Origin of the sequence: Streptomyces sp. AM 4-1-1 (assembly GCF_029167625.1) — a bacterium.
In the GTDB taxonomy this organism is placed as follows: Bacteria; Actinomycetota; Actinomycetes; order Streptomycetales; family Streptomycetaceae; genus Streptomyces.
Genome location: NZ_CP119145.1, coordinates 1,491,640 through 1,606,982, shown reverse-complemented (window position 1 = coordinate 1,606,982; position 115,343 = coordinate 1,491,640). Strand labels below are relative to the sequence as shown.

Annotated in this window: 94 protein-coding genes and 8 pseudogenes (2 of these 102 only partly in view); 48 read left to right on the top strand and 54 right to left on the bottom strand. The window is 71.8% G+C overall.

What is annotated here, in order from left to right; all coding sequences use genetic code 11:
* The 3 genes from PZB75_RS06705 to PZB75_RS06695 all read left to right on the top strand — a co-directional run.
* On the top strand, positions 1-101 hold the 3' portion of the coding sequence (locus PZB75_RS06705) for an HtaA domain-containing protein (protein WP_275534366.1). The gene continues 1,327 nt to the left of window position 1, outside the view; the window shows 101 of its 1,428 coding nt (coding positions 1,328-1,428); its start codon lies beyond the left edge, outside the window; it ends in the stop codon at positions 99-101.
* Positions 102-188: 87 nt separating this feature from the next.
* Positions 189-1,805, top strand: coding sequence for an HtaA domain-containing protein (locus PZB75_RS06700; protein ID WP_275534365.1), 1,617 nt, complete (start codon positions 189-191; stop codon positions 1,803-1,805).
* Positions 1,806-1,898: 93 nt separating this feature from the next.
* Complete coding sequence (locus PZB75_RS06695; RefSeq protein ID WP_275534364.1) at positions 1,899-2,621, top strand: PhzF family phenazine biosynthesis protein; 723 nt, start codon at positions 1,899-1,901, stop codon at positions 2,619-2,621.
* A gap of 137 nt (positions 2,622-2,758) precedes the next feature.
* On the opposite strand, the gene PZB75_RS06690 is transcribed toward PZB75_RS06695, so the two are convergent.
* Together PZB75_RS06690 and map are read right to left on the bottom strand one after the other, a co-directional pair.
* Positions 2,759-3,424: a biliverdin-producing heme oxygenase gene (locus PZB75_RS06690; RefSeq protein ID WP_275534363.1), complete on the bottom strand. Its 666-nt coding sequence runs from the start codon at positions 3,422-3,424 to the stop codon at positions 2,759-2,761.
* A gap of 195 nt (positions 3,425-3,619) precedes the next feature.
* A complete protein-coding gene (gene map / locus PZB75_RS06685; protein ID WP_275534362.1) occupies positions 3,620-4,477 on the bottom strand; it encodes a type I methionyl aminopeptidase in 858 nt (285 codons plus the stop codon).
* Between the two features lie 291 nt (positions 4,478-4,768).
* On the opposite strand from map, the gene PZB75_RS06680 reads away from it, so the two are divergent.
* On the top strand, positions 4,769-5,500 hold the full coding sequence (locus PZB75_RS06680) for a haloacid dehalogenase-like hydrolase (RefSeq protein WP_275534361.1): 732 nt from the start codon (positions 4,769-4,771) through the stop codon (positions 5,498-5,500).
* On the opposite strand, the gene PZB75_RS06675 is transcribed toward PZB75_RS06680, so the two are convergent.
* Complete coding sequence (locus PZB75_RS06675; RefSeq protein ID WP_275534360.1) at positions 5,501-6,922, bottom strand: helix-turn-helix domain-containing protein; 1,422 nt, start codon at positions 6,920-6,922, stop codon at positions 5,501-5,503.
* Between the two features lie 204 nt (positions 6,923-7,126).
* Between PZB75_RS06675 and PZB75_RS06670 the strand changes: the two genes are divergently transcribed.
* From PZB75_RS06670 to PZB75_RS06660, 3 genes are all read left to right on the top strand, one after another.
* The gene (locus PZB75_RS06670; protein ID WP_275534359.1) at positions 7,127-7,468 is read left to right on the top strand and encodes a hypothetical protein; all 342 of its coding nucleotides are present in this window, start codon (positions 7,127-7,129) and stop codon (positions 7,466-7,468) included.
* Positions 7,468-7,887: an ATP-binding protein gene (locus PZB75_RS06665; protein WP_275534358.1), complete on the top strand. Its 420-nt coding sequence runs from the start codon at positions 7,468-7,470 to the stop codon at positions 7,885-7,887. Before PZB75_RS06670 ends, PZB75_RS06665 begins: the two co-directional genes overlap by 1 nt.
* Positions 7,888-8,083: 196 nt before the next feature.
* Positions 8,084-8,344, top strand: a complete 261-nt coding sequence (locus tag PZB75_RS06660; protein ID WP_275534357.1) for a hypothetical protein — start codon at positions 8,084-8,086, stop codon at positions 8,342-8,344.
* A gap of 69 nt (positions 8,345-8,413) precedes the next feature.
* Here PZB75_RS06660 and PZB75_RS06655 read toward each other — a convergent pair whose 3' ends face one another.
* The gene (locus tag PZB75_RS06655; protein ID WP_275538616.1) at positions 8,414-9,727 is read right to left on the bottom strand and encodes an MFS transporter; all 1,314 of its coding nucleotides are present in this window, start codon (positions 9,725-9,727) and stop codon (positions 8,414-8,416) included.
* Positions 9,728-9,887: 160 nt separating this feature from the next.
* A pseudogene (locus PZB75_RS06650) lies at positions 9,888-10,455 on the bottom strand (hypothetical protein).
* 230 nt (positions 10,456-10,685) lie between these two features.
* Between PZB75_RS06650 and npdG the strand changes: the two are divergent.
* Both npdG and PZB75_RS06640 read left to right on the top strand, forming a co-directional pair.
* A complete protein-coding gene (gene npdG / locus PZB75_RS06645) occupies positions 10,686-11,396 on the top strand; it encodes an NADPH-dependent F420 reductase (RefSeq protein WP_275534356.1) in 711 nt (236 codons plus the stop codon).
* A gap of 145 nt (positions 11,397-11,541) precedes the next feature.
* On the top strand, positions 11,542-11,742 hold the full coding sequence (locus PZB75_RS06640; RefSeq protein WP_275534355.1) for a hypothetical protein: 201 nt from the start codon (positions 11,542-11,544) through the stop codon (positions 11,740-11,742).
* A gap of 41 nt (positions 11,743-11,783) precedes the next feature.
* Here PZB75_RS06640 and PZB75_RS06635 read toward each other — a convergent pair whose 3' ends face one another.
* Positions 11,784-12,581, bottom strand: coding sequence for a site-2 protease family protein (locus PZB75_RS06635; protein ID WP_275534354.1), 798 nt, complete (start codon positions 12,579-12,581; stop codon positions 11,784-11,786).
* A 451-nt stretch (positions 12,582-13,032) separates the two neighbouring features.
* Here PZB75_RS06635 and PZB75_RS06630 point away from each other — a divergent pair, with 451 nt between their 5' ends.
* Positions 13,033-16,908 carry a BTAD domain-containing putative transcriptional regulator gene (locus PZB75_RS06630; RefSeq protein ID WP_275534353.1) on the top strand — a complete coding sequence of 1,292 codons (3,876 nt, stop codon included), beginning with the start codon at positions 13,033-13,035 and terminating at the stop codon, positions 16,906-16,908.
* A gap of 6 nt (positions 16,909-16,914) precedes the next feature.
* Here PZB75_RS06630 and PZB75_RS06625 read toward each other — a convergent pair whose 3' ends face one another.
* The 3 genes from PZB75_RS06625 to panB all read right to left on the bottom strand — a co-directional run bounded on the left by PZB75_RS06625 (position 16,915) and on the right by panB (position 19,916).
* Positions 16,915-17,763 carry an ABC transporter permease gene (locus PZB75_RS06625; RefSeq protein WP_275534352.1) on the bottom strand — a complete coding sequence of 283 codons (849 nt, stop codon included), beginning with the start codon at positions 17,761-17,763 and terminating at the stop codon, positions 16,915-16,917.
* Entirely contained in the window at positions 17,760-18,782 is a 1,023-nt protein-coding gene (locus tag PZB75_RS06620; protein WP_275534351.1) for an ATP-binding cassette domain-containing protein, read from the bottom strand. Before PZB75_RS06620 ends, PZB75_RS06625 begins: the two co-directional genes overlap by 4 nt.
* Positions 18,783-18,983: 201 nt before the next feature.
* The gene (gene panB, locus PZB75_RS06615) at positions 18,984-19,916 is read right to left on the bottom strand and encodes a 3-methyl-2-oxobutanoate hydroxymethyltransferase (protein WP_275534350.1); all 933 of its coding nucleotides are present in this window, start codon (positions 19,914-19,916) and stop codon (positions 18,984-18,986) included.
* Between the two features lie 158 nt (positions 19,917-20,074).
* Between panB and PZB75_RS06610 the strand changes: the two genes are divergently transcribed.
* From PZB75_RS06610 to PZB75_RS06600, 3 genes are all read left to right on the top strand, one after another.
* Positions 20,075-21,718: an MFS transporter gene (locus tag PZB75_RS06610; RefSeq protein WP_275534349.1), complete on the top strand. Its 1,644-nt coding sequence runs from the start codon at positions 20,075-20,077 to the stop codon at positions 21,716-21,718.
* Between the two features lie 252 nt (positions 21,719-21,970).
* Positions 21,971-22,660: a TetR/AcrR family transcriptional regulator gene (locus tag PZB75_RS06605; protein ID WP_275534348.1), complete on the top strand. Its 690-nt coding sequence runs from the start codon at positions 21,971-21,973 to the stop codon at positions 22,658-22,660.
* A 191-nt stretch (positions 22,661-22,851) separates the two neighbouring features.
* Positions 22,852-23,871 (top strand): endonuclease/exonuclease/phosphatase family protein, encoded by a 1,020-nt coding sequence (locus tag PZB75_RS06600; RefSeq protein WP_275534347.1) that lies wholly within the window; start codon positions 22,852-22,854, stop codon positions 23,869-23,871.
* 219 nt (positions 23,872-24,090) lie between these two features.
* Here the strand turns inward: PZB75_RS06600 and PZB75_RS06595 are convergent, their stop codons facing one another.
* The 6 genes from PZB75_RS06595 to PZB75_RS06570 form a co-directional block, all read right to left on the bottom strand.
* Complete coding sequence (locus tag PZB75_RS06595) at positions 24,091-25,851, bottom strand: NAD+ synthase (protein ID WP_275534346.1); 1,761 nt, start codon at positions 25,849-25,851, stop codon at positions 24,091-24,093.
* Positions 25,852-25,929: 78 nt separating this feature from the next.
* A complete protein-coding gene (locus tag PZB75_RS06590; protein WP_275534345.1) occupies positions 25,930-27,684 on the bottom strand; it encodes a multicopper oxidase family protein in 1,755 nt (584 codons plus the stop codon).
* 67 nt (positions 27,685-27,751) lie between these two features.
* On the bottom strand, positions 27,752-28,300 hold the full coding sequence (locus PZB75_RS06585; RefSeq protein WP_275534344.1) for a hypothetical protein: 549 nt from the start codon (positions 28,298-28,300) through the stop codon (positions 27,752-27,754).
* A gap of 251 nt (positions 28,301-28,551) precedes the next feature.
* A complete protein-coding gene (locus tag PZB75_RS06580; RefSeq protein WP_275534343.1) occupies positions 28,552-28,977 on the bottom strand; it encodes a CBS domain-containing protein in 426 nt (141 codons plus the stop codon).
* A 127-nt stretch (positions 28,978-29,104) separates the two neighbouring features.
* Positions 29,105-29,854 (bottom strand): DUF305 domain-containing protein, encoded by a 750-nt coding sequence (locus PZB75_RS06575; protein ID WP_275534342.1) that lies wholly within the window; start codon positions 29,852-29,854, stop codon positions 29,105-29,107.
* Entirely contained in the window at positions 29,851-30,537 is a 687-nt protein-coding gene (locus PZB75_RS06570) for a DUF3105 domain-containing protein (RefSeq protein ID WP_275534341.1), read from the bottom strand. Before PZB75_RS06570 ends, PZB75_RS06575 begins: the two co-directional genes overlap by 4 nt.
* Positions 30,538-30,780: 243 nt before the next feature.
* Between PZB75_RS06570 and glnA (PZB75_RS06565) the strand changes: the two genes are divergently transcribed.
* Positions 30,781-32,142, top strand: a complete 1,362-nt coding sequence (gene glnA, locus PZB75_RS06565; RefSeq protein ID WP_275534340.1) for a type I glutamate--ammonia ligase — start codon at positions 30,781-30,783, stop codon at positions 32,140-32,142.
* A gap of 219 nt (positions 32,143-32,361) precedes the next feature.
* The gene (locus PZB75_RS06560) at positions 32,362-33,120 is read left to right on the top strand and encodes a GntR family transcriptional regulator (RefSeq protein WP_275534339.1); all 759 of its coding nucleotides are present in this window, start codon (positions 32,362-32,364) and stop codon (positions 33,118-33,120) included.
* Between the two features lie 171 nt (positions 33,121-33,291).
* Here PZB75_RS06560 and PZB75_RS06555 read toward each other — a convergent pair whose 3' ends face one another.
* Complete coding sequence (locus PZB75_RS06555) at positions 33,292-33,840, bottom strand: hypothetical protein (RefSeq protein ID WP_275534338.1); 549 nt, start codon at positions 33,838-33,840, stop codon at positions 33,292-33,294.
* Between the two features lie 67 nt (positions 33,841-33,907).
* On the opposite strand from PZB75_RS06555, the pseudogene PZB75_RS06550 reads away from it, so the two are divergent.
* Positions 33,908-34,363, top strand: a pseudogene (locus PZB75_RS06550) (IS5 family transposase); the annotation flags it as partial.
* A gap of 8 nt (positions 34,364-34,371) precedes the next feature.
* On the opposite strand, the gene PZB75_RS06545 reads toward PZB75_RS06550, so the two are convergent.
* Together PZB75_RS06545 and PZB75_RS06540 are read right to left on the bottom strand one after the other, a co-directional pair.
* Entirely contained in the window at positions 34,372-35,196 is an 825-nt protein-coding gene (locus PZB75_RS06545) for an alpha/beta hydrolase (protein WP_275534337.1), read from the bottom strand.
* A gap of 120 nt (positions 35,197-35,316) precedes the next feature.
* The gene (locus PZB75_RS06540) at positions 35,317-35,991 is read right to left on the bottom strand and encodes an NAD(P)-binding domain-containing protein (RefSeq protein ID WP_275534336.1); all 675 of its coding nucleotides are present in this window, start codon (positions 35,989-35,991) and stop codon (positions 35,317-35,319) included.
* Between the two features lie 98 nt (positions 35,992-36,089).
* Between PZB75_RS06540 and PZB75_RS06535 the strand changes: the two genes are divergently transcribed.
* Complete coding sequence (locus tag PZB75_RS06535; protein WP_275534335.1) at positions 36,090-36,485, top strand: helix-turn-helix domain-containing protein; 396 nt, start codon at positions 36,090-36,092, stop codon at positions 36,483-36,485.
* Between the two features lie 176 nt (positions 36,486-36,661).
* Here the strand turns inward: PZB75_RS06535 and PZB75_RS06530 are convergent, their stop codons facing one another.
* Both PZB75_RS06530 and PZB75_RS06525 read right to left on the bottom strand, forming a co-directional pair.
* Positions 36,662-37,558: a hypothetical protein gene (locus PZB75_RS06530; protein WP_275534334.1), complete on the bottom strand. Its 897-nt coding sequence runs from the start codon at positions 37,556-37,558 to the stop codon at positions 36,662-36,664.
* A gap of 433 nt (positions 37,559-37,991) precedes the next feature.
* Positions 37,992-38,582, bottom strand: a complete 591-nt coding sequence (locus tag PZB75_RS06525) for a TetR family transcriptional regulator (RefSeq protein WP_275534333.1) — start codon at positions 38,580-38,582, stop codon at positions 37,992-37,994.
* Between the two features lie 159 nt (positions 38,583-38,741).
* On the opposite strand from PZB75_RS06525, the gene PZB75_RS06520 reads away from it, so the two are divergent.
* The 6 genes from PZB75_RS06520 (at position 38,742) to PZB75_RS06495 (ending at position 46,890) form a co-directional block, all read left to right on the top strand.
* A complete protein-coding gene (locus PZB75_RS06520) occupies positions 38,742-40,241 on the top strand; it encodes an MDR family MFS transporter (RefSeq protein ID WP_275538615.1) in 1,500 nt (499 codons plus the stop codon).
* 179 nt (positions 40,242-40,420) lie between these two features.
* The gene (locus PZB75_RS06515; protein ID WP_275534332.1) at positions 40,421-40,636 is read left to right on the top strand and encodes a hypothetical protein; all 216 of its coding nucleotides are present in this window, start codon (positions 40,421-40,423) and stop codon (positions 40,634-40,636) included.
* 37 nt (positions 40,637-40,673) lie between these two features.
* Positions 40,674-40,862 carry a hypothetical protein gene (locus PZB75_RS06510; protein WP_275534331.1) on the top strand — a complete coding sequence of 63 codons (189 nt, stop codon included), beginning with the start codon at positions 40,674-40,676 and terminating at the stop codon, positions 40,860-40,862.
* Between the two features lie 223 nt (positions 40,863-41,085).
* A complete protein-coding gene (locus PZB75_RS06505) occupies positions 41,086-41,880 on the top strand; it encodes a putative protein N(5)-glutamine methyltransferase (RefSeq protein ID WP_275534330.1) in 795 nt (264 codons plus the stop codon).
* Between the two features lie 271 nt (positions 41,881-42,151).
* Complete coding sequence (locus tag PZB75_RS06500) at positions 42,152-45,142, top strand: bifunctional [glutamine synthetase] adenylyltransferase/[glutamine synthetase]-adenylyl-L-tyrosine phosphorylase (RefSeq protein WP_275534329.1); 2,991 nt, start codon at positions 42,152-42,154, stop codon at positions 45,140-45,142.
* 272 nt (positions 45,143-45,414) lie between these two features.
* Complete coding sequence (locus PZB75_RS06495) at positions 45,415-46,890, top strand: N,N-dimethylformamidase beta subunit family domain-containing protein (RefSeq protein WP_275534328.1); 1,476 nt, start codon at positions 45,415-45,417, stop codon at positions 46,888-46,890.
* A gap of 25 nt (positions 46,891-46,915) precedes the next feature.
* Here PZB75_RS06495 and PZB75_RS06490 read toward each other — a convergent pair whose 3' ends face one another.
* Both PZB75_RS06490 and PZB75_RS06485 read right to left on the bottom strand, forming a co-directional pair.
* Positions 46,916-47,902, bottom strand: coding sequence for a phosphatase PAP2 family protein (locus tag PZB75_RS06490; protein WP_275534327.1), 987 nt, complete (start codon positions 47,900-47,902; stop codon positions 46,916-46,918).
* A 76-nt stretch (positions 47,903-47,978) separates the two neighbouring features.
* Positions 47,979-49,046 carry a LacI family DNA-binding transcriptional regulator gene (locus tag PZB75_RS06485; RefSeq protein ID WP_275534326.1) on the bottom strand — a complete coding sequence of 356 codons (1,068 nt, stop codon included), beginning with the start codon at positions 49,044-49,046 and terminating at the stop codon, positions 47,979-47,981.
* 588 nt (positions 49,047-49,634) lie between these two features.
* Between PZB75_RS06485 and PZB75_RS06480 the strand changes: the two are divergent.
* From PZB75_RS06480 to PZB75_RS06455, 6 genes and pseudogenes are all read left to right on the top strand, one after another.
* A pseudogene (locus PZB75_RS06480) lies at positions 49,635-49,995 on the top strand (extracellular solute-binding protein); the annotation flags it as partial.
* A 37-nt stretch (positions 49,996-50,032) separates the two neighbouring features.
* Positions 50,033-50,146, top strand: a pseudogene (locus PZB75_RS06475) (sugar ABC transporter permease); the annotation flags it as partial.
* Positions 50,143-50,376: pseudogene (locus PZB75_RS06470) on the top strand (ABC transporter permease); the annotation flags it as partial. The pseudogenes PZB75_RS06475 and PZB75_RS06470, both read left to right, overlap by 4 nt.
* Positions 50,377-50,465: 89 nt before the next feature.
* Positions 50,466-52,142 (top strand): glycoside hydrolase family 13 protein, encoded by a 1,677-nt coding sequence (locus tag PZB75_RS06465; protein WP_275534325.1) that lies wholly within the window; start codon positions 50,466-50,468, stop codon positions 52,140-52,142.
* 363 nt (positions 52,143-52,505) lie between these two features.
* Entirely contained in the window at positions 52,506-53,411 is a 906-nt protein-coding gene (locus tag PZB75_RS06460) for a glycoside hydrolase family 19 protein (protein WP_275538614.1), read from the top strand.
* Between the two features lie 352 nt (positions 53,412-53,763).
* A complete protein-coding gene (locus tag PZB75_RS06455) occupies positions 53,764-55,788 on the top strand; it encodes an NB-ARC domain-containing protein (protein ID WP_275534324.1) in 2,025 nt (674 codons plus the stop codon).
* Between the two features lie 204 nt (positions 55,789-55,992).
* Here the strand turns inward: PZB75_RS06455 and PZB75_RS06450 are convergent.
* Positions 55,993-56,700: pseudogene (locus tag PZB75_RS06450) on the bottom strand (TetR/AcrR family transcriptional regulator); the annotation flags it as partial.
* A 226-nt stretch (positions 56,701-56,926) separates the two neighbouring features.
* On the opposite strand from PZB75_RS06450, the gene PZB75_RS06445 reads away from it, so the two are divergent.
* Both PZB75_RS06445 and PZB75_RS06440 read left to right on the top strand, forming a co-directional pair.
* Positions 56,927-57,673: a class I SAM-dependent methyltransferase gene (locus PZB75_RS06445; protein ID WP_275534322.1), complete on the top strand. Its 747-nt coding sequence runs from the start codon at positions 56,927-56,929 to the stop codon at positions 57,671-57,673.
* A 254-nt stretch (positions 57,674-57,927) separates the two neighbouring features.
* Positions 57,928-58,260, top strand: a complete 333-nt coding sequence (locus PZB75_RS06440) for a cupin domain-containing protein (RefSeq protein ID WP_275534321.1) — start codon at positions 57,928-57,930, stop codon at positions 58,258-58,260.
* Positions 58,261-58,312: 52 nt separating this feature from the next.
* On the opposite strand, the gene PZB75_RS06435 is transcribed toward PZB75_RS06440, so the two are convergent.
* Together PZB75_RS06435 and PZB75_RS06430 are read right to left on the bottom strand one after the other, a co-directional pair.
* Entirely contained in the window at positions 58,313-58,975 is a 663-nt protein-coding gene (locus PZB75_RS06435; protein WP_275534320.1) for a response regulator transcription factor, read from the bottom strand.
* A complete protein-coding gene (locus PZB75_RS06430; protein ID WP_275534319.1) occupies positions 58,960-60,228 on the bottom strand; it encodes a sensor histidine kinase in 1,269 nt (422 codons plus the stop codon). The genes PZB75_RS06435 and PZB75_RS06430 overlap by 16 nt, the downstream gene beginning before the upstream one ends.
* 395 nt (positions 60,229-60,623) lie before the next feature.
* On the opposite strand from PZB75_RS06430, the gene PZB75_RS06425 reads away from it, so the two are divergent.
* Positions 60,624-62,780, top strand: a complete 2,157-nt coding sequence (locus PZB75_RS06425; protein WP_275534318.1) for an MMPL family transporter — start codon at positions 60,624-60,626, stop codon at positions 62,778-62,780.
* A gap of 187 nt (positions 62,781-62,967) precedes the next feature.
* Here PZB75_RS06425 and PZB75_RS06420 read toward each other — a convergent pair whose 3' ends face one another.
* The 3 genes from PZB75_RS06420 to glnII form a co-directional block, all read right to left on the bottom strand.
* Positions 62,968-63,687, bottom strand: a complete 720-nt coding sequence (locus PZB75_RS06420; RefSeq protein WP_275534317.1) for a winged helix-turn-helix domain-containing protein — start codon at positions 63,685-63,687, stop codon at positions 62,968-62,970.
* A gap of 440 nt (positions 63,688-64,127) precedes the next feature.
* Entirely contained in the window at positions 64,128-65,039 is a 912-nt protein-coding gene (locus PZB75_RS06415) for a hypothetical protein (RefSeq protein ID WP_275534316.1), read from the bottom strand.
* 139 nt (positions 65,040-65,178) lie between these two features.
* Positions 65,179-66,210 carry a glutamine synthetase gene (gene glnII / locus PZB75_RS06410; protein ID WP_275534315.1) on the bottom strand — a complete coding sequence of 344 codons (1,032 nt, stop codon included), beginning with the start codon at positions 66,208-66,210 and terminating at the stop codon, positions 65,179-65,181.
* Positions 66,211-66,370: 160 nt separating this feature from the next.
* On the opposite strand from glnII, the gene PZB75_RS06405 reads away from it, so the two are divergent.
* On the top strand, positions 66,371-67,306 hold the full coding sequence (locus PZB75_RS06405; protein ID WP_275534314.1) for a Gfo/Idh/MocA family oxidoreductase: 936 nt from the start codon (positions 66,371-66,373) through the stop codon (positions 67,304-67,306).
* A 113-nt stretch (positions 67,307-67,419) separates the two neighbouring features.
* Here the strand turns inward: PZB75_RS06405 and PZB75_RS06400 are convergent, their stop codons facing one another.
* Complete coding sequence (locus PZB75_RS06400; RefSeq protein ID WP_275534313.1) at positions 67,420-67,779, bottom strand: ArsC/Spx/MgsR family protein; 360 nt, start codon at positions 67,777-67,779, stop codon at positions 67,420-67,422.
* A gap of 108 nt (positions 67,780-67,887) precedes the next feature.
* Between PZB75_RS06400 and PZB75_RS06395 the strand changes: the two genes are divergently transcribed.
* Positions 67,888-68,169 carry a hypothetical protein gene (locus PZB75_RS06395; RefSeq protein WP_275534312.1) on the top strand — a complete coding sequence of 94 codons (282 nt, stop codon included), beginning with the start codon at positions 67,888-67,890 and terminating at the stop codon, positions 68,167-68,169.
* A gap of 352 nt (positions 68,170-68,521) precedes the next feature.
* The gene (locus tag PZB75_RS06390; RefSeq protein WP_275534311.1) at positions 68,522-69,106 is read left to right on the top strand and encodes a hypothetical protein; all 585 of its coding nucleotides are present in this window, start codon (positions 68,522-68,524) and stop codon (positions 69,104-69,106) included.
* 322 nt (positions 69,107-69,428) lie between these two features.
* Here PZB75_RS06390 and glnA (PZB75_RS06385) read toward each other — a convergent pair whose 3' ends face one another.
* On the bottom strand, positions 69,429-70,838 hold the full coding sequence (glnA, locus tag PZB75_RS06385) for a type I glutamate--ammonia ligase (protein ID WP_275534310.1): 1,410 nt from the start codon (positions 70,836-70,838) through the stop codon (positions 69,429-69,431).
* 236 nt (positions 70,839-71,074) lie between these two features.
* Here glnA (PZB75_RS06385) and PZB75_RS06380 point away from each other — a divergent pair, with 236 nt between their 5' ends.
* The gene (locus PZB75_RS06380) at positions 71,075-71,542 is read left to right on the top strand and encodes an RDD family protein (protein WP_275534309.1); all 468 of its coding nucleotides are present in this window, start codon (positions 71,075-71,077) and stop codon (positions 71,540-71,542) included.
* A gap of 213 nt (positions 71,543-71,755) precedes the next feature.
* On the opposite strand, the gene PZB75_RS06375 is transcribed toward PZB75_RS06380, so the two are convergent.
* From PZB75_RS06375 to lipB, 4 genes are all read right to left on the bottom strand, one after another.
* Positions 71,756-72,463, bottom strand: coding sequence for a DUF4191 domain-containing protein (locus PZB75_RS06375; protein ID WP_275534308.1), 708 nt, complete (start codon positions 72,461-72,463; stop codon positions 71,756-71,758).
* A 10-nt stretch (positions 72,464-72,473) separates the two neighbouring features.
* Positions 72,474-72,677 carry a hypothetical protein gene (locus PZB75_RS06370; RefSeq protein ID WP_275534307.1) on the bottom strand — a complete coding sequence of 68 codons (204 nt, stop codon included), beginning with the start codon at positions 72,675-72,677 and terminating at the stop codon, positions 72,474-72,476.
* A 358-nt stretch (positions 72,678-73,035) separates the two neighbouring features.
* The gene (gene lipA / locus PZB75_RS06365) at positions 73,036-74,031 is read right to left on the bottom strand and encodes a lipoyl synthase (protein ID WP_275534306.1); all 996 of its coding nucleotides are present in this window, start codon (positions 74,029-74,031) and stop codon (positions 73,036-73,038) included.
* A 237-nt stretch (positions 74,032-74,268) separates the two neighbouring features.
* A complete protein-coding gene (lipB, locus tag PZB75_RS06360; RefSeq protein ID WP_275534305.1) occupies positions 74,269-75,081 on the bottom strand; it encodes a lipoyl(octanoyl) transferase LipB in 813 nt (270 codons plus the stop codon).
* A 263-nt stretch (positions 75,082-75,344) separates the two neighbouring features.
* On the opposite strand from lipB, the gene PZB75_RS06355 reads away from it, so the two are divergent.
* The gene (locus PZB75_RS06355) at positions 75,345-76,997 is read left to right on the top strand and encodes a regulator (RefSeq protein ID WP_275534304.1); all 1,653 of its coding nucleotides are present in this window, start codon (positions 75,345-75,347) and stop codon (positions 76,995-76,997) included.
* 64 nt (positions 76,998-77,061) lie between these two features.
* Here PZB75_RS06355 and PZB75_RS06350 read toward each other — a convergent pair whose 3' ends face one another.
* A complete protein-coding gene (locus PZB75_RS06350) occupies positions 77,062-78,372 on the bottom strand; it encodes an NAD(P)/FAD-dependent oxidoreductase (protein WP_275534303.1) in 1,311 nt (436 codons plus the stop codon).
* Positions 78,373-78,685: 313 nt separating this feature from the next.
* Positions 78,686-79,585, bottom strand: a complete 900-nt coding sequence (locus tag PZB75_RS06345; protein ID WP_275534302.1) for a TIGR01777 family oxidoreductase — start codon at positions 79,583-79,585, stop codon at positions 78,686-78,688.
* Positions 79,586-79,671: 86 nt separating this feature from the next.
* On the opposite strand from PZB75_RS06345, the gene PZB75_RS06340 reads away from it, so the two are divergent.
* The gene (locus tag PZB75_RS06340; RefSeq protein WP_275534301.1) at positions 79,672-80,217 is read left to right on the top strand and encodes a GNAT family N-acetyltransferase; all 546 of its coding nucleotides are present in this window, start codon (positions 79,672-79,674) and stop codon (positions 80,215-80,217) included.
* A gap of 71 nt (positions 80,218-80,288) precedes the next feature.
* Here the strand turns inward: PZB75_RS06340 and PZB75_RS06335 are convergent, their stop codons facing one another.
* On the bottom strand, positions 80,289-80,810 hold the full coding sequence (locus PZB75_RS06335) for a DUF4240 domain-containing protein (RefSeq protein WP_275538613.1): 522 nt from the start codon (positions 80,808-80,810) through the stop codon (positions 80,289-80,291).
* A 98-nt stretch (positions 80,811-80,908) separates the two neighbouring features.
* Between PZB75_RS06335 and PZB75_RS06330 the strand changes: the two genes are divergently transcribed.
* Complete coding sequence (locus PZB75_RS06330; RefSeq protein WP_275534300.1) at positions 80,909-81,832, top strand: SDR family oxidoreductase; 924 nt, start codon at positions 80,909-80,911, stop codon at positions 81,830-81,832.
* Positions 81,833-81,938: 106 nt separating this feature from the next.
* On the opposite strand, the gene PZB75_RS06325 is transcribed toward PZB75_RS06330, so the two are convergent.
* The 7 genes from PZB75_RS06325 to PZB75_RS06295 all read right to left on the bottom strand — a co-directional run bounded on the left by PZB75_RS06325 (position 81,939) and on the right by PZB75_RS06295 (position 93,352).
* The gene (locus PZB75_RS06325; RefSeq protein WP_275534299.1) at positions 81,939-82,976 is read right to left on the bottom strand and encodes a YafY family protein; all 1,038 of its coding nucleotides are present in this window, start codon (positions 82,974-82,976) and stop codon (positions 81,939-81,941) included.
* Positions 82,977-83,061: 85 nt separating this feature from the next.
* On the bottom strand, positions 83,062-85,731 hold the full coding sequence (gene aceE, locus PZB75_RS06320; protein WP_275534298.1) for a pyruvate dehydrogenase (acetyl-transferring), homodimeric type: 2,670 nt from the start codon (positions 85,729-85,731) through the stop codon (positions 83,062-83,064).
* 371 nt (positions 85,732-86,102) lie between these two features.
* Positions 86,103-86,726 (bottom strand): GntR family transcriptional regulator, encoded by a 624-nt coding sequence (locus PZB75_RS06315; RefSeq protein WP_275534297.1) that lies wholly within the window; start codon positions 86,724-86,726, stop codon positions 86,103-86,105.
* 348 nt (positions 86,727-87,074) lie between these two features.
* The gene (gene sucB / locus PZB75_RS06310; protein WP_275534296.1) at positions 87,075-88,946 is read right to left on the bottom strand and encodes a 2-oxoglutarate dehydrogenase, E2 component, dihydrolipoamide succinyltransferase; all 1,872 of its coding nucleotides are present in this window, start codon (positions 88,944-88,946) and stop codon (positions 87,075-87,077) included.
* Between the two features lie 93 nt (positions 88,947-89,039).
* Entirely contained in the window at positions 89,040-90,428 is a 1,389-nt protein-coding gene (gene lpdA / locus PZB75_RS06305) for a dihydrolipoyl dehydrogenase (RefSeq protein WP_275534295.1), read from the bottom strand.
* A gap of 349 nt (positions 90,429-90,777) precedes the next feature.
* Entirely contained in the window at positions 90,778-92,319 is a 1,542-nt protein-coding gene (locus PZB75_RS06300; protein ID WP_275534294.1) for a leucyl aminopeptidase, read from the bottom strand.
* 247 nt (positions 92,320-92,566) lie between these two features.
* Positions 92,567-93,352, bottom strand: coding sequence for an adenosylcobinamide-GDP ribazoletransferase (locus PZB75_RS06295; protein WP_275534293.1), 786 nt, complete (start codon positions 93,350-93,352; stop codon positions 92,567-92,569).
* 88 nt (positions 93,353-93,440) lie between these two features.
* On the opposite strand from PZB75_RS06295, the pseudogene PZB75_RS06290 reads away from it, so the two are divergent.
* A pseudogene (locus PZB75_RS06290) lies at positions 93,441-93,698 on the top strand (hypothetical protein); the annotation flags it as partial.
* 257 nt (positions 93,699-93,955) lie between these two features.
* Here PZB75_RS06290 and PZB75_RS06285 read toward each other — a convergent pair.
* From PZB75_RS06285 to PZB75_RS06270, 4 genes and pseudogenes are all read right to left on the bottom strand, one after another.
* Positions 93,956-94,597, bottom strand: a pseudogene (locus tag PZB75_RS06285) (hypothetical protein); the annotation flags it as partial.
* On the bottom strand, positions 94,594-96,411 hold the full coding sequence (locus tag PZB75_RS06280; protein ID WP_275534292.1) for a phosphatidylglycerol lysyltransferase domain-containing protein: 1,818 nt from the start codon (positions 96,409-96,411) through the stop codon (positions 94,594-94,596). The pseudogene PZB75_RS06285 and the gene PZB75_RS06280, both read right to left, overlap by 4 nt.
* A gap of 105 nt (positions 96,412-96,516) precedes the next feature.
* Positions 96,517-97,662, bottom strand: coding sequence for a nicotinate-nucleotide--dimethylbenzimidazole phosphoribosyltransferase (gene cobT / locus PZB75_RS06275; RefSeq protein ID WP_275534291.1), 1,146 nt, complete (start codon positions 97,660-97,662; stop codon positions 96,517-96,519).
* 352 nt (positions 97,663-98,014) lie between these two features.
* A complete protein-coding gene (locus tag PZB75_RS06270; RefSeq protein WP_275534290.1) occupies positions 98,015-99,214 on the bottom strand; it encodes a bifunctional adenosylcobinamide kinase/adenosylcobinamide-phosphate guanylyltransferase in 1,200 nt (399 codons plus the stop codon).
* A gap of 78 nt (positions 99,215-99,292) precedes the next feature.
* Here PZB75_RS06270 and PZB75_RS06265 point away from each other — a divergent pair, with 78 nt between their 5' ends.
* Positions 99,293-99,511, top strand: coding sequence for a hypothetical protein (locus PZB75_RS06265; protein WP_275534289.1), 219 nt, complete (start codon positions 99,293-99,295; stop codon positions 99,509-99,511).
* A 237-nt stretch (positions 99,512-99,748) separates the two neighbouring features.
* Here the strand turns inward: PZB75_RS06265 and PZB75_RS06260 are convergent, their stop codons facing one another.
* From PZB75_RS06260 to PZB75_RS06250, 3 genes are all read right to left on the bottom strand, one after another.
* Positions 99,749-100,867, bottom strand: coding sequence for a trypsin-like peptidase domain-containing protein (locus tag PZB75_RS06260; protein ID WP_275534288.1), 1,119 nt, complete (start codon positions 100,865-100,867; stop codon positions 99,749-99,751).
* A 116-nt stretch (positions 100,868-100,983) separates the two neighbouring features.
* Positions 100,984-101,706: a methyltransferase domain-containing protein gene (locus PZB75_RS06255; protein WP_275538612.1), complete on the bottom strand. Its 723-nt coding sequence runs from the start codon at positions 101,704-101,706 to the stop codon at positions 100,984-100,986.
* Positions 101,707-102,062: 356 nt separating this feature from the next.
* On the bottom strand, positions 102,063-102,659 hold the full coding sequence (locus PZB75_RS06250; protein ID WP_275534287.1) for a DUF3043 domain-containing protein: 597 nt from the start codon (positions 102,657-102,659) through the stop codon (positions 102,063-102,065).
* A gap of 307 nt (positions 102,660-102,966) precedes the next feature.
* On the opposite strand from PZB75_RS06250, the gene PZB75_RS06245 reads away from it, so the two are divergent.
* From PZB75_RS06245 to PZB75_RS06225, 5 genes are all read left to right on the top strand, one after another.
* Positions 102,967-103,749 carry a PspA/IM30 family protein gene (locus tag PZB75_RS06245; protein ID WP_275534286.1) on the top strand — a complete coding sequence of 261 codons (783 nt, stop codon included), beginning with the start codon at positions 102,967-102,969 and terminating at the stop codon, positions 103,747-103,749.
* Between the two features lie 10 nt (positions 103,750-103,759).
* On the top strand, positions 103,760-104,038 hold the full coding sequence (locus PZB75_RS06240; protein WP_275534285.1) for a hypothetical protein: 279 nt from the start codon (positions 103,760-103,762) through the stop codon (positions 104,036-104,038).
* 202 nt (positions 104,039-104,240) lie between these two features.
* Positions 104,241-105,521, top strand: a complete 1,281-nt coding sequence (locus tag PZB75_RS06235) for a histidine kinase (protein WP_275534284.1) — start codon at positions 104,241-104,243, stop codon at positions 105,519-105,521.
* Positions 105,518-106,213, top strand: a complete 696-nt coding sequence (locus PZB75_RS06230; RefSeq protein ID WP_275534283.1) for a response regulator transcription factor — start codon at positions 105,518-105,520, stop codon at positions 106,211-106,213. Before PZB75_RS06235 ends, PZB75_RS06230 begins: the two co-directional genes overlap by 4 nt.
* A 166-nt stretch (positions 106,214-106,379) precedes the next feature.
* Positions 106,380-109,553, top strand: a complete 3,174-nt coding sequence (locus PZB75_RS06225) for an efflux RND transporter permease subunit (RefSeq protein WP_275534282.1) — start codon at positions 106,380-106,382, stop codon at positions 109,551-109,553.
* A 126-nt stretch (positions 109,554-109,679) separates the two neighbouring features.
* Here PZB75_RS06225 and nadA read toward each other — a convergent pair whose 3' ends face one another.
* A complete protein-coding gene (gene nadA, locus PZB75_RS06220; RefSeq protein WP_275534281.1) occupies positions 109,680-110,888 on the bottom strand; it encodes a quinolinate synthase NadA in 1,209 nt (402 codons plus the stop codon).
* Between the two features lie 296 nt (positions 110,889-111,184).
* Here nadA and PZB75_RS06215 point away from each other — a divergent pair, with 296 nt between their 5' ends.
* Complete coding sequence (locus PZB75_RS06215) at positions 111,185-111,541, top strand: iron-sulfur cluster assembly accessory protein (protein ID WP_107018256.1); 357 nt, start codon at positions 111,185-111,187, stop codon at positions 111,539-111,541.
* Between the two features lie 136 nt (positions 111,542-111,677).
* Here the strand turns inward: PZB75_RS06215 and PZB75_RS06210 are convergent, their stop codons facing one another.
* Complete coding sequence (locus PZB75_RS06210; RefSeq protein ID WP_275534280.1) at positions 111,678-113,093, bottom strand: hypothetical protein; 1,416 nt, start codon at positions 113,091-113,093, stop codon at positions 111,678-111,680.
* 321 nt (positions 113,094-113,414) lie between these two features.
* Between PZB75_RS06210 and PZB75_RS06205 the strand changes: the two genes are divergently transcribed.
* Positions 113,415-114,389, top strand: coding sequence for a carbohydrate kinase family protein (locus PZB75_RS06205; RefSeq protein WP_275534279.1), 975 nt, complete (start codon positions 113,415-113,417; stop codon positions 114,387-114,389).
* Positions 114,390-114,458: 69 nt separating this feature from the next.
* Here PZB75_RS06205 and PZB75_RS06200 read toward each other — a convergent pair whose 3' ends face one another.
* A protein-coding gene (locus PZB75_RS06200) for a cysteine desulfurase/sulfurtransferase TusA family protein (protein ID WP_275534278.1) crosses the window boundary here: on the bottom strand, positions 114,459-115,343 show its 3' portion. Its footprint extends 498 nt past the window's final position; 885 of the gene's 1,383 nt are visible here — the last part of the coding sequence; its start codon lies beyond the right edge, outside the window — the gene reads right to left on this strand; it ends in the stop codon at positions 114,459-114,461.

The window sequence follows — 115,343 nt, the reverse complement described above, 5'->3', positions numbered from 1 at the left end:
GGACCGGCACCTACGCCGCCGTCGCCGGAGGTGTCGTGCTCATCGGCGCGGCCGGCGCGGTGTTCTGGGCCCGCCGGGGCCGCACCCGCCAGTCCGGCTGACCCCACTTCCTCACCCCCCGCGCCACCACCCCATCTCGACCCCCTTCCGTTCGTTCCGCTCGTCCGTTCATGAGGAGACCATCGACCATGGCAGCCACCCGCCGCCCCATAGCTCTCGCCGCGGCCGTCGCCACGGCCGCCGCGCTCGGCGCGACCGCGTTCGCCCTTCCGGCCCTCGCCGCCGACAGCACCGGTACCACCGCCGCCGCAGCGAAGTGGGAGCTGAAGGACGGCACGCTGGACTGGGGCTTCAAGGAGTCCTTCCGCAAGTACCTCGCCTCGCCCTTCGCGGGCGGGAAGATCACCGTGAAGGACGGCGTCACCCAGGCCGCGGGCAACGGCGTCTTCACCTTCACGGGGGGCAAGGGCGCGTACGACACGACCAGCCACGCCACCGACACCGCCTTCGACGGCAGCGTCAACTTCTACGCCCACGACGGCGTCCTCGACATCACGATGACGGACGTGAAGGTCTCCACCTCGGGCGCGAACGGTGCGATCACCGCCGACGTCGCCACCCCGGAGGGCACCAAGAACGACGTCGCGGTCGCCGCACTCGACCTGTCGGCCGTGCGGCCCGGTCAGGGCGCGGACGGTGTGATGGTCTTCAAGGACATCCCGGCCACGCTGACGAAGGCGGGCTCCGACGCGTTCAACGGCCAGTACAAGGAGGGCGACGCGCTCGACCCGGCCACCCTCTCGGTGACCGCCGTGCGGCCCGCCGACCCCGACCCGACGCAGAAGCCGACCGAGAAGCCCACCGAGAAGCCGACGGACGGGCCGACCGAGAAGCCGACGGACGGGCCGACCGAGAAGCCGACGGACAAGCCGGACCCGACGCAGAAGCCCACCACGGACCCGACCCCCTCCCCGTCCGTCTCGGCCACCAAGCCGGCCGCCGAGGACGGTGCGATCGTCAACGGGACGATGGACTGGGGCGTCAGGAAGTCCTTCCGTACGTACGTCACGGGCCCGATCGCCAACGGCAAGGTCGAGCTGTCCGGCGGTGCCACCGCCTCCGGCGACGGCTACCGCTTCCCCGACGCCACCGGCAGCTTCGACGCGAAGCAGCAGGTCCTCGCCGCGAAGTTCGGCGGCAAGGTGCGCTTCCTCGGCCACCAGGAGGACGGCGTCTACACGCTCGACCTCTCCCTCACCAACGTCAGGATCGACGTCGCCGGAGGCAAGGGCAAGCTCGTCGCCGACGTCTCCACCAAGGACCGGAAGACCAAGGAGGTCTCCTCCTACACCGGTCTGGCCGTCGCCGATCTCAAGCTCCCGGCGGGCAAGCTCGCCGCCAAGGGCGGCGTGGTGACCCTGTCCGGCGTCCCCGCGACGCTCACCGCCGACGGTACGAAGGCGTTCGGCGGCATGTACCAGGCGGGCGAGCAGCTCGACGCCCTGACGGTGACCGTCGCGCTGGACAAGGACGCCCAGCTGCCCGGCGGTTCGGGCGACAACGGCTCGACGACCGGTGGCACGTCCGGCGGTTCGGCGGGCGGTTCGGCCGGCGACGGCGGCACCGTGGGCGGCGGCTCGCTGGACGGCGGCGGCACGGTGGGCGGTTCCGTCGGCGGCTCGGGCGCTCTCGCGTCGACCGGCTCTGACGTCCCGACCGGCGCGCTGCTCGCCGCCTCGGGCCTGGTCGTGGCGACCGGCGCCGGCGTGGTCGTGATGGCGCGTCGGCGCCGTACCACCGCCTGACCGACCGCCCCTGCCGCGGGCACATGTGGCACATACGAGGGCCGCACCGGCGAACCGCCGGTGCGGCCCTCGCCGCGATGCTTGAATGCGCGGGTGAGCGACTACGACGTACCCGGCGGAATCGATGTCCTGCGCGTCTTCTGCGGCCCCGACGGCCGCCACGGCAACGCCCTCGGGGTGGTGCGCGACGGGAGTGCGTATCCCGACGAGGCGTCCCGGCAGGGGCTCGCCCGCCGACTCGGCTTCAGCGAGACGGTGTTCGTCGACGACCCCGAACGCGGCCGGATCGACATCCGCACCCCCGGCCGGCGGCTGCCGTTCGCCGGGCATCCGGTCGTCGGCGTGGCCTGGCTGCTCGACCTGGAGGTCCTGGAACTGGCCGTCGGCGATGTGTTCGCCCGTCAGGACGGTGAGTTCACCTGGATCACCGCCCGCCCGGAATGGGCGCCGCCGCGCAGGCTGGAACGGTACGCGTCGGCTGCCGAGGTCGACGCGCTGACCGGCCCGCCGCCCGGGGAGGGGTGGCTGTACGTGTGGGCCTGGGAGGACGAGACGGCGGGCATGGTCAGGGCACGCGCCTTCCCGAGGCGCGACGACGGCGTCACGGAGGACGAGGCGACCGGTGCCGCGGCGATGCTGCTCACCGCCGAGCTGGGCCGCGCCCTCAACGTCCGCCAGGGGCGCGGCTCCCAGCTCATCACGGCACCCGCGCCCGACGGCACGGTCGAGACAGGGGGCCGCGTCCGACTGGCCGTCCACGGCCGCGGCACCCGCCAGGGCCTGCTCGCTGGGCCGCCGACGGGCATCGGTGTCTGAAGAACACGCGCGCCGGGACGTGCCCGTGCGCCCTCACGCGTCCCCGGGCACGCGAAAGGCCCTCCCGCCCCGGTACGGAGAACGAGAGGACCTTTCACCTGTCGGGCGCTCCGCGCCGGGCGGCCGGACCCGCGCGCTCAGGCGCTGAGCGGGAAGACCTCGCCCAGCTCGCGGAAGACGGCGGTGTTCAGCGCGAAGGCGCGCTTGCACTCGTCGACGATGCGCTGCTTCTCCAGGTCGTCGGCGTTCACCGAGTCCAGCAGCTCGCGGTAGTCCCGCTTGAACGACGCCGGGTTGGTGATCTCCTCGAAGACGTAGAACCGCACCCCGTCGCCCTTGCGCGCGAAGCCCCAGGTCTTCTCCGCCTTGTCGCGGATGATCTGACCGCCGGAGAGGTCGCCGAGGTAACGGGTGTAGTGGTGCGCGACGTAACCGGCGGGCCAGTCGCGGGCGCATTCCGCCACCCGGTCGGCGTACGCGGCGGTCGCGGCCAGCGGCTCCAGGCCCGTACGCCAGTCCGCGCCCCGCAGATGCGCCAGGTCGCGCTCCAGCTCGGGGGTGCGCAGCAGCTCGGACTGTATGAAGGGACCGGCGACCGGGTCGTTCCGCAGTGCCTCCGCGCCCTCCTCCAGCGCGCGGTACACGAACCACAGCTGCTCGGTGTAGCGCGTGTACGCGTCCACCCCGAGCCGGCCGCCGAGCAGGTCGCTCATGAAGGTCGAGGTCTCCGCCTCGGTGTGCTGCTCGTGCGACGCGGTGCGGATCAGCGTCGAGAAGGGGGTGGCGATGGCGGTTGCGTCCAAGGCGGGCCTCCGGGGACCGAGGGGGACGGGAAGTCCAGAAAGAGACGGAAATATCGGCAACCGCTCAGCGAGGTGCGCCGGCGCTTGCCGATGGCTCCGATCTTCCTACTTAGGCATACCTAAGTCAACTGGTTGCCGACGACCTGTCGGTAAGAATTCTCTCCTGACCCCGTCCGGCCCTTCCTGGAGGGGGAGTTACGGGAGAGTAAGGATCTCCGCCCCCGTCTCGGTCACCACCAGCGTGTGCTCGAACTGCGCGGTCCGCCTCCGGTCCTTCGTCACCACGGTCCAGCCGTCGTCCCACATGTCGTACTCATGCGTTCCGAGCGTCAGCATCGGCTCGATCGTGAACGTCATGCCGGGCCGCATGACGGTGGTGGCGTGCGGGCTGTCGTAGTGCGGCACGATCAGACCGGAGTGGAACGAGGTGTTGATGCCGTGGCCGGTGAAGTCCCGCACGACCCCGTATCCGAAGCGCTTGGCGTACGACTCGATGACCCGCCCGATCACATTGATCTGCCGCCCGGGGCGGACCGCCTTGATGGCCCGGTTCAGTGACTCACGGGTGCGCTCGACGAGCAGCCGGGACTCCTCGTCGACGTCTCCGCAGAGGTACGTGGCGTTGTTGTCACCGTGCACGCCGTTGAGGTACGCGGTGACGTCGAGGTTCACGATGTCGCCGTCCCGCAGCACCGTGGAGTCCGGGATGCCGTGGCAGATGACCTCGTTGACCGAGGTGCACAGCGACTTCGGGAACCCGCGGTAGCCGAGCGTCGACGGATAGGCGCCGTGATCGACCATGAAGTCGTGCGCGACCCGGTCGAGTTCGTCGGTGGTCACACCCGGGGCGATCAGCTTGGCCGCCTCCTCCATGGCCCGAGCCGCGATCCGCCCCGCGATCCGCATCCGCTCGACGGTGTCGGCGTCCTGGACCTCGGGGCCGGTGTAGGGCGTGGGGGCGGGTTTGCCCACGTACTCGGGACGCCGGATGTTTCCGGGTACGGAACGGATGGGAGAGAGCTCCCCTGGTACGAGCAGCGACTGGCCAGACATGGCAGCGAGTTTAGCCTCGCGCCTGTACGGGGCCCCCGTCAGAGGCTTGAACGCACACCCGGGAAACGCTCCTGGCCTGCGACGGCAGGGCTTGTCGAGTGTCCTGCCGACTGAGAGGGAAGACGCACTCCTCAGGTGATCAAGCGCATCGGGTCCCACCTTGTCCCACACCTGTGCGAGACACCGCGCACTTGCCGGTCGGCGCATGGGAGGGGGCGCCACGATCTGGCGAGCCGGTACGGCCCCGTACCGCTCTGGGCGCCGATGAGCCGACGCTCTACGCTGTCGCCCATGCCTACGGACAACGCCGCCCCCGGCGAGGCCGCTTCAGGCCGACACCTCATTCTCTGGGACGTGGACCACACGCTGGTGAGCATCGGTGGCGGGGTGAGTCGCGCCATCTACGCCCAAGCCTTCGAGAGCGTGACCGGCCGCCCGCTGGGTCCGCTGGCCGACATGTCCGGGCGGACCGAGCAGGCCATCATGGTGGAGACGTTGCGCCTGAACGGCGTCCATGAACCGGAAGCCCTCTTCGACGGCTTCTACGCCGCGCTGGCGAGGGCCGCCGAACAGCAGGCGGGCCGGATGCGAGAGATCGGCGTCGTCCTGCCTGGTGCGCGGGAAGCACTGCGTTCCTGCGCGACGCACAACGCTGTCCAGTCTGCGGTCACCGGCAATATCCGCCCCATCGCCCTGACCAAGCTCACCGCGCTGGCGGTGGGCGACGGCCTCGACTTCGCTGTGGGGGGTTACGGAGATGACGGCAGTGACCGGGCTGATCTGGTCCGTCGGGCACGCGAACGAGCGGCGGCGAAATACGGTCACGACTTCGTCGGCACCCGGACCGTGGTCGTCGGTGACACGCCCCACGACGTCCGCGGCGCCCGGGACGCCGGGGCGCTGGCCGTAGCGGTCGCCAGTGGCAGCAGCACCGTCGAGGAGCTGAGCCGAGCCGGAGCCCACATAGTGCTGGCCGGCCTCCGGGACTTCACCGGCCACTGCGGTGCGGCACTCGGGTGGTGATCACACTCCGGTGTGGGCGGTGACCAGCCGGAACAGCTCCTTGAACTCCTGCACGTACGGGAGCCGCCCGTAGGGGGTCAAGGCGCTGTCCAGTTCACTCAGGCGTTCCGTGATCCGTGCCGACCCGATCGTCCGGCTGAGAGCCAGGGCGTCGTGCCCTACCTGGCAGGCCCGCTCGACCTCACCACCGAGGAGGTGACACTTCGCCAGCCTCGACAGGTAGTGCACCCGGTCGCGGGCACGGTGCGGTGCCTGCGTTCCCAGTAGTGCGAGGGCTTCCGACACCGCTGTGATCGCCTCGTCGGCCATGCCCAGGTCGAGATAGCAGGCGCCCTGTTGGGCGGCGACCTCCACGGCGTCGATGTAGGAAAAGTACGACGGCTCCTCGTCGCTGCCTGCCTGGGAGAAGCCGGCCTGCAAGGCGTCGAGCACCCGCAGGCACGTGTCGTCGCCCAGCGCGGCGTGCGCCCGCGCCAGGCGCGCGCCCATGGCTGTTCTGGCCAAGGGGGTAAGGCGGTCAGTGGTTACGGCGAATGCCATCTGTGCCAGTGAAAGCGCGGGTTGCGAGCGTCCCCGGTACGTCTCCTGCAAGCTCATGTAGCCGAGCGCACTGGTGACCAGACCGGGATCGCCGACTTCGTGACCGACTTCGACGGCGGTCGCGAAGTAGCGCTTGGCGTGAGCGTGTTTGTTGGCGTCCAGGGCCAGCCAGCCGACCATCTGGTTCAGCTGCCCGTACGCGGCCAGGCCGGCACGGGGATTGGCCTTGACGCTGACGGCCATCCGGGCCACGTACCTGGTGAGCGGTACGTAGAGGCTGTCACCACCGAGTTCGTCGTCCAGATGGAGGAAGGTCCGGAGCAGGTGCTCGCCTGTCGCCCGCAACGACATGCCGTCGAAGCCGGTGACACCGTGTTGCGGCGCATCGTCCGACAGTGGCAACCAGTCGCCACCAGGAGCGATCATGTCGAGCAGGACCTTACGCGCAGGTGGATCAGGACGCTCGACGGTTCGCTGCACCGGCAGTGGTCCACGACGAAGCCTGAACCACAGGAGGCCGCCCGGAATCCGCAGGCCATGCGCCCAACTCATGAGCTTGCCAAGATCCTGTGGCGGCGTTCGAGCGTTTTCGATCCGGCTGAGTTGGGCCTGGGTGAGCCCCAGCCATCCAGCGAGCGTTTCCTGGGACAGCGGTCGGCCGTGCCACGGATGCGTGCGGTAGGCGTAGAACACCTGGCCCATGTGCCACGCTTGAAGGGCCTCGTACATACGGTCGGCCTGCCAGAACTCGGCGGGGACGTCGGGAGGGGCGGAGACCGCGCTCGCCGGGCGTTCACGAAGGCACGCCGCGCACAACTCGCCCTGGTTGTCACGGGCAAGACGTGTTCCGCACGCGCAGTGTCGGGCCTGCCAAGGGGCCATGTGCCGTTCTCCGTGCCAGTGGTGCGGTGGTGCCAAAGAGGCCCGTGCTCAGTCTCGCGGACCGTATCCGGAGGGTGCCTGACAGTCCATGCGTCCCGCGTATACCGACTCATGCGGCACGGCCATGACACTCCGCGTCACCGCTCCCGCACTCTGCCTCCGGTGTCAGTTGGCTCCGGCCGAGTTCCCAGAGGGAGAGTCCCCTTGACCATCTATGCCTTCGCCTATCTCCGCCGCCGACCCGGTATGAGTCGTAAGGAAGTCCGCCAGGCGGTGCGGGAGATCACCGCCTTCATCGAACAGCACGGTTTCGCCTTGGCCGGTGTGCACTACGAGTCGCGGGTCGGGCGCCGGGTGCGGGTCTGGCGGGACCTGGTCGGCGACTGCCGCGGCGAGGGAGTCACGCACGTGATCGTGCCAAGCCTCGACCACTTTCACGCCCGGCCGGAGCTGGCTTCGTACATGCGCGATGAACTGGCCCAGGCCGTCCGGGGACGGGTCTGGGTGGCCGACAGTGACGCCGTCCGAGTCGGCGGTGCACCCTGATGCGTGAGCTGCTCACCACCCGCATCGAGCTGGTTGCCCGCCCTGAGGCTGCTCGATCCGCCCGCCGGCACGTGCGCGATGCGCTGAACGCGTGGCAGATCACCGCGGGCCGATGCGACGACACCGAGTTGGTGGTGAGCGAACTGGTCGGCAACACCGTGCGGCACTCGGCCGGCGCACAGACGGCCACCGACTCGGTCCCGGTGGTTCTGACTCTCTCCTACGTGTCGGCCGAAGGCTGCCTGCGAGTCGAGGTCACCGACCGGAGTTCGCAGCAACCGCGGTATCGCGGTCGCCCTGGTGATGACGCCGAGAGCGGCCGGGGGTTGTTCCTGGTCGAAGCCGTCTCGAAGGAGTGGGGCTGTATCTCGATGCCCGGTGGTGGAAAAACCGTGTGGTGTCGCATCGAGGCACCGTGAAGAAGCGGACGAGGGTTGGTCGGCCCGAGGTGCGCGGCCTCTGTCACCCCAGGAGGGAAGGCCGGGGCGGCGCCTCCGGTCCGAGGCCCGTCGGGCCCGCGTGGACCGGCGGTGTGAGCCCCGAGGTCCGGGGACCGTGGCACAGCCATCAACCGGTCCGATTGGGGCACGATGACCCCGAGGAAAGGAGCCGACGATGGCCCTGTTCAAGAAGCGCACGGTCGGCAGGCCCGGCGAGTGGTTCTACTGCCTGGAGCACAAGAAGGTCGAGGAAGGGCCGGAGTGCCCGGCGAAGGACCGTTTCGGCCCGTACACCTCCCGTCAGGAGGCGCAGCACGCCATGGAGACGGCGGCCGAGCGGAACCTGGAGTGGGAGAACGACCCCAAGTGGCACGACAGGACCGCCGCCACGGACGACGGGAACGCCCCGGGCCCGGACCCGGACGGCCGGGGCTGAGCAACGGTACGGAATCCGCGGCGGGTACGGAATCCGGGTCCCGGCCGGGTGACCGCCCCGGCGGGCGCCTCACGCCGGGGCCGGGGCCGTCGGGCTCTCCTCGGCGCCCCCGCCCCCGCCCGGCCCGTCCCCGGCCTCCGGCTCCCTGGCCGCCCGGCGGCGTACCGCGTCCTCGTCCGTCTCCGAGTCGTAGCCGATCAGCTTCGGCAGGGCGGCGGCCAGCAGCCCGACCGAGGCCAGACAGGCCAGGCCGCCGCTCCAGAACGCGGGCCTGGTGCCGGTCCAGCCGGCCATCGCGCCGGCCCGGACCTGCCCCAGCTGCGGGCCGACGCTGTACGACAGCACCTCGATGCCCGCCAGCCTGCCCCGCAGCTCCTCCGGGACGGTCTGGTTCCAGATCGTGGAGCGCCCGAGGCCGCTGAGCATGTCGCCCGCGCCCGCCACCGCCAGGCACGCCAGCACCGGCCACACCTGGGTGAACCAGCCCGCCGCTGCGATGGCCAGTCCCCAGGCCGCCGCGCCGAACACCACGAAGAGGCCGTGCCGCCGCACCCGTGAGGTCCAGCCGCTGGTCAGCCCCAGGGCCAGCGAGCCCACCGAGCCCGCCGCGTACATCAGCCCGAGCGACCATTCGGCGTTCAGCTCGTCCGCGAGGAACGGGAAGATGGCGTTGGGGAAGGCGAAGAGCATCGCCGCCATGTCGATCGCGTACGTCCCCAGGAGCACCGGGCGCCCCCAGGCGTAACGGGCGCCTTCCGCGATCCCGCGCAGCGACGGCTTGCGCGCCTCGTGCGAGGGCGGTGCCGGGGAAAGCCGCAGACAGAGGATCACGGAGACGGCGAACGTGATCACGGTGACCGCGTACGCCGAGGCGTGCCCGGCGTACGCCACCACCAGGCCCGCGAGGGCGGGGCCCGCGATCGCGCCGGCCTGCCAGCGCAGTGAGTTCAGCGCGGCGGCGGCCGTCTGATGGGCGTGCGGCACGATCCGGGCCATCAGCGAGTCCAGCGCGGGCCGCTGGAGTCCGGCGAGTGCGGAGACCCCGCCCGCGACCACGTAGAGCGGCCAGAGCATCGGGTCCGGCAGGACGGCGTTCACCAGCAGGACGAGGGCCAGCAGACCCAGCCCCGCCTCCGTGCCCAGGATGACCTTGCGCCGGTCGGCGGCGTCGGCGAGCGCTCCGCCGTACAGACCGAAGACGACCAGCGGCACCAGCTCGACCGCGCCCATCGCCCCCACCGCCAGCGGGGAACCGGTGAGGTGCTTGATCTGCAACGGCAGCGCGATCAGGGCCATGGAGCTGCCGAAGTGGGTCACCAGCCCCTGGACCCACAGGCGCCGGAAATCGGCCGAGGCACGCCAGGGGGAGAGGTCGGGAAGCAGCGAGGACGACCGGGGGCGCGACGGCTTCGCCGGTTCGGGCCCGGGTTCCGGGGCTGGTCTCGGGTCCGGCCTCGGGTCCGGTGACGGCTGCGGTGGCGGTGGCGGGGGAGTGGTCACGACCGTTCATGGTGTGGCGGTGGATCGGCCGTCCGCAACCGATTTACCAGCGGGCCGGCGGCGGCGCGGTGAGCCGGTGGGCGAGCCGGGACAGCCGGTCCCGGAACCGGCGCCGCCGCGCGGTGACGGACTGCTGTTCTCGCCGGTCGCCGCGCTGACCGGGTGCCGCACGGTGTCCAGTCCGACCCCGCCCGCGCCGGTCACCGCCCGTGACTCACGGGCGAGCCCCCGCGACCTCCGGATCGCCGTCGTCCGGCGACAGCACCGTCGCCCCGGCCCCGCGCGCGTCGTGCACCCGCTCCAGCAGTCCGCTCCGGGGCCGTTCCGGCGCCACCACGAGCAGCGTCTCGCACGGGCCCGCCGCCTCGATCCGGCCCAGGCCGACCGCCAGATGCGCCGGGGCGCCCGGTGGCGTACGAGCGTGGGCCGCAGCTCGGGCAGCCCCGACCAGGTCGACTCGTCCACCAGATGGGCGGCCAGATGCCACGGTGCGTACACCGCGGTCCCGACAGCGGCAGACCGCCGCCGTGCGGGACGACGGACGACCGGAGCACCCCGGTGAACCGGCGGGCCGCGGCGGGCCATTCGGTACCGGTGAGCACTTCACGCAGCGGGGCGACACGTACGGCGTCATGACCCGGCGTCCTGCCTCCTGCCTCCGGCCTCTTGCCTCGCGCCCCGCGCCCCCGTGCGCGATCGGCGCCGCATCACCCGTACGGGAAGACCTCAGGTGCCGGAAGGGGCCGGGCAGGACCGGACCGGGTCCCCGGGTGCGCCGGGCGCATGCGGGCCCCCGAGTCTGCCGGCGCACGCTTCCGTACCTGGCAGTAATGTCGGGCGCATGACTACCCATGACAGTGGCAGCGCGCCCAAGCCCCCCGCCAAGGACCCCTGGGACCTCCCCGACGTCTCGGACCTGACCGTCGGCGTGCTCGGCGGCACGGGGCCGCAGGGCCGGGGCCTCGCCTACCGGCTCGCCCGCGCCGGACAGCGCGTGATCATCGGCTCCCGGGACGCCGGACGGGCGGGCACCGCCGCCGCCGAGCTGGGCCACGGGGTCGAGGGCGCGGACAACGCCGAGTGCGCGCGGCGCAGCGACATCGTGATCGTCGCCGTGCCGTGGGAAGGACACGCCAAGACCCTGGAGTCGCTGCGCGAGGAGCTGACCGGGAAGCTCGTCGTCGACTGCGTCAACCCGCTCGGCTTCGACAAGAAGGGCGCCTACGCGCTGACACCGGACGAGGGCAGCGCGGCCCAGCAGGCCGCCGCGCTGCTGCCGGACTCCCGGGTCACCGCGGCCTTCCACCATCTGTCGGCCGTGCTGCTCCAGGACCCGGAGATCGAGGAGATCGACACCGATGTGATGGTGCTGGGCGAGGCACGCGCCGACACGGACATCGTGCAGGCGCTCGCCGGCCGCATCCCGGGGATGCGCGGCATCTTCGCGGGCCGGCTCCGCAACGCCCACCAGGTGGAGTCGCTGGTCGCCAACCTCATCTCGGTCAACCGCCGGTACAAGGCGCACGCCGGGCTGCGTACCACCGACGTCTGATCCGGCCGGCCCGCCCGGCACCCGGCCGCGCGCGGAACCCCGCCCGCGACACGGGCCCGGCGGCCGGGGTCCCGGCCGGGCGGGAAGAGGCCATGAGGGACACTGGACGGGACCGCGCACCACCCCGGAACAGGAGCCGCCCCCCATGCCCCGCCTCGCCGTCTACGCCGTCGTCGTCTGCGCCCTCGCCGTCACGGCCGCCGTGGTCTCGTTCGTCCAGGGCAGTCTGCTCGGCATCCTGTGGGTGCTGGTGGCCGGGCTGTCGTCCAACATGGCGTGGTTCTACCTGCGCAAGCAGCGTGCGGCGGGCGCGACGGCCACGGCGGGCGCGGGCAGCGGCTCGTAGGTCCCGGCCGGCGGACACCGTCGGTCACGCGGGGACGGCCCTCAGCGGGCCATGAGGCAGAACGGGTCCCGCTCCTCCCAGAACCGGTAGGCGTCCAGACCGCAGTACCTCTCGAACTCCTGGACGCCCAGGGATCGCAGCAGCGCGTCGATCGCGTCGAAGAAGACCGCGTTGACCCCCGGAATCCACAGCACGGCGAAGACCGCGATCAGCCCGAAGGACGCGTACGGCTCGACCTGCCTGCGGATTCGGTACGAGAGCCAGGGCTCGATCACCCCGTACCCGTCCAGGCCGGGAACCGGCAGGAAGTTCAGGATCGCCGCGGTCACCTGGAGCAGCGCCAGGAACGCCAGCGCGTACCGGAACGGCCGCGGCACCCCGTCCAGCGCGTGCAGCCAGAACGGCGCGGTGCACACGACCGCGAACAGTACGTTCGTCAGGGGTCCCGCCGCCGAGACCAGGCTGTGCCTCCAGCGGCCCCTGATCCTGCCGCGCTCGATGAAGACCGCCCCACCCGGCAGACCGATGCCGCCCAGGATCACGAACAGCACCGGCAGCACGATGCTCAGCAGTGCGTGGGTGTACTTGAACGGGTCGAGGGTCAGATAGCCCTTCTCACCGATCGAGGTGTCACCGCTGTGCAGGGCGGTGCGGGCGTGCGCGTACTCGTGCAGACAGAGCGAGACGACCCACGCCGAGGTCACGAACAGGAACACCGCGAACGCCGATCCGTCGGCGAAGCCCGTCCACACAGCCCAGGCCGAGACCGCCATGACGGCGAGGAGCCCCAGGAAGACCGGACTGATCCTCCGGTCGTCGCGGGCGGCCGCACTGGTCATCGAGGTCACTCCTGGTACGTCGGTGGTGGACCCGGAGTACGGGACCGCGGCGGCGGGCGGGCGCAGAGCCCGACGGTACAGGCGACACGGCGAAAACGTCTCGCTTCGGGCCGGGGTTCCGGAAAGGGTGTCCCCATGACCGATCAGCTGGACGCACGTGAAGAGGACACCGAACCGCGCGGAGGCACAGGAGACGTCGGGGAGAGGGAGGCGGAAGGGGCGGGGAAGACGCCGAAGCCGGGAAGGACCGGTGGCGTCGGGGGTCCGGATGCCTTCGGGGGTGCGGATGCCTTCGGGGGTACGGGGCCCTCCGGGGGTACGGGGACCCGCGGGCGCGCCGCGCGGGTTCTCGGCACCGGGCGGGACGCGCGTACGGCGATCGTGGTGACGCGGACCCGGGCGGCACGGTACGCCTGTTCGGTCCTCGGCCCCGGTCACGGAGAATAGGCCCGTGCACTATCGCATCCTCGGCACCACCCAGGCACTCCGCGACGACGGTACGGCCGTCGTCCTGGGCGGGGCGCGTCTGCGCGCCCTGCTCACCGTCCTCGCGCTGCGCCCCGGCCGAACGGTCCCCTCGTCGTCGCTCGTGGAGGAGGTGTGGGACGGCGAGCCGCCCGCCGACGCGGTGGGCGCGCTCCAGGCGCTCGTCGGCCGGCTCAGACGGGCCCTGGGCCACGCCGCGGTGTCCTCGGCGCAGAACGGCTACCGGCTGGTCGCCGGGGCCGACGCGGTCGACCTGTACCGGTTCGAGCGGCTGGCGGGGGAGGGGACGCGGGCGCTGGCCGACGGCGACCCGGCGACGGCCGCGGCCCTCCTCGACGACGCCCTCGCCCTGTGGCGCGGGCCGGCCCTCGCCGACCTGCCCGACCGCACGGCCCTCGCGGCCCGCTGGGCCGTCCGCCACCTGGACGCGCGCCGCACCAGGTTCGCCGCGCTCCTCGCGCTCGGCCACGCGGAGAAGGCGCTGCCGGACCTGGTGGCGCTCTGCGACGACCACCCGATCGACGAACCGCTCCAGGCGCTACGGCTCAGAGCCCTGCGCGACGCGGGCCGCCCGGCGCAGGCACTGGCGGCCTACGACGAGGTGCGCAGGACGCTCGCCGACCGGCTCGGCACCGAACCGGGACCCGAACTCCGTTCGCTGCACGCCGAGTTGCTGCTCCCGGCAGCGGATCGGGCGGCGCCGCCGAATCCGGCACCGACGCCCGTGCCGGCATCGGCGTCCCCGCCCGTGCGCACGCCCCCGCCGGAGCCCCGACGCACACCGGTACGGGACGCGCCGACGGCCGCCCCGGACACGTACGAGCAGGGTCATACACCGCAGCCACCGCACACACCGCGGCCACCGCGTCCGGCACCCGTGAAGGACGCGGCGGACGTGCCCGTACCGGACGTGGCGGACGCGCCCGTACCGGACGCGGTGGACGCGCGGACACCCGCCCCCGGTGCGCACCCCCCGGACGACCGGCCCGGTGGTACCCGGGCCCCGCACGACGCTCCCGCGCACAGCCCGGGGCGGGCCGCCCGGCCCGGCGGCGCGCGTTCCCGGATCTCGCCGGCCGCCCCCGCCCCCGCCCCCGCCGTTCCACCCTCGCAGGCCGCCCCCGCCCCCGGCGTCCCCTCCGCACCGGCTGCCCCCGCCCTCGCGTCCGCCGGTCCCGCGTCCGCCGCCCCCGTCCCGCCCCGGGGAAACCTGCGGGCCAGGCTCACCAGCTTCGTCGGCCGGGAGGCGGACATCCGGACCCTGGGGAACGACCTCACCCGCGCCCGGCTGGTCACCCTGCTGGGGCCCGGCGGGGCCGGCAAGACCCGGCTCTCGCAGGAGGTCGCCGAAACCGTCGCCACCGACTGGCCGGACGGCGTCTGGATGGCCGAACTCGCCCCCGTCGACGACCCGAAGAACGTGCCCGAGGCCGTACTGACCGCCCTCGGCGCCCGCGAGACCGTGCTGCGCGCCGCCGGGGCCGAGGAGCTGAGAGCCGCCGAACCGCACGCGGGTGACCCGCTCCGGCGCCTCGCCGAATACTGCGCCCGGCGCCGGATGCTGCTGCTCCTGGACAACTGCGAGCACGTCATCGCCGCCGCGGCCGAGCTGGTCGACCATCTCCTCGGTCACTGCCCCGGACTCACCATCCTGGCCACCAGCCGCGAACCCCTGGGCGTACCGGGCGAGTTCGTCCGCCCGGTCAACCCGCTGCCCGACCCGGTGGCGCTGCGGCTGCTCGCCGACCGGGGAGCGGCCGCCAACCCGGGCTTCCGGATCGACGCGGACCCGGACACGGCCGCCGCGTCCGCCGAGATCTGCCACCGCCTCGACGGCCTGCCGCTCGCCATCGAACTGGCCGCGGCCCGGCTGCGGATGCTCGGCCCCCGGCAGATCGCGGAACGGCTGGACGACAGGTTCCGCCTGCTGACCAGCGGAAGCCGTACCGTACTGCCCCGCCAGCAGACCCTGCGCGCGGTCGTCGACTGGTCCTGGGACCTCCTCGACGAGGCCGAACGCACCGTGCTGCGCCGGCTGTCCGTCTTCGCGGGCGGCTGCGCGCTCGCCGCCGCCGAAGAGGTCTGCGCCGACACCCCGGCCGCCCCGCCGAACCACCCCGCGCCGCCCTCCGGCGGATCGCCCGCCGGGTACCCGGCCTCCGCGGCAGCCGCCGTGCCCCGGCCGAGTCCCACCACCGTCGGCCCACGGGACGTCGCCGCGCTGCTCGGCTCCCTCGTCGACAAGTCCCTGGTGATCGCCGCGCCCCTCACCGACGGCGAGATGCGCTACCGGCTGCTGGAGACCGTCGGCGAGTACGCCGCCGAACGCCTCGAAGAGGCCGGGGAGCGGGCCGCCGTCGAGCGGCGGCACCTGGTCCACTACCGGGAGCTGGCCCGCACCACCGACCCCGAGCTGCGGGGCGGCGGACAGCGGACCGCGCTCGACCGGTTCCAGCGGGAGTACGAGAACCTGCGCACCGCGCTGCGCCACGCCGTCGCCGCCCGTGACGAACAGGAAGCGCTCGTCCTCGTCCTCTCGCTCGCCTGGTACTGGCAGATGCGCGATCTGCGCACCGACGCCCGGCAGTGGTCGGCCGCCGTGGGGGAGCTGGGCCCCGACCCGTTCGCCCCGCCGGGCAGACGCGCGCCCTGGCTCGACGAGCGGTGCACCGCCGCGCCGCCGCCCATGGTGCCCGAACAGCTCGAAGAGGCACGGCGCGGGGTACGGCTGATCCAGGCCGTCAGCCTGGACCACGCCAACGACGACTGGACCAGGGACGAGAACCTGGCCAGGCTGCGGATCATCGCCGATACGTACGAGCCGGGGCAGCCGCAGACCTGCCGCACCCCCGGCTCCCTGTGGTTCTTCGCCGTGCTGCTCACCGGGGAGGTCGACGAACTGCGCGAACTCCTCGACGCGACCGTCCGGGCCTGCCGGGAGCTGGGCTACGCATGGGAGCTGGCCGCCGCGCTCCAGACCAGGGCCAATGTGATGGCCAACCGCCCGGAGTGGGCGGGCGAGGCGCGTGCGGACGCCGACGAGAGCCTGGAGATCTTCGTCCGGCTCGGCGACGTCTGGGGAGCCGCCGAATCGCTCTCCTCCCGCGGCGAGGCCAACGAGCGGCGCGGCGACTACGACGGCGCGGCCGCCGACTTTTTGGCCGCCATCGGCTACGCCGAGCAGCTGGGTGCCCAGTCCCAGGTCGCGTTGTTGCGCTCCCGCTACGCGGCGGTGCTCACCGAGACCGGCCGGGGCGAGGAGGGCGAGCGGATTCTGCGCGAGGTGATCGCGGCGGGCCCCGACGCCGGGCACGAGGCGATGCCGATCGCCCGGCTCTTCCTCGCCCTGTGGCTCGGCCGGGGCGGCCACGTCGAGGAGGCCCGCGAACAACTCCAACTGCTGCGCGCCGAGTTCACCACACCGACCCTGGCGATATTCGAGGGGTTCGTGGTGGGCGCCCTCGCCTGGCTGGACAACCTCGAAGGCCGCTACGCCGATGCCCTGGCCGGCTCCCGTCAGGCGCTCCGGCAGTCCCGGCAGCCGCTGTCGCGGATGGTGGCGCCCGAGATGTCGCTGGTCCACCTGGTCACGGTGGCCTGGGCCCTCGCCGGTCACAGCGGTGAACACGGCAGCACCGTCGCGGCCCGGCTGCTCGGCGCCCGCGACGGCCTCCGGCCCGACGGCTATGTGGAGGCGGCGGCGGAGCGCAAGAACCGGGTCATGGCTGAGGAGCTGATCCGCTCCCGCCTGGGCTCCGCCGCCTACGACACGGCCTACGCCGAGGGCGACGGGCTCACCCTGGACGAGGCCGCCGCCCTGGCCGACGCGTACGAGGACTGACCGGGGTCAGGCCTTCTTGCGGAACTTGCCGACGGCGAGGGGCGCGGTCACCGCCGTGATGCCGACGGCCCAGGCCAGGGTCAGCCACACCGAGTGGGCGACCGGGCCGCCGAGCATCAGCCCGCGCGCCGCGTCGGCGAGGTTGGACAGTGGGTTGTAGTCGGTGAAGGTCTTGAGCCAGCCCGGCATCGTCGTCGGGGGCGCGAAGATCGAGGAGCCGAACTGGAGCGGCATCAGCACCAGGAACCCCATTCCCTGAACCGCCTGGGCCGTCTTGAGGGACAGCCCCAGCAGGATGAAGATCCACATGATGGCGGCGCCGAACACCGCCGACAGCGCGACCGCCTCCAGCAGCCCGAACACCGAGGTCTTGAGCTCCATGCCGAGCATGAAGCCCATGCCGAGCAGGATCGCCGTGGCGACCATCATCCGGCCCAGCTCGACCACGATCTTCGCGATGAGTACCGAGGAGCGGGCGATCGGCATCGTACGGAAACGGTCCATGACTCCCTTGCGGAAGTCGTCGTTGACACCCGTGCCCACCGCCGTGGCGATGTTCATGCCCATCATGGCCATCAGCCCGGGGATCACGTAGTTGATGTACTCCTGCCGGCCGCCGCCGAGGCTCGCGCCGACGGAGCCGCCGAAGACGTACACGAACAGCAGCGTGAAGATGATCGGCATCAGCAGCGCGTCGAACATCGACTCCGGGTCCTTCTTGATCTGGAGCAGATTGCGCCGGACCAGGGCCCCGATGTGCCGTAGATTGCCGCGCAGCCCGATCCGGGCGTCGTCGGTCAGGGGCGGAGCCACCGCGGAGTCGGTGGGTGTGGGGGTGAGCGTGGCCGTGCTCATGCCGCGGCCTCCTTCAGGATCGTGTCGGTCGGGGGCGTGGCCGGTTCACCGGTCACGGCCAGGAACACCTCGTCCAGGCTGGGCAGCGCGGTGGCCACGTGGGCGAGCGAGAAGCCACGGGCGGCGAACAGTCCGATGACGGCGGTCAACTGCTCGTCGCTGAGGATCGGTACGTACAGCAGTCCCTCGTCGGGGACGGTGTGCGACCCCGCGGTCCCGTCGAGCCCGGCCTCGGCCAGCGCCCGCGCCATGGCGGGCAGCTGGGCGGGGTCCGACGGCCGGACGTGCAGGGTGCGACCGCCGACCTTCGCCTTGAGCTCGTCGACCCCGCCGCTGGCGATGATCCGGCCCTTGTCGATGACCGTCAGCTCGGTCGCGAGCTGTTCGGCCTCCTCCATGTACTGGGTGGTCAGCAGTACGGTCGCGCCCTCCGCGACCATCTTCTGCACCTCGTCCCAGACCTCGTTGCGGGTCCGGGGGTCGAGGCCGGTCGTCGGCTCGTCCAGGTAGAGGACGGCGGGCCGGCCGATCATCGAGGCGGCCAGGTCGAGCCGGCGCCGCATACCGCCCGAGTAGTCCATCGCCGGGCGCTTGGCGGCCTCGGTGAGCGAGAACCGCTCCAGCAGCTCGTCGGCCCGGGACCGGGCGGTCCTGCGGGGCAGGTCGAGCAGCCGCCCGATCATGTACAGGTTCTCCCAGCCGGACAGCTTCTCGTCGACCGAGGCGTACTGGCCGGTGAGACCGATCGTGCGGCGCAGCTGCCGGGGTTGCTTCACCACGTCGTAGCCCGCCACCGTGGCCCGTCCCGCGTCGGGAAGGATCAGGGTGGAGAGGCAGCGTACGAGGGTGGTCTTGCCGGCACCGTTGGGACCGAGCACACCGAGGACGGTGCCCTCGCGTACGTCGAGGTCCACGCCGTCCAGTGCCTTGGTGGCGCCGTAGTGCTTGACCAGCCCCCGTACCTCGACGGCGTTGGCGCCGCGTCCGGGGTTCTTGTCGATTCGCGTCATGTCCACCATGGGACCAGTCGCCACCGACAGACCACCGACATCCGGCGTCGGAGCCGACCGGCTCACCGACATATCGCCGACAGCACGCCGACAGCCCGCCGATGGGGGATGTCGACGGGCTGTCGTTCCTGCGGGCAGTGGTCCAGGACTCGATGTGCCGGAGCCGTGCCGTCGCACCGCCGTCCGCCGGACGACGGTGCGACGACACGCCTAATGGAAGGTGTGCTCCGGCTGCGGGAACGTTCCGCCGACGACCTCCTCGGCGAAGGCCTGGGCCGCGTCGCCCAGCACCCGCCGCAGGTCGGCGTACTGCTTGGTGAACCGCGGCACCTTGCCGCCGGTCAGCCCGACCATGTCGGTGTAGACGAGGACCTGCGCGTCGGTGTGGGGACCGGCGCCGATGCCGACGGTCGGGATGTGCAGAGTACGGGTGACCTCGGCGGCCAGTTCGCCCGGTACGAGCTCCAGGACGACGGCGAACGCGCCCGCGTCCTGCACCGCCTTGGCGTCCCGCAGCATCTGCTGGGCGGCCTCCTCGCCGCGGCCCTGTACCCGGTAGCCCATCGCGTTGACGGACTGCGGGGTCAGGCCGATGTGGGCCATCACCGGGATGCCCGCCTCGACCAGCAGCCGGATCTGCTCGTGCGAGCGCTCGCCGCCCTCCAGCTTGACCGCGCCGACTCCCGACTCCTTGATCAGCCGGGTGGCGTTGCGCAGTGCCTGGACGGGACTCTCCTGGTACGCCCCGAAGGGCAGGTCGGCGACGATCAGGGCGCGCGAGGTGCCCCGTACGACGGCCGCCGAGAGGATGGCGATCTCGTCCATCGTGACGGGCACGGTGGTCTCGTAACCGAGGTGACAGTTGCCCATCGAGTCGCCGACGAGCATGACCGGGATGCCCGCCTCGTCGAAGACGGACGCGGTCATCGCGTCGTACGCGGTGAGCATCGGCCACTTCTCGCCGCGCTCGGTGGCGGCGGTGATGTCGTGCACGGTGAGGCGACGGGTCGACTTGCCTCCGTACAGCGCCTTGCTGCTGTCGGTGGACGGCCGTTCGCCGTTCGGTGCGGAGGACTGCTTGGATGTGCGCGACGGAGGCCCGGATGCGGCAGCGGGCTGGTTCGGCGCAGCGTTGAGCGTCATGGTCAACGGCTCCTTCGTCATCTCGAGGCGCCCTGACGGCGTCCCCGGATCAGTCCCATCGTCGCATCCCCGCCGGGTGGTCGGGAAGTGGGCCGGCACGGGTAAAGACTTTCCTATACGAGACGGTCTCGTATCGGAAAGGGGTTAGGCTCACCTCCATGCCCATACCGTCCGGCGCTCCTGCCGCCGCGCCCCGCGTCCCGGAGGCGGTCCACCGCCGCCGCTGGGCGATACTCGTCGTTCTGATGTTCAGCCTGCTCATCGTGGTACTGGACAACTCGATCCTGAACGTGGCGGTCAAGACGATCGCCAGCCCCGCGCCCACCGGCATCGGTGCCACCCAGAGCGAGCTGGAGTGGGCGATCAACTCCTACACGCTCGTCTTCGCCGGTCTGCTCTTCACCGCGGGCCTGCTCGGCGACCGCATCGGCCGCAAGAAGGTCCTCCTCTTCGGCATCCTCGTCTTCGGCCTCGGCTCGGCGCTCGCCGCGATGTCCGACTCGCCCGTCCAGCTCATCGTCTGGCGCGCCCTGATGGGCTTCGGCGCGGCCTTCGTGATGCCCGCCACGCTCGCCGTCCTCATGAACGTCTTCGAGCGCGAGGAGCAGCCCAAGGCCATCGGCATCTGGGCGGGCGGCGTCGGTCTCGGCATCGCCATCGGCCCGATCACCGGCGGACTGCTGCTCGAACACTTCTGGTGGGGCTCCATCTTCCTGGTGAACGTCCCCGTGGTGGTCGTGGCGCTCGTCGCGATGATCATCCTGGTGCCGGACTCCCGGGACCCGAAGCCCGGCCGGCTCGACCCGCTCGGTGTGCTGCTCTCCATCGTCGGTCTGATCCTGCTGGTGTACGGCATCATCCGGGGCGGCGAACTGGCCGACTTCACCGACACCACGGTGCTGGTCTCGCTCATCGGCGGGCTCGCCGTCCTGGCGGCGTTCGTCTGGCACGAGAAGCGCAGCAGCCACCCGGCCATCGACATCACGTACTTCAGGAAGCCGGCGTTCTCCGCCGCCGTGGCCGCCATCGCGCTGGTCTTCTTCGCGCTGATGGGCGTGACCTTCTTCTCCGCCTTCTACCTGCAGAGCGTGCGCGGCTACACCGCGCTCCAGTCCGGACTGCTGGTCCTGCCGCTCGCCGTGTCCCAGATGGTCTTCTCGCCGCGCGCCAGGCTGGTCGTCGACCGGTTCGGCGCCCGCGCGGTGTGCACCGTGGGGATGCTGCTGGTCGCGGCCGGTCTCGCGGCCTTCGCCCTGTTCGACGCGGACACCCCCGTCTGGGTGATGTGCCTGGTCTTCTTCGTGCAGGGCACGGGCATGGCGCACATCATGCCGCCGGTCACCGTCGCGGTGATGCAGGCGCTGCCCCGCGAGAAGGCCGGTTCCGGCTCGGCCATCAACAACACCTTCCGGCAGGTCGGCGCGGCGCTCGGCATCGCCGTGCTCGGTTCGGTGCTGTCGACCGTCTACCGGGGGGACATCGAGAAGCACCTCGGCGGACTCCCGGCCGCCGCGAGGGACGCGGCGGGGGAGTCGATCGAGGCGACCCTCGCCGTCGCGGCGAAGCTCGGCCCCGAGCGGGGTGCCCCGCTGGTCGGCGCCGCGCACGACGCGTTCATCGGCGCCATGCACGTCGCGGCCCTCGGCTCGGCGGTCGTCGCGCTGATCGGCGCGCTGGTGGTCGGACTGTTCCTGCCGGGCAGGCCGTCCGCCACGCGGGAGACCACCGGACCGGACGACAGCAGCGGCGAGCCGGAGGGTTCCGGCGAGAGCGACCGGCAGTCGGCGAGCGCGCGAGGCTGACGAGGACCGGCGGCGGGACGGGCCGGGACGCCGGTCCCGCCCCGTCCGCGCACCACACGGCCGCCGCCCCCGACGGGCCGGCCGGGAACACCGGGTGACCGAGCGGGTCCACCGGTACCCGACCCGCCGCGCGGCGCCGTCGGGGAGAATCGGTTCCGGCAGTCGGTACGGGGTGGTGAGAGGCGGATACAGGTGCGGACACATGGTCGCGGTCGGACGGACACGCCGGACCGGGCAGAGGGCCGGGACGGGGTGCCCCCCCGGGACCGTACGGCGGACGCACCCGCCGCGGCCGCACCGGACCGGTCCGGGCCCCCGGCGCCCGACCACGAACCCCGGCGCGGCCGTCCGCGCAGCGCCGCCGCCGAACGGGCCATCCTGGACGCCGTCGTCGAACTGCTGGAGTCCGGCGAACCCCTCGCCGGGCTCTCCATCGAACACATCGCCCGCACCGCGGGCGTCGGCAAGGCCACCATCTACCGGCGCTGGAGCGACAAGGAAGCACTCTTCGTCGACGTCCTGCGCGACATCGAACCGCCGGAACCCACCGTCTCCGGTACCGCCGGACTCGACGATCTGCGGGTCCTGATGGAGTCGCTGCGCGGACGCGGCCTCGCCCAGCGGTCCTCGGTCTTCCTGCACAACGTCTTCGCGCAGATGAAGAGCCACCCCAGGCTGTGGGACGAATACCACCGCACGGTGATCGCCCCGCGCCGCACGGCGTTCCGCGCGGCCGTGCGGCGGGCGGTCGCCCTCGGTGAACTCCGCGACGACCTCGACGTGGAGCTGATGGACGATCTGTTCCTGGGCCCCATGCTCGTACGGACGGTTCACCGGCACGACGCCCCGCTGCCCGACGACCTGGTGGACCGGATCATCCGGGTGCTCGGCGAAGGGCTCGCGCCACGGCCGCGTCGGCGTCCCACCGCAGGTCACGGCTGACGCCCAGGGGCCCGCCCCGAGTGTGAGCGTTCTGTCACAAGCACTCCCCGGCGCGCCATGGCCGGAACCCGTCGGCCCGCCCTCCCCGTCCTTGAGTACGTACGGCCGTCGTCGGCGGCGGGAAAGTCCTGGATCATCACCTAGGGTCGTGAGCGCGGTGATGTGTACGGCAATGCAGTGAGGACAGCGCGATGGTTCAGGCGTACAGGGCGGACCCCGAGAACGGCAGTGCGGACCGGCAGCGCACCGGGTCCCGCTTCCGGGGCCTGCGCGACAGATGGACGGCGCCGGGCATCTGGCGCCGCGGCCTCGTCCTCGCGGCCTGCTCGGTGGCGCTGACCCTGGTGATGGTCTGTCACGCCCAGATCCCGAACACCATAGGGAACCTGGGAAGCCTCTCCGAGACCTTCCTGCCCTGGTGCGCCGTCTTCGTACCGCTCCTGCTGGTCCTCGCCCTGGTCCGCCGCTCCGCCACCGCGCTGATCGCCCTGCTGCTGCCGGTCGTGATCTGGTTCAACGTCTTCGGCGGGCTGCTCACCGACAAGTCGGGGACCGGCGGCGAGCTGACCGTCGCCACGCACAACGTCAACGCGGACAACGCCGACCCCGGGGGCACGGCCCGGCAGGTGGCGGAATCCGGTGCGGACCTGATCGCCCTGGAGGAACTGCCGGGCGGTCAGGTGGCCGCGTACGAGAAGGCGCTCGCCGCCCGGTATCCGCACCACTCGGTGCAGGGCACCGTCGGACTGTGGAGCAAGTACCCGCTGAGCGGCGCCGCGCCCGTGGACATCAGGCTGGGCTGGACCCGGGCGTTGCGCGCCACGGTCACCACCCCGCAGGGCCAGGTCGCCGTCTACGTCGCCCATCTGCCGTCCGTACGGGTCAAGCTGAACGCCGGGTTCACCGCCAACCAGCGTGACAAGAGCGCCGACGCGCTCGGTGAGGCCATCGCCCACGAGCCGCTGCCCAGGGTGGTCCTGCTCGGCGACCTCAACGGCACGATGAACGACCGCGCGCTGAACGCGGTCACCGCCCAGATGCGCTCCACCCAGGGTGCGGCCGGGAACGGCTTCGGCTTCAGCTGGCCCGCGTCGTTCCCGATGGCGCGGATCGACCAGATCCTGGTGAAGGGCGTCGAGCCGATGTCGTCCTGGTCGTTGCCCGCCACGGGAAGCGACCATCTCCCGATCGCCGCCCGCGTCAAGCTCTGACCGGCGACCGGCGACCGACCGCGACCGAAGGCCGACCGCGACCGAAGGCCGACCGCGACCGACGGCCGACCGACGGCCGACGATCCGCGGCCCTGACGGACGGCATACGGCCGACGACCCACGACCGACAGCCGGGGCGGTACACGCGTCCACGCGTACCGCCCCGGCCGTCCCCACCGCCGCTGCCCGGCTGCCCGGCCGTCGGGCCGTCGCGCGTCCTCAGCCGGCGGGCGCCTCGCGCCACCGGTTGGTGATGGGCAGCCGGCGGTCCTTGCCGAAGCCCTTCGCGGAGATCTTGGTGCCCGGCGGGTACTGCCGCCGCTTGTACTCCGCCGTGTCGACCATCCGCAGCGTCCGCGTCACCAGTTCCTCGTCGAACCCGGCCGCCACGATCGCGTCCCGGCCCTGGTCGCGGTCGACGTACAGCGCCAGAATCCGGTCCAGCACGTCGTAGTCGGGCAGCGAGTCCGTGTCCATCTGACCGGGCCGCAGCTCGGCGCTCGGCGGCTTGGAGATGGAGTTCACCGGGATCGGCGGCGTCTGCCCGCGCTCCTCGGCGGCCCGGTTGCGCCACTTCGCCAGCCGGAAGACCGACGTCTTGTACACGTCCTTGATCGGCCCGTACGCCCCGACCGAGTCCCCGTACAGCGTCGAATAGCCGACCGCCAGCTCCGACTTGTTGCCCGGCGCCAGCACGATGTGCCCCTCCTGGTTGGAGATGGCCATCAGCGTCGTGCCGCGCAGCCGCGACTGGAGGTTCTCCTCGGCGAGCCCGGTCAGCCCCAGCGCCCCCATGTAGGCGTCGAACATCGGCTCGATGGCCACCGTGCGGTAGTTCAGCCCGGTGCGCCGGGCCAGCTCGGCCGCGTCGTCCCTGGAGTGGTCCGAGGAGTACTTCGACGGCATCGAGACGCCGTACACGTTCTCCGCGCCCAGCGCGTCGCAGGCGAGCGCCGCGACGAGCGCCGAGTCGATGCCGCCCGAGAGCCCGATCAGCACGCTGCGGAAACCGTTCTTCGAGGCGTACGCGCGCAGCCCCACGACCAGCGCCGAGTACAGCTCCTCGTCGTCGTCGAGCCGTTCGGCGTACCCGCCCGCCAGCTCGGGCCCGTACGCCGCCAGGGGCTCCTCCGAGAGCACCACGTGGTCGATCCTCAGGCCGTCGTCCACGACCCCGGACGGCGCGTCCGGCGCGGCTGCCGGCAGCTCCAGGTCGAGGATCACGCTGCCCTCGGAGAACTGCGGGGCGCGGGCGAGCACTTCACCGTGCTTGTCGACGACGATCGAGTCCCCGTCGAAGACCAGCTCGTCCTGACCGCCCATCATCGCCAGATAGGCGGTGGTGCAGCCGGCCTCCCGGGCCCGCCTGCGGACCAGTTCCAGACGGGTGTCGTCCTTCTCCGTCTCGTACGGCGACGCGTTGATCGACAGCAGCAGCCCGGCGCCCGCCGACCGGGTGGCCGGGACCCGGCCGCCGTCCTGCCACAGGTCCTCGCAGATCGCCAGCGCCACATCGACGCCACGCACCCGCACCACGGGCATCGAGTCGCCCGGCACGAAGTACCGGAACTCGTCGAACACGCCGTAGTTCGGCAGATGGTGTTTGGCGAAGGCCAGCGCGATCCGCCCCCGGTGCAGCACCGCCGCGGCGTTGCGCGGGGCCCCCGCGGGCTGGCCGTAACGCGGCTGTGCCTTCTCGGAGCGGTCGAGGTAGCCGACGACGACCGGCAGCTCGCCGAAGCCCTCGTCGTCGAGGCGGGCGGCCAGCGCGCGCAGCGCCTCCCGCGACGCCTCGACGAAGGACGACCGCAGGGCCAGGTCCTCGACGGGATAGCCGGTCAGCACCATCTCGGGGAACGCCACGAGATGGGCGCCCTGCTCGGCGGCGTGCCGGGTCCAGTGGACGATCGACTCGGCGTTCCCGGCGAGATCACCGACAGTGGAGTCGATCTGATTCAGTGCGAGACGTAGTTGAGGCACGCCACCCAGTGTAATCGTCTTACTGACGCGATGTCCTGGTGGGCCGCACCCGAACGGGCACCGCCCACCAGGACCACGTCAGCGGCGGTACCCGAGAACCGTCATCATGCCCGCCTCCGAGTGGTAGACGTTGTGGCAGTGCACCATCCACAGCCCCGGGTTGTCCGCGTCGAAGTCCACGGTCAGCGAGCGGTTCGGCAGGACGATCGCGGTGTCCTTGCGGGCCCCGCCCGCCGTCCCCGCCCCGCCCGTGGTCCCCCTGCCGCTCGCCGAACCCGGCCCGGCCGCCGTGCCCGCCAGGGCGAACGTGTGGCCGTGCAGATGCAGCGGATGCCACATCGTCGTGGCGTTGTCGAAGACCAGCCTGACCCGCTCCCCGGCCTCCACCGGACGGCGCTGGTCCGAACGGTACGGCTTCTTGTCGAAGGCCCAGTCGTACGACGCCATGCCCCCGGTGAGCCTGATCCGGATCGTCCGGTCGGGCGTGCGGGCGGCGAGCGCCACGGACGCGTCGGGGGACAGGCCGTCCGCCGTCAGCAGCTTCCCGTCCAGTTCCCTCGGGCGTACGGAGGCGGTGGGCGCCGCGCCCTTCCCGGTGCGCAGCAGGGCCAGCGCCGACGCCTTCTTGCCCTCGGCGAGCGCGGTCAGCGGGAACACCCCGTCCCCGGCGGTGACCAGCACGTCGTACCGCTCACCCATGCCGAGCAGCAGCGCGTCCGTCGTGGCGTGCCGGACCGGGCGGCCGTCGGTGTGGGTGACGGTCATCCGGTGTCCGCCGAGCGCGACGCGGTACGCGGTGTCGCCGCCCGCGTTGACGATGCGCAGCCGGACGCGGTCGCCCGGCCTGGCGGTGAACGTGGAAGGCGCCCGCGAAGTACGGCCGTTGACGAGGTGGTACGGGTGGGCGACATCGCCCGCGTCACCACCGAGCAGGGGACTGGTGGCGCCCATCATCATCCGGGAGGGGCCGTCCGGTCCGCTCCCGGCGGCGCCGTCCGCGCGCAGGGACATCCCTGACATGTCATGCCCGCCGTGGTCCATGCCGCCGGTCGTGTCCCCGGTCGTGTCCCCGGGCGTGTCATCGGTCGTGCCCCCGTCCCCGCCAGAATGGCCTCCCATGCCCCGGCGGAGTTCGGCGAGGACCGCGTCGGGGGTCGAGCCGTCCACCCCGTCCACCCAGTCGTCCAGGACGACGACCCACTCCCTGTCGTACGAGAGCGGTTCCTTCGGGTCCTCGACGATCAGTGGCGCGTACAGCCCGCGGTCCTGCTGGACACCGGAGTGCGGGTGGAACCAGTACGTCCCCGGTTCCGGCACCGCGAAACGGTACGTGAAGTCCGTGCCCGGCGCGATGTCCCGCTGGGTGAGTCCCGGGACGCCGTCCATGTCGTTGCGCAGGGCCAGACCGTGCCAGTGCAGGGAGGTGGCCTGCGGCAGATGGTTGGCGAGGGTCAGGGCCAGGGTGTCGCCCGCCGTGACGCGTACCTCCTGGCCCGGCAGCCGGTCCCCGTAGGCCCAGGTCGCGACGGAACGGCCGCCGCCCAGGTCGAGACGGGCGGTGGTGGCGGTGAGCGAGACCCGCCGTACCGGACCGGAGCCCCGGGCGGCCTCCGCCGCCGTGACCTCCTCGCCGTCGGGGCGGACGAAACCGGTGGGAGGGGTGCCGCCGGAGTGCGAGCCGTTCGCGCCGGAGTGCGCGCCGCTCTCCGAACCGCCGGAACCGCCGGAACCGCCCGAGCCGCTGGGGCCGCCGGAACAGGCGGCCAGGACGCCGCCGCCCGCGACGGCGATCCCGGCGCCGAGCAGGGCACGTCGGGTGTGCTGAGTAGGCATGACTGAGTGCACCTCGTGGTGTTGGTGGTGTGCTGGGGAAACGCGTGGCGACGAGCGACACCCGCTCCTATACGCGCAGCACCGACAACTCGGTGAGGTCAGTCCTGTGGGGTGGGGAATCGGGCCACAGTGCCCGACAGAGCTTCGCCCCGACGCCCTGCGGCGAGGGACGGTCCCCGGACCGGCGCCGGGCCGCGACCAGGCGGATCACCAGCAGGGCGGCGCCCCAGGTGCTCAGTACGGCGAGACAGACCGCCATCGGGTCCGTCCCGCTCATCGGGAGGTGACCGGAGACCTGCTCGGCACCCGACGGGGAGAACGGGGAGAGAACGTCCGACGCGCCCTGGACCTCCGCCGCGCCGGCCCCGGAGACCGGGGCCGCCATGTCCGCTCCGGGCATGGCGTCGTCCGCCGCGCCGGCTCCGGACATCGCGTGCGCCGTGCCTGACGACACCAGGCCGGGCGGGGCGTGCTCCACCGTCACGACGGCCGCCGACGAATCGGCGTCACCGTGCCCGGCGGGGTGCCCCACGGTGTGCATGGTGAAGACGCCGAGGAGCAGCGCGGCGAACAGCAGCAACCGCCCGCACGTCGCGCCCCGCTTCCTCCCGGCCATGCGGATCACCCTACCCCCGCCGGGTATGCGCACACGGAACCGCCCGGCACGACACCGGCGCCCCGACACCCACCCCCGCGACCTCCGCGACACCCGCGCGACACCGGGACCCGCGACACCCGCGCCACACCGGCCCCCGCGACACCGACACCCGCGACACCGGGGCCCCAGCCACGGGGCGAGGCCGCGGCCGACGCACTCGGGGCGAGGCGCCCGACCGACGGCCACCCCACCCCACCCCGCCCCGCCCCCTAGCGGCTGGAGTACACCATCTCGGCCCATCCGGCGATCTGGTCCTCGGAGAGATGCTGCGCTAGATCTGCCTCACTGATCATGCCGACCAGCCTCTTGTTCTCGACCACCGGGAGCCGGCGGATGCGGTGGCTCTGCATCTCCTCCAGCACCTCACCCACCTCCGCCGCCGAGTCGATCCAGCGCGGTGTGCCCTGGGCGAGTTCGCCCGCCGTCACCTTCGACGGATCGTGCCCCTTCGCCACACAGCCGATCACGATGTCGCGGTCCGTGAGGATGCCGACCATCCGGTCCTGCTCACCGTTGGCGGAGATGGGGAGCGCGCCGACGTTGTGGTCACGCATCAGCTGCGCGGCGCGGTCCAGCGTCTCGTGCGCCGGAATCCACTGCGTTCCCGGGTTCATGATGTCTTTGGCGGTGGTCATGGGGATTCCTCCTGCGTACCGGTGGACTCTGCCGTACGACCCCGAGCGCACCCATCGTCATGGGCCCGCCCGGGGCACGCGACCGCTGTCACCCGTTCGGGTGCGTACGGTCCGGCGGGGACCCGCCTCACGGCCGGGGTTTCGCTCCCCGTTCGGCCAGCATCGCGGCCATCGCGTCCAGCTCCGACCGCTGTGCGTCGACCATGCCCCGCGCCAGCCGCTTCTCGGCAGTGACCGTGCACAGCCGTACACAGCCGAGGGCCATGTCGACGCCGCCCCTGTGATGGTCGGTCATCAGCTGGAGGTACAGGATCTCGGCGGCCTTGCCGTCGGCGGCGCGGAGCCGTGCCAGCTCGGTCCTGGTGGCCATCCCGGGCATCAGGGAGCCGTCGTGGGCCTGGTAACCGCCCCCGGCCCCCTTCATGCCCTCCATTCCCTCCATCCCCGCCATGTCGTCCGTGCCGTCCATGTGGTGCGCGCCGTGCCCGGGAGCGGCCATCCAGGCCATCGGCTCCTCGTCGGTGGCGACCTTCGGCAGTTCCCACAGGTCCAGCCAGCCGAGCAGCATCCCGCGCTGGTTGGCCTGGGTGTTGGCGATGTCGTACGCCAGCCGCCGGACGTCCTCGTCCCGCGTACGGTCCCGCACGATGAACGACATCTCCACGGCCTGCTGGTGGTGGACCGACATGTCACGGGCGAATCCCGCGTCGGCCGACGTGTCCGACGGCACCCGCACCACCGGCGCGGACGCGGCGTGCGCGTGCCCGCCGTCCGGGCCGTCACCTCGCGCGGAGGCGACCGTCGCCGCCCCCGCGAAGAGCAGCGCCAGCGCGACGGCGGAACCCGTCACCCACCGGGTGCGCGATGTCCGGCTCACTCGCCCTCCAGCCCGCCCGTGCACGAGGCACCCGGCTCGGGTGTCTGCGGCCCCTGCACGTAGCGAGCGAAGAACTTCGCCACCCGCGGGTCGTCCGCGCCGTCCACCGTGACCTGCTTGCCCCACGCGCTCAGCATGATCGTCCCGGCCTGGTCCTCGTACGGGCTCATGAGCGAGTACGGGGTCTTCTCGACCCGCTCCGCCAGCTTCCGTACATCGGCGTCCGGCGCCTTGTCCGTGTACGTCACCCAGACCGAACCGTGCTCCAGCGCGTGCACGGCGTTCACGTCGGGGATGGCCTTCTTGTAGACCTTCCCGTCGCAATTCATCCATACGGGGTTGTGGTCACCGCCGACCGGAGGCTTCATCGGGTACGTCACCGCCGTGGTGACGTGATTGCGGGTCAGCGTCTTGGCGTCCCACGACTTCTCGCCCTCGATGGGCGCCTTGTCTGTGCTGTCGGTGTCACCGTGGTCGCCGTCGGGGTGCTTGGCGTCGCTCTCCTGGGCCGTCTGCTTCGCCTCCGACGCCTCGGAGTTCTCCAGCAGCATGTAGGAGCCGAAGCCGACCAGCCCGGCGACCACGACGGCGCTCAGGCTTATGGCGAGGACACGGTTGCGGCGCTCCCGCGCGCGCTCGGTGTTGCGCAGCTGCTCGATGCGGGTCCTGCGGTCGAAGCTCATGTCGTCAGGTCCTTCTGCGAAAGGCTTGGGAAGGGACGGAACGGTCGGGCGACGAGTGTGCGCGAGGCAGCCACGAGACGGCTACGACCCGTGCACACCACGGGCGCCGATCGTAGTGGGTGGCCGGGTGCCCCATCGCCTGTCGTGTGCGTAATCTGGGGGACATCCCGGGTCGTGACACCGGAGTCCCTCCCCTACCCCGGGCGGTGGTGCACAGGCCGTCTGAACTGCAAGGATGTGGCTATGGACAAGCAGCAGGAATTCGTCCTCCGGACGCTTGAGGAGCGCGACATCCGTTTCGTACGGCTGTGGTTCACCGATGTCCTCGGATTCCTCAAGTCCGTGGCCGTGGCCCCCGCCGAACTGGAGCAGGCGTTCGACGAGGGAATCGGCTTCGACGGCTCCGCCATCGAGGGCTTCGCCCGGGTCTACGAATCGGACATGATCGCGAAGCCGGACCCCGGCACGTTCCAGATCCTGCCCTGGCGCGCGGAGGCCCCCGGCACGGCCCGGATGTTCTGCGACATCCTGATGCCCGACGGCTCCCCGTCGTTCGCCGATCCGCGGTACGTGCTCAAGCGCATCCTCGCCCGCACCTCCGACCTCGGCTTCACCTTCTACACCCATCCGGAGATCGAGTTCTTCCTGCTGAAGGACAAGCCGGTCAACGGCACCCGGCCGACCCCCGCCGACAGCTCCGGCTACTTCGACCACACCCCGCAGAACGTCGGCATGGACTTCCGCCGCCAGGCCATCACCATGCTTGAATCCATGGGCATCTCGGTCGAGTTCAGCCACCACGAGGGCGCTCCGGGACAACAGGAGATCGACCTGCGGTACGCCGACGCGCTCTCGACCGCCGACAACATCATGACCTTCCGGCTGGTCATGAAGCAGGTCGCGCTGGAGCAGGGCGTGCAGGCCACCTTCATGCCCAAACCGTTCTCGGAGTACCCGGGTTCGGGGATGCACACCCACCTCTCCCTCTTCGAGGGCGACCGCAACGCGTTCTACGAGTCGGGCGCCGAGTACCAACTGTCCAAGGTCGGCCGCTCGTTCATCGCGGGCCTGCTCACCCACGCCGCGGAGATCGCCGCGGTCACCAACCAGTGGGTCAACTCGTACAAACGCATCTGGGGCGGCTCGGCCCGCAGCGCGGGCGCGGGCGGCGAGGCACCCTCGTACATCTGCTGGGGCCACAACAACCGCTCGGCGCTGATCCGCGTACCGATGTACAAGCCGGGCAAGACAGGCTCGGCCCGCGTCGAGGTCCGCTCCATCGATTCCGGTGCCAACCCCTACCTGACCTACGCGGTCCTGCTCGCGGCCGGCCTCAAGGGCATCGAGGAGGGCTACGAACTCCCGGCGGGCGCCGACGACGACGTCTGGGCCCTCTCCGACGCGGAACGCCGCGCGATGGGCATCGAACCGCTCCCGCAGAACCTGGGCGAGGCGATCTCCCTGATGGAGAAGAGCGAACTGGTCGCCGAGACACTGGGCGAGCACGTCTTCGACTTCTTCCTCCGCAACAAGAAGCAGGAATGGGAGGAGTACCGCAGCGAGGTCACGGCCTTCGAGCTGAAGAACCTGCTGCCGGTGCTGTGACGCCCGTGCGCGAATTCGGCCCGGCGGTGCGACACCGCCGGGCTGGGGGCCGTTTCGTCTGCGGTGGGCCGTCCGGTGCGGCTGCGACCCCGGGCGATCGAGGCGAGCTTGTCAGGGGACAAGCGAGTCCGTCAGGTCGGCGCCGTTTCACGCGGGACGTGGGTCCCTCCCACGGGAGGAACTTCCAGGCTGTCCGGAGAGGAAAGGGAGAGATCATTCATGGCCACCGAAGGCGCCAAGCGGCAGCCGAAGTACCAGCGGATCGCCGATGCGCTGAGGGATGCCATTCAGGCAGGTCGATACGGCCCTGGCGATCGACTGCCGGGCGAGAACGACTTGATGGCCGAACACGACGTGGCGCGCATGACCGCCCGGCAGGCTCTGGGCGTTCTGCAGAGCGAAGGCATTGCCGAGTCCCGGCAGGGTGCGGGGGTTTTTGTACGCTCGTTTCGCCCTTTGAGGCGTCAGGGTGTCAAGCGTCTGACCCGGTCGCGGTGGGGCGAGGGCCGATCGATCTGGGCGGCGGACGCGGAAGGCCGCACCCTCGTGGTGGACAAGGTGGGCGTCACGGAGGAACCGGCACCGGACCGCATCGCCGGAGTGCTGGGGGTCGAGCCGGGGAGTCGTCTCTGCGTGCGTCGTCGTCGCTTCGTCCTGGACGGCAAGCCGATTCTGCTGGCCACCTCGTACCTCCCCGCCTCTCTGGTGGCGGGGTCCGCGATCACACGGGAAGACACCGGCCCCGGTGGCACATATGCGCGACTTGCCGAACTGGGCTTTGAGCCCGTCCACTTCCGGGAGGAGATCCGCTCGCGCATGCCCTCAGGTGCCGAGGCCGGGGAGCTGGGACTCCCGGCAGGTACTCCCGTCATGCTGATCTGCCGCACAGCGTTCGCTGACGAGGGCCGCCCCGTCGAGGTGAACGAGATGACGCTCGACTCCGCGTCCCACATCCTTGAGTACGAATTCGACGCGTAGAGCTGGCTGTCGCGGGTTTCTCGACCTTGTCGAGGCACCGTGCCGCGCCCGAGCTCCTGCCACCGACGCGCGTCCACGCGTGGATGGAACGCGGTGTCCAGGTCGCTTGTCACAGAACGGCCTTGGACGCCCTGTCCGCGTGCTCGGACGCGGACAGCAGCGGAAGCCCGTTCAGAGACGGGTGGCGGGCAACGGCTCCACGTCGAACGGGCGGGGCCCGAAGACGCTGTCGGATCGCTCACGCATCAGTGGTAGCGCCTCGCGGAGGTCTGTGCCGAGGTGGTGCAGGGAGTCGACACCGCGTGACTCCCAGATGGGGAACTCCCCGTCCGTGGTGCGTGATGCGCTGTTCCACAACAGGGCGTCGCCGTTCTCGCTCCACGCGAAGACCTCCAGAGTGGCAGCCAGGGACCAGTGGCCGTCCGGTTCCACCATCCAGTCGAACGCCTCGCGCTCTCCGTCTCGGTAGCTCGCACGGAAACGCTTCGTGAGCTGGGCGCCCCGGCCGTGCAGGCCGTCCGCGTATCCCGGTCGGACCGGTGGGTATATCAGCCACAGCCCGAAGGTGCGTCCCCACCCCGCATAGCGGACGAAAGCACGGTAGGAAGCGGGAAATCCCTCGCCGTCTGCGAAGCGGTATCCATCGAGGGCCCCGAAGTCGATGTGCCTGCTCGTCGGTGAATCCCGAAGACGCAGCTCGGTCATCGCATCGCTGATCATGCCGTGGATGCTAGGGCGTGTCCGGCGGATCTTGTGACCGGCTCGGTCTTGCTTCGTTGGCATGCTCATGGGGCGGGGAGATCTCACAAGCGAAGAATGGGCCCGGCTGAGGCCGCAGCTACCGAAGTCGGGTCAACGCGGAGGCCGTTGGGGCAGCCACCGCAGGATCATCAACGGAGGTCTAACGGAACCGGACCGGGGTGCCGTGGCGGGATCTGCGTGCGCGATTCGGTAAGTGGAAGACCGTGTACGAACGGCATCGGCGCTGGTCAGCGGATGGTACCTGGGACAGGAGCTTCGCGGCTGTCCTGGCCGACGCTGACGCGGAAGGCCGCATCGACTGGTTGATGGTGAGCGTGGACGCCACCTCCCGCCGGACCCGCCAGCACGCCGCCGGAGCACGCAAGAAGCCCCCGAGGCCACCGGGGAAGGACGCATGCCCCGGCAGCACCGCCCCGACGGGGGACTCGGACGCTTCCGGGGCGGCCTGACCTGCGAAGTCCATCTCGCAAGTGACGGCGGACGATGACTTCAGGAACGCGGCAAGAAGCGAGTGATCTCCGCCGCCACGTCTTCGGGGACAAGCGACGGCGCGAAGTGCATCTGGCCGGGGAAGGTCACGTAGGTGACGTGGGGCAGCGCGGTCGCGAGCCGGTCGAGCGTCGCCGGCATCGGCTCCCAGGTGTCGGCGCCCCGCATCAACAGCGTTGGGACGGTGACCGCAGACCAGCGTTCCACTCCCACCGAGTCGGCGGCCATCGATTCGAGGTCACGGCACCAGCCAGGCGCGTCAGAGGGGTCGTCGTCGTCCGCCCCGACCGCATCCATGAGGTCCAGCAGCTTGGCCGGGACGCGGGCCACTTTCTCCGCCAGCAGCCGATCTGCCCGCCGTCGGTCACCGTGTGCGGTCAGGTCCTCGAACTCGGCGAGTACGGGAGTCAGTTTTTCGCCGGCTGCATACAGCGGGGGCTCCCACAGCACCAGGGAGCGAACCGGCAGTCCAGCCGCCGCGGCGTGCAGGGCGACGGTGGCGCCATAGGACATGCCGACCAGGTGCACGGGACACCCGATCTTGTCGATCAGTGTCCTCAGGTCACCCACCTCGTCGGTGAAGCACTTCGGCGACCGACCTGCTCCGCTCGGGGCGTAACCGCGCCGGGCGGGCGTCCACAGCTCGAACCGGTCGGCGAGTCGTTCGGCCACCGGCTGCCAGGAGTGCAGGCCGCCGCCGGAGCCATGGACCATGACGACCGGCGGCCCGGAACCGAGCTGTTGCCAGCTAATGGCGGTCCCATCGAAGGACTCAAACGATTCAAAGGACGCGAAGGACTCTGACATCTCGATCACGCTCGACATGCCAGGACCATCGCACGGTCCGCCCAGGACGGTCCACCGAATTTCCACAGCTCATGCGGCTTCTCAGCCCGACTGCATGACCCGCCGGACACGCCCTGGTGCCGGTCACGGCACTGGCGGTCACACAGAGGCGCTCGGTGAGCGCGATGGGGTGTTCGGGGACGGGACGTGCGGGACCGCGGACCTCGGATCGACGCCGGCGAAGGCAAGCCCGATGACGAAACCGGCCACTTCCTCAAGCTGACGGGCGCGATCCAACGAGCCCAGTACGGCCGGCGCCCCGCCGACAGCACGTACCAGCTCGCCGACGACCCCAAGCGCCGCCGGGTCGTCGCCGCACATCGCCACCGTCACCGGGGGCTCGTCGCCGCCCGGACCTCTCACCCACTGCTGGGCGGCGAAGAGGTGGAACGCCTTGACGACATGAGCTCCTGGGGCCAGACCGGCGATCCGCTCCGCCGTCGACTCGCCCCGCTCGGTGAGCAGCACGCCGACGCCGTGCTCGACAGAGTTCGTCGGATCAATCAACGGTGTTCCCTCCAGCGAGCCGTCGGGCGCGTCCGCGAGGCCCAACATGTCCTCGACGGCATCCGACGACACGGCGAGCAGCACCGCGTCGCGATCCCTGACCGCCTCGCGCGGTTCGACGGCTCGTACCCCCCGGCCCAGTCGATCGGCGAGGTTCCGCGTCTTGGCCTGCGACCGCCCGCCGACCGCCACCTCGTGTCCCGCACGGGCCCAGCCCTCGGCCAGGGCGGTCGCCAGCGTTCCTGTGCCCAGAATTCCGATGCGCATCGTCGCTCCCTCTCACACGGTGGTCTTCGGACAGCCACGGTAGAAAAGGCGTTGCGCACCGATCGGTGTGTTTCGAACACGCGATGATGGCCGGTGAGATGAGCGATCACGAAGCCCACTGCTACGAGCGGGTCGCCGACTGCCGTCTGCGCGCGGCCACCGATCTGTTCACCCATACATGGGACCCCGTCGTCCTGGCCGCCCTTCGCCCGGGACCGCGCCGGCGCCGTGAACTGCGTGCCGCGATCGGCGGCATCAGCGACAAGGTCCTGACGGACGCACTGCGCAGACTGCTCGCCGGGGGCCTGATCGGCCGTCATGCGCATGCCGAGGCGCCGCCTCGCGTCGAGTACGGCCTGACCGGCCTGGGGCGGAGCCTGGTCGACGGCCCGATGGAGGCGCTCGGACGCTGGGCGATCGAGCATGGCGACGAGCTTCTCGACGCTCAGGAGAGTGCGGCAACCGCTCGACGGGCACCGGGTTCCGCACCCTGACCGCCCCTGACCGGGGAACGGTCCTCGGAGATTGAGGTGGGGGATGCGCAGGCCGTCGGTGTCCGGTGCCTCCCGGGCGGACATCGCCGGTCACGACAGCGGTGCCGGTACCGCTCGTAACGGCGTTGCCGCCCCGGTTCCGTTCAGCGCCTCGTCATTCCCGCGTATCGGGTACGTCAGACGAAGTCGAGAGACAGCGGAGTCTCGCGGTCCACGGTGCCGTTTCTCTGCAGAAGCACCAGGTCTCCGACTGTGGCGTACGGGCCGAGGCCGATACTCGCCGCCGGAACGGTTCCCGGCAGCGGCGTTGCCGCAATCGGTGTCATGTGGAGCTCGCCTTCATCGGAGATGACGGCGAGAGCCCCTGACAGTTCGTCGGAACCGAGTTCGCCGATGATCTTCGAGAGCGGATCGAGGAGCACGGCGCACACGACCTTCAGGCGATGGGGGTCCTTGCGCGGCAGAGAGGCCAGTTGGTCGATGAAGGCGGAGTCCTGCATGGCCTCACCCAGGAGGTTCATGACCCGCACCCGGTCATTGGCCCTGTCGTCCTGCTCCGCGATGATCTCAAGAGCCGGACGGCCCTGCTTCATCGCCCGCAGCCACTGCGTGATCATCAGGTCGATGATCAGAGCCTGTTCCCGGTTCGGCCGGACAATTCCGTCGCCGAGCCCGACCGTGCTCAGCCATTCGTTGACCTCGGCCCAGCGCCAGACGTGGGACCGTCCGATGGTCCCCTCCGGTGAGGGGAAACCGTCCACGCCGCCGGCGTTGCGCTCACCGTTGACCCACTGGGCGACATTCTGCCGAGAGCGCTGCACCCTGTCCGCGATGTCGGCCACACCGACCAGATCGGCGTCGAGACGCATGACCGACACCTGTGGCATCAGGGTCTTGAGGGAACCGATCACGGCATGTGCCGCCTGGACGGCATCCTGCCCTTCGCCGGTGATGACCAGGACGCTCCGGCCTCCTTGCGACAGCAACAAGGCGTCGTAGTTTTCGTACAGAACGCCCACGGCCTCGTCGTCGACCGAGATTCCGTCAACGATAAAAGAGAACTCGAACTCCATCGTTGCCGCTTCCTCCACACTCGGTGCCACGGGGCCAGTTTCGCGGAGACGACGTCTGTTGTCAATTGACAACAGAGTGGACGGTCCGCCGTGGGTCGTCCTGCGGCAGCGGGCAGCGCTTGGCTGCCTGGATGATTCTCCGGGCCGCTGAGCTGGGGTTTTTGGGGGTGCCTGGTATCGGGATCGTCAGACATGTTTCGCCGCAGGGGCATTTCAGGGTGCCCCAGTGAGCGGCCGCCCTGATCGTCCATCCCGCGGCCGTCAGCGCCTTGAGGGCGTCCCTCACGTCCTTCTTGGTGTGATCGGACGGATCGAGGTCCTGTCCACCCATTGAGTGACCCCCTATCCAAGTGCCTCATCCAGGGTCGGCTGATCATACTCTTCGCGTCCGGCACACCGCCTTCTTGCGATCGAGCAGCCGTCCTCCGGCCCCTCACCCGAAGCTGCGGGCCATCTCGTCCAGGATCTCGTCGATCACCTCGACCGGCTCGCGCGCCAGGTCCTCCTCGATCCACATCCGCATCGCGATCCGCAGCGACGACAGGAACGCCGCGGCGATGACCCGGGGGCGTACCGAGCCCTCCGGAGTGCCCTCGCGGGCCGCCACCGCGTTCGCCAGGTCCTTCTCCAGCGCCGCGTGGTTCGCGAGTTGGCGGGCGAGCAGGGACGGGTGCCGCATCGCGAGCCGGGTGCGGATCGCCCATTCGCGCTGCTCCGGTGAGAGCGGTTCGGCGAAGGACTTCACGGAGGCCCGCAGCGCGCTCCACGACGACTCCCCGGCCGGCTGCTCCCGTACCCGCTCGACGAGCTTCCCGATCTGCTGCTCCTCCCCGTACAGGAGGGCGTCCTCCTTGCCGGTGAAGTAGTTGGAGAACGTTCTGCGGGAGATCCCGGCCGCGTCCGTGACGGCCTCCACCGTGACGTTGTCGAAGCCCACCTCGACCGTCAGCCGCAGGGCCGCCTCGTGAACGGCCTGCCGGGTGGCTTCCTTCTTGCGTTCCCGCAGTCCCACAGCGTTCTCCATGGCGCCATTATCCCCCGGCGGGAAATTATTGCTCAGTGGGAAATATTGCCCGATGGGCATGTAGGGTGTCTCGGTACTCCCGAACCCCACACTTCTGTTCGAACCCTCCGGAGGTTGCGCGTGAGCGCAGAAACGGCCGCGCCGACCGACGTCGCGCCGATGGACCACCGCCACGTCCTGAAAGCGCTGAGCGGCCTGCTCATCGTGCTGTTCGTGGCGATGATCAGCAGCACCGTGGTCTCGGTCGCCCTGCCGCAGATCATCGGCTCACTGAACGGCACCCAGTCGCAGTACACCTGGGTCGTCACCGCGATGCTGCTCGCGTCGACGGCCTCCACGCCCATCTGGGGCAAGCTCGCCGACCTGTTCAGCAAGAAACTGCTGCTCCAGATAGCCATCGGCCTCTTCGTCATCTCGTCCATCGCCTGCGGATTCGCCCGGAGCACCGAGCAGTTGATCGCCTTCCGGGCCATCCAGGGCCTCGGCATGGGCGCGCTCCAGGTGCTCGTCCAGGTGATCATCGCCGCGATGATCAGCCCGAAGGAACGCGGACGTTACAACGGCTACCTCGGTGGCGTCATGGCCGTCGCCACCGTCGGCGGTCCGCTGCTCGGCGGCTTCATCACCGACACGTCGTGGCTCGGCTGGCGCTGGTGCTTCTTCATCGCCGTACCGTTCACGCTCATCGCGCTCGTGATGCTGACCCGCACCCTGCACCTCACCGAGATCCGCCGCCCCGACGTCAAGGTCGACTACCTGGGCGCCTCGCTCATCGCCGGCGGCGTCAGCCTGCTCCTCCTGTGGGTGACCTTCGTCGGCAACGACTTCGACTGGATCTCCTGGCAGACCTTCGTCATGGTCGGCGCCAGCGCGCTCATCCTGATCGCGGCCGTGCTGGTCGAGGCCAGGGTGAAGGAGCCGGTCGTCCCGCTGCACGTCGTGCGCCGCAGGGACCCCGCCCTCGCCATCGTCGCCAGCCTCGCGGTCGGCATGGCGATGTTCGGCGGCGCGGTGTTCCTGGGCCAGTACTTCCAGATCGGCCGGGGCTACTCGCCGACCGAGGCGGGCATGCTGACCATCCCCCTGATGCTCGGTGTGCTCGTCGCCTCGACCGTCGCGGGGCAGTTGGTGTCCAGGACCGGCAAGGTCAAGCCGTTCATCATCGCGGGCGTCGTGGTGCTGACCCTGGGCTTCCTGGGGCTGTCCACCATCGACCACGAGACCTCGCTGGTCCTCGTCTCGCTCGGAATGCTCGCGGTCGGCATCGGGGTCGGCATGTCGATGCAGAACCTCGTGCTGGTCCTCCAGAACACGGTCCCGCTCAGCGAACTCGGCGCGGCCAGCGGCGCGATCACCTTCTTCCGCTCGCTCGGCGGCACGATCGGCGTGTCCGTGCTGGGCGCGGTGCTCGCCAACCAGGTCGCCACGAAGATCGCACACGGTCTGGCCGAACTGGGCGTCGACCCGGCGGCCTCCGGCTCCGGCGGCTCGACGCTGAACGTGGCGGCGATGCCGCCCGAGATCCAGGAGGTCGTACGTGCCGCCTACGGCGACGCCACCGGCACCATCTTCCTGATCTCCGCCGCCATCGCGGTGGTCGGCGTGATCGCCTCGCTGTTCCTGACCTCGACCAAGCTCCGGGACAGCGTGGACCTGTAACACCGGAGGAACCCCGACCCATGTGAACGCGCCCTGGTGCGGGGCGCGTTCACGCGTGTACGGGGACGGGCGCGTGATCCGCCCGGCGCCGCGGACGTGGTGGACGCGGTGGACGCCGTGATGGCCGTCCCGCACAATTACCGGACGACGCAGGGGGCGTACGGCCGGACGGGGGATTCATGGGCGTTGTACTGGCGCTGCTGGCAGGGCTGTTGGCGATGGTGCTGCTGCTGACCGTATGGCTGAACCGGCGGGGGAACAGCCCGACGGAGAACTTCGAGGGCCAGGAGATCGAGCGGCAGCGGTCCGCCGCGGTCAGGGAGACCCGCAGGATCAACAACTCGATGGCGGTCCACTCCCGGCTGATCGACGGAGGCCGCGAAGCGCGTCCGTAGACCCTGTCCACGGTTCCGTCGGCTGCCATGTCTTCCCGTGCCCCGGCGCCCCGCGACGGTCGAGGTGCGCGGAGCCGACGGACGCGGCGCCGTCCGGCTCCACATGCTCGGCGACGGGCTGACGACCGCGGGGGAGCCGGCGGTCGCGGACGAGGTTCCCCGGGCCCGGCCCCACCTCGTACCGGGCGCGACCGCCCCATGGCGTCCCGCGCTGCTGCTCCCGTGACGGCCCGGCGGATGCGACCGGCGGCTCCGCCCACGCCGTCCGGAGCGGCCGGGCGCGGCCGGGCCCGGCTCATGTAATGTGACCGACCCCAGTACGGGACGTCCTCAGGAGGTGAGACCCATTACCGCTGTATCAGGCTGGGTGCTCTCCCCACACGGACGTGCGGCCGACCGGCACAGGTGACCGCGGGAGCGCCCATCGGCATCCCGAAAGGCTCCGCTCCATGTCGGTCTTCCCCTCACCGCTCTCCCCGTCCGCGATCACCCGCACGCTCCGTGCCGCCGGCTGTGTCTTCGCCGAGGACGAGGCGGAACTGCTCCTCGCCAACGCCGCCGGTCCCGCCGAACTCGCCGCCATGGTCGAGCGGCGAGCGGCCGGACTGCCCCTCGAACACGTCCTCGGCTGGGCCGAGTTCCGCGGGCTGCGGATCGCCGTGGACCCCGGAGTCTTCGTGCCGCGCCGCCGCACCGAATTCCTCGTCTCCCAGGCCGTCGACCTCGTCCGCCCCGCCGCCCCGGTGGTCGTCGTCGATCTGTGCTGCGGCTCGGGGGCGCTCGGCGCGGCGCTCGTCGACGCGCTGGACCGGGTCGAACTGCACGCCACCGATGTCGAGCCGGCCGCGGTGCGGTGCGCCCGCCGCAACATCGCGGGGACGGGACAGGTGTACGAGGGCGACCTCTTCGACCCGCTCCCCGAATCCCTGCGGGGCCGCGTCGGACTCCTGCTGGCCAATGTGCCGTACGTACCCACCGACGACGTCGACCTGCTGCCCGCCGAGGCCCGTGTCCATGAACCCCGGGTGGCCCTCGACGGCGGCGGCGACGGACTCGACGTCCTGCGCCGGGTGGTCGCCGGGGCGCCGCGGTGGCTGGCGCCCGGCGGGCATCTGCTCGTCGAGACCAGCGAGCGGCAGGCGGCGCGGGCCGAGGAGACCGTCGCGGCGGGAGGTCTCGTACCGCGCGTGCTCACGTCCGACGAGCTGTACGCGACCGTCGTCGTCGGAACGAGACCCGCGTGAGGGGATGTCCCGTAGTCCCTGGTGAAGCGGCGAGCGGCGGGCGCGGCGGGCGACGTCGGACGCGGCGCGTCGCGAGGCGCGGGGGCGTCCGCACACGGGGCGCGTCGGCCGGTTCCGGCAACGCGGTGAGGTGTCGTGCCCGTCGTCGCGCACCCGTCGGGGATCACGGGACAGCTCCCGGGGGCGCTCGCCGCTCCACCGCCCCCGTGGGCGGGGCCGTTAGGCTCGCCCTGCGGGGACCAGATCGGCCGGCGAGCGGGAGAGCGCGGAAATGACCACAGCACCGGGTCGCAGGAGCAGCACGTTCACCCGGCTGCTGCGGCACGGCTTCTTCGACCCCTCCGCCGCCGAGCGGCTGCTCGATCTGCCCGACCTGTCGTCGGTGCGCAGCGACCCCGTCCTCCTCGAAGCCCTCGGGGCGACCGCCGACCCCGATCTGGCCCTGCGCGGACTCGTCAGGATCGTGGAGGCCGAGGAGGAGGGGGAGCGGCGGGTCCTGCTGGACACCCTGGTCACCGCCAAGCCGCTCCGCGACCGCCTGCTGGGTGTGCTCGGGGCCTCCGAGGCGCTGGGCGACCATCTGGCGCGGTACCCCCGCGACTGGCACGCGCTCGTCACCTACGAGGCCGCCGACCTGCATCCCGGGGTGCCCGAGTTCGAACAGGGCCTGGCCTCCGCCACCGACCCCGACGCGCTGCGGGTCGCCTACCGGCAGTGCCTGCTGGCCATAGCTGCCCGGGACGTCTGCGGAACCATCGACGTCGCCGAGACCGCCGCCGAGCTGGCCGACCTGGCCACCGCCACGCTGCGCTCCGCGGTCGCCGTCGCGGAGGCCGCGGCCCCGGAGGACGCCGCCGTGTGCCGGCTCGCGGTCATCGCCATGGGCAAATGCGGCGGACACGAGCTGAACTACATCTCCGACGTCGACGTGATCTTCGTGGCCGAGCCCCGTGACGGCGCCGACGAGGGCGAGGCCGTGCGGGCCGCGACCCGGCTGGCCGCCCACATGATGCGGATCTGCTCCGACACGACCGTCGAGGGCACCATCTGGCCGGTCGACGCCAATCTGCGCCCCGAGGGCCGCAACGGCCCCCTCGTCCGGACCCTGTCCTCGCACCTCGCGTACTACCAGCGCTGGGCCAAGACCTGGGAGTTCCAGGCCCTCCTCAAGGCCCGCCCGGTCGCCGGCGACCTCGGTCTGGGCCGGGAGTACGTCGACGCGGTGTCCCCGCTGGTCTGGCAGGTCGCGGACCGGGAGAACTTCGTCGCCGACGTGCAGAAGATGCGCCGCCGCGTCGTCGACAACATCCCCGCCGACCGCGTCGACCGGGAGATCAAGCTCGGCCCCGGCGGACTGCGGGACGTCGAGTTCGCCGTACAGCTCCTCCAGCTGGTGCACGGCCGCAGCGACCCGTCCCTGCGCAGCGGCAACACCCTGAAGGCGCTGCGGGCGCTCGCCGAGGCCGGATACGTGGGCCGCGTCGACGCCGTGCAGCTCGACGACGCGTACCGCTTCCTGCGCGCCATGGAGCACCGCATCCAGCTCTACCGGCTGCGCCGCACCCACCTCGTGCCCGAGGGTGACGCCGACCTGCGGCGGCTCGGCCGCTCCCTCGGGATGCGCACGGACCCGATCGCCGAACTGAACAAGGCGTGGAAGCGGCACGCGACCGTCGTCCGGCGGCTGCACGAGAAGCTGTTCTACCGGCCGCTGCTCGACGCCGTCGCCCAGCTCACCCCCGGCCAGTCCCGGCTGAGCCCGAAGGCAGCCGCCCACCGGCTCGTGGCACTCGGCTACGAGGACCCGGCCGCCGCGCTGCGCCATCTGGAGGCGTTGTCGTCGGGGGTGTCGCGCAAGGCGGCCATCCAGCGGACCCTGCTGCCGGTGCTCCTCGGCTGGTTCGCCGACTCCGCCGACCCGGACGCCGGGCTGCTCGGCTTCCGCAAGGTCTCCGACGCCCTCGGCAAGACCCCGTGGTACCTGCGGCTGCTGCGGGACGAGGGCGCCGCCGCGGAGAACCTGGCCCGGGTGCTGTCGGCCGGGCGGCTCGCCCCCGACCTGCTGCTGCGGGCGCCCGAGGCCGTCGCCATCCTCGGCGACCCCGGCGGTCTCAGGCCCCGCACCAGGGACCACCTGGAACAGGAGGTGCTGGCCGCCGTGGGCCGGGCGGACGGCGCGGAGAACGCCATCGCGGTGGTGCGCGCCGTCCGGCGCCGCGAGCTGTTCCGTACGACGGCCGCCGATCTGATCGGCTCGTACGGCACGGAGGAGAACCCCGCCGAACCCGACCCCGGCGCCCTCGTCGACCGGGTCGGCGACGCGGTCACCGACCTGAACGCGGTCACCCTCGCGGGCGCGCTGCGCGCCGTCGTGCGGGAGAAGTGGGGCGACAGCCTGCCGACCCGGTTCGCGGTCATCGGGATGGGACGGTTCGGCGGGCACGAGATGAGCTACGGCTCCGACGCCGACGTCCTGTTCGTGCACGCCCCGCGCGAGGGCGTCGACGAGCAGGAGGCGAGCCGGGCCGCAGGCGCCGTGGTCACCGAGATGCGCCGGCTCCTCCAGCTCCCCACCGCCGACCCGCCGCTGCTGATCGACGCGGACCTGCGGCCGGAGGGCAAGAGCGGACCACTGGTGCGGACGCTGAAGTCGTACGAGGCGTACTACCGGCGCTGGGGGCTGGTCTGGGAGAGCCAGGCGCTGCTGCGGGCCGAGCCCATGGCGGGCGACGCCGACCTCGGGTGCGACTTCGTCGATCTGATCGGCTCGCTGCGGTATCCGATGGAGGGGCTGGGCGACGACGCGGTCCGCGAGATCCGTCGGCTCAAGGCGCGGATGGAGTCCGAACGCATGCCGCGCGGCGCCGACCCGACGCTCCACACCAAGCTGGGACGCGGCGGCCTCAGCGACGTCGAGTGGACGGTGCAGCTGATGCAGATGCAGCACGGCTGGGCCGAGCCCGGACTGCGGACGACCAGGACCCGGGTGGCGCTGGCCGCCGCGTGCGCGGCGGAGCTGATCCCCGTGGAGGACGCGCAGACCCTGGACGAGGCGTGGGTGCTGGCGACGCGCGTACGGAACGCGGTGATGCTGGTACGCGGCAGGCCCGCCGACACCTTCCCCGCAGGGCCCCGCGAACTGGCGGCGGTGGGGCGGTACTTGGGCTACGAGCCGGGGCACGTGGGCGACATGCTCGACGACTACCGGCGCATCACCCGCCGGGCTCGCGCGGTGGTGGAGGAGCGGTTCTACGGAGCCTGAGACGGGCTCGGCCGGTGGGCGTCCCCGCCGCGCGGACAGGGACGGCCCTTATGGGGAAGATGCGATTTCCGGGTGTTCCGTTCCGTAGGTTTCGTCTACTTTTTTGCGTATCTGGGACGGTAGAATGGATGCCTGCTGCCAGGCGACGTGTCGGTAACTCCACTACGCCCGCGGCGATATGACGACGCATGAGGCAGCAGGCCCGGCGTCCGGGTCTCGGAGTGTGGGCTGTGCCTGAAGTGTCCCGTCGTGCTGCGCTGGGGATTTTCGGAGTGGGTGCCGTGGCACTCGTCGGCTACCAGATGGCCGACGACCCCGGGCCCGTTCCGCACCGTCCGACCGCGAGCACCGGTGACAACCCTGTGGTGCTGGAGAACCGCGCGGCGGGCTCGAAGAGCTGGGCCCTCGGTCACGGCGGCACCCGCGGTGTCGACGACAAGTCCGCCCAGGTGCAGGGCTACGCCTCGAAGACGTCGGTGAGCCCCGGCGAGTCGATCGACTTCCACGTGGCGTCCCACGTCGCCCAGAACTGCACTGTGGCGATCTACCGCGTCGGACACTACGGAGGCGTGGGCGCCCGCCACCTGATGACCGGCGAGCCGGTACCCGTGCGGCCCCGGCCGCGGCCGCGTGCCGACGCCACCACCGGCCTCATAGCCTGCGACTGGCCGGTGACCTGGACGCTGACCGTCCCGACCGAGTGGGTGTCCGGGATCTTCCTCGCCGTCTTCACCGGGAAGGACGGCCACCGCAGCTACACACCGTTCGTCGTGCGTGACACCTCGCGCCGGTCCGACATCCTGGTCGTCCTCCCCTTCGCGACGTACCAGGCGTACAACATCTGGCCGCTCGACGGCCGCACCGGCAAGAACCTCTACAAGGGCTACACGGCCGACGGGCAGGTGGGCGGCAGCGCGGAGCGCGCCTTCAAGGTGTCCTTCGACCGGCCCTACGCCCAGTCCGGGATGCCGCGCTGGTTCGAGATGGACACCAGCGCCGCCCGATGGGCCGAGAGCGAGGGTTTCGACGTCACCTACGCCAGCAGCGTCGACCTCCACGAGGGACGGATCGATCTCTCCCGGTACACCGCGATCGTCTTCTCCGGGCACGACGAGTACTGGTCCGGCCCCATGCGGGACCGCGCGGAGAAAGCCGTCGCCGCCGGGACCCATCTGGCCTTCCTCGCCTCGAACAACATCTATTTCCACATCCGGGTGGAGCCGGCCGCCGACGGCCGGCCGAACCGGGTGGTGACCTGCTACAAGGAGGCGCCCGACCCGGACGCCGGGCCGGCGGGGCCCACCGTGCGCTGGCGCGCGCTCGGCAAGAAGCACCGCGAGGCGGAGCAGGGACTCCTCGGTACCCAGTACAACGGCATCCTCAAGAAGCCCGCGCCCCTGGTGGTCCGCGAGAGCGGTCACTGGTTCTGGGCGGGCACCGGGCTGAGGGACGGCGACACGATCCCCGATCTGATCGCCGTGGAGGCCGACGGCTTCGACCCCTCCATGCCGCGCCCCTCGGACAGCACGCGGACGCTGTTGTCGCGTTCGCCGTACGTCGACAGTCTGGGCCGCGGTCGCAAGATCCAGAACACCGGTCTGTGCGAGAACGCCGTGGGCACGCTCGTGTTCGTCGCCGGAACCTTCCACTGGCCACTGGCCCTGAGCCAGCGCGGACATGTCGACCCGCATGTCCGACGCGCCACCAAGAACCTGGTGACCCGCATGTTGGAGCCCCGACGTCAGTAGGACCGGCGGAACCGGCGGATCACCCTCAGGGCCGGCCGGCGCGGGCGGACGAGGAGGGCGAGCCGTCCGGAGCGGGGGAGGGGGAGGGCACGGTGAGCGCCCTCAGACGGCCCGGTCGGCCCGGTGGGTCCGGATGTTCCCGCCGGGTCCGCCGGCCCCCGGGTATCCGCCTCGGCAGATGCTGCGGCAACGCCCCGTACCACGCGTACGACACCGCGTAACCGAACGCCAGGCACGCCATCCCGCCCACCGCGTCCAGCCAGAAGTGGTTGGCGGTCGACACGATGACGAGCAGCGTCGCCATCGGGTACAGCAGGCCCAGGACGCGCGCCCACGGCGCGGAGGTCAGCGCGAAGATGGTCAGCCCGCACCAGAGCGACCAGCCGATGTGCATCGACGGCATCGCCGCGTACTGGTTGGACATGTTCTTGAGGTTCCCCGAGGCCATCGAGCCCCAGGTCTGGTGCACCAGCACCGTGTCGACGAAGTCCCCGCCGTTCATCAGGCGGGGTGGCGCGAGCGGATACAGGTAGTAGCCGAGCAGGGCCACCGCCGTGGTCGCGAAGAGGGCCAGACGGGCCGCGGCGTACCGGCCCGGGTGACTGCGGAACAACCACACCAGGACCCCGACGGTCACCACGAAGTGCAGGGTCGCGTAGTAGTAGTTCATCGAGATGATCAGCCATGTCACCGAATTCACGGCGTGGTTGACCGATTCTTCGACCGCGATGCCGAGGGTCTTCTCCGTCGACCAGATCCAGTCGGCGTTGCGCAGGGCCGCCGTACGCTGCTCGGGGACGGCGTTGCGCACCAGTGAGTACACCCAGTAACTGAGCGCGATCAGCAGGATTTCGAACCAGAGGCGAGGGCGGCGGGGGGACCGTCGTCCGCGTGGTCCCGTCCGCCCGGCGTCCTTCGGGTCTTGCTGGGCCTCGGTGAGCGCCTCGTCCACGATGGGTGACGGGGCGGCCGCCTTCCGGCCTTCCTTTGGCTTCACGCTCGATTCACCCATAGGCACAGAGTCTGCCAGATACGTCCCCCTCTGCCCGATCATCCTCCGGTCTGACAAGGCACGCACGTTCTGCGCCCTAGGGATGAGCGTGCGACCCTGAGGAGGACGGGGGAGCGGTCCGCGCACCGGGCCCGGGAGCGGCGGCCGTTGAGCCGCGGACGACGAGTTCGGGCATGAAGACGAACTCGCTGTGCGGGGCGGGTGTGCCCCCGATCTCCTCCAGCAGCGCGCGCACGGCGGCCTGCCCCATCGCCGTCACCGGCTGCCGGATCGTCGTGAGCGGAGGATCGGTGAACGCTATGAGCGGCGAATCGTCGTATCCGACCACCGACAGATCGCGCGGCACCTCCAGCGAACGCCCGCGGGCCGCCCGGATCGCACCGAGCGCCATCATGTCGCTCGCGCACACCACCGCCGTGCAACCGCGGTCCATCAGCGCCGACGCGGCGGCCTGGCCGCCCTCCAGCGTGAACAGCGAGTGCTGGACCAACTCCTCCACCGCCTCCCGGGAGAGACCCAACTCCTCGCCCATGACGGCGTGAAAACCCTCGATCTTACGGATCACCGGCACGAACCGCTTGGGGCCGACCGCGAGTCCGATCCGCCGATGCCCCAACGAGACCAGATGCGTCACCGCCAGTCGTACGGCGGCCCGGTCGTCGGGCGAGATGAACGGCGCCCGCACCTTCGCGGAGAATCCGTTGACCAGGACGAAGGGGACGCCCTGTGCGCGTAGTTGCTCGTACCGCCGCATGTCCGCCGAGGTGTCGGAGTGCAGCCCGGAGACGAAGATGATCCCCGCCACGCCCCGGTCGACGAGCATTTCGGTCAGCTCGTCCTCGGTGGAACCACCCGGCGTCTGCGTCGCCAGCACCGGGGTGTAGCCCTGCCGCGTCAGCGCCTGCCCGATGACCTGGGCGAGCGCCGGGAAGATCGGGTTCTCCAACTCGGGCGTGATCAGACCGACCAGGCCCGCGCTGCGCCTGCGCAGCCGCACGGGACGCTCGTACCCCAGGACGTCGAGCGCGGCGAGTACGGATTCGCGGGTGGTCGCGGCGACACCGGGCTTGCCGTTCAGTACGCGGCTGACCGTCGCTTCGCTGACCCCCGCCTGAGCTGCGATATCGGCAAGCCGTGCGGTCATGGAAGTGGACTGTACCGGGCGTATGTCGGATTGCCCACCACGCTCGGGACCGGCCGGTCCCGAGCGGTTCGGGGCGGCCCGGAGCGGCGCGGGGCCGCCCGCGCCGGCCCTCTTCCCGCCGGTCCCGGGGTGGCCCCGGGACCGGATTCCGGTGACTTCCGGAGCGACCCGGAGCGGCCTTCCGTGCCGGTTCGCGCGCTCGTTGCGGTACCGCCTTCCGGTCACTTTCCGACCGTCGTCCCGGCCGGGGCGACCGGGTCGCGCGTACCCGCGCCATGACACCGGCGCACTCCCTTCGCGCCCCCACTTTCAGGTGCTACGCGGCGATGTACTGCAATATCTTGCGGTCTTCGTCCACTGTGGCCTCATCGGCCCTTCCAGGGGCATGCGCCGGGGCGTGGCCGTCCTGTGGCAGTCATCGGCCGCCCACGTCAAGGCTCTTGACGGCAACCTTGAGGGCACGCGAATGTAACGACCGACAGTGCTTGCGGAGAATCCGTGCAAGCTCTTTCGGTGTCCTTGCAACCTTGTGACGTTCACGTCGACCCGGCGCCGCGACGGAGCGGTACGGCAGTTGAAGGAGTTCAGATGCGACGTGGCACAACGGCCACCGCCCTGGTCGCGGCCCCGGCGTTCACGGCGAGCGCCTGCGGCGGTGACGGCGAGAAGGGCGGCGGCCGGGAAGTCCCCGGGAGAGCTCTCCGGCACCGTGACGTGGTGGGACGCCTCCAGCGTCGGCAGCGAGGACAAGGTCTTCAAGAAGATCGCGGAGGGCTTCGAGGAGAAGCACCCGAAGGTGGACGTCACATACGTCAACGTGCCCTTCGGCGAGGCCCGGAACAAGTTCGAGAACGCCGCCCAGCCCGCCTCCGGGGCCCCCGACGTGATCCGCGCCGGGGTCGCCCGGCCCCCGGAGTCCGCCGACCTCGGCTACCTCGCCCCGTTCGACACCGTCGACAACCCCGCCGGGGGGAGGGTGATGAAGCAGCCCGCGCGACTTCGCGCAGTCCTCCACCCGGGGCGTGCTGGTCCGCGTACTCCTGATGCTCTTCGCCGTGATCCACCGGCGAGTGCTCCGCACCCAGGGAGATGACCGGTGACCACCACCGCCACGGAAACCCCCGCCCGGCAGCCGCCGCGCGGGCCCCGGCCGCGCGGCGAACGCTCGCCGCCCGCGCCGGTCGCCCCGCATCTCACCCTGGTCGTGGCGTCCGTCGTCGCCGTCCTCCCGGTGCCGTGGGTCCTGCTGACCTCCCTCAAGCCGGCCGAGCATGGCACGACCACGGACTTCTTCAAGGACACCACCTTCGAGAGCTGCACCGGCCTGATCGGAAGGGCTTCTTCGGCACCATCCCGCGCGAGATCGACGAGTCGGCCGACCCGGTTCCGGCGCCGTACCCCACGACACCCAGGGACGACATGACCCAGCACCTTGCTGCCCCCTCCACCGGCACGTCCGACCCGGCCCAGGGCCCCCGCACCGGCTGGTGGCGGGGCGCGGTGATCTACCAGGTCTATCCACGCAGCTTCGCCGACGGCAACGGCGACGGCATGGGCGATCTCGCGGGCGTACGCGGCCGTCTGCCGTACCTCAAGGACCTCGGGATCGACGCCGTCTGGCTCAGCCCCTTCTACGCCTCCCCACAGGCCGACGCCGGCTACGACGTCTCCGACTACCGCGCCATCGACCCGATGTTCGGCACTCTGGCGGACGCCGACGCGCTGATCAGGGACGCCCACGACCTGGGCCTGCGGATCATCGTCGACCTGGTGCCCAACCACTCCTCCGACCAGCACGAGTGGTTCAGGCGCGCGCTCGCCGAGGGCCCCGGCTCCGCCCCGCGCGACCGGTACCACTTCCGCCCAGGCAAGGGTGCGGACGGTGAACTCCCGCCCAACGACTGGGAGTCCGTCTTCGGGGGCCCCGCCTGGACCCGGACGACCGACCCGGACGGCACCCCCGGCGACTGGTACCTCCATCTGTTCGCGCCCGAACAGCCCGACTTCAACTGGGAACACCCCGCCGTCGCCGACGAGTTCCGCTCGATCCTGCGCTTCTGGCTCGACCTCGGCGCCGACGGCTTCCGGGTCGACGTCGCCCACGGCCTGGTCAAGGCCGACGGCCTGCCCGACCTGGGCTCCCACGAACAGCTGAAGCTGCTCGGCAACGACGTCATGCCGTTCTTCGACCAGGACGGCGTGCACGAGATCTACCGCAGCTGGCGCACCATCCTCGACGAGTACCCCGGCGACCGCATCGCCGTCGCCGAGGCGTGGACGCCGACCGTCGAACGCACCGCCAACTACGTACGCCCCGACGAGATGCACCAGGCGTTCAACTTCCAGTACCTGACCACCGGGTGGGACGCCGGAGCGCTGCGCGAGATCATCGACACCTCCCTCGCCGCCATGCGCCCGGTCGGCGCCCCCGCCACCTGGGTGCTCTCCAACCACGACGTGACCCGGCACGCCACCCGGTTCGCCAACCCGCCCGGCCTCGGCACCCAGATCCGCACCGCGGGCGACCGCGGACTCGGCCTGCGCAGGGCCCGCGCCGCCAGCCTGCTGATGCTGGCCCTGCCCGGCTCCGCCTACGTCTACCAGGGCGAGGAACTCGGCCTGCCCGACGTCACCGACCTGCCCGACGAGGCCCGCCAGGACCCGTCGTTCTTCCGCGCCGACGGCCAGGACGGCTACCGCGACGGCTGCCGCGTGCCGATCCCGTGGACCCGAGAGGGCAGCTCGTACGGCTTCGGCGACGGCGGCAGCTGGCTTCCGCAGCCCGCCGGATGGGGTGAGCTGTCCGTCGAGGCGCAGACCGGCGCCGAGGGTTCCACCCTGGAGCTCTACCGCGCCGCGATCGCCGCGCGGCGGGAGCGGCCCGGCCTCGGCGCGGGCGACGGAATCCGGTGGCTGGACGCCCCGGAGGGCCTGCTGAGCTTCGCCCGCCCCGGCTTCGTGTGCACCGTCAACACGACGGGCCACGCCGTGCGGGTCGCCGTGCCCGGCGCCTTGCTGCTCGCCAGCTCCCCGGTGACCGTCGAGGGCACGGAGACCGAGGTGCCCGCCGACACCACGGTGTGGTGGACGGTGTGACCGCGCACGCGCCCGGGAGCGGCCGGCGCACCAGGACCTGACCGCCGCGGTGCGGGCCCGTGAGCACGAGCGGGAGCGGGCCCGGGTCCGCCCGGCCGTCGTGATGGGGGCGGGGCTTTGCAGCAAAGCCCGTCCCGTGACGCTCGGTTGTCCGACCGTCAGCACTGAGTGCATACCGCGCCCCTGTCAACTTACGTGTATCCAGCCACCATTGCAGCCCGTGAAACGCAATGGTCCAGACCTTGACGACGCTGGTAGAGACGGGTTCAGTGGACGCAAACATCCTCCGCCGTGGCGCGAATTGGACGGTCCAGCCTCCAACTGGGCCTGTTCGTCATGCCCGTGGCGCACGAAAGGGAACTCGTGCTCAGAACTCGTGTGAAGGCCCTGCTGACCGGACTGATGGTGGCCGGCTCCCTGGTCGCGACGGCTCTCATGCCCGCGACGGCGTCCGCCGCCACCCCGGTGGACGAGTGTGCGATAGCGGGCAACTGGTCCAAGGGGGCCAACTACCAGGCCCGTGACATCGTCAAGTACACCGATGGCAAGATCTACGTCGCCCAGCGCGACAACCCCGGTTACGACCCCACGGTAAGCACGTACTACTGGGCTCCGTACACCTGCGGCACCGGTGGCAACCCGACCCCGAACAGCTTCGTGGTGAGCGAGGCGCAGTTCGACCAGATGTTCCCGAACCGCAATCCCTTCTACACGTACCAGGGTGTGGTGGACGCCATGAAGGCGTTCCCCAAGTTCGCCCACACCGGTACCGACGCGATGCGCAAGCAGGAGGCCGCGGCCTTCCTCGCGAACATCAGCCACGAGACCGCCGGGCTGTACTACATCAAAGAGGTCAACGAGGCGAACTACCCGCACTACTGCGACACGGACAAGCCCTACGGCTGCCCGGCGGGTCAGTCGGCGTACTACGGGCGTGGCCCGATCCAGTTGAGCTGGAACTTCAACTACAAGCAGGTGGGTGACTTCCTCGGCATCGACCTGCTGAACAACCCCTGGCTGGTGGAGACCGATCCGGCCGTCTCCATGATGACGGCCCTGTGGTACTGGAACACCCAGCACGGACCGGGCCCGATCACCGGGCACGACGCCATGGTCGGCGGGGCCGGGTTCGGGCAGACGATCCGCTCGATCAACGGCGCACTGGAGTGCGACGGCAAGAACCCGCGTCAGGTCGAGAGCCGGGTCAACCGGTACAAGGAGTTCACGCGGATTCTCGGCGTGCCGACGGGTTCCGCCATCTCCTGCTGATCCGCCACGGAACGAGGCCGCGGGCCGGGCGTCCTGCCCGGCCCGCAGCCACACACACCACCTGCCGGTCAGCGGGCGCGCATCGTACCGTCAAACAGACGGGCCAGGGGCGTAGTTGGCTGAGCTTCACCATCCCGGGTCGGACCGTGGCCGTGTTTTCGCCGCCCTGCCCCACTCGGCGCTACGTTGAGCGCAGCAGCCGGGGAACGAGCCACCGCGCGAGTCCCCCGGGCGCACCCGTACCGCCACTCGGCCGGCCCCGGTCTCGTCCCTCCGTACCCGTACGGGAGACCGGGGTCGGCCCCGGCCGGTTCGGGCACCAGCGAACTACGTGCCGGACAGCGACGGTGACATGATGGGGAACATTCCCGAGGAGACGACGAGCTTCGTCGGGCGGCAGGCCGAACTCGCCAGGATCGGGCGCGCGCTCGACGACCACCGATTGACCACCCTCATCGGCACCGGAGGCGTGGGCAAGACCAGACTGGCCGTACGCGCGGCCCGGCAGGCGGCACCCCGGCATCCGGACGGGGTCTGGTGGGCGGACCTCTCCGCGCTCCACGACCAGGTACTGCTGATCCCCACCGTCTCGGACGCCGTCGGACTCGCCGACCACTCCCCGAGGATGCCGGTCGACGCCCTCTGCGAATGGCTCGCCGACAAGCGGCTGCTGCTCGTCCTCGACTCCTGCGACCATCTGCGCCACGCCTGCGCGCACCTGCTGGGTGAGATCCTCACCACCGCCCCCGGCCTCACCGTCCTCGCCACCGGCCGGCAGCCCCTCGGCACCCGGGGCGAACAGCGCATCGAGGTGTCCCCGCTGCCCGTCGAGGGGGCCCGCGACGCCCTCACCCTCTTCAAGGACCGCGCCGCCACCGCCGCCCCCTCCGTCACCTTCGACGGACCGGCCACGGCCTCCGCCGCGGAGACCATCTGCCGCGACCTCGAAGGCATCCCGCTCGCCATCGAACTGGCCGCGGCGAACCTTCGCCGATTCCCCCTGGAGGAACTGGCCGGACGCGTCGACGAGCGTTTCGACGTCCTCGTCGACGAGTCCCGCGGCTCCGGCCGCCACCGCTCGCTGCGCACCACTGTCGGCTGGAGCCACGAACTCTGCACCCCGCTCGAACGGCTGCTGTGGGCCCGGCTGGCCCCGCTGCGCGGTGAGTTCGACGAGGCCACCGCACGCGAGGTATGCGCCGGCGGACCGCTCACCGCGAACGGCGTGAGCCAGGCGCTGCGCGGTCTCGTCGCCAAGTCCGTCGTGCGCAGGGACGGCGACCGGCACCGGATGCTCGACACGCTCCGCGACTACGGCCGGATGTGGCTGACCGAACTCGGCGAGGAACGCGCCGCCGCCGACCGGCACGCCGCCTCCTTCCTCGGCCTCGCCCGCCGCGCCCAGGCCGGCTGGGCGGGCCGCGACCAGATCTCCTGGTACCACCGCGTCGCCGAGGCCCACCTCGACCTGTGCGCCGCTCTCGACCACCTCCTCGCCCACGACCCGGAGGGCGCCCAGGAACTCGCCGGTCTGGTCGGCTTCTTCTGGACCTGCTGCGGGCATCTGAGCAAGGCCAACGACTACGCGCGACGGGCGCTCGGCGTGGGTCCGTCCGAGGGACCCGCGCACACCCTGGTCCTCTGGGTGCTCGGCGTCACGGCCGCCCTCCAGGGCGACTGCGGGACCGCCCTCACCCTCGGCGAGGAGTGCACCCGCGCCGCCGTCCGCGACCAGGACGAGGAGGGCATCCTCGCCGCCGCCTATCTCAGCGGCCTCACCCATCTGCTGACCGGCGACCCGCAGGCGGCGCTCGACGAGGTCGACCGGGCCTTCCGGCACAGCATGCCCACCCCGGTCGAGTCCGTGTACCGGCTGCCCTGCCATCTGATCACCGTGTTCGCGCTGACCGGGCTGGGCAGGCTGGACGAGGCCGCCGACGCGGCGACGCTGCTGCGGACCGCCTGCGAGGCGCAGCAGGAGTGCTGGACCCGCTCGTACGCCGACTACCAGCTGGCGCTGATCGCCCTGCTCCAGGGGCGCCCGGAGGCGTCGGCCGCGCACGCCAGATCGATGCTCGCGGGCAAGCACCAGCTCCACGACAGCTTCGGCATCGCCCTCGGCCTGGACATCCTGGCGGCGGCGATCGCCGCGCAGGGCGCGGGCGCCCAGGCGGCCCGGGTGTACGGCACGGGGCAGGCGTACTGGCGCATGGTCGGGCACCCGCAGCGCGGTACGCCGGAGCTGCGCCCGGTCCGCGAGATGTGCGAGCGCCAGGCCCGCGCAGCGGTGGGGGACGCGGCGTACCAGCGGGCGTTCGAGCGCGGACAGGCGGACAACGCGGAGGTCGGGCTGGTGGCCGCTCTCCAGGGGGCGTAGGCGCCCGGCCCGTCGTTCGGGGCGGGCGTCCGGCCACGGCGTTCCGCGGCGCCGGGCGCCGGTCCGAGTGTCCCGCTCACCGGGGACCCGCCCGGCCCGGACGGAGGCGGTGCACGGCTACGCCGGGCGCTGCGGAGGCAGGACGGGTGCGGACGCGGCGTCCCCGGTGACGGGCGCGCTGGCGTGAGTGGGGGCGGTGACGTGGGCGGGCTCGGCGGGCGGGTCGGGGACCAGTGCGGTGAGCCGCAACAGCAGATCGGCGAACGGCCCGTCCGCGGGCTCCTCCGCCAGGAGCCGCAGCACGATCCCCGCCATCTCCTGGTCGTACGCGGCGCTCACCGCCGCCAGCGCGGCGAAGTCGTGCACGAGCTGTGTCTCCAGCTCGGCGCGCGGGACGCGCCGCCCGTCCAGCCAGATCAGAGCGGTCGACTCGGCGAGCGACACCCAGGACCGCACAACCAACTCCAGCCGGGCCGGAGGGCGTTCCACGCCGAGGTGGCTGATGATCTGCTCGTACGCGGCCTGCCGCACACCGTCGATCATGGCGTTCGCCGTCGTGGAACCGGCGGCCGGTCCGCCGCGCATGAGGGCGGAGAAGCCGGGGCCGTGCTCGTCGACGAAGTCGAAGAACCGCCCCATGACGCGCAACAGCCGTGCGCCCAGGGGCCCTTCGCGCGGTTCCCGGAAGCGGGCGGCCAGCTCGTCGGCGGCCCTGCGCAGCGCGGCCTCGTACAGGCTCTGCTTTCCCGGGAAGTAGTGGTAGACGAGCGGGCGGGAGATCCCGGCCGCGGCGGCGATCTCGTCGATCGACACCTCGTCGGGTGTGCGATGGCTGAACAACTCCAGCGCGACGCCGATCAACTGCTGTTTGCGTTCCTCGACGCCCATCCTGCGCCGTATCCCGGTCGTCATGCCGACACCCTATCCGGGGAGGTCCGCCGGGGTGGGCCGGCCGCGGAAACCGCCTTCCGCACCTCCCGGCCCGGGGCGGTCCGTTGAGCGGAACGAGCGCGTCACGCGACGGCCATTCCGATGCGCCCCGGGCCGCGTCGCGGCGGGACGGGCGCCCTCGGGCGCGCGGCGGCCGTACACGGCCGTTCCTCCCATGGAGAGCCGCCCGGAACGCGAAGATGCCCTTATGACCACTGATCCGCGTGCCCGCTCCTTCGACGCGGCTGCGGCCCGTTACGCCGCCGCCCGCCCCTCCTACCCGCAGACCCTCCTGGACGCCGTGGAGTCCTTGACGGGCCGTCCCCTCAGCGGGGCCCGGGTCGCCGACATCGGCGCGGGCACCGGCCTGGGCACCGCGCTCCTGGACGGGCGGGGCGCCCGGGTCGTGGCCGTCGAGCCCGGCGACGGCATGGCCGCCGAGTTCCGCCGGTCGCTGCCTTCCGTGCCGCTGGTGCGGGGCGACGGCGACCGGCTGCCGCTGGCCGACGCCTCCTTCGACCTCCTCACGTACGCCCAGGCGTGGCACTGGACGGACCCGAGCCGTTCGGTACCGGAGGCACTGCGCGTACTGCGGCCCGGCGGCGCCCTCGCGCTCTGGTGGAACGACTCCGACGCCTCGGTCGGGTGGATCGCCGGACAGGACGCCCGGATGCGCCGTTTCCTCGGGGCCGACGACTCGCCGTACGATCCCGAGGCCCGTTTCCGCCGACTGCCCGCCGGGCTCCACTTCGGCAACCGGCGGCTGCCCTGGTCCCGGCGGGTCCCGATGGACGTGCACCTGGCCAACATCAGCAGCTACTCGGACTTCCTGGTCCGGGGGGAGACCGCCGTCGACGCCTTTCTGGCGTGTGAGCGCGAGCAGTTGGCCGCGTGTTTCCCGGACGGCACGGTCGAGGAGAGGTACGTCGTCAGCCTGAGCGTGGCGATCCGCTGAGGCCACCCGGCCCCGCGCCCGGGTCGGACGCGCGCCCCCGGGGCGAACGGCTGGAACCGCGGGTCCGGACACGGCGACTCCGGATGCCGGACGTCCCGGGTCCCCGCGCGTCCGGGAACGGTGTCCTCACCGCGCCACGCGCCCAGCCGGGTCCCGCCCCGCCCGTGCGCCACACGGGCGGTGGCGTCGCACCGTCCGAGTACGCCCCCGTCCGCTCGCGTTGCCCGCAAGGGCTCATGCGGGAGACTGGGGACATGCAACGATTCTCACTCGAAGCCCTGGCCCGTCAGCAGATCGGTCTGGCGGCCTCCGCCGCGGGCGGCCACACCGCGGACACCGTCCACGGCGGCCACGAGAAGGTACTGCGTCAGACGGTCATCGGCATGGTCCGGGGCGCCCGGCTCGCCGAGCACGAGAACCCGGGCGAGGCGACGGTACAGGTCCTGCACGGGCGGGTGCGGCTGAGCGCGGGTGACGTGTCCTGGGAGGGGCGGCAGGGAGACCTGATCATCGTGCCGGACCGCCGGCACTCGGTCGAGGCCCTTGAGGACTCCGCCGTACTGCTGACGGTGGCCAAACTGCTCTGACCGGCCGGGCCCGTCAAAGGTCCTGGCGGGCGGGCCCGCGGCCCGGCTTCCGTCAGGCGCCGCCCTCCCGCCCCCGGTCGAGGTACGCGAGCACCGCGAGCACACGGCGGTTGTCGTCGTCGGACGGCGGCAGGCCCAGCTTGCCGAAGATGTTCGACGTGTGCTTGGCCACCGCCCGCTCGGTGATCACCATCTGCGAGGCGATCGCCGCGTTCGAGCGACCCTGCGCCACCAGTTCCATGACCTCCAGCTCCCGGGGCGTGAGACCCCCCAACGGCTTGTCCTGCGAGCGACGCGACAGCAGCTGGGAGATCACCTGCGGGTCCATCGCGGTGCCGCCGGTGGCGACCCTGCGCACCGCGTCGATGAACTGGTCGGCGTCGAACACCCGGTCCTTGAGCAGGTACCCGACGCCTCCGTTGCCGTCCGCCAGCAACTCGCGCGCGTACAACTGCTCCACGTGCTGCGAGAGCACCAGTACCGGCATCCCGGGTCTGGCCCGCCGCGCCGCCAGCGCGCACTGCAGCCCCTCGTCCGTGTGGGACGGCGGCAGCCGGACGTCGACCACGGCGACGTCCGGCTCCAACTCGGCCAGGACTTTCGTGAGTTCGGGCCCGGTCTCGACGGCAGCCGCGATCTCGAAGCCATACGCCTCAAGCATCCGGACCAGGCCGTCGCGGAGCAGGAAGAGATCTTCGGCTAGGACAACTCGCAAGGGATCTCCATGGTCACCATGGTGGGGCCGCCCGCGGGACTGCTGACGGCCATGATGCCGTCGAATGTACCGAGCCGGCGTTCGATCCCGCTCAGCCCCGAGCCACCCCCCACCGAGGCGCCACCCCTGCCGTCGTCCGTGACGGAGATCCGCAGCGCCCCGCCGGTGTGGTGGATGTCCACCCAGAAGTGACCGGCCTCCGCGTGCTTCACGACGTTCGTCAGGACCTCGCTGACCGCGAAGTACGCCGCGGACTCGACCGGGGCGTCCACCCGGCCCGGCAGCTCCACGTCGACGTCCGACGGGACGGGCAGCCGCAGCGCCAGTGCCTTCACCGCGTCGCCGAGACCGCGTTCGGCGAGGACCGGCGGGTGGATGCCCCGTACCAGGTCGCGCAGCTCGGTCAGCGCCTCCGCGGAGGACGCGCGGGCCACCGCCAGCAGCTTCTTGGCCTGGGCGGGGTCCTTCTCGATCAGCGCCTCGACGGTGCTCAGGTTCATGCCCATCGCGACCAGCCGGGCCTGTGCGCCGTCGTGCAGATCGCGCTCGATCCGGCGCAGTTCGGACGCGGCCGTGTCCACCGCCTCGTGCCGGGTCTCGGTGAGCCGGTCGATCCGCCGCACCAGCTCGTGCTCGTGGCTGGGCGCCAGCAGCGTACGGGCCAGCAGGAAGTGCAGCCGCAGCAGTGGCACGCCGACCAGCAGACCCGTCAGGAACAGCACCACGCCGAGCCCGGCGGCCATCAGCCCGGTCGCCTGGCTGTCCACCGGCACGAACGCGTACCAGTACCGGTCGTCCGTGAACACCCGCCACAGCCCGGCCGCCAGGACGAAGCCCTCCACCGGGTAGATCATCAGCGCCGACGCCAGGATCGCCAGGACGCACCCGGCCGTCATGTCGACCAGCAGCCATTGCAGATCCCGCCAGGTCGCCGGGTCCTTCAGCAGCGACGAGGTGCGCTCCACCCGCCCGACGAACCCGCCGCGCACATCGTTCGGCAAGGGCCGGTACGGGACCGGGATGCGTACGTCCGACCAGGTGGCCGCGAGCAGTCTGCGCTGATTGGCGTGCTTGCGGACCATGCCCAGCACGGTCGGCGTGGTGACCAGGCCGATGCCCAGTGGGATGAGGACGAGGGAGACCACGGCCAGCACGAAGAGCGTGATCGAACCGGCCAGGCTCGCGATCGACAGGACGACCCCGCGTCCGGCGGCCGTCAGCGCGGTCCGTATCCGACTCCGCGTCGCGTTCATGTGGGTCCTTCCCCTCGCCGGAACCCCGTGGCGGGTCCGGTCCTGGAACAGTCTCACCCGGCTGGGCCGTCCGCCGCCCGCCGTCCCGCCACCCGGTCGGGGGTGTACCTGGCACCACCCCCGACCTGGCCCTACGACGTATCGGCAGGGGGCCTCGACGGCTGGGGGACCAGTGCCGCTCCCGACAGGCTTTGTCCCGTCGCGCCGACCGTTCTGCTCGTCGGCCCGGTCCGGTCCGGCCTGCTTGCCGGCCCGTCCTGCCGGCCCGGTTCTCGCCGCCCGGCCGGTCGCAGCGGCCGGAGCGGCCCGACCGCTGCGAACGGCCCGTACGGTTCGGCCCTCGTCTCTCCGTATTCATCTCTGTCCGGCACTCGATTCATTGGGGGAAAAACGCCATGAGGCTCAACCTCGCGGCACGCATCGGCGTGTGGAGCGCGCATCACCGGAAGACGGCCATCCTCGGCTGGTTGCTCTTCGTCGTGCTGGCCACGGGGATCGGTGGGGCGGCCGGCACGGTCGACGCGGCCGAATCGGAGAACGGCGCGGGCGACTCGGTGCGGGCCGCCCGCATCCTTGACGACGCGGGCATCGACCGCCCGGCCGGGGAAATGGTCCTCGTCTCGGCGGCCGGCGTCGGCGACTGGAAGGCGGCGGCCCACGACGTGTCGGTGGCGGTCACGGAGACCGGGGAGATACGCGACCTCGCGGCGCCGGTCCCTTCACGGGACGGCAAGGAAGCGCTGATCACCTTCGACATGAAGGGGGACGCCACGACCGCGCCCGATCGGGTACGACCGGTGCTCGACGCGGTGTCCAGGGTGAAGGAGGCCCGGCCGGACGTCCGGATCGAGCAGTTCGGCGAGGCCAGCGCGGGCAAGTGGCTCAGCGATCTCCTCGGTGAGGACCTGCGGAAGGCGGAGTTCACCGCCGTACCCCTGGCCCTGGGCATTCTGCTGGTCGCGTTCGGGGCGGTCGTGGCCGCTCTGCTGCCCGTCGGACTCGCCCTGACCGCGTGCCTGGCCGCCTTCGGACTGCTGTCGCTCGCCAGCCATCAGCTGCAACTGTTCCAGACGACGTACTCCGTGATGTTCCTGATGGGCTTCGCCGTCGGCGTCGACTACTGCCTCTTCTACCTGCGGCGCGAACGTGACGAGCGGGCGGCGGGGCGCGACCCCGGGACCGCCCTGCGGATCGCGGCGTCGACCAGCGGCCGGTCCGTGCTCGTCTCCGGAGTCACGGTGATGGTCGCGATGGCCGGAATGTTCCTGTCCGGGCTGGTCCTGTTCGACGGCTTCGCGATCGCCACGATCACGGTCGTCCTCATCGCCGTACTGGGTTCGGTGACCGTGCTCCCCGCGCTCCTGTCCTGGCTGGGGGACCGGATCGACGCCGGGCGCGTCCCGCTCCTGAACCGGCGGGGCAAGCGGGGCGTACGCGTCAGCGGCGGTATCGCGGGCACCTTGCTGAGGCCCGTACTGGCCCGGCCGAAGATCTTCGCGGTCGCCTCGGTGGTCGTCCTGCTCACCCTGGCGGCGCCCGCGCTCGGAATGAAGACCGAATCGCTCGGCCTGGAGAAGCAGTTCGGCTCCGACTCGGAGCTGTCCGTGGCCTACCGCCACATCGAGGAGAGCTTCCCCGGCGGCCCGGCACCCGCGCTGGTCGTCGTGCGGGCGGACGCCATCGACTCGCCCGAACTACGGGCGGCACTCGGTACGTTCGACAAGGTGACCGTGCACCGGGAGGCGAACATCGCGGAGATCGAGGTGCCGCTGCCGGGCGGTGAGGCGGACCTGACCGAGCTGCGCGAGAAGCGGGTGCCCGCCGCGTTCGGCGACACGGGCGCGGAGGCGTACGTCACCGGGGAACTCGCCGGGTCCGTCGACTTCAACGATCAGCTGAAGCGGGGCATCGTCCCGGTCTTCGCCTTCATCACGGTGGTGACGTTCCTGCTGATGCTGTTCTGCTTCCGCTCGTACGTCATCGCGGTGACGTCGATCCTGCTCAACCTGCTCTCGGTGGGCGCCGCTTACGGAGTGATGACCGCTGTCTTCCAGCACGGCCGGGGCGCCTCGCTCATCGGCTCGGAGGGGGTCGGTGCCATCGAGTCCTGGATGCCGCTGTTCGTCCTGGTGGTCCTCTTCGGCCTGTCGATGGACTACCACGTGTTCGTCGTGTCCCGGATTCGGGAGGCTCGTGAGCGGGGGCTGGGCACCCGGGCCGCGATCGACGAGGGCATCCGGCGGACGGCGGGCGCGGTGACCGGTGCCGCCGTGATCATGGTCGCCGTGTTCTCGGTCTTCGCGACGCTGTCCATGCAGGACATGCAGCAGATGGGTGTGGGGCTGGCGGTCGCGGTGCTGCTCGACGCGACGGTCGTCCGGATGATCCTGCTGCCGTCGGTGATGGCGCTGCTGGGGGAGCGGAACTGGCGTACTCCGCGAGGACTTTCCTGGCTGCCGAAGACGGACCACGGCGAGCCCGGCACCGGGGCCGGGGCGGAGCCCGGGGCCGGGCCCGAGGAGCACGAGGTACGGGCGGCTCGGCGCGTCTGACCGGGGACAGCACGGTGCGGCGAAGGCCGTACGACGGTGAAGCCCCGAGACCGGTGGGACCCGGCCTCGGGGCTTCGTGCGGTGCGGGACGACGGGAGGGGCGGGACGGTTGCGAGGAGGAGCAACTGAGGATCAGGGGAGGGGCGGGGAAGGAACGGAGAAGGCGGGGGAGGAGCAGGCGGTGCGGTCAGGGCGTGTACTTGTACCCGACGCGTCGGACGGTCTGGATCGCCCGACGGTGGTCGGCGCCCAGCTTGCGCCGGAGCCGGGCGATGTGGACGTCGACCGTGCGGCCGTCGCCGACATGCCCGTAACCCCAGACCGTGGTCACCAACTGGTCGCGGGTGTGCACCCGGTGCGGATGGGCCACCAGGTGCGCCAGCAGCTCGAATTCGAGATACGTGAGGTCGAGTGTCACGCCGTCCACGGAGGCGGTGCGGCGGGAGGCGTCGATCACCACGGGACCGTCCGCCCGTGCCCGCGCCTCCCCGCCCCCGGCCACCCGGTCCGCCGCCGGAACGGCCGCCCGGTCCGTCGTCGGAGCGTCGGCCGGTTCGTCACCCAGGGGCCCTGCGCCTCCGGGTCCGGCGTCGGCCATGAACCGCTGACCCGCGGCGGCTGCCGCGGCGGCGACGAACGGCTGCTGATCGGCGGGCACGAGCACCAGGTAGCCGATCATCGGCGGCCGACCCGGCAACGAGGGAAGGGTGTGCTGGGGTGCGGGCAGCCAGGTGGCGCCCGGTGGAAGGAACTCCGCCACGCCGACGACCGGCTGGACGACCTCGTCACGGTCGACGGCACGGAGTCGGTGGCGATGCGGGGAGGTGGTACGAGCGGTGGTGGCCGAGGCGGCCGCCGCGGACGACGTGGTGGCCGCCGAGGCGGAGAATGTACGGGTGTTCGCCATGAGGGTCAGCTCTTTCGCGCGGAGGAGTCGTCGAGGGACGGACTTGCTCGTGCGCGCGGACCGAAGGCCGGGGTGAGCGGCTTTAGGGGGCCGGCGCGTTCAGCGCGCGGCAACACACTCGGTCGAAGTCGTGGTGCTGACGGGAAGGCCAGAACGGCTCCAGGTCGCTGCGACCCGTCGAGGTGTGCTGGAAGCTGGCCATGCCCCCATTGAAGCAGAGAATGCGGCGGAGCAGCAGACTCCTCTCACCCGTCGATACGGACCCTTTGCGTCAACTTCCTCACACCGCCCCTCCGCCGCTGCTCCAGGAGTTCCCCGAACTCCGTGGCCCGGCACCCCGTTCACCCGCTTCCCGCCGCTTCCCGCCGCTTCCCCGCCTCCCCGGGACCTGTCCGGATTTCCCGGACCTGCCCGGCCACCTTCCCCGGGGCCCCCGACCCTCAACCGATCAGCCGCTTGCGCCAGTCGATCTCCGGCACCTCGATCGCCCGGTCCGGCGCACCGTTCCACTCCACCGCCAACCCCGCCGCCCGCAACCCCGCCACGACCTCCCGTCCCACCGCGGCCGTCGTCTCCTCGGACTCGTCGAACCCGCCGTAGTACAGCGTGAGACCGCCCGTCTTCACCGCCCACTCCGTGGACTGCGCATGGAAGAAGACGAAGCCGCGAGCGTCCGCGCGCCCGTCGGCGTGGATCTCGCCCACCCCACAGGACCGGCAGCAGGCGAAGTGCTCCCGCGCGGTGATCCCGCCCTCCTCCAACGCGGCGAAGGCCCGCTCAAGACGGTCCGCGCCCGTCACATCCGTCCACCGCTCCTGCTCCTCGACGCGCTCCAGCCACAGCCGCTCCACCAACTGCCGGGCCTGCGCCGCGCCGACCGGGCCGGCGCTCTTTTCGGCGAGACGTTCCTCCGCCGTCTCCGTCAGCGTCGCCACCGTGTCGTAACCGCCCCGCAGCGCGAGCCGGATCTCTTCCTCCAGCTCCCCACGTATCTCGTCATCGAGCTCCGGCGCGGGCTCCTCCGCGGACATCCCCGCGCTCTCCCACTCGATCCCCGCGTCCCACTCCGGCTCCTGGCGCGCCCACCGGGCCATGGCGTCGGCCACCAGGTCGGGGGAGTCGAGGTCCGCCCGCACATGAGTCACGGCCGTCCCGGAACGGCACTCGAACTGATAGCTCCCGCCGTGCTCGTGCCAGGTCTGCACGAAGAATCCCGGCCGGTCCGGGATGCGCTGCACCACCAGGAACCGGTCCCGCACACCACCGATCCCGCGCACCAGGTCGCGCAGTTCCTGCTCCGAAACCCTGGTGTGGTACAGGCCGTTCTCGGCTTCGATCTTGATCTCAAGCATGTGCAGAGCGTGGCACGCACCACTGACAATCGACCGAGGTCGCCGAGGACGCCGAAGGGGGCGTCCACCACGGTTCGGTGGACGCCCCCCGTATCCGTGCCGAACGACAGAGGTGCGCGGCGGGGTGCCGGGCGGGGGATCAGACCTGGCCGGCCTTCTCCAGCGCGGCGCAGCAGGTGTCGACGATCAGCCGGGTCACGACGTACGGGTCGACGTTCGCGTTCGGGCGGCGGTCCTCGATGTAGCCCTTCTTGTCCTGCTCGACCTGCCACGGGATGCGGACCGACGCGCCACGGTCGGAGACGCCGTAGCTGTACTCGTTCCACGGGGCGGTCTCGTGCAGACCGGTCAGCCGGTCGTCGATGCCCGCGCCGTAGTTCTTGACGTGGTCCATGGGCTTCGAGCCCTCGCCCAGCGACTCGCACGCGGTGATGATCGCGTCGTACCCCTCGCGCATCGCCTTCGTCGAGAAGTTGGTGTGCGCGCCCGCGCCGTTCCAGTCGCCCTTCACCGGCTTCGGGTCCAGCGTCGCGGAGACGCCGAAGTCCTCGGCGGTGCGGTACAGCAGCCAGCGGGCGATCCACAGCTGGTCGGAGACCTCCAGCGGGGACAGCGGGCCCACCTGGAACTCCCACTGGCCCGGCATGACCTCCGCGTTGATGCCGGAGATGCCGAGGCCCGCCCGCAGACAGTTGTCGAGGTGCTTCTCGACGATCTCGCGGCCGAAGATCTCGTCGGCGCCGACGCCGCAGTAGTAGCCGCCCTGCGCGGCGGGGAAGCCGCCCTCCGGGAAGCCGAGCGGCCGGTGCCCGTCGAAGAAGGTGTACTCCTGCTCGATACCGAAGATCGCCTCCTGACCGGCGAACCGCTCGGCCGTCGGGCGCAGCAGCGCACGGGTGTTGGACTCGTGCGGCGTCATGTCTATGCCGAAGACCTCGCACAGGACGAGGATGCCGTCGCCGCCCCGGATCGGGTCCGGACACGAGAAGACCGGCTTCAGCACCAGATCGGAGGCGTGGCCCTGGGCCTGGTTGGTGCTGGACCCGTCGAAGCCCCAGATGGGCAGCTCGGCCGTCGGGCAGGAGTCGCCGGGCATGATCTTCGTCTTGGACCGTAGTTTGGCGGTCGGCTCGGTGCCGTCGATCCAGATGTACTCGGCCTTGAACGTCACGGAACCCATCCTTCGCGGTGTGGCGGTCTCTGCACGCAGCTTCGCAACACGCGATTTCCCGTCCGTTGCCCATGTGTGAACCCCGTGTTACCGCCCAAGGCGCCACGGCGTCGCGACACCACCGCGGCCCGCGGGCCGCCGACGGGGCAGACTTGCACACATGACGACACCTCGCCCGCTGAGCGTTTCCACCGGACCCCTGCGCGTCGGCCTGCTCGGTGCGGGCCCGTGGGCCCGTAACACCCAGGCCCCCGCCCTCGCCACCCACCCCGACGTCGTTCTCAGCGGCGTCTGGGGCCGCCGCCCCGAAGCCGCGGCCGAACTGGCCACCGCCCACGGCACCACCGCGTACACCGGCGAGGCGGGGATCGACGAGCTCTTCGCCACCAGCGACGCCGTCGCCTTCGCCCTGCCTCCGGACGTGCAGGCCCCGCTGGCCGCCCGGGCCGCGGCGGCCGGGTGCCATCTGCTGCTGGACAAGCCGATCGCGACGACCGTGGCCGGTGCGCGCGAGGTCGCGGAGGCGGCGGAACAGGCCCGGGTCGCGTCCGTCGTCTTCTGCACGCTGCGCTTCGCCGCCGAGACCTCCGGCTGGATCGCCGAACAGGCTTCCCTGGACGGCTGGTTCACGGCGCGCGCCCAGTGGCTCGGCGCCCTCTACGCCCCCGGTACGAGCAGTGAGTACGCGGCCTCCCCCTGGCGCCGGGAGAAGGGCGGACTGTGGGACGTGGGTCCGCACGTGCTGTCGGTCCTCGTGCCGATCCTCGGAGAGGTGACCGAGGTGCACTCGGTCCGGGGCCCCGCCGACACCACCCATCTGGTGCTCCGCCACGATTCCGGCGCGTCGAGCACGGTGACCCTGGGCCTGGACGCGCCGCTGGGCGCGGTGGGTACGGAGATCGAGGTCAGGGGCGAGCGAGGAGTCGTCACCCTGCCGGACTGGGGCGACGCGGTCGGCTCGTTCCGGGCGGCGGTGGACGCGCTCATCGAGTCGGTGCGTACGGGCGTGCCGCACCCCTGCGACGTACGGTTCGGTCTCCGTCTCACGGAGGTGCTCGCCGAGGCCGAGGCGGGTCTGGCCCCGCGCCCGGCCTGACCCGGCCCACCGGAGGCGGCGCACTGTCCCTTCCTCCCCGTACGGGAAGGAGGGGACCGGGCGCCGCCTCTCCCCGCTCCGGACCGCGCCGGGTCCCGTCGGGTGGCTGTCGCTCAGCGCTCCATCGCGTCCCGTACCGCCTCGTCCGTCCGGGCCACGACCGCCGTCCCGTCGTCCGCGGTGATGATCGGCCGCTGGATCAGCTTCGGACGCTCCGCGAGCGCCGTGATCCACCGCTCCCGGGAACCGCTGTCCCGGGGCCACTCCTTCAGCCCCAGCTCCTCGGCGTCCGCCTCCTGGGTCCGGGTGATGTCCCACGGCTCCAGCCCGAGCCGGTCGAGGACGGCCCGGATCTCGTCCGGCGACGGCACCTCCTCCAGGTAGCGGCGGACGGTGTACTCGGCGCCCTCCTCGTCCAGCAGCCGCAGCGCGCCACGGCACTTGGAACAAGCGGGATCGATCCAGATCTCCATGCCCGCAACGGTACGGGAAAGGGCTCCTGGCCAGGGCCGATTGTCAGTGGGGGGCCGTAAAATGGAGGGAGTTCGTGAGGGTCCCACCACCGCGCCAGGAGGTTGCCGATGACCGCTGCCACAGTCACGACAAAGTCCCTCTCCACGCCCCTCCACCAACCCCCGCGGAAGAAGCGGCTCCCCGCGGGCCGCCCCCGTGAGTGGTACGTCTCGCACAACCGCCGCCTGAAGGCCATGCGCCTGGCGATCGCCCTGCTCGACACGGGCGTCTACCAGCCGTCGAGCGCGGGCAACGCGAGGATACGCACCACCGCCGAACGCCTCGGCATCCACCGGCCGTCCGACGCCACCTGCCGCATGGTCCGCGCCCTGATCCGTCACGGCCGCTGACCCCACCCCGACCACCCACCGACAGCCCGAGTCCGCGTCCTCGACCCGCCCGGCCCGAGGACGCGGCGCGGGCACACCGCCCACGCCCGATGCCGCTCCCACCACCCTGGTCATCCCTCCGGGGCCAGGAGGTTCGCCGCGAATTGGGCCATGATGCGGCCGGCGGGCCCGTGGTCGACCACCGGCACGGCGCGACCGACAGACCTTTCCGGCACGCCGTCGACTTCCGCCGACGTCCCACAGGCGCATGATGCCGAAGGCCCGGACCACCGTATGGTCGGGGCCCTCGTCCGCACCGCCCATGCGTACAAGCACCCATGACGGCCGCCGCGTTGTGGGAGAGGATCGACGGATGACGATGATCAGGACAGCGGGGGCCCGGCTCGGGATGCCGGCGACAGCGGTGTTGGCCCTGTTGGTGGCGGGATGCGGAACACACCGGGTGGAGGACCCCGCAGACGCGTACCGGCGTACCCATCCCACGCCGACCGGGATATCGAGACCGAGTACACCGGCGGACTTCCCGTGCCCCGGCGAGAGCCCCACGCCGGCACCACCGCCGGCCGCGGGCATCTCGGCCGCGCCCGGCGACCACTATGCCGAGAACCACGGCTTCAGGGTTCCCTTCCCCCTGCACGGCCGAAGCCGCTGCGACGGACTCGCGGCAGTCCGGCGCATCGAGGGCGTGCTCGAACCACTGCGCGAGAGCGGTGACTTCGCCCCGGAAAGCACCAGCCGCGCGCTCACCGGCCTCGGCTACCCCGCCGCGAAGGTGCGATCGTACGAGATGGGCCCCACCGCGGTCGGCTTCCTCGTCGAGGCCGATGCCGCCCCGCTGTGCGTGGAGGGCACGATGGGACGCGATGCCACCGAGGCTCACGCCTTCGGCGGCTACCCCGACCACTCGGGCTGCGACACCCCCAGCGGCGGCCACTGACCGGGGCCCGCTCCCACCCGTCAGGCCCGTAGGTCCGCGGGAGTGTGGACAAGCGGACGAGGGCCGCCGCCCCGATCATGGGGTGGCGGCCCTCGTCGTGAGTCCTCACGGCACGTCAGCGCACCGGCCGGGCGGATGCGCGCCCGGGATGAGCGAGGGGGCGGAAGGCGAGCGGTGACAGCGAGAACTGCCGGAAGGGCTTTCGCGGATCACGGCTTGTTTCCGGGAACTTCCGCCCGGACCGCCCGGACCGCCCGGACCCGCCTCCTGGCGCCGTGACCGGCAATGCTTGCCCGGAAGGCAAAGCTTGCCGGGAGCGGCATCAGAGGTCGAAATACATCTCGAACTCGTGCGGGTGCGGGCGCAGTTGGATCGGGGCGATCTCCTGCGTGCGCTTGTAGTCGACCCACGTCTCGATCAGGTCGGAGGTGAAGACGCCACCGGCCTGAAGGTACTCGTTGTCCGCTTCGAGCGCTTCGAGGACGGCCGGGAGGGAGGTCGGGACCTGCGCGACGTTCGCGTGCTCCTCGGGAGCCAGCTCGTAGAGGTCCTTGTCGATCGGCTCGGCCGGCTCGATCTTGTTCTTGACGCCGTCCAGGCCGGCCATCAGCAGCGCGGCGAAGGCCAGGTACGGGTTCGAGGACGGGTCCGGGGCGCGGAACTCGACGCGCTTGGCCTTCGGGTTCGAGCCCGTGATCGGGATGCGCATCGCGGCGGAGCGGTTCCGCTGCGAGTAGACCAGGTTGACCGGGGCCTCGAAGCCGGGGACCAGGCGGTGGTACGAGTTCACCGTCGGGTTCGTGAAGGCCAGCAGGGACGGGGCGTGCTTCAGGATGCCGCCGATGTAGTAGCGGGCCATGTCCGACAGGCCCGCGTAACCCTGCTCGTCGTAGAACAGCGGGTTGCCACCGGACCACAGGGACTGGTGGACGTGCATGCCCGAGCCGTTGTCACCGAAGATCGGCTTCGGCATGAAGGTGGCGGTCTTGCCGTTGCGCCAGGCGATGTTCTTCACGATGTACTTGAAGAGCATCAGGTCGTCGGCCGCGGCCAGCAGCGTGTTGAACTTGTAGTTGATCTCGGCCTGGCCGGCGGTGCCCACCTCGTGGTGCTGGCGCTCGACCTGGAGGCCGTTGCGGTCCAGCTCCAGCGAGATCTCCGCGCGCAGGTCGGCGAAGTGGTCGACCGGAGAGGTCGGGAAGTAGCCGCCCTTGTAGCGGACCTTGTAACCGCGGTTGTTCTCCAGCGCGCCGGTGTTCCAGGCGCCTGCCTCGGAGTCGATGTGGTAGAAGGACTCGTTCGCCGAGGTCTGGAAGCGCACGCTGTCGAAGACGTAGAACTCCGCCTCCGGCCCGAAGTACGCGGTGTCGGCGATGCCCGTGGACGCGAGGTACGCCTCGGCCTTCCTCGCCACGTTGCGCGGGTCACGGCTGTACTGCTCGCCGGTGATCGGGTCGTGGATGAAGAAGTTGATGTTGACGGTCTTGTCACGCCGGAAGGGGTCGACGCGGGCGGTCGACAGGTCCGCGCGGAGCGCCATGTCGGACTCGTGGATGGCCTGGAAACCGCGGATCGACGAGCCGTCGAACGCCAGTTCTTCCGCCGGGTCGAAGGTTCCCGCCGGGATGGTGAGGTGCTGCATCACACCGGGCAGGTCACAGAACCGGACATCGATGAACTTGACGTCTTCGTCGGCGATGTATTTCTTCGCGTCGTCGGCGTTCTGGAACATCCAACTCCTCCTACTCCCGACCCGGGAGGGGCGGGGTTGCAGCTCGCTGTGCGGCCGGTGCGGTGGCACACGCCGGACCCGACCATAAGCAGGCCGGATTTCTCAAGCATGACCCATTTGTTTCGCCGAAGTTAACCGCGCCGGGTGTGAGCGGTGCCTCGTGACGTTCCCGAACGGTGCCGGCGACCCGCGCCCCGCCCGCCGAGGTGCCGGGGGTCGCGCAGTACCGTGGACGGGTGGACAACAGGCAAGTAATCGGATCGTGGCTCTCGGGGCCGCGTGCGGCGGCCGAGGACATGGGCGTCGACTTCGGCCACCGGGGCAAGCGGCTGGGACTTCCCGAGCACGGACCGGGGTCGATCGCGCCGCTCGGGCGCCGTTTCGGGGCGCTCTTCATCGACTGGGCGCTGTGCGTGCTGATCGCGTACGGCCTGTTCGCCCGGGGTGACCAGCAGGCGACGAGCAACTGGGCGCTGGCCGTCTTCCTCGTGATGAGCGTGCTGACCGTCGGTACCGTCGGCTGCACACCCGGCAAGCGCCTGCTCGGTCTGCGTGTCGTCGCCGAGGACGGCGGGCGGCTGGGTCTCGGCCGGGTGCTGATCCGCAGTCTGCTGCTCTGTGTGGCGATTCCCGCGTTCGTCTGGGACCGCGACGGGCGCGGGCTCCACGACCGGCTGGCCCGCGCCGTGCAGGTGCGTGGCTGAGACCGCTCCCGGCCGTCCGGGTGCCGAGGCCGAGCGGCCGGGCAGTGGTGGCGGAAGGCGCGAGCGAGCGAGCGAGCGGCGGGAGCAGCGGACAGGACGTGGAGACCGTGGAAGAGGGCGGGGCCCGAACCTGATCGGTTCGGGCCCCGCCCTCTTCCACGGTCTCCACCGCGTCCGGCCGTACGTCCCGGGTGCGCGCGGAGGCCGGGGGCGTCAGCGCATCTTTCCGCCGCGCGGCATCCGCATGCCCTTCGGCATCGGGCCCTTCGGCAGCGGCATGTTGCTCATCAGGTCGCCCATCGCCCGCAGCCGGTCGTTGGCGGCCGTGACCTGCGGTCCGGTCAGCACGCGGGGCATCTTCAGCATCTTGGTGCGCACCTTCTTCAGCGGCACCTGGCCCTCGCCGTTGCCGACGATGATGTCGTGCACCGGCACGTCCACCACGATGCGGGCCATCTTCTTCTTCTCGGCCGCCAGCAGGCCCTTCACCCGGTTCGGGTTGCCCTCGGCCACCAGCACGATGCCCGCCTTGCCCACGGCGCGGTGGACGACGTCCTGGCTGCGGTTCATCGCGACCGCGGGCGTCGTGGTCCAGCCACGGCCCACCCGGTCCAGTACCGCCGCCGCCGCGCCGGGCTGCCCCTCCATCTGCCCGAAGGCCGCGCGCTCCGCACGCCGTCCGAAGACGATCGCCATCGCGAGGAGGGCCAGCACGAAGCCCATGATGCCCAGATAGATCGGGTGTCCGAACAAGAAGCCGATCGCGAGGAGGACACCGAAGGTGACGATTCCCACACCCGCGACGACAAGACCGATCTTGGTGTCGGTCCGCCTGGTCATCTTGTAGGTCAGGGCGATCTGTTTCAGCCGCCCCGCGTTCTCAGCGCTGTCCGCGCTGTCAGTGTTTGCCTTCCTCGCCATGTACAGGAGTTTACGTGGCTCGTGCACCGCGCTCGGCCACGGCCTCCAGTACGTGCTGGGCGTCGACCCGCGCCTCGGCCCGGCGGCGGTCCTCCAGGACGGCCGTCCAGGCGTTGCGGCGGGCGGTGCGCTGGCCGGCGTGCAGCAGCAGTGTCTCCACGGCGCGGAGGGCGAGGGCGACGGGAGGTAGGGCGCGAACCGGTGCGGCCTGCATCGTGGGGCGTTCTCCTCGGAGCGGAAGTACGGAAGTACGGACGTACGAGGGCGTGGGAGAGGGGAGAGAGGGAGAGCGGTCGGGCGGACCCGGCGGTGCGCCGGAACCCGCGTCCGGCACCCGACCGTGGTCCGTCCGCCCGGATTCCAGGGTCGCCGCCCGGTGTTGACTCCGGATGACCGGCCGGTCACCGCCCGATGAATCCTCGGCAGGGCCCAGGGTCCCCGCGCACTCCGACGCGGCCTGTACGGGCCCGAGGCCCGTGGGGGCGCGCACGAGCCGGTGGGAACCGGCGGTCCTGGGGCGCCCGGACCGCCGAAGGGCCCGGTGCGCCCGCCTCGGACGCGCGGCGGCGGGGTCAGCCCGCGGAGGCCGCGGACACCGCGGAGGGCAAGGACGCGGCCGGAACCGTCCCGTTCCGCCGGTCCATCGCCTGCTGGAACAGACGGCCCGCGCGGTACGAGGACCGGACCAGCGGCCCGGACATCACACCGGAGTAGCCGATCGCGTCGGCCTCGTCCTTCAGCTCCACGAACTCCTGCGGCTTCACCCAGCGCTCGACCGGGTGGTGCCGTACGGACGGCCGCAGGTACTGCGTGATCGTGATCAGCTCGCAACCCGCGTCGTACAGATCCTGAAGCGCCTCGCTGACCTCCTCACGGGTCTCGCCCATGCCGAGGATCAGGTTGGACTTGGTCACCAGACCGGCCTCACGGGCCCGGGTGATGACCTCCAGCGAACGCTCGTAACGGAATCCGGGGCGGATGCGCTTGAAGATGCGCGGCACCGTCTCGACGTTGTGCGCCAGCACCTCGGGACGCGAGGAGAACACCTCGGCGAGCTGCTCGGGCACGGCGTTGAAGTCGGGGATCAGCAGCTCGACCTTGGTGCCGCCGGCCTCCCGCCCCGCCGTCAGCGCGTGGATCTGGCGCACGGTCTCCGCGTACAGCCAGGCACCGCCGTCCGCCAGGTCGTCGCGGGCGACGCCGGTGATGGTGGCGTAGTTCAGGTCCATCGTGACGACGGACTCGCCCACGCGGCGCGGCTCGTCACGGTCCAGCGCCTCCGGCTTGCCCGTGTCGATCTGGCAGAAGTCGCAGCGCCTGGTGCACTGGTCGCCGCCGATGAGGAAGGTGGCCTCGCGGTCCTCCCAGCATTCGAAGATGTTGGGACAGCCGGCCTCCTGGCAGACCGTGTGCAGGCCCTCGCTCTTCACGAGCTTCTGCAGCTGGTTGTACTCGGGGCCCATCTTCGCCCGGGTTTTGATCCACTCGGGCTTGCGCTCGATGGGGGTCTGGCTGTTCCGGACCTCCAGGCGCAGCATCTTGCGCCCGTCGGGTGCGACAGCGGACACTCCGGCACTCCCCTTTGCTTTCGCTGCATTGGATTCTTCGGCGAACACCAGGGTACGCCCGTGGTTCGCACGGCTTTACGTCTGCCCAACCTAAGGCACGGAGGGCCTATTCCCTCTTGTCGTACAAGTCTGCCTTACGCTGCCGTCGGCAACCCCGTCCCGTCGGCCGCCCGGAGCCGTGGCCGCCGGAGCGTGTGTCCGCCGGGCCCTGTCCGGGGACGGCGTCGTACGGGCCCTTCAGGCCGTGGCCGCCGCGGCCCCGGAGGACTCGACGGTACGGGGGGCCAGGTCCGCGTTCTCCAGGACGTCCCGCAGGTGCTTCTCGGCGACCGGGAGCACGTCCGCGATCGTGATGTCGCGGCCCAGTTCGTACGCCAGTGAGGTGACGCCGGCGTCCCGGATGCCGCACGGCACGATCCGGTCGAACCAGGTGTTGTCCGGGTTCACGTTCAGCGCGAAGCCGTGCATGGTGACGCCCTTGGCGACCCGGATGCCGATCGCGGCCAGCTTGCGGTCCTCGCGGCGCTGGCCCGCGTTGGACGGCGCGTACTCGGGGCCGTTCAGCCGGGGGTCGAACTCCTCGTCCGCGAGCCGTGGGTCGAAGTCGAGCGACAGACCGCCGGGCGCCGGGCGGTCCGCCACCGGGTCGCCGAGGACCCAGACACCGCTGCGGCCCTCCACCCGGCTCGTCTCCACGCCGAAGTCGGCGGCCGTGCGGATCAGCGCGTCCTCAAGTCGGCGGACGTGCGCGACGACGTCGACCGGGCGGGGCAGCTTCTGGATCGGATAGCCGACGAGCTGCCCGGGGCCGTGCCAGGTGATCTTGCCGCCCCGGTCCACGTCGACGACCGGGGTGCCGTCCAGCGGGCGCTCGCTGTCGGTGGTGCGCCGCCCCGCCGTGTAGACGGGCGGGTGCTCCAGGAGCAGACAGGTGTCGGGTACGCGGTCCTCGAACCGGGCCGCGTGCACCTCGCGCTGCTTCTGCCAGGCGGCCTGGTACTCGACGGCCTCGTCACCGAACCCCAGACGGACAAATCGCAGCTCTCTCACGGAGATGCCTCCCTCGTCGCGGTGCCGGGAGCCCGAAGGGTGTCTCCGGGGCCGCCACCATGCGCGTTCAACGCCCGAGCCACTGTACGACCGGTCGGAAACGGTCATCCGGTCAGGCCACTGCTGTCAGCATCGACCTCAATCCTCACACGATCGGATGAATGTGGGGCAAAGGTAGCTGGAGACGTGGAAACTGCCGCTAAATTCGCGCCGTTCCATTAGGGCTGCCCGCCCGGCCCCGAAGGCAGGAGACCGTACAGCTGATGTCGGAACGACCTCCGCAGCGCACCCCCAACCGCCAACTCGCCTCGCTCATCGCAGAAGCCGGATTCTCGAACGCCGGTCTGGCCCGCCGCGTGGATCAGCTCGGCCTCGAACACGGCCTCGACCTGCGGTACGACAAGACATCGGTGACCCGCTGGCTGCGTGGCCAGCAGCCCCGCGGCACCACCCCCGCCCTGATCGCCGAGGTCTTCACCCGCAGGCTCGGCCGCCGGCTCTCCGCGCTGGACCTGGGGCTCGACGCGTGTGCCCCGGTCTACGCCGGACTGGAGTTCGCGGCGACACCGGCCGAGGCGGTCGACATCGTGAGCGGACTGTGGCGGAAGGACTCCGGCAGCCAGACGGAGCTGCGCAAGATCGCCTTCACCCCGGCGGGACTGGTGGTCCCCAGCCGGGACTGGCTGATCGGCCGGGCCGACGAGTGGGTGGGGCGCGGTGAACCGGCGGGCCGTGGCGGCCCCGGCGGGCCCCCCATGGGGCCGCGCGGGCCGCGAGCGGTCGGCGTGGTGAACGGGCCGTCCGGCTCCGGGGGCCCGGTCGGGCCGTACGGGCAGGGCGGCCGCGGCGGTGTCCGGGGCGCGGGAGCCCGCCCGCCGATGCAGGCGGTGCCCTCGGGGCCTCCGTCGGCGTCGGTGCGTTCCGCGGTCTCGGCGGCGCCGTCGAGACCCGCGGTCCCGGCCGGCGTCGCCGGACCGCTGCCGCGCCAGCGGCAGACCGACCGGGCGCCGGGACAGAAGGTCGGCAACGGCGACATCGCGGCCCTCCGCTCGGTCGGTGAACTCTTCCGCACGCTCGACGACACCTACGGCGGAGGCCACGCCCGGCAGGCCCTCGTCCGCTATCTGGAGCACGAGACCGAGCCCATGCTGCGCGGAACGTACAACGAGGCGACCGGACGGCGGCTCTTCGCCGCCGCGGCCGACCTGACCCGGCTGGCGGGCTGGACCTCGTACGACATCGCGGCGCACGGTCTGGCCCAGCGCTACTTCGTCCAGGCGCTCCGGCTGGCCCAGGCGGCCGGTGACCGGGCCTACGGGGCGTACGTCCTGATCACCATGAGCCGCCAGGCCGTCTACCTCGGGCACGGCAGGGAGGCCGTCCAGCTGGCGCGGGTGGCCCAGCAGGGCATCGGCTCCTCGGCGCCGCCCGTCGTCCAGGCACTGCTGCACGCGGTGGAGGCGCGCGGGCACGGCGTCCTCGGTGAGGTCCGGGCCTGCACCGCCTCACTGGAACGGGCCGAACGCGCCCTGGAGTCGTCCCGGCCGGGGGACGAGGTGCCGCACTGGGCGCGCTACTTCGACGAGGCCCAGCTCGCCGACGAGTTCGGCCACTGCCACCGGGACATGCGGCAGTACCGAGCGGCGGCGCAGCACGCGGAACGCTCGCTGCAACTACGCGCTCCCGCGTACGCCCGCAGCCGGCTGTTCTGCCGGGTGGTGCTGGCCTGCGCCCGGCTCGGACTGGGCGAGCTGGACCAGGCGTGCGCGCTCGGCGCGGAGGCGGCCCAGCAGGCGACGGAGATGCGCTCGGCGCGGGCGACGGAGTACGTCCGGGAATTCGAGCGCCGTCTGGACGCGTACCGGGACACTCCCGCGGTGCGCGCCTACCGCGAGCGGGTCGCCGCGTTGGGATGACGGGACCGGGACCCGGGGGCGCCGGGAGCGGCCCCGCGGCGTCCCGGACCGTCCTCCGCCCTCCTCACGCCGCCTCGGACAGCTCCCGCCCCTCGCCGTCGTGGCCCGGCCGCACGCCCAGGTCGGCCAGGATCGCCGTGGCCGCCCGGCGGCCCGAGTGCAGGGCGCCGCGGACCGTGCTCGTGTCGCGGTGGTCCCCGCACACGTACAGCCCGTCGAGCAGGCGCACCGGGCGTCGCGGATCGTGCGGGGGCGGCATGGCGGGGACCGCCTCCGGCGAGTGGTGGGCGGCCAGCAGCTCCCAGTCGCCGGTGGGCGTTCCGTACAGCGCCGCGAGATGGGCGCGGACCGTGCGGTCGAGGTCGGCGGGCGGGGGACCGAGGACCGTCGAGCTGATCAGCGTCCGGCCGGCCGGGGCGCGCGACGGGTCCACCTCGCTCATCACCGCGGTGTACGCGACCGGGCCCGACCGGTCCGCGTCCAGCAGCAGCGAAGCACCGGTCGGCGGGGGAGCGGGGGCCGTGTGGTGCAGAACGGTCAACGGGTGGAAGTCCGGCACCCGCAGACCGGGCAGCAGCTCGGCGGCGGCTTCCGCGCCCGTGGCCAACAGCAGGGACCGGCAGCCCAGTTCGCCGTGCTCCTTGGTGCGTACCGAGGTGATGTCGGCGGCCGTGACGTGGACACCGGTGCGCACGGTGCCGGGCGGCAGGGTCGCCGCCAGCAGTTCGGGCAGCGAGGCGGAGCCGCCGGACGGTACGCAGAGCCGGCCGCGCGCGTAGTCGCGCAGGGCGAGGTCCGCGCACCGGCTCGACGTGGTGAGCGCGGGATCGCCGAGCAGCGCCGTCAGCAGCGGACGCAGAAAGCCGTCGACCGTACGGGCCGGCAGACCCCGGTCGGTCAGTGACTCCGAGGTGGGCCGTTCCGGGCGGGCGAGCAGCCGCGCGGCCGGGGTGACGGCGAGCCGGGACAGGGCGGCCCCGAGCCTCGCCTGGTCGATCGCCCCGCCCAACGGGGCTCCGGAGGCGCCCTTCATGGCGCGTGCCGCCTTGAGTGCGCCCCGTGCGCTCCCCGGCTGTCCGGTGCGGTACCGACGGCCCCGGCTGTGGACGAGCACCCCGGGCGCGAAGCTGCGCACGACGAGTCCGCCGAGCCCGGGGGCGGCCCGCAGCTCGGGGCAGGACGTGCTGAGCAGTGATCCGGTGTGGTCGAGGCGGAACCCGTCCATGTCGTAGGTGGACATCCGGCCGCCCACGTGGGGCGCTGCCTCCAGGACGCTGGTGCTCACTCCCGCACTGATCAGTCGATGGGCCGCTGACAGGCCGGCGACCCCGGCCCCGATGATGACGACGTCCGCGTGGTGTGCCGTGCTGAGCACGTACCCTCCCCGAGTCGGCGCGACTGGTGGGCGGCTCCTGCCCCCATCAGGCCCCCGGAATGCCCGAGTTCGGGTCGAGGGTAGAGGGGCGGCGATTCCGGCGCAGTCGCGCGTGCACCGGAGCACCGATGCACGGGGTCGCACGCGTGGTCGCCGCTCATGTGTTCGGCGACTCGGTGCCCCGGTCGGCAACTCGGCATCTCGGTGGACCGGTGGACCGGTGGACCGATGAATCGGGGTGCGGTGACCCGGTGGGCTTCCCGTGTCGTGCCGGGGCGAGGCGGGACGGTCCTCGGGCCGCGCCCGCCCGTGATCAGCGCAGGGCCGCCCGGATCGCCGAGTCGATGTCGGGGAACGCGAACGAGAAGCCCGTCTCCACGAGTCGCCCCGGCAGCACGCGCTGGCTGCCCAGCACGTCCCCGGCGAACTCGCCCAGCGCGATCCGCAGGGCGGGGGCCGGTGCGGTGAAGAGCGTCGGGCGCCGCAGCACCCGGCCCATCGCCGCCGTCACCGCGCGGTTGGTGACGGGGTCGGGGCCGGTGAGGTTCACCGGGCCGGTCAGCGACGGGGTGTCCAGGATGTGCCGCAGCGCGGCGATCTCGTCGTGCAGCGCGATGAAGCTCCAGTACTGGCGCCCGTCGCCGAGACGCCCGCCCAGCCCCGCCCGGAACAGCGGGAACAGCCGCCCCCACGCGCCGCCCTCCCGGGCGACGACCAGACCGGTGCGGGCGTACACCGTCCGTACGCCCGCCTCCTCGGCCGGTGCGGCCGCCTCTTCCCACTCCACGCACACGGACGGCAGGAACCCCTCGCCGGGAGGCGCGCTCTCGTCCACCGGACGGTCCCCGGTGTCGCCGTAGTAGCCGATGGCCGAACCGCACAGGAGCACCTTCGGCGGGGTGTCGAGCGATGCCACGGCCTCGGCGATCGCCGCCGTACCGAGCACCCGGCTGTCCCGGATCTCCCGCTTGTACGCCTCCGTCCAGCGGTGGTCGCCCACCCCCGCTCCCGCGAGGTGGACGACGGCGTCGCAGCCCACCAGCCCCGCCGTGTCGACATATTGACGCTTCGGGTCCCATCGGACCTCGTCGCCCGCCCCGGCGGGCCGCCGGACCAGGCGGACCACCTCGTGTCCGTCGGCCCGCAGCGAACGCACCAGCGCCGCTCCGATGAGTCCGGTCGATCCGGTGACGGCGATACGGGAGGGTGACATGGCCCCATCCTGCCGCAGCCGCGCGTCGGACGACGGACGGTGCCCCTCCCGCCGCGCGGGTCGCGGCCCGTGGCACAGTGGCCCGCATGTCCGATCCGTACACGCCCGCCATCCGTCAGGCGCGGGCCGACGACGAAGCCGCGCTCGGAGAGCTGGACCGGTCCACCTGGTCGACCCTGCACGCCGTCCAGCCGAGGCCGCTGCCCCCGTACGCGCCGTTCTTCGACACCCGGCACCGGCCCGAGGACTACCTCGTGGCCGAAGCGGAAGCCGAAACCCGGGCAGGAGCAGGAGCCGTGGACCGGGGGGCCGCGCGGCTCGCCGGCTACATCCGTCTGGTGCCGCCCACCCCGCTCGCCTGCAACGCCCATGTACGCCAGATCCAGGGCCTCGCCGTCGCGGAGTGGGCCCGGGGCCACGGCATCGGCAGGGCCCTGCTGCGCGCCTCCTTCACCGAGGCCCGTCGCCAGGGCGCGAACCGCGTCACCCTGCGCGTACTGGGCCACAACGCACCGGCACGCGCCCTGTACGCGTCGGAGGGGTTCGCCGTCGAAGGCGTCATGACCGGCGAGTTCTTCCTCGACGGGCGGTACGTGGACGACGTGCTGATGGGGCGTGAGCTCGTGCCCTGACCGGGCCCGGGGCGCGTCCGACCGGTGTTCCGCACACCCCGACCGGTGTCCGGAACACGTCCCGGGCGCGCTCAGCCCGGCCCGAACCGCTCCCAGAGCTCCGGGAACCGCGCCGCCAGAGCCGTGTCGTCCGTCAGCGCGACCTGCGTGCCCTCCGGCTCCTCCGGCTGCGGGGCGATGCCGAGGTCCGGTGTGACCGCCCCGGTGAGCTGTTCGTACGCCTCGTCGGCGGCGAACCCCAGGTCCTCCGCCTCGCCGTCCAGTTCCTCGTCGAAGTCGTCCAGCAGCTCGGCGAGGCTGTCCGGATCGTGCACCGCGCTCTCGAAGACCTCCCGGCCCTGGCCGATCAGCCAGTACCGGAAGAAGTCGAAGGCGTCGTCGTCCGCCCCGTCGAGCAGCACGGCGGCGGCGCCCCACAGGTCCCAGCGGTACGCCCGGTTGTAGCGGGCCTCGAAGTGCCGGGCGAAGTCCAGCACGGATTCCGGATCGAGCCGCACCAGCCGTTCGACGAGCAGGTCGGCATGGTCCTCGGGGTCGCCGTCGGCGGCCTCGCGGGTGCTGTCGATGATCTCCCAGAACTCCGTCTCGTCCATCACGCGTCCAGCATCGGCCTTGCGGACCGGCGACGCACGTGGAGAAACCGAAAAGAAGCCGGACAGCAGATGTCGGGATTGCGCGGGAGGCTCGTCCCATGACGACGGACAGAGCACTCACAGGCAGGATCGCACTGGTCGCCGGAGCGACCCGGGGGGCGGGCCGGGCCATCGCCGTGCACCTGGGCGAGGCCGGCGCGACGGTGTACGTCACCGGACGCACGACCCGTACCCAGGTCAGCGAGGTCGGCCGGCCCACGGAGACCATCGAGGAGACGGCGGAGCTGGTCACGGCGGCGGGCGGCGAAGGCATCGCCGTACCGACGGACCATCTGGAAGTGGAGCAGGTACGGGCGCTGACCGAGCGCGTCGACCGGGAGCGGGGCCGGCTGGACATCCTGGTCAACGACGTCTGGGGCGGTGACCATCTGCTCGAATTCGACACGAAGATGTGGGACGTCGAGCTGACGGCCGGGCTGCGGATGCTGGAGCTGGGCGTGAAGACCCATCTGATCACCAGCAGTCTCGCGCTGCCCCTGCTGGTACGGAACCGGGGCGGACTGGTCGTCGAGGTCACCGACGGAACCGCCGAGTACAACAACCGCACCTTCCGCGAGAACCTTTACTTCGACCTCGCCAAGAACGCCCCGATCCGGATGGCGTACGGCCTCGGTGAGGACCTGAAGGACCTCGGCTGCACGGCGGTCTGCGTCACCCCGGGCTTCCTCCGGTCGGAGGAGATGCTCGACGTGTTCGGGGTGACGGAGGAGACCTGGCGCGAGGGCGTCGCCAAGGACCCGCACTTCGCCATCGCCGAGTCCCCCGTACTCGTCGGCCGCGCGGTCGCCGCGGTCGCCGCCGACCCGGAGCGGGCCCGGTGGAACGGCCGGTCGCTCTCCAGCGGACAGCTGGCCAGGGTGTACGGGTTCACGGACGCGGACGGCAGCCGTCCGGACGCCTGGGCCTACATGAAGGAGGTCGTGCTCGAAGGGCGGGACGCGACGGCGGAGGACTACCGCTGAGACGCGGGGCCACGCGTCGCGCCCGCGCCTCCGTACCCGTACCCGTCGCGCCCGCGTTCGTGTGCCGGCGCCCGTGCGGGGCGGCGGTCCGCGTCGAGCCGCACCCTCACCCGTACAGCTCGCGCAGCCGCCGGGCGGTCGCCGCGAACCGGTCGCGCAGTGAGGCCGGGGCAAGGACCTCCAGTTGCGCGCCCAGAGTGAGGAGCTGACCGAAGGCGACGTCCATGGACTCGACGGGGAGGGTGAGCGTCAGCCTGCCCTCCCCGTCGGGGCCGTCCGCCGCGTCCAGTGCCGTCAGGGCCGCCTCCCGGTCCACCGCGTACGGCAGCCGCCGGGCCCCGGCCGCCGACACCCGTACCACCACCTCGGTCCTCAGCAGTGAACGGGCGAACCCGGCCGACCGGTCCGCCCAGAACGCGGCCAGGTCGAAGCCCTCGTCCCGTACGAAACGCTCGTCGGAGACCGTCGCCGCGCTGAAGCGGTCGATCCGGTACACCCGGAAGTCGTCCCCCACACGGGCCACGAGGTACCAGACGCCCGCCTTCAGGACCAGCCCGTACGGGTCCAGCTCGCGCTCCACCTCCCGCCCGGCCGGGCGGGCGTCAGCGGTCCGTTCCCCGTCGCGGGCCCCGCGCCGGTAACGGGCCGTAAGCCGGCGGTCGCCGCGGACGGCCTCGGCGATCTCCGGGAGCAGGCCCGGGGGGCGAGGGTCCTGGTACCAGCCGGGCGCGTCCAGGTGGAAGCGCCGCGCCGCCGCCTCCGACGCGTCCCGCAGGGAGGGCAGCAGCGCCTCGGACACCTTGAGCCGGGCCGAGCTCGCCGTGTCCGCCAGGCCCATCTCCCGCAGCGCCGACGGCAGACCGGAGAGGAACAGCGCCTGGGCCTCCTCACGGGTCAGACCGGTCAACGGACCGCCGCCGATGCCCTTCAGGCTCGGCGGAAGCGCGCGGTAGCCGCTGATCAGCCGGTATCCGCCGGTCCTGCCCCGGTCCGCGTACACCGGGATACCCGCCTCCGAGAGCGCCTGGGCGTCCCGGGTCACCGTGCGCTCGGACACCTCCAGCTCCCGCGCCAGCTCGGCGGCCGTCATCGCGGCCCGGGACTGGAGGATCAGCACCATCTTGATGAGCCGGGCAGCGCGCATGACCCCATTGTGCGGGGCGGGCGCGGACCCGGGAACGCGGAGGAGGGGGCGCGCTCCGGGCGCACCCCCTCCTCACCGCGCCTGACTACAGGCCGTACCGCTCGCGGGCCTCCTTGACCGAGGCCCCGGAGATCTCGCCGCGACGGGCCAGCTGGGCCAGGGCCGCCACCGCGATCGACCGGGCGTCGACCCCGAAGTGACGGCGGGCCGCCTCCCGGGTGTCGGAGATGCCGAAGCCGTCCGTGCCGAGCGAGGACCAGTCCTGCTCCACCCACTGGCTGATCTGGTCCGGAACCGCCCGCATCCAGTCGCTGACCGCGAGGACCGGACCCGGGGCGCCGGCCAGCGCCTGGGTGACGTACGGCACCCGCTGCTCGCCGCGGAGCAGCGCCTCGTCGGACTCCAGCGCCTCGCGGCGCAGCTCGCCCCAGGAGGTGGCGGACCAGACGTCGGCCGTGACGCCCCAGTCGGCGGACAGCAGCTCCTGCGCCTCCAGAATCCAGTGGATGGCCGTACCGGAGGCCAGCAGCTGGACGCGCGGGGCGTCGGCCTTCGCCGGTGTGCCCTCCTTGAAGCGGTACAGGCCCTTGAGGATGCCCTCCTCGACGCCTTCCGGCATCGCGGGCTGCGGCTTCGGCTCGTTGTAGACCGTCAGGTAGTAGAAGACGTCCTCGGCCTCGGGGCCGTACATCCTCCGCAGGCCCTCCTTGACGATCACCGCGATCTCGTACGCGAACGCCGGGTCGTAGTTGAGCGACGCGGGGTTCGTGGACGCGATGAGGTGCGAGTGGCCGTCGGCGTGCTGAAGGCCCTCGCCCGTCAGGGTGGTGCGGCCGGCCGTGGCGCCGACCACGAAACCGCGGCCCAGCTGGTCACCGAGCTGCCAGAACTGGTCGCCCGTGCGCTGCCAGCCGAACATCGAGTAGAAGATGTAGAACGGGATCATCGGCTCGCCGTGCGTGGCGTACGACGTGGAGGCGGCGATGAAGTCGGCCAGCGAACCGGCCTCGGTGATGCCCTCGTTGAGGACCTGGCCGTCCTTCGCCTCCTTGTAGTACATCAGCTGGTCGCGGTCGACCGGGTCGTACGTCTGCCCCAGCGGGGAGTAGATGCCGGCCGAGGGGAACAGCGCCTCCATGCCGAAGGTGCGGGCCTCGTCGGGGACGATCGGGACCCAGCGCCTGCCGGTCTCCTTGTCCCGCATCAGGTCCTTCGCCAGCCGCACGAACGCCATCGTGGTGGCCAGCTCCTGTTTGCCGGAGCCCTTCTTCAGCGCGGCGAACGCGCGCTCGTCCGGCTCCGGCAGCGCCACCGCGTGCACCCGGCGGGCCGGGGCGGGGCCGCCGAGGGCGGCGCGGCGCTCCTGGAGGTAGCGCACCTCGGGGGAGTCGGCGCCCGGGTGGCCGTACGGGACCAGGGCGTCGTCCAGCTTGGAGTCCGGGATCGGCAGCTCCAGCAGGTCGCGCATGGCACGGAACTGGTTGCCGGAGAGCTTCTTCATCTGGTGGTTGGCGTTGCGCGACTCGAAGCCGGGACCGAGCGTGTAGCCCTTCACCGTCTGGGCGAGGATCACGGTCGGCGCGCCCTTGAACTCCAGGGCCGCCTTGTACGCCGCGTACACCTTGCGGGCCTCGTGGCCGCCGCGCGAGGTGTGGAAACACTCGATGATCTTCGCGTCGGTGAGCAGCTTCGCCAGCTCGACGAGCGCGGGCTCGGCGCCGAAGAAGTGCTCACGGATGTACGCGACGTCCCGGGTGGCGTACGTCTGGAACTGGGCGTCCGGGACCTCCCGGAGCCTGCGGACCAGCGCGCCCGTGGTGTCGAGCTGGAACAGTTCGTCCCAGGCGTTGCCCCACAGGGTCTTGACGACGTTCCAGCCGGCGCCGCGGAACGCGGCCTCCAGCTCCTGCACGATCCGGAAGTTCGCACGGACCGGGCCGTCGAGGCGCTGGAGGTTGCAGTTGATGACGAAGGTCAGGTTGTCCAGCCGCTCACGCGAGGCGAGGGCGAGGGCCGCCGTCGACTCGGGCTCGTCCATCTCGCCGTCGCCGAGGAAGGCCCAGACGTGCGAGTTCGACGTGTCCTTGATGCTGCGGTTGGTGAGATAGCGGTTGAAGCGCGCCTGGTAGATCGCGGAGAGCGGGCCGAGGCCCATCGACACGGTCGGGAACTCCCACAGCCAGGGCAGCCGCCGCGGGTGCGGGTAGGAGGGCAGTCCGTCGCCGCCCGCCTCCTGGCGGAAGTTGTCGAGCTGGCGCTCGTTCAGCCGGCCGTCGAGGAAGGCGCGGGCGTAGATGCCGGGGGAGGCGTGGCCCTGGATGTAGAGCTGGTCGCCGGAGCCGTCCCCCTCCTTGCCGTGGAAGAAGTGGTTGAAGCCGGTCTCGTACAGCCAGGCCGCCGAGGCGAAGGTGGCGATGTGGCCGCCGACGCCGAGCCGGGAGCCACGGGTGACCATCGCGGCCGCGTTCCAGCGGTTCCAGGCGGTGATCCGGGACTCCATCTCCAGATCGCCGTCGAACTCGGGCTCGTCGGCGGTCGGGATGGAGTTGACGTAGTCCGTCTCCAGCAGCTTGGGCAGCGCGATACCGGCGCCCTCCGCGTGCTGGAGCGAACGACGCATCAGATAAGCGGCGCGGTGCGGGCCCGCGGCCTTGGTGACGGCGTCGAGGGAGGCCGCCCATTCGGCGGTCTCCTCGGGGTCGCGGTCCGGGAGCTGGTCGAGCTCGCTCGGAAGCTTTCCTACGGGGTCGGTCATGATCGCCGCCTTCCGGACAGGAGGGGGGTGGAGAAAAAACCCTGACGGGCAGGACAGGGCGATGGGGCCGGTGGGCCCGCGAATGAACTCTAAATCGCTGATCGATGATCGATCAAAGGGTTGAAGGGAAAAACTTCATGATATGAAGAAAGTGGCATCCAGTGCCGCGAAACGGGGCACGCGGTGACGGAATAAAAGGGCTCATTCCGGACTCGCATCCGCTCGGTCGAGCGGGGAGGACGCCATTCGTGCGTACGCCGACGCGTCGCGAACGCCGAACGCCGACAGGGGGACGCGCCCTTCCGGCCGGCCCGGCCGGTGCTCCCGTGCGTGCGGTGCGTGCGGTACGGGGACCCCGCGGTGGAATCCGGTCAGGCACGTGGCGCACAGCCCAGGACGTGTGCCTTCACCAGCACTCCGATCTGAGGGTCGTGCCGGAGGAACGCCTCGATGAGCGCCTCGTGCTCCTCCGCGTACGACTTCTGGACCGTGCCCAGCCAGCGGATCGACAGCGCCGTGAACACCTCGATGCCCAGACCCTCCCAGGTGTGCAGGAGCACGGCGTTCCCGGCGGCCCGGACCAGCTCCCGGTGGAAGGCCACGGTGTGCCGCACCTGCGCCTCACCGTCCGCCAGCCGGTCGGCCTCGTACAGCGCCGTCACATGCGGTGCCAGCCGCGAGCAGTCGTCGCCCAGCGCGGACGCGGCCAGCTCCGCCGCGATCTGTTCGAGACCGGCCCGCACCGGGTAGCTCTCCTCCAGATCGGCCGCCGTCAGATTCCGGACCCGGACCCCCTTGTTCGGGGCCGACTCGATCAGCCGCAGCGTCTCCAGCTCGCGCAGCGCCTCGCGCACGGGGGTCTGGCTGACCTCCAGCTCGGTCGCGATGCGCCGCTCCACGATCCGCTCGCCCGGCTTCCAGCGCCCGCTGACGATCCCGTCCACGATGTGCTCGCGGATCTGTTCGCGCAGCGAGTGGACGACGGGCGGGGTCATGGGGCGCTCCTTCGGGGAAACCGGTGCTTCCGGGACAGCCGGTGCTGCCCGGACGACCGGTGGTGCCTGGTGCCGCTCCCGGCAAGCTCTGCCCGGTCGCGCCTTCCGGTACGCACGCCCGCGGTACCGGCCGGAACTCCTGGTGGTTCCTCCCCCGAGGTCATGAGGACCAGGGGGACCCCCGTCGAGGACTTCCGGCCGCCTTGCGGTCGTACGCGCCCGACGGCGCCCCTTCCGGGCGAACGTTGCCGGTCACGGCAGTAGACAATACGGCGGTGCCCCCGCCCGGAAGTGATCCGGGCGGGGGCACCGCCGGTGAGGCTGGTTACAGCCGGTACCGCTCGGAGGTCACAGACCGAGCTCGACCTCGAACTCGCCGGCCTCCAGGATCGCCTTGACCGCAGTCAGGTAGCGGGCGGCGTCGGCGCCGTCCACCAGACGGTGGTCGTAGGAGAGCGAGAGGTACGTCATGTCGCGCACCGCGATCGTCTCGCCGAGATCCGGGTGGTCGATGACCACCGGGCGGCGGACCGTGGCACCGATGCCCAGGATGGCGGCCTGGTTCGGGGGCACGATGACCGTGTCGAACAGCGCACCGCGCGAACCGGTGTTGCTGATCGTGAAGGTGGCGCCGGACATGTCGTCCGGGGTCAGGCCGCCGCCGCGGGCCTTGCCGGCCAGCTCGGCGGTCTTCTTCGAGATGCCGGCGATGTTCAGGTCGCCCGCACTCTTGATGACCGGGGTCATCAGACCCTTCTCGGCGTCCACGGCGATGCCGATGTTCTCCGAGTCGAAGTACGTGATGGTGCCCTCGTCCTCGTTGATCCGGGCGTTGACGACCGGGTGGGCCTTCAGCGCCTGGGCCGCCGCCTTCACGAAGAACGGCATCGGGGACAGCTTGACGCCCTCACGGGCGGCGAAGGACTCCTTCGCCAGACCGCGCAGCTTCATCAGCCTGGTGATGTCGACCTCGATCACCGAGGTCAGCTGGGCCTGCGAGTGCAGGGCCTTCATCATGTTGTCGCCGATGACCTTGCGCATGCGGGTCATCTTGACCGTCTGACCGCGCAGCGGGGACGCCTCCGGCTTCGGCGCCTTGGCGGCGGCCGGGGCGGCCGCGGCCGGGGCCGGAGCGGCAGCCGCCTTGGCGGCCTCCGCACTGGCGATGACGTCCTGCTTGCGGATGCGGCCACCGACGCCGGTGCCCTTGAGCGAGCCCAGGTCGACACCGCTCTCGGCGGCGAGCTTGCGGACCAGCGGCGTGACGTACGCGCCGTCGTCACCGGACGTCGCGGCCGGGGCCTTGGCGGCCGGGGCCGGGGCGGGCACCGGAGCCGACGGAACCGGGTCCGGGGCCGGGGTGGTCTGCTGCTGCGGCGCCGGGGCGGACGGGGCCTGCGGGGCGGGCTGGGCCGGAGCCTCGGGCTGGGCCGGGGCGGCCGGCTCGGCGGGTGCCGGTGCGGCCGGGGCCTGGGCCTGCGGTGCCGGGGCGGGTGCCTCGGCGGCGGGCGCCGGTGCGGCCGGAGCGGGGGCGGCGGCCGGAGCGGCACCGGGGGCACCGATGACGGCGAGCTTGGCGCCGACCTCGGCGGTCTCGTCCTCGGCGACCACGATCTCCAGCAGCACACCGGAGACCGGGGCCGGGATCTCGGTGTCGACCTTGTCCGTCGACACCTCCAGCAGCGGCTCGTCCTCCGTGACCTCCTCGCCGACCTCCTTCAGCCAGCGGGTGACGGTGCCCTCGGTGACGCTCTCGCCGAGCGCCGGGAGGGTGACGTCGGTGCCCTCGGCGGAGCTGCCGCCGGCAGCCGCCTCGGCGGTCGGGGCCGGGGCCGGGGCCTCGGTCTCGGTGGACGGCGCGGTCGGGGCCTCGGTCTCGGGAGCGGCCTCGGCCGCGGGTGCGGTCTCGGCGGCGGGCGCGGGGGCCTCGGCGGCGGGCGCCGCCTCGGCCTCGGGCGCCGCCTCGGCCTCGGGCGCGCCGGAACCGTCGTCGATGACGGCCAGCTCGGCGCCGACCTCGACGGTCTCGTCCTCGGCGACCTTGATGGAGGTCAGCACACCGGACGCGGGGGCCGGGATCTCGGTGTCGACCTTGTCGGTCGAGACCTCGAGCAACGGCTCGTCGGCCTCGACGCGCTCGCCCTCGGCCTTCAGCCAGCGGGTGACGGTGCCCTCGGTGACGCTCTCGCCGAGCGCCGGAAGGGTTACGGAAACCGACATGGTTTCAGTTGCTCCTAACGATGGTGCCTCCCCTGTGCCCGGGCGGAGCCGGATGCCAGGGGAGGTGCGGAAGTGGTCGTCGCGCCCTGAGGGTCAGTCGTGGGAGTGGAGAGGCTTGCCGGCCAGTGCCAGGTGGGCCTCGCCGAGCGCTTCGCTCTGCGTCGGGTGGGCGTGGATGAGCTGCGCGACCTCGGCCGGCAGCGCCTCCCAGTTGTAGATCAGCTGGGCTTCGCCGACCTGCTCGCCCATACGGTCACCGACCATGTGGACGCCGACCACGGCCCCGTCCTTGACCTGGACGAGCTTCACCTCGCCCGAGGTCTTCAGGATCTTGCTGCGGCCGTTGCCCGCCAGGTTGTACTTCAGCGCGACGACCTTGTCCGCACCGTAGATCTCCTTGGCCTTGGCCTCGGTGAGACCGACGGAGGCGACCTCGGGGTGGCAGTACGTCACCCGGGGGACACCGTCGTAGTCGATCGGCACGGTCTTCAGTCCGGCCAGCCGCTCCGCGACGAGGATGCCCTCGGCGAAGCCGACGTGCGCGAGCTGAAGGGTCGGGACCAGGTCGCCGACGGCCGAGATGGTCTCGACGTTCGTCCGCATGTACTCGTCCACCAGGACGTAGCCGCGGTCGGTGGCGACGCCCTGCTCCTCGTACCCCAGTCCCTGCGAGACCGGGCCGCGGCCGATCGCGACCAGCAGCACCTCCGCCTCGAAGGTCTTGCCGTCGGCGAGGGTGACCCGCACGCCGTTGTCGGTGTACTCGGCCTTGTCGAAGAACGTGCCGAGGTTGAACTTGATGCCGCGCTTGCGGAACGCGCGCTCAAGAAGCTTGGAGCTGTTCTCGTCCTCGACCGGGACGAGGTGCTTGAGGCCCTCGACGATCGTGACGTCCGTGCCGAAGGACTTCCACGCCGAGGCGAACTCGACGCCGATGACGCCGCCGCCCAGGATGATCGCGGACTGCGGGACACGGTCCAGCGTCAGCGCGTGGTCCGAGGAGATGACACGGTTGCCGTCGATCTCCAGGCCCGGCAGGGACTTCGGCACGGAGCCGGTCGCCAGGAGGACGTGACGGCCCTGGACGCGCTGTCCGTCCACGTCGACGGACGTCGGGGAGGAGAGCCGCCCCTCGCCCTCGATGTAGGTCACCTTGCGGGAGGCGACCAGCCCCTGGAGGCCCTTGTACAGGCCGGAGATGACGTCGTCCTTGTACTTGTGGACGGCGGTGATGTCGATGCCCTCGAAGGTGGCCTTGACACCGAACTGCTCGGCCTCGCGTGCCTGGTCGGCGATCTCACCGGCGTGCAGCAGGGCCTTCGTCGGGATGCAGCCGTTGTGCAGGCAGGTGCCGCCGAGCTTGTTCTTCTCGATCAGTGCGACGTCCAGGCCCAGCTGCGCTCCGCGCAGGGCCGCGGCATAACCGCCGCTACCACCGCCGAGGATCACTAGGTCGAAAACGGTGCTGGCGTCGTTCGCCACGTCACGTCCTCCATGCATGTGCGCCGTACGCCGGGCCCCGTCGCTGGGGGATGACCGGCCGGTCGGCTGGTGTTCGGCCGCTTGTCGTTCGGCCCTGTGGTGGGGGCCCTGTCCTGCCGAGAACCCATCTTCGCACTTGTTGACGGGGGGCGGGACGCGGGGCCGTGGTCCGGGACCGATGATCGTCCGTCCCGGGCCGTTACTGCTGCGTACTGACGTACGGATTTCGTCCAGAGCGAAACCCGGACCGCACCAGCCGTTGAGCGAAGGTGAGGAGAAAAAGGGACCCGTGGATGACAACGCGTACGGCCCCGGACCTATGCCCGGGGCCGTACGCGCGGAAGCCGGATCAGCCGAGGTCGCCCGACGCGGTGCGCTCGGCGAGCCGCACCAGCGTACGGACCGCGGAACCGGTGCCGCCCTTGGGCGTGTAACCGTACGGGGCGCCCTCGTGGAAGGCCGGACCCGCGATGTCCAGGTGCGCCCAGGCGATGCCCTCGCCCACGAACTCCTGGAGGAACAGCCCGGCCACCAGGCCGCCGCCCATCCGCTCGCCCATGTTGGCGATGTCGGCGGTCGGGGACTCCATGCCCTTGCGGAGGTCGGCCGGGAGCGGCATCGGCCAGGAGGCCTCACCGACCTCGCCGGCGATCTCGTGGATGGCGGTACGGAACGCGTCGTCGTTCGCCATGATGCCGAACGTGCGGTTGCCGAGCGCCAGCACCATCGCACCGGTCAGGGTCGCCACGTCGACGATCGCGTCCGGCTTCTCCTCGGAGGCGCGGGTCAGCGCGTCCCCGAGCACGAGCCGGCCCTCGGCGTCCGTGTTCAGGACCTCGACGGTCTTGCCGCTGTACATGCGGAGCACGTCACCGGGGCGGGTGGCGTTGCCCGACGGCATGTTCTCGGCGAGCGCCAGCCAGCCGGTGACGTTCACCCGCAGGCCGAGCCGGGAGGCCGCGATGACGGCGGCGAACACGGCGGCGGCGCCACTCATGTCGCACTTCATCGTCTCGTTGTGACCGGCCGGCTTCAGCGAGATGCCGCCGGAGTCGTACGTGATGCCCTTGCCGACCAGGGCCAGGGTCTTCTCCGCCTTCGGGTGGGTGTAGGCGAGCTTCACCAGGCGCGGGCCGTGCGTCGAGCCCTGGCCGACGCCCAGCAGACCGCCGAAGCCGCCCTTGACGAGTGCCTTCTCGTCGAGCACCTGCACCTTGACGCCGTGCTCCTTGCCGGCGGCGGCGGCCACCGCGGCGAAGGACTCGGGGTAGAGGTCGTTCGGCGGGGTGTTGATCAGGTCGCGGGCGCGGTTGATCTCCTCGGAGACCGCGACGGCACGCTCGGCGGCGGCCTTGTACGCCTTGTCGCGCGGCTTGGCGCCGAGCAGGGCGACCTCTTCGAGCGGCAGCTTTGGGCCGCTCTGCGGCTTGCCCTTCGGGGCGACCTTGTTCTCGCCGCCCTGGTAGGCGGTGAAGGCGTACGCACCCAGCAGGGCGCCCTCGGCGACGGCCTCGGCGTCCTCGACGGACCCGGTCGGCAGCGCGAAGCCGGCCTTCTTGGCACCCGCCAGCGCGCGGGCCGCGGAACCGGCGGCGCGGCGCAGCGCCTCGCCGTCGTAGCCGTCGCCCTTCGCGGGGACCGGACCGAGGCCGACCACGACGACGACCGGGACCTTCAGCCCGGAGGGGGCGGGGAGCTTGGTCACCTCGCCCTCGGCACCGGAGGCGCCCAGCGCCTCCAGGACGGTGGCGAGCTTTCCGTCGAACGCCTTGTCCACGGCGCCGGCGCCCGGTGCGACGACCGGACCCTTGGCGCCCTTGCCGATGCCGACGACGAGGGCGTCGGCGCGCAGCGTCGCCGCACCGGCGGTGCTGAGAGTGAGAGCAGTCACGGTGGTGAAATCTCGCTTCCGTTGAGTTCTGTGTCGGTCGAGGGGTGGGCCGACCGTGCCCGGTGTGTCGTGGACGCCGCCACGACGCGCCTGGCACCGAGCCTACGCGCGCCGCCGCCGCCGGTTCACGGCGGCGGGCCGCCCATGGCGGTCCCGCGCCCCGCGCCGCCCGTGCCCGCGCTCGGCTCCTGTCGTACGTCCCCTCGCCGAGCCGCCCCACCCGCGCGCGGACTCCGCGCCGCCGCTGTCAGGAACCGCCGAGGGTGAGCACCACCAGCGCGGTCACCGCCGCCGCCTCGGCCAGGGCGCCGAACACATCCCCCGTCACCCCGCCCAGCCGCCGGACGCAGTGCCGCAGCAGCGACTGGGCGACCCCGAGCGCGCACACGACGGCGAGGGCGTGGCGCATCGCCCCGTACGCGCCGAAGAACGCCCCCGCGCCCGCGCAGACCCCGACGACCAGGACCGCCACCGCCACCGCCGCGCTGACCGGTACCGTGCCCGCCACCACCGCGCCCAGACCGCCCGGACGGGCGGGCGGCACACCCCGCCGGGCGGCGAGGGTGAGCGCGACCCGGGCACTGACCCCGGCGACGGCCGCCGCCACCGCCCCCTGCGTCCAGCTCCGCCCGTACAGCTCGGACAGCGCGGCGACCTGCGCCAGCAGCGTGAACAGCAGGGTGATGACCCCGAACGGCCCGATGTCCGACTGCTTCATGATCCGCAGGGCCTCCACCGCGGGCCTGGAGCTGCCGAGACCGTCGGCGGTGTCGGCGAGGCCGTCGAGGTGCAGCCCCCGGGTGAGGGCCGCGGGTACGGCGACGGAGGCCACCGCGGCGAGCAGCGGGCCCGAACCGGCCAGCAGGAGGAGACCGCCGAGCGCCGCCGAGAGCAGCCCGACGAGCAGTCCGGCGAGGGGGGCCGCCAGCATGCCGGCGCGGGCGGTCTCCCGGTCCCAGCGGGTGACGCGGACCGGGAGCACGGTGAGGGTGCCGAGGGCGAAACGTATGCCGTGGCTGTTCAAGGAGGTCACCGCGCGCACGCTAGCCGGTGTGTGCGGCCGGTAGGTCGGGCCAAAGGCGGCGAAAGCACCCAAGGAGCCTTTATCGGGAGCGGGTGGCGTGGGTCACCGGTTCCGCCGGGACATCACCGAGCCGGGGAAGCTGCCCCTGCTCCTCGCGTTGACGGCGTTCGTGCTGACCTTCGCCTTCATCCGGTTCATCACCTGGATGATCCGGGCGGGGAAGGGGCCGCTGCGCGACGTGACTCCCGGCGGTGCGCACGTCCACCACGCGGTGCCCGGGATGGTGCTGACCGTCGGCGGCGGCTTCGGGGCGGTCGCCGGCGAGCGGCACGGGGTGACCGCGGCGGTCTGCGCGGCGCCGGCGCCGGTGCGCAAGCCCTGACGGCGGCCGTTGGGTCCGGGCCCGTCGCTCGCCCCAGGGGTACGACGCGCCTCCCCGCGCCCGGCCTGCCCACGCCCGTTCTCCCCGCGCCCGGCCTCCTCGCGCCCGTTCTCCCCGTCGCCGTCGGCCCTCCCGTCGCGCCCCGTCGTCCGGCCGTGGGTGCGGACGACCCGCGAACCGCTTCCCCTCCCCGGCCGCCCGCTCCGGCGGTGGTCCAGCCGGCCCGCGCACGCGCACAGCACGAGCACCGCGGCGATCGCCGCCAGGTGTTCCTTGCCCGCCAGGTTGTCCTTGCAGGCCACCTCCACCACCATCGCCACGATCACCGTCGCCCCGGTGAACCAGGCCCGGTAGGCGTGGCACATGTACACCGCGAGTCCGACGACCGCCGCCGACGGGCCGGTGTCCACGACCTTCGCGTCGCTCGCGGGCAGCCCGAACACCCCGGCCGGGCCGACCGCGATGCCGATCCGCGCGTACAGCGTCCCGGCCAGCGTCGCCACGTACGCGATGGTCAGTGTCCGCCACCTGCCCAGACAGATCTCGGCGGCCCCGAACACCAGCAGCAACTGGAGCAGCGCGCCCCACACCGGGAGGTCCAGCGCGGGGACGAAGAGCGAGAGCGGGGTACGCAGCAACGCGAGCCACAGCGGGTCGTCGGCCCGGACCGCGCCGATGTCCCGTACCGGCCGGAGCCCCCAGGACTGGTTCTGCACGACCTGGAACAGCGCCGTCAGCAGGACCGCGCCGACCGTCAGCGGAATCGCCCGGAATTTCCGGCGCGCCACCCCGCTCCGTACCGCCGACAGCAGCGGGCCCCACTCGCGCCGGGCCGCGGTGCGCAGCGCGCACCGGACGCCGGCCGTGTTCATCTGCCGGTCCCGAGGTGTGAGCGGTGCATCCACTTGGGCAGTCCGGGCGCCTCCAGGAAGCCCTCGGCCCGGCCCGCCGCGACCCCGATGCGCAGCAGGTCGGAGCTCTTCTCGAAGAGCAGGAAGCGGGGTTCCCAGATCGGCCGGTACTTCGCGTTGGCCCGGTACAGCGACTCGATCTGCCACCAGCGGGAGAAGAAGCTGAGCAGTGAACGCCACAGCCTCAGCACCGGACCCGCGCCGAGTCGCGAGCCGCGTTCGAAGACCGACCGGAACATCGCGAAGTTCAGTGAGACCTGGGTGACCCCGATCTCCCCGGCGTGCTGGAGGAGTTCGATGACCATGAACTCCATCAGCCCGTTCTCGGACCCGCGGTCACGCCGCATCAGGTCCAGCGAGAGGCCGTGCGGGCCCCACGGCACGAAGCTGAGCACGGCCCGCAGTTCGCCCCGCGCGTCGCCGTCCCGCTCCCCGGACCCGCCGTCCTCCGCGGTACCGGGGGAGGAGTCCCGGCACTCGACCATCACGCACCGGCCGTCCGCCGGGTCGCCCAGCCGTCCCAGCGCCATCGAGAAACCGCGCTCGGTGGCTCCGTCGCGCCAGTCGTCCGCGCGCCGCACCAGCTCGGCCATCTCGTCGGCGGGGATGTCCGCGTGCCGCCGTACGGTGACGTCGTACCCCGCCCGCCCGACCCGGTTGTACGCCTGCCGCACCGTCCGCATCGCCCGGCCGTCGAGCGTGAACTCCGCGGTCTCCACGATCGCCTCGTCGCCCAGCTCCAGCGCGTCGAGGCCGTGGCGCGCGTAGACCGTGCCGCCCTCCTCGCCGGCCCCTATCACCGCGGGAATCCAGCCGTGTTCGCGGGCCTCGGCCAGCCACGGTTCGATCGCGCCCGGCCATGCCTCCGGATCGCCGATCGGATCACCGGAGGCGAGGGAAACCCCGCCGACCACCCGGTAGGTGACGGCGGCCTTCCCCGTCGGCGACCAGACCACGCTCTTCTCGCGGCGCAGCGCGAAGTAGCCGAGCGAGTCGCGCTCGCCGTGCTTGTCGAGGAGGACGCGGAGCCGTTCCTCGTCCTCCTCGGTGAGCGGGTCGACGGCCCGGCGGGACCGGAACGCCGCGTACACCACGGCGATCAGCAGCAGGGTGGAGAGGATGTTGATGGTGACGTCCACCCAGCCGGGGGTGGAGATGTCCCGGAACCGGGAGTCCTCGGTGGCGAGCGAGATCAGCCGCATCAGGCCGTAGCGCCAGCGGTCCAGGAAGGACGAGCGGTAGCCGTCGTGCGCGGTGTTGGTCAGGTTGACCAGCAGGGCGGCCAGCAGGGAGGTGACGAGCAGTCCGCCGACCGCGACCAGGGCGGCCAGCCGGACGTTGGACCGGTCACCCTTCGCGTAGAACTCGCGCCGCCCGAGCACCAGCGCCAGCACGAACGCGGCCGTCAGCACCAGCGAGACCCAGTTCACCGGGTACCGCCGGAACTCCGGGAAGAACATCACGAAGACGAACAGCAGCAGCAGAAGCCCGGCGAGCACCAGGTTCAGAATCCAGGCGGCCCGCTTGCGGCGGCGCATGGTGATCGCCAGGAAGAGCGCGACCACACCCGAGGAGAACCCGGCGGAGAGCAGGTACGGCGTGAAGTAGTTCTCGGTGTTGTGCCGCCGCAGGTCCTGCCCGAGGGTGACCCAGACGGCGCTCAGGAAATTGATGAACGAAACGACGCGCAGATACCAGATCGCGAATGCCGCGCCCCGCTGCGACCGGACGGCGTGCCGTCCGGTTTCCTCTCCGGCCAATCCGACCTCTCCCATAAAACGTGATCATATGGGGCATCACGGTTCTCGGAGCGGGTGGGCGGTCGGGGAGAGGCGGACCGTGGCCCGCGTCCCGGCCGCCCGCGGCCGGGTGAGGCTCCGTCAGACGGCCTCCGTGCTCCCGCTCCCGACGCCGTCCCCGCCTCTGCTGTACTCGTCACTTCCCGTGCCCGCCGACTCCTCGGCCGACACGGGTTCTTCCGGCTTCTCAGGTGTTCGCTCGGGCAGCTCCGCGGCCAGTGCGGCGGCGGCCTGTACGAGCGGGAGGGCGAGCAGTGCTCCGCTTCCCTCTCCCACAGTGACGCCGTGGTCGAGCAACGGGTTGAGCGCCATCCGGTCCAGTGCCTTCGCCTGCGCCGGCTCACCGCTCAGCTGGCCCGCCAGCCACCAGTCCGGCGCCCGGAACGCCGCCCGCTGCGCGACCAGCGCGCAGGCCGACGCGACCACCCCGTCCAGGATCACCGGCATCCGGCGCACCGCGCTCTGCAACAGGAAGCCGGTCATCGCCGCCAGGTCCGCGCCGCCGACCGCCGCCAGCAGCTCCAGCTGATCACCGAGTACGGGCCGGGCCCGGCGCAGCGCGTCCCTGATCGCCGCGCACTTGCGCATCCACGCGAGGTCGTCGATGCCCGCGCCGCCGCGCCCGGTGACCACCGAGGCGTCCGTGCCGCACAGCGCCGCGACGAGGGTGGCGGCTGCCGTGGTCCCGCCGACGCTCAGATCGCCGAGCACCACGAGATCGGTGCCCGAGTCGGCCTCCTCGTCGGCGATGGCCACCCCGAGCCGTACCGCCCGCTCGGCCTCCTCCGCCGTGAGCGCGTCCTCGATGTCGATCCGACCGCTGCCGCGCCGCACCCGGTGCCGCACGACGTGCTCCGGCAACAGCTCCGGATCGCAGTCGAGACCCGCGTCGACGACCCGCAGGGGAACGCCGAACCGGCGGGCCAGCACCGCGACCGGGCTCGCGCCGTCCAGCGCCGCACGCACGAGCTCGTGCGTGCTCCCGGCCGCCCGTCCGGACACCCCGAGCCCGGCCACCCCGTGATCACCCGCGAAGAGGACCACGCGCGGCTGCTCGATCGGCTTGACGGCGACGGTCTGCTGCGCGGCCGAGAGCCATTCGCCCAACTCGTCCAGGCGTCCGAGCGCGCCCGGGGGCACGATCTGGCGCGCCCGGCGTTCCTCGGCGTCGCGCCGCACGCCACCGTCGGGGCGTTCGATCAGGTCGGAGAAGTCGTCCAGATTCACGGGGGTCTGCCTCGCGGGGTCGGTACGTGGTGGGCCGGGGCCCGGCGCCGGGCCCCGTGCGGAACAGTACCCGCCGTGTTTCCGGACGAACGGACCGCGCGGAAGCCGTCCGGTCGCTCCACGCGGGGTGCTCGGAGGGCGGGGCGCGGCGCTCCGGGGACGGGGTGCCTCCCGGACGGCGGGCGCGTCCCCGGCGGGGGAGCGCGACCGGGCGGCCGGGACGTGGCCGGCCCCGCCGCGGCTGAGCACTTGGGCGCGGCGGGGCCGGGGCCACGGCCGAGCGCCCGGACACCGCCCCGCGGGAGGAGACCCCGAGGGGGTGGGGCGATCCCGTACGGCCGGTACGCGCGCCTCAGCCCCGCAGGGTCAGCGCCTGACCGGCCACCACCAGCAGCACCTGTTCGCACTCCGCGGCGAACGCGGCGTTCAGCCGGCCCAGCTCGTCACGGAACCGCCGCCCGGACACCGTCGAGGGCACCACCCCGGACCCCACCTCGTTGGTCACGGCGACCACGACGCGCCGTGTCCCGCGGACCGCGCCGATCAGCTCGGCGGTCCGCGCCCGCAGCGCCGCCTCGCCGCCGTCCGCCCACCTCGCGTCGTCCCAGGCCACCACCCGGTCCATCGCGTCGGTCAGCCACAGCGACAGGCAGTCGATCAGCAGCGGCGGCCCCTCCACCGCCAGCAGCCCGGCCAGCTCGCAGGTCTCCTCGGTGCGCCACGCGCCGGGTCTGCGCTCCCGGTGCAGCCCCACCCGGGCCGCCCAGTCCGCGTCGTCCCGGGTGCCGCCCGTCGCCACGTACACGACGTCCGGGAACGTCTCCAGCCGCCGCTCCGCCTCCAACGACTTCCCGGACCGCGCACCGCCCGTCACCAGGGTGCGCCGGGGAACGTCCGGTACGGCGGGGAAGTCGCCGACCACGAGGGTCGTCCCGTCGGGAACGGCCCGCGCGCCCGCCGCGGCGAGGCGACGGTCCAGCTCGGCCCCGGGCGGCGCGTCATGGCCCAGGTGGACGGCGATCAGCTCGGTGACCGGCCCGACCGCCCCGACGGCCCGCAGCCGCGCCACCGCGTCCGGCCGGCCGATCACATCGCCGACGACCATGTCGTACGGCTCCGCCGCGGGTTCCCGCAGCCCGGCGGGCGCTGCCCCGGGCGGCAGGTACAGCAGCCGGACGCCCTCGGGCGACGACACCTCGTACCCCGTGCCCGGCGCGTCCATCGGGACCGCCCGCACCCGGTGTCCGCTGATCAGCGTCAGCACCCGGCCGTCCGGGACCCGCCCGGCGGGGGGCAGCCCGGCGGGCAGTTCGACGGCGGGCCCGTCGTGCGGGTGGGTCAGCAGCACCTGCCGCACCCCGCTGAGCGAGTGGCCCGCCCGGGCGGCGGCGAACACGGCGCCGGGCGTCAGGTCGAGCAGCAGCGCGTCGTCGATCAGCAACGCGGTCGCGGCCCGCGCCCGCCCTCCTCGGGCGGTCGAACAGGCGGCGCAGGGGCATTCGGGCCGCGGCAGCCCGTCGGGGGCTCCGGTGCCGAGCAGAGTCAGTTCCACGCCCCGATCCTCCCGTGTCCCCGCGTCCGGTGCGCGCCCGGCTACGCTTCGGACAGCAACGTGACCCAGGAGGCGGACATGGCGTGGACGTGGCGGTTCGAGAAGGCCGACGGTACGGAGACGGAACCGGCCCTTCAGCCGGAGGAATTCACGACGCAGGGCGACGCGGAGTCCTGGATCGGTGAGTTCTGGAAGGAACTCCTCGAAGGCGGGGCGACCCAGGTGACGCTCTTCGAGGACACGACGAAGATCTACGGCCCGATGAGTCTTCAGCCGGACGACGCCGCTTCGGCCTGACGACACGCACGACCCCGCGCGGGGCCGGAGCCGGGGAAACCGGGCCCCGGCCCCGCCCGCGTCTCCGGGACCGGGAGCACCCCCGCCCGCGTCTCCGGGGCGGGCGAGCGCTCCGGGATGGGCGGGGTGGGGCGAGTGGCGCGCACCGGGCGGGCGCTCAGCGGATGCCCGTCGCGCGGGCGCTCCGCGGATACCGGGAGCACCCCGGCCCGCCCCCGCCCGGCTCCCTCCCGCGCGTCAGATCTCGCCCAGCGTCACTTCGGCCGTCCTCTTCGCGTCGCCGCGCAGATAGGTCACCGTCACCCGCTGCCCCGGTTTGTCGGAGGCCAGGGCCTCCGCCAGGGACGTGATGGTCGTGACGACGGTGTCGCCGGCCTTCGTGATGATGTCGCCCGACCGGATGCCCGCCTTCTCGGCCGCGCCGCCCTTCGCGGCGGTGACCACCGCGACGCCCACCGGCTTGTAGCGGTCGTCGACGACCGTACGGCCGGTGATGTTCAGCCCCGCCCGGCCCGAGACCGTGACCTTGCCGTTCTTGATGATCTGGTCGGCGACCGTCCGTACCATCGAGGCCGGGATCGCGAAACCGATCCCCTGCGCCGCGCCCTCGCCCAGCTGCGGGTCCGCCGCCGCCAGCGTGGGGATGCCGATGACCTCGCTCTTCAGGTTCACCAGCGCGCCACCGCTGTTGCCCGGGTTGATCGCCGCCGACGTCTGCACCATGTTGGCGATGGTCGCCCCGGTCCCGCCGTCCGACCGGCTCTCGCTCACCGTCCGGCCGAGCGCCGAGACGATGCCCTGGGTGACGCTGCTGGACAGGCCGAGCGGCGAGCCCATCGCCATCACGATCTGCCCCACGTCGACCTCCGACGACGAGCCGAACTTCGCGGCCTTCAGCCCGTCCGGGACGTCGTCCAGCTTGATGACGGCCAGGTCCTGAGCCGGGTACGCCGCGACCAGCGAGGCGTCGAGCACCTTGCCGCCGGTGGCGACACTGACCTTGAACTTCTTCTCGTCCCCGATCACGTGGGCGTTGGTGACGATGTGGCCCTTGTCGTCGTAGACGACGCCCGAACCCAGGCTGTCGGACGCGTCGATCTGCACGACCGACGGCAGCACGTCCTTGATGACGGCCTGGTACTCGCTCTGCAGATCCGTGGTGGCGGCCCGGGGCGCCGGGGCCTGCTGCCGGGACGCGGGGCCCCGTTCCGGGGCGGCGCCCGGCACCGCGGCGCCGGTGTCCGACGCGTTCGTGTCCGTGCCCGCGCAACCGCCCACCAGGGCGATCACGCAGAGGCCCGCGACCAGGGGCGGCAGCAGTCGGCGGGCGGGGCCGCGCGAGAGGTATGCGTCCATGTCCGGAGTGTCACCTCCGGCCGCGTCGGCGGCCCGTCGGACACGTCCGGTCGGGCGTACGGTCCCGCGACCCCGTCGCGGTACGTACGCGCCGTCCCTCCGGGGGACCGTACGCGCTACCCCCGGACGCCGCAGAGATGCAGCAGCGCCGCCACCCCGCGATACGGATCGGTGCGCCCCGCCCGGTCCTCGACCGTCAGTATCCGCTCCAGTTCGGCCGCTTCGGGCAGCTCCACGTCGTTGCTCACGTTGTCCGTGAAGACCCGCACGCCGTACCAGGCGTGCAGCGGCGCCGCGATCCCGGCGAGCGTGGCCGTGAGCGTGCCGAGCCGGTCGGCCCGCACCGGAAGGCCGAGCCGGTTGGTGTACGAGTCCGTGTCGAACGCGGCCAGCGCCGCGCCCCAGTCCCCGGCGTTCCCGGACCGCATCGCCAGCGCGTCGGCGTTCCGTACGAGCAGGGAGAGCAGTCCGCCCGGTGCCAGCATCCGGGCCAGGCCCGCCAGCATCGGATCGGGCTCGGGGACGTACATCAGCACGCCGTGACAGAGCACCACGTCGAAGCTGCCCGGCAGGAAGTGCACGCCGGTGTCCCGGCCGTCGCCCTCGATCAGCCGGACCCGTTCCCGGATGCCCTCGGGCTCACCCGCCAGTGATTCACGGGCGACCCGCAGCATGGCCGCGTCGGACTCCAGACCGGTCACCGTGTGCCCGGCGCGGGCCAGACGGAGCGCCTGGGTGCCCTGCCCCATGCCGACGTCGAGGATGCGCAGCCGCTGCCCGACGGGGAACCGGGCGGCTATCTGCTCGTCCAGCTGCCGCCCCACGAGCTCCTGCCGCACCACGTTGCGCCGCCCGCCGAGCCCCCGCAGCCACGCCGACGACGCCCCGGCGAACCCGGACGGCCGGTCCGTCCTGGTCTGCTGGGGACGACCGGGTGCGGGCGGCCGGGAAGCGGCCGGCGACCCGGCCTGCTCCGACTGCTGGGACCCGGCGGACCGCCGCGGAGACGGGCCGGACGGAACGGGCTGCTCAGCCCGCCCCGACCGCTGCGTCCGCCCCGACTGTTCCGGAACCCGGGAGGGTCCGGCGGACGCCTCGGGCCCGGCCGGCCGGGACGACGGCTCGGCCGCGCTCGGCGGCTCCGTCATGTCCGTCGGCGGACCGACGGCCGGGTCGGTACCGGAGAAATCCGTACTCAGGGTCGTTCTCCACGCTTGACCTGCGGCTTCGGCAGACGAAGCCGACGCATCTGGAGCGTGCGCATCAGCCCGTAGAGCACCGCGCCACGCCTCGGCGTGCCCGGGAACCGCTCCCCGAGCTGCTTGCGGAGCCGGAACGCCAGGCCGATCGAGTCGATGACGATCAGCACGATCACACCGAGCCAGAGCAGCAGGGTGATGTTCTGGATGTTCCGGACCTGGACCACGCTGAGGATCAGGATGATCACCGCGAGCGGCAGGAAATACTCCGCGATGCAGAAGCGCGAGTCCACGAAGTCCCGGACGAAGCGCCGCACCGGGCCCTTGTCGCGGGCCGGCAGATAGCGTTCGTCACCGCTCGCCAGCGCCTCGCGCTGCTTGGCCAGATCACTCCGGCGCGCTTCGCGCTGGCGCTTCATGGCCTCCTTGCGGTCGGTCGGCGCACTCGACGCACGACGCCGCTGCGTCTGGGCCTCGTTGCGCCTGGGGGTGGGGCGACCCTTGGGAGCCTGGGGGTCGCGGGGCTGCTTGGAGAGGTCCGCCGTCACCTTGCCGGTGGGGGCCTTCTCTTCCTTGGAACGGCTACGGAACACAAGGCCCAAGGGTACGGGGTCGATCGCCCGGCGCCCGGACCGGGCGGGAACGATCCGGCAACGGCTCGCGTCCCCACATGTGCGGCGCGGCACCCGGAGCGGGGGCACACCGGACATCGCCACCGGTTCTCCCGGCCTCCTCCTACTCCCTGGGCCGGAGCGGACGGGGGGCGTACTCGTCCTTGGGGAGGACCCCATCCGCACCTGAACAGTGCGGTAATAGACGCAGGGCCCGTACTGTGGGTTCTGTTGCAGTGCTGGAGCTCAGTCGGTCAGAAGGGGGCGCGCGAAGCCCATGAGCGGTGTCATGAAGCGTATGGGGATGATCTTCCGCGCGAAGGCGAACAAGGCCCTTGACCGGGCCGAAGACCCGCGCGAGACCCTCGATTACTCGTACCAGAAGCAGCTGGAGCTGCTTCAGAAGGTGCGCCGCGGCGTCGCCGACGTGGCGACCTCGCGCAAGCGTCTGGAACTGCAGCTCAACCAGCTGCAGGGACAGTCGTCCAAGCTGGAGGACCAGGGCCGCAAGGCGCTGGCGCTCGGCCGGGAGGACCTCGCCCGCGAGGCACTGTCCCGCCGGGCCGCGCTCCAGCAGCAGGTCACCGACCTGGAGACGCAGCACCAGACGCTCCAGGGTGAGGAGGAAAAACTCACTCTGGCGGCGCAGCGGCTTCAGGCCAAGGTCGATGCCTTCCGTACGAAGAAGGAGACCATCAAGGCCACCTACACCGCCGCCCAGGCGCAGACCCGGATCGGCGAGGCATTCTCCGGCATCTCCGAGGAGATGGGCGACGTCGGCCTGGCGATCCAGCGGGCCGAGGACAAGACCCAGCAGCTCCAGGCGCGGGCCGGGGCCATCGACGAACTGCTCGCCTCCGGCGCCCTGGACGACCCGTCCGGGACGGCGAAGGACGACATCGCCGCCGAGCTGGACCGGATCTCCGGTGGTACGGATGTAGAGCTGGAGCTGCAGCGCATGAAGGCCGAACTGGCCGGCGGCTCCACCCCGCAGCAGGCCATCGAGGGCGGCCCGCAGGACGCGTCGCAGGCGCAGCCGCAGCAGTCCCCGAACAAGTTCGACAAGCAGTAAGGGCGGCGTCATGATCGTACGGATCATGGGGGAGGGCCAGGTAGCACTGGCCGACAGTCACCTCGCCGAGCTGAACAGCCTCGACGACGATCTGCTCGCCGAGATGGAGAGCGGCGACGGCCCCGGCTTCCGGGCCGTCCTGAACGCGCTCCTGGACAAGGTGCGCGAACTGGGCACGGCCCTGCCGGACGACTCCCTGGAACCGTCCGAGCTGATCCTGCCGTCACCCGACGCGACCCTCGAAGAGGTACGCGCCATGCTCCGTGACGACGGGCTGATCCCCGGCTGACGTCACCCCGCCCCAGGACCGGCGCCCGTCGTGCCCCGGAACCGGTCCGCCGGTCCCGGGGCACGGGTGGCGGGTAGCGGGGCAACGCTCTCGGGACAGGTCCGCGCGACCGCCCGGACAGGTCCGCCCGTCCCGCCCCTCCGGGAGCCGGTGTCCGGATTCGGTCCGATCCGTGCGGGACACGCCGGTAACGTAGCTTGACGTGACCACCCTCGGAACCGGGTACGCGGGCATGCGCCGCTGGCTCTGTCACCATCCGCTCGCCCTCGACGGCGCGCTCGCCCTGGCCGTACTCGTCTCCATGGCCGTCGGATCGTGCGCCGACCCGAGCGGCCCCTCCGGACCCACCTTCGGCACCCGCGCCCCCGGCGCGGTCAGCATCACCCTGATGGTGCTCGCCGCCGGGGCGCTCGTACTGCGCCGTCGGAGGCCGATGGCGGTGCTCGCCGCGACCGGCGGCCTCTCCGCCGTCGAGTTCGTGGTGACGGAACCCCCCGCCCCCGTCGTCATGAGCGCGGTCGTCGCGCTCTACACGGTCGCCGCCCGCACCGACCGCCCGACCACCTGGCGGGTCGGACTGCTCACCATGACCGGGCTCACCGCGGCCGCGATGTTCTTCGGTTCCCCTCCCTGGTACAGCCAGGAGAACCTCGGCGTCTTCGCCTGGACCGGGATGGCGGGGGCGGGCGGGGACGCCCTGCGCAGCCGGCGCGCCTTCGTCGACGCGATAAGGGAGCGCGCGGAACGGGCCGAACGCACCCGCGAGGAGGAGGCCCGCCGCAGGGTGGCCGAGGAGCGGCTGCGCATCGCCCGCGATCTGCACGACGTCGTCGCCCACCACATCGCCCTGGTCAACGTCCAGGCCGGAGTCGCGGCCCACCTCATGGACAAGCGCCCCGACCAGGCGAAGGAGGCGCTGGCACACGTCCGGGAGGCCAGCCGCTCCGCCCTCAACGAACTCCGGGCCACCGTCGGACTGCTCCGCCAGTCCGGCGATCCGGAGGCCCCGACCGAACCGGCCCCGGGGCTCGCCCTCCTCGACGAACTGGTGGAGACGTTCCGCCGGGCCGGGCTCCCCGTCGAGGTCGCCCGCACCGACCGGCACGCCCCGCTGCCCGGCGCCGTCGACCTGGCCGCGTACCGGGTGATCCAGGAGGCCCTGACCAATGTCCGCAAACACGCGGGCCCCGACGCGAAGGCCGAGGTGAGCGTCGTACGGGTGGGGGTGACCACCGAGATCACCGTGCTCGACAACGGCGGCGGACGGCCCGAACGCGACGGTGCGGGCGGCGACGGCACGGGCCGGGGCGGCGGCCACGGACTGGTCGGGATGCGCGAACGGGTCACCGCGCTCAGCGGCACCCTCACCGCCGGACCCCGTTACGGAGGCGGGTTCCGGGTGCATGCGATCCTGCCGGTCAAGGCCCGTGGGGGTGAGCCGGACAGTCCGGACATGGCGGGCCGGGCGGGGGAGAGCGTATGACATCACCCATCAAGGTGCTGCTCGTCGACGACCAGGCACTGCTGCGCAGCGCGTTCCGGGTGCTGGTCGACTCCGAACCCGACATGCGGGTGGTCGGGGAGGCGGCCGACGGCGCCGAGGCCGTGGAACTCGTCCGCGCCACCCGCGCCGATGTCGTCCTGATGGACATCCGGATGCCCGGCACCGACGGTCTGGCCGCCACCCGCATGATCAGCGCGGACCCCGACCTCTCGGACGTCCGGGTCGTCATGCTCACCACCTTCGAGGTCGACGAGTACGTGGTGCAGTCGCTGCGGGCCGGCGCCTCCGGCTTCCTCGGCAAGGGCGCCGAGCCGGACGAACTCCTCAACGCCATCCGGGTCGCCGCGGGCGGCGAGGCGCTGCTCTCCCCGGCCGCGACCAAGGGGCTGATCGCCACCTTCCTGGCCCAGGGCGGGAGTTCGGACCCGGGGAGCGCGGACGGGACCCCCCACTCCGAGCGACTCGCCGCCCTCACCGGCCGCGAACGCGAGGTGCTGGTGCAGGTCGCGGGCGGTCACTCGAACGACGAGATCGCCGAACAGCTCGTCGTCAGTCCGCTCACCGTGAAGACCCATGTGAACAGGGCGATGGCGAAACTGGGGGCCCGGGACCGGGCCCAATTGGTGGTAATCGCGTACGAATCGGGTCTGGTGCGTCCCAGGGGGGACTGACAGGTGGAGAAGCGGCGTACTCCACCTGCGGTACACGGCGCCTGAGATAGGGACCTGGGGGCGACGAACCACGGGTGGTGGATGGCGGATCGTATAGGGGGGCGCGGTGTGTCGTTCAGCCGCCGTGTCCCACCTGCCGCGTACGCCACAGAAGAGAGACCCACCCATGTCCTGGCTGTCCAGATTCAGCCTCGCGCAACGGGCCCTGATCGGTCTGATCTCGATTGTCGCGCTCGTCTTCGGAGCGATCGCGATCCCGCAGCTCAAGCAGCAGTTGCTGCCCACCATCGAACTCCCGATGGTGTCGGTGCTGGCCCCCTACGAGGGCGCGTCTCCGGATGTGGTCGAGAAGCAGGTCGTCGAACCGCTGGAGAACGCCATCAAGGCCGTCGACGGCGTCGAGGGCATAACGTCCACCGCCAGCGAGGGCAACGCCGTCGTCATGGCGAGCTTCGACTTCGGCTCCGACGGCACCAAGCAACTGGTCGCCGACATCCAGCAGGCCGTGAACCGGGCCCGCAACCAGCTCCCCCAAGGGGTCGACCCGCAGGTCGTCGCCGGTTCGACGGACGACATCCCGACCGTCGTCCTCGCGGTGACCTCGGGCAAGGACCAGCAGGCGCTCGCCGACCAGCTGGACCGTACGGTCGTCCCCGCGCTGGAGGACATCGAGGGCGTCGGCCAGGTCTCCGTGGACGGTGTCCAGGACCTCCAGATCTCCGTCACCCCCGACGACAAGAAGCTCGCCGCGGCCGGGCTGAACGCCCCGTCGCTCGCCCAGGCCCTCCAGGCGGGCGGCGCCACGCTCCCCGCCGGTTCCTTCTCCGAGGACGGCAAGAGCCGCACGGTGCAGGTCGGCGGCGGCTTCGGCTCGCTCAAGCAGATCGAGGACCTGCGGATCACCGCACCCGGCGGGAAGTCCGGTACACCGGTCCGTGTCGGTGACGTGGCCACGGTGAAGCAGGAGCCCGCCACCCGGGTCTCCATCACCCGGACGAACGGCCGGCCGAGCCTGGCCGTCATGGCCACGATGGACAAGGACGGCAGCGCCGTCGCCATCTCCGACGCCGTCCGGAAGAAGCTCCCGGACCTGCGCAAGGACCTCGGTTCCGGTGCCGAGCTGACCGTCGTGTCCGACCAGGGTCCCGCCGTCTCCAAGGCCATCTCGGGTCTGACCACCGAGGGCGCGCTCGGACTGCTCTTCGCGGTCATCGTGATCCTGGTCTTCCTGGCGTCCCTGCGCTCCACCCTGGTCACCGCGGTCTCGATCCCGCTCTCCGTGGTCCTCGCGCTGATCGTGCTGTGGACCCGCGACCTGTCGCTGAACATGCTCACGCTCGGCGCGCTGACCATCGCCATCGGACGTGTCGTCGACGACTCGATCGTCGTCCTGGAGAACATCAAGCGGCACCTCGGTTACGGCGAGGAGCGCCACGAGGCGATCAACACCGCGGTCAAGGAGGTGGCCGGAGCGGTCACCTCGTCGACGCTCACCACGGTCGCGGTCTTCCTGCCGATCGGTCTGGTCGGCGGCATGGTCGGCCAGCTGTTCGGCTCGTTCTCGCTCACCGTCACCGCCGCGCTGCTCGCCTCGCTGCTGGTGTCGCTGACGGTCGTCCCGGTCCTCTCGTTCTGGTTCCTGCGCGCCCCCAAGGGCACCGCCGAGAACCCGGTGGAGGCCCGCCGCGCGGCCGAGGAGAAGGAGGCGAGCAGCAAGCTCCAGCGCCTCTACCTCCCGGTGCTGCGGTTCGCCACCCGGCGTCGCCTCACCAGCATCGCCATCGCCGCGGTGGTGCTGATCGGCACCTTCGGCATGGCCCCGCTGCTGAAGACCAACTTCTTCGACCAGGGCGAGCAGGAAGTCCTCTCCATCAAGCAGGAGCTGACCCCCGGCACCAGCCTGGCCGCCGCCGACGCGGCGGCGCAGAAGGTCGAGAAGGTCCTCAGCGACGACAAGAACGTCAAGGACTACCAGGTCACCGTCGGCTCGTCCGGCTTCATGGCGGCCTTCGGCGGCGGTACGGGAGCCAACCAGGCGTCCTACCAGATCACCCTGAAGGACTCGGGCGACTTCGAGGCCACCCAGGACCGCCTCAAGGAGCAGCTGAGCGAGCTCGACGGCGTCGGGGACACCACCCTGTCCGCCGGCGACGGCTTCGGCAGCCAGGACCTCAGCGTGGTCGTCAAGGCCGCCGACGCGGACACCCTGAAGAAGGCGTCCGAGCAGGTACGGACCGAGGTCGCCAAGATCAAGGACGTCACCGACGTCCAGAGCGACCTGTCGCAGAGCGTGCCGCGGATCTCGGTCAGGGCCAACGCCAAGGCGGCGGACGCCGGTTTCGACGAGACCACCCTCGGCGCGGCCGTCGCGGCCGCCGTGCAGGGCATCCCGTCCGGCAAGGCGATCATGGACGACACCGAGCGTGACGTCCTCGTCAGGTCGGCCCACCCGGCCGCCACGATGGCCGAACTGAAGGCCCTTCCGCTCGGTCCGGTCGAGCTCGGCGAGATCGCCGACGTGAAGCTGGTCCCCGGGCCCGTCTCGATGACCCGGATCGACGGCCAGCGGGCCGCGACCATCACCGGCAGGCCCGTCGGTGACAACACCGGCGCGGTCAGCGCCACGCTCCAGACGAAGATCGACGGCCTCAAGCTGCCGGACGGCGCGACCGCGAGCATCGGCGGGGTCTCCCAGGACCAGGACGACGCCTTCGCGAAGCTGGGCCTGGCCATGCTGGCGGCCGTCGCGATCGTCTTCATGCTGCTGGTGGCGACGTTCCGCTCGCTCATCCAGCCGCTGATCCTGCTGGTCTCCATCCCGTTCGCGGCGACCGGCGCGATCGGTCTGCTCATCGTCACCGGCACCCCGATGGGTGTCCCGGCGATGATCGGCATGCTGATGCTGATCGGCATCGTGGTCACCAACGCGATCGTGCTGATCGACCTGATCAACCAGTACCGGGCCCAGGGCATGAGCGTCGTCGACGCGGTCGTCGAGGGGGGCCGTCACCGGCTCCGCCCGATCCTGATGACCGCCCTGGCGACGATCTTCGCCCTGCTGCCGATGGCGCTCGGCGTCACCGGCGAGGGCGGCTTCATCTCGCAGCCGCTGGCGGTCGTGGTGATCGGCGGTCTGATCACTTCGACGCTGCTGACACTGCTGCTGGTGCCGACGCTGTACGCGATGGTCGAACTCCGCAAGGAGCGCCGCGCCCGGAAGAAGGCGGCCAAGCGCGCCGGGCGGTCGGACGCCCCGGCGGCGGACTCCCCGGAGTCGGCCTCGGACTCAAGCTCCGCGGACTCCTCGGACTCCGAGGAGCACGAGCCCGCGAAGGCCTGACACATGGGAAGGGCCCCGGCACCGATTCATCGGTGCCGGGGCCCTTCCCATGCCGGCGGGACGACCGGCGCGCGGTCGTCCCCCGTGAGGTCCGCGGAGGCCCCGGCCGTGGGGCGCCGCCGCCCGTCACGGCAGCGCGAGCATCCGCTCCAGCGCCAGCTTCGCGTACTTCTCCGTCTCCGGATCGACCTCGATCCGGTTGACCGTGTTCCCCTCGGCCAGCGACTCCAGCGTCCAGACCAGGTGGGGCAGATCGATGCGGTTCATCGTCGAGCAGAAGCAGACCGTCCTGTCGAGGAAGACGATCTCCTTGTCCTCCGAGGCGAAACGATTCGCCAGCCGTCGCACCAGGTTGAGCTCGGTGCCGATCGCCCACTTCGAGCCGGCCGGGGCCGCCTCCAGCGCCTTGATGATGTACTCCGTCGAACCGACCTGGTCCGCCGCGGAGACGACCTCGTACGTGCACTCCGGGTGCACCAGCACGTTGACGCCCGGGACGCGCTCACGCACGTCGTTGACGGACTCCACCGAGAACCGTCCGTGCACCGAGCAGTGCCCGCGCCACAGGATCATCTGCGCGGCCCGCAGCTCCTCGGCGGTGAGGCCGCCGTTCGGCTTGTGCGGGTTGTAGAGGACGCAGTCCTCCAGGGACATCCCCATGTCCCGCACCGCGGTGTTGCGGCCCAGGTGCTGGTCGGGCAGGAAGAGCACCTTGGCCGTCGAGGGCTCACGCTGCTCGAAGGCCCACTCCAGGGCGCGCTTCGCGTTGGACGAGGTGCAGATCGTGCCGCCGTGCCGGCCGGTGAAGGCCTTGATGTCGGCGGACGAGTTCATGTACGAGACGGGCACGACCTGCTCGGCCACACCTGCCTCGGTCAGCACGTCCCAGCACTCGGCGACCTGCTCGGCGGTGGCCATGTCCGCCATCGAGCAGCCCGCCGCCAGGTCCGGGAGCACGACCTTCTGGTCGTCGGAGGTCAGGATGTCGGCGGACTCCGCCATGAAGTGCACACCGCAGAAGACGATGTACTCGGCCTCCGGCCGCGCGGCGGCGTCCCGGGCGAGCTTGAAGGAGTCGCCGGTGACGTCGGCGAACTGGATGACCTCGTCGCGCTGGTAGTGGTGGCCGAGGACGAAGACCTTGTCCCCGAGCTTCTCCTTGGCCGCACGGGCGCGCTCCACCAGGTCCGGGTCGGACGGGGAGGGCAGGTCGCCGGGGCACTCCACGCCGCGCTCGCTCCTCGGATCGGCCTGCCGGCCGAGCAGCAGCAGGGCGAGGGGCGTCGGCTGGACGTCGAGTTCCTGACGGGGCTGGGCGGTGGTCACGACACGCACCCTTTCTTCTCATCGATCAGTGCGGCGAAGCCGCTCCGGGGAGCCGGAGCCCGCACCGGGAAGCCTTTTCGTCTAATTGACGTTATCTATCATAACCGCTTCACGTCACTTTGACGATGCCGATAGCGTCGATGTGACGCATTCCGGCCCGGACGATCGGGACCCCCGCGCACCCCCGCTGCCGCGCCCGGTGTGCGAGCATGAAGGAACAGGCAAGCGCTCGGCCCGGAATGAATCCGCGGCCCCGACGGTTGCACACGTCGGCAAGCAGTCCGTACAACCCGGGAGAGAAGCAGATGTCCGTATCGGACGAGACCACCACCGTGAGCGACGGCATCCTCCTGTCCGACGCCGCCGCCGCCAAGGTCAAGGGCCTGCTGGAGCAGGAGGGCCGTGACGACCTGGCGCTGCGCGTCGCCGTCCAGCCCGGCGGTTGCTCCGGCCTGCGCTACCAGCTCTTCTTCGACGAGCGCTCGCTCGACGGGGACGTCGTGAAGGACTTCGGTGGCGTCAAGGTCGTGACCGACCGCATGAGCGCCCCGTACCTCGGTGGCGCCTCCATCGACTTCGTCGACACCATCGAGAAGCAGGGCTTCACCATCGACAACCCGAACGCCACGGGTTCCTGCGCCTGTGGTGACTCCTTCAGCTGAGCACCGCGTCCTCGGCGGGGCCCGGCACCGGCCTCAAGGACCCGCGCGGACACGACAGCGGCGGCGGCCCCGGAACCCGGGGCCGCCGCCGCTGTCGTGTCCGCGCGCGGGCGCGGGCGAGGCGCGGCAGGGGCGGTCAGGCGAGCGGAACCGCGCTGCCCGACGCCGCGTCGACCACCTTCCGGTCACCGAGCGGGGCGTCCAGCGTCACCGGCCGGGTCAGCTGCTTCGCGATCATCACGCAGGCCCTCTTCGTCTGCGACGGGGACTTGGTGACCGTCACCCGTACCGTGTCGTCGTCCTCGACCGCGCTCGCCCGGTACGTGTCGCACACCCCGCCCCAGAACGTCACCGTCAGCGTCCGTCCCTCCACGCCGTACGACGTGACACGCGACTGCGGTGCGGCGGGGGAGGCCTTCGCGGGCGGCCCCGGCATCACCAGCGACGCCGGGTCCACCGCGACCTGTGCGATGGTGCTGCCCGGCCCGCCCGTGACCGGCCGGGTGGAGAACAGCCACGACGGCACGAGGACCCGCTGCCCGTTGGCGTACTGGGCGGACAGACCGAACACCGCCTTGTCGATCGTCACCGTCGTCGTGCCGGTCCGCGGTGCGCACGGTGTCCGGGGCGCCTTCAGGTCACTCGAATCCGGTACGGGAGTGGCGCAACCGCCGATCTCCACGTGCCCGCCCCTCCGGTCGCGCCCGTTCAGCTGCTTCAGCGCGTCGCCCGCGCTGATCACCGGATACTCGGCCCCCTTCGTCAGCCCCTTCAACTGTCCACTGCCGCCCACCACATCACCGCCGGGGCCCACCTGCACCCCGGTCGACCAGCCGTACGTGGGCAGCCCGTCCGCCTTCGGGTCGGCGTTCACCACCCGCACGCCGCCCATCAGCTGGCCCGCGTCGAGCGAGGCGTCACCCTGGCCGAGCGCCTTCAGCACGGGCGCGGCGACCGACTTCGCGGCCTGCTCGCTCACCGGGGTCCCGCCCAGCTCGCCACTCGAACACGTCGGCCCCTTGCGGCAGTTGTCCGTACCGCCCGAGCCGTGGCGGGCGAACGTCCAGGTGCCGGGCGCCTGTTGTCCCACCCGGAGGAACGGCCCGGAGCCGTCCCCACCCGACCCCACCGTCCAGTCCGTGCCCGAACGCACCGGAGTGCCCGCCACGTCCAGCGCCCTCGCCAGCCGGGCCACCTCGTCGGCCGACACGGTGCCCCGCGCGTGCCGTACGGCGGCCCGGCCGGGACCGTCCGGCAGCGGACCCGCCGCACGGTAGACCACCCCGCCGCCGGTGGGGTCCGGCTCACCGGGCGCGATGCCCCGCGAGGTGCCGTCCCCGGGGCCGTCCAGGACCAGTGCGGGAGGAGTGCCACCGGTGCCGGCGGCCGGGGTGGAGTCCGCGCTGTCACCACCACCGCCCGAGGCGGCGGCGGCCCAGTACGCCCCGCCGCCCCCGGCCAGCAGCACGGCCGCCGCCACCGAGGCCACGGCGAACGGCGAACGTCGCCTCCGGGTGCCGGTCACGTCGTTGTCGGATCGCTCGGTGCTCACGGGATCGCTCCTTCGACTGCGTTGTCGTCACGTGCCCATCTCCCCCTGGTACGGGGGACGGAGGTGGGACGGAGCGGCGGAGCGAGCGGTTCCCCCCCTGTCGAATCCGGCGGCTCACCGGCCCGGTGGGCCCCGGGGCCGCTCCGGTCCGGCACACCTGCCCCAGGCTCCTCACCCGTCTTCGGGGGAAAGTCCGGCTAACGGGTGGTTTCCTCCACTTCTGGACGCGACCCGTCAGCGGGTAGCGTGAACTGTCACGCCGTCCCGGAGCGAGCGGCCCTGTGCGGGCCGCTTCTCCGACTTCCGCAGGAGCAGCCTCCCGTGCGAATCGCAGTCACCGGTTCCATCGCCACCGACCACCTCATGACCTTCCCCGGCCGCTTCGCCGACCAACTGGTCGCGGAGCAGCTGCACACGGTCTCGCTCTCGTTCCTGGTCGACAATCTCGACGTGCGCCGGGGCGGTGTCGCCGCCAACATCTGCTTCGGCATGGGCCTGCTCGGCACCGCCCCGATCCTGGTCGGCGCCGCGGGCTCCGACTTCGACGAATACCGCGCCTGGCTCGACCGCCACGGCGTCGACACCGGTTCGGTCCGGATCTCCGAGGTCCTGCACACCGCCCGCTTCGTGTGCACGACGGACGCCGACCACAACCAGATCGGCTCCTTCTACACGGGCGCGATGAGCGAGGCGCGGCTGATCGAACTGAAGTCCGTCGCCGACCGCGTCGGCGGCCTGGACCTCGTGTCGGTCGGCGCGGACGACCCGGAGGCGATGCTCCGCCACACCGAGGAGTGCCGCTCCCGGGGCATCCCCTTCGCCGCCGACTTCTCGCAGCAGATCGCGCGGATGGACGGCGAGGAGATCCGTATCCTCCTCGACGGCGCCACCTATCTCTTCTCCAACGAGTACGAGAAGGGCCTCATCGAGTCGAAGACCGGCTGGAGCGACGAGGAGATCCTGGGCAAGGTCGGCCACCGCGTCACCACCCTCGGCGCCCGCGGCGTCCGCATCGAGCGGGTCGGCGAGGACCCCATCGAGGTGGGCTGCCCCGACGAGGAGGCGAAGGTCGACCCGACCGGCGTCGGTGACGCCTTCCGGGCCGGTTTCCTCTCCGGCCTCTCCTGGGGCGTCGGCCTGGAGCGGGCGGCGCAGGTCGGCTGCATGCTGGCCACGCTGGTCATCGAGACGCTCGGCACCCAGGAGTACACGATGCGCCGCACCCACTTCATGGACCGCTTCACCAAGGCGTACGGGGACGAGGCCGCCGACGAGGTCCGCACGCACCTCGTCTGACGGACCCGCCCGGCCCGTTCGGAACGGAAGAACCTGAGGGGTGTCCCGCCGGAGGTCGCGGGACACCCCTCAGCTGAGCCGGCGGACCACATGGGCCACGCCCCGGTCCGCCGGCCGCTCGCCGACGTACTCCTGCTCGCGCATCCAGCACCACGCCGGGATGTCGAGACCCGCCACCTCGTCGTCGGAGAGGACGGTCACCGTCCCGCCGACCGGCACGTCCCCGATCACCTTCGCCAGCTCGATGACCGGAACCGGACAGCGTTCCCCCAGCACGTCGATCACCAGCGAATCCGCCGTCGCGGACGTCTGCGTCCGCGGTACGGGAGCTCCCAGCGACTCCCGTACGCCCGCCACCAGCCCCGGCAGCGCATCGAGGAACCGGTCGACGTCCGCGTCGGAGGTACCGGTCGGCAGCGACACCCGCACATTGCCCTCGGACAGCACCCCCATCGCCCGCAGCACATGGCTCGGCGTCAGCGTGCCGCTCGTGCAGGACGAGCCGGACGACGCGGAGAACCCCGCCCGGTCGAGCGCGTGGAGCAGGGTCTCCCCGTCGGCATAGAGACAGGAGAAGGTCACCAGATGCGGCAGCCGCCGCACCGGATCACCGACCACCTCCACATCGGGCACCAACTCGGGCACCCGGGCCCGGACGCGGTCCACCAGCGCCCGCAGCCGTACGGCCTCCGCCGCGGCCTCGGCGCGTACCGCCCGCAGCGAGGCCGCCGCCGCCACGATCGCCGGAATGTTCTCGAAACCGGCCGCCCGCCCCGACTCGCGCTCGTCGGCCGGGCCTTGGGGCGCGAATCTGACGCCCTTGCGCACGACGAGCAGCCCCACCCCGGCGGGACCGCCCCACTTGTGGGCGCTCGCCGCCAGCAGCGACCAGGCGCCCGGCACCTGGGCCCACCCCAGCGACTGCGCCGCGTCCACCAGCAGCGGCACCCCCGC

Excerpts from the sequence above, each read along its gene's own strand:
- PZB75_RS06315 (WP_275534297.1), bottom strand. The coding sequence starts at position 86,726 with ATGACCCCGCCCGTCGTCCACTCGCTGCGCGAACAGATCCGCGAGCAC.
- PZB75_RS06400 (WP_275534313.1), bottom strand. The coding sequence starts at position 67,779 with ATGGAGATCTGGATCGATCCCGCTTGTTCCAAGTGCCGTGGCGCGCTG.
- PZB75_RS06665 (WP_275534358.1), top strand. The coding sequence starts at position 7,468 with ATGCGTGAGCTGCTCACCACCCGCATCGAGCTGGTTGCCCGCCCTGAG.
- glnA (WP_275534340.1), top strand. The coding sequence starts at position 30,781 with ATGGACAAGCAGCAGGAATTCGTCCTCCGGACGCTTGAGGAGCGCGAC.
- PZB75_RS06440 (WP_275534321.1), top strand. The coding sequence starts at position 57,928 with ATGCAACGATTCTCACTCGAAGCCCTGGCCCGTCAGCAGATCGGTCTG.
- PZB75_RS06500 (WP_275534329.1), top strand. The coding sequence starts at position 42,152 with ATGACCACAGCACCGGGTCGCAGGAGCAGCACGTTCACCCGGCTGCTG.
- PZB75_RS06545 (WP_275534337.1), bottom strand. The coding sequence starts at position 35,196 with ATGTCGAGCGTGATCGAGATGTCAGAGTCCTTCGCGTCCTTTGAATCG.
- aceE (WP_275534298.1), bottom strand. The coding sequence starts at position 85,731 with ATGACCGACCCCGTAGGAAAGCTTCCGAGCGAGCTCGACCAGCTCCCG.
- PZB75_RS06390 (WP_275534311.1), top strand. The coding sequence starts at position 68,522 with ATGACGATGATCAGGACAGCGGGGGCCCGGCTCGGGATGCCGGCGACA.
- PZB75_RS06455 (WP_275534324.1), top strand. The coding sequence starts at position 53,764 with ATGATGGGGAACATTCCCGAGGAGACGACGAGCTTCGTCGGGCGGCAG.
- PZB75_RS06465 (WP_275534325.1), top strand. The coding sequence starts at position 50,466 with ATGACCCAGCACCTTGCTGCCCCCTCCACCGGCACGTCCGACCCGGCC.
- PZB75_RS06490 (WP_275534327.1), bottom strand. The coding sequence starts at position 47,902 with ATGGGTGAATCGAGCGTGAAGCCAAAGGAAGGCCGGAAGGCGGCCGCC.
- map (WP_275534362.1), bottom strand. The coding sequence starts at position 4,477 with ATGTCTGGCCAGTCGCTGCTCGTACCAGGGGAGCTCTCTCCCATCCGT.
- PZB75_RS06700 (WP_275534365.1), top strand. The coding sequence starts at position 189 with ATGGCAGCCACCCGCCGCCCCATAGCTCTCGCCGCGGCCGTCGCCACG.
- PZB75_RS06580 (WP_275534343.1), bottom strand. The coding sequence starts at position 28,977 with ATGACCACCGCCAAAGACATCATGAACCCGGGAACGCAGTGGATTCCG.
- PZB75_RS06515 (WP_275534332.1), top strand. The coding sequence starts at position 40,421 with ATGGGCGTTGTACTGGCGCTGCTGGCAGGGCTGTTGGCGATGGTGCTG.
- PZB75_RS06600 (WP_275534347.1), top strand. The coding sequence starts at position 22,852 with ATGGTTCAGGCGTACAGGGCGGACCCCGAGAACGGCAGTGCGGACCGG.
- PZB75_RS06610 (WP_275534349.1), top strand. The coding sequence starts at position 20,075 with ATGCCCATACCGTCCGGCGCTCCTGCCGCCGCGCCCCGCGTCCCGGAG.
- PZB75_RS06330 (WP_275534300.1), top strand. The coding sequence starts at position 80,909 with ATGACGACGGACAGAGCACTCACAGGCAGGATCGCACTGGTCGCCGGA.
- PZB75_RS06585 (WP_275534344.1), bottom strand. The coding sequence starts at position 28,300 with ATGGCCGGGAGGAAGCGGGGCGCGACGTGCGGGCGGTTGCTGCTGTTC.
- glnA (WP_275534310.1), bottom strand. The coding sequence starts at position 70,838 with ATGTTCCAGAACGCCGACGACGCGAAGAAATACATCGCCGACGAAGAC.
- PZB75_RS06540 (WP_275534336.1), bottom strand. The coding sequence starts at position 35,991 with ATGCGCATCGGAATTCTGGGCACAGGAACGCTGGCGACCGCCCTGGCC.
- PZB75_RS06225 (WP_275534282.1), top strand. The coding sequence starts at position 106,380 with ATGTCCTGGCTGTCCAGATTCAGCCTCGCGCAACGGGCCCTGATCGGT.
- PZB75_RS06240 (WP_275534285.1), top strand. The coding sequence starts at position 103,760 with ATGATCGTACGGATCATGGGGGAGGGCCAGGTAGCACTGGCCGACAGT.
- PZB75_RS06280 (WP_275534292.1), bottom strand. The coding sequence starts at position 96,411 with ATGGGAGAGGTCGGATTGGCCGGAGAGGAAACCGGACGGCACGCCGTC.
- PZB75_RS06635 (WP_275534354.1), bottom strand. The coding sequence starts at position 12,581 with ATGACCAGTGCGGCCGCCCGCGACGACCGGAGGATCAGTCCGGTCTTC.
- PZB75_RS06340 (WP_275534301.1), top strand. The coding sequence starts at position 79,672 with ATGTCCGATCCGTACACGCCCGCCATCCGTCAGGCGCGGGCCGACGAC.
- PZB75_RS06415 (WP_275534316.1), bottom strand. The coding sequence starts at position 65,039 with ATGCTTGAGATCAAGATCGAAGCCGAGAACGGCCTGTACCACACCAGG.
- PZB75_RS06555 (WP_275534338.1), bottom strand. The coding sequence starts at position 33,840 with ATGATCAGCGATGCGATGACCGAGCTGCGTCTTCGGGATTCACCGACG.
- PZB75_RS06675 (WP_275534360.1), bottom strand. The coding sequence starts at position 6,922 with ATGGCCCCTTGGCAGGCCCGACACTGCGCGTGCGGAACACGTCTTGCC.
- PZB75_RS06375 (WP_275534308.1), bottom strand. The coding sequence starts at position 72,463 with ATGGCGAGGAAGGCAAACACTGACAGCGCGGACAGCGCTGAGAACGCG.
- npdG (WP_275534356.1), top strand. The coding sequence starts at position 10,686 with ATGACTACCCATGACAGTGGCAGCGCGCCCAAGCCCCCCGCCAAGGAC.
- PZB75_RS06325 (WP_275534299.1), bottom strand. The coding sequence starts at position 82,976 with ATGCGCGCTGCCCGGCTCATCAAGATGGTGCTGATCCTCCAGTCCCGG.
- PZB75_RS06245 (WP_275534286.1), top strand. The coding sequence starts at position 102,967 with ATGAAGCGTATGGGGATGATCTTCCGCGCGAAGGCGAACAAGGCCCTT.
- PZB75_RS06520 (WP_275538615.1), top strand. The coding sequence starts at position 38,742 with ATGGACCACCGCCACGTCCTGAAAGCGCTGAGCGGCCTGCTCATCGTG.
- PZB75_RS06570 (WP_275534341.1), bottom strand. The coding sequence starts at position 30,537 with ATGAGCTTCGACCGCAGGACCCGCATCGAGCAGCTGCGCAACACCGAG.
- panB (WP_275534350.1), bottom strand. The coding sequence starts at position 19,916 with ATGACGCTCAACGCTGCGCCGAACCAGCCCGCTGCCGCATCCGGGCCT.
- PZB75_RS06485 (WP_275534326.1), bottom strand. The coding sequence starts at position 49,046 with ATGACCGCACGGCTTGCCGATATCGCAGCTCAGGCGGGGGTCAGCGAA.
- PZB75_RS06405 (WP_275534314.1), top strand. The coding sequence starts at position 66,371 with ATGACGACACCTCGCCCGCTGAGCGTTTCCACCGGACCCCTGCGCGTC.
- PZB75_RS06525 (WP_275534333.1), bottom strand. The coding sequence starts at position 38,582 with ATGGAGAACGCTGTGGGACTGCGGGAACGCAAGAAGGAAGCCACCCGG.
- PZB75_RS06530 (WP_275534334.1), bottom strand. The coding sequence starts at position 37,558 with ATGGAGTTCGAGTTCTCTTTTATCGTTGACGGAATCTCGGTCGACGAC.
- PZB75_RS06335 (WP_275538613.1), bottom strand. The coding sequence starts at position 80,810 with ATGGACGAGACGGAGTTCTGGGAGATCATCGACAGCACCCGCGAGGCC.
- PZB75_RS06445 (WP_275534322.1), top strand. The coding sequence starts at position 56,927 with ATGACCACTGATCCGCGTGCCCGCTCCTTCGACGCGGCTGCGGCCCGT.
- PZB75_RS06505 (WP_275534330.1), top strand. The coding sequence starts at position 41,086 with ATGTCGGTCTTCCCCTCACCGCTCTCCCCGTCCGCGATCACCCGCACG.
- PZB75_RS06395 (WP_275534312.1), top strand. The coding sequence starts at position 67,888 with ATGACCGCTGCCACAGTCACGACAAAGTCCCTCTCCACGCCCCTCCAC.
- sucB (WP_275534296.1), bottom strand. The coding sequence starts at position 88,946 with ATGTCGGTTTCCGTAACCCTTCCGGCGCTCGGCGAGAGCGTCACCGAG.
- PZB75_RS06430 (WP_275534319.1), bottom strand. The coding sequence starts at position 60,228 with ATGAACGCGACGCGGAGTCGGATACGGACCGCGCTGACGGCCGCCGGA.
- PZB75_RS06355 (WP_275534304.1), top strand. The coding sequence starts at position 75,345 with ATGTCGGAACGACCTCCGCAGCGCACCCCCAACCGCCAACTCGCCTCG.
- PZB75_RS06260 (WP_275534288.1), bottom strand. The coding sequence starts at position 100,867 with ATGGACGCATACCTCTCGCGCGGCCCCGCCCGCCGACTGCTGCCGCCC.
- PZB75_RS06265 (WP_275534289.1), top strand. The coding sequence starts at position 99,293 with ATGGCGTGGACGTGGCGGTTCGAGAAGGCCGACGGTACGGAGACGGAA.
- PZB75_RS06560 (WP_275534339.1), top strand. The coding sequence starts at position 32,362 with ATGGCCACCGAAGGCGCCAAGCGGCAGCCGAAGTACCAGCGGATCGCC.
- PZB75_RS06660 (WP_275534357.1), top strand. The coding sequence starts at position 8,084 with ATGGCCCTGTTCAAGAAGCGCACGGTCGGCAGGCCCGGCGAGTGGTTC.
- PZB75_RS06420 (WP_275534317.1), bottom strand. The coding sequence starts at position 63,687 with ATGGCGAACACCCGTACATTCTCCGCCTCGGCGGCCACCACGTCGTCC.
- PZB75_RS06215 (WP_107018256.1), top strand. The coding sequence starts at position 111,185 with ATGTCCGTATCGGACGAGACCACCACCGTGAGCGACGGCATCCTCCTG.
- PZB75_RS06625 (WP_275534352.1), bottom strand. The coding sequence starts at position 17,763 with ATGAGCACGGCCACGCTCACCCCCACACCCACCGACTCCGCGGTGGCT.
- PZB75_RS06425 (WP_275534318.1), top strand. The coding sequence starts at position 60,624 with ATGAGGCTCAACCTCGCGGCACGCATCGGCGTGTGGAGCGCGCATCAC.
- PZB75_RS06680 (WP_275534361.1), top strand. The coding sequence starts at position 4,769 with ATGCCTACGGACAACGCCGCCCCCGGCGAGGCCGCTTCAGGCCGACAC.
- PZB75_RS06590 (WP_275534345.1), bottom strand. The coding sequence starts at position 27,684 with ATGCCTACTCAGCACACCCGACGTGCCCTGCTCGGCGCCGGGATCGCC.
- PZB75_RS06640 (WP_275534355.1), top strand. The coding sequence starts at position 11,542 with ATGCCCCGCCTCGCCGTCTACGCCGTCGTCGTCTGCGCCCTCGCCGTC.
- PZB75_RS06370 (WP_275534307.1), bottom strand. The coding sequence starts at position 72,677 with ATGCAGGCCGCACCGGTTCGCGCCCTACCTCCCGTCGCCCTCGCCCTC.
- PZB75_RS06345 (WP_275534302.1), bottom strand. The coding sequence starts at position 79,585 with ATGTCACCCTCCCGTATCGCCGTCACCGGATCGACCGGACTCATCGGA.
- PZB75_RS06535 (WP_275534335.1), top strand. The coding sequence starts at position 36,090 with ATGAGCGATCACGAAGCCCACTGCTACGAGCGGGTCGCCGACTGCCGT.
- PZB75_RS06230 (WP_275534283.1), top strand. The coding sequence starts at position 105,518 with ATGACATCACCCATCAAGGTGCTGCTCGTCGACGACCAGGCACTGCTG.
- PZB75_RS06620 (WP_275534351.1), bottom strand. The coding sequence starts at position 18,782 with ATGGTGGACATGACGCGAATCGACAAGAACCCCGGACGCGGCGCCAAC.